This window comes from Pilibacter termitis, from assembly GCF_900167335.1.
GTDB classification, from domain to species: Bacteria; Bacillota; Bacilli; order Lactobacillales; family Streptococcaceae; genus Pilibacter; species Pilibacter termitis.
Genome location: NZ_FUXI01000002.1, coordinates 38242 through 150086, shown reverse-complemented (window position 1 = coordinate 150086; position 111845 = coordinate 38242). Strand labels below are relative to the sequence as shown.

108 protein-coding genes and 1 other annotated feature are annotated in these 111845 nt (G+C 38.6%); of the genes, 11 read left to right on the top strand and 97 right to left on the bottom strand.

Annotation, left to right across the window (positions count from 1 at the left end; translation table 11 throughout):
* From B5D30_RS01435 to B5D30_RS01380, 14 genes are all read right to left on the bottom strand, one after another.
* Positions 1 to 1132, bottom strand: a 1132-nt coding sequence (locus B5D30_RS01435) for a class C sortase (RefSeq protein ID WP_407675484.1), incomplete at its 3' end; no start/stop codon positions are given.
* A 155-nt stretch (positions 1133 to 1287) separates the two neighbouring features.
* Positions 1288 to 1443: a hypothetical protein gene (locus B5D30_RS13395; RefSeq protein ID WP_159443163.1), complete on the bottom strand. Its 156-nt coding sequence runs from the start codon at positions 1441 to 1443 to the stop codon at positions 1288 to 1290.
* A gap of 413 nt (positions 1444 to 1856) precedes the next feature.
* Entirely contained in the window at positions 1857 to 2837 is a 981-nt protein-coding gene (locus tag B5D30_RS01430) for a gluconeogenesis factor YvcK family protein (protein ID WP_078806248.1), read from the bottom strand.
* Positions 2834 to 3724: an RNase adapter RapZ gene (gene rapZ / locus B5D30_RS01425; RefSeq protein ID WP_078806247.1), complete on the bottom strand. Its 891-nt coding sequence runs from the start codon at positions 3722 to 3724 to the stop codon at positions 2834 to 2836. Before rapZ ends, B5D30_RS01430 begins: the two co-directional genes overlap by 4 nt.
* A gap of 21 nt (positions 3725 to 3745) precedes the next feature.
* Positions 3746 to 3907, bottom strand: a complete 162-nt coding sequence (locus B5D30_RS13390) for a hypothetical protein (RefSeq protein ID WP_159443162.1) — start codon at positions 3905 to 3907, stop codon at positions 3746 to 3748.
* A 49-nt stretch (positions 3908 to 3956) separates the two neighbouring features.
* Positions 3957 to 5750: a DNA helicase RecQ gene (gene recQ, locus B5D30_RS01420; RefSeq protein ID WP_078806246.1), complete on the bottom strand. Its 1794-nt coding sequence runs from the start codon at positions 5748 to 5750 to the stop codon at positions 3957 to 3959.
* A gap of 97 nt (positions 5751 to 5847) precedes the next feature.
* Positions 5848 to 6294: a YtxH domain-containing protein gene (locus tag B5D30_RS01415; RefSeq protein WP_078806245.1), complete on the bottom strand. Its 447-nt coding sequence runs from the start codon at positions 6292 to 6294 to the stop codon at positions 5848 to 5850.
* 324 nt (positions 6295 to 6618) lie between these two features.
* On the bottom strand, positions 6619 to 7056 hold the full coding sequence (locus tag B5D30_RS01410) for a DUF948 domain-containing protein (RefSeq protein WP_078806244.1): 438 nt from the start codon (positions 7054 to 7056) through the stop codon (positions 6619 to 6621).
* A 448-nt stretch (positions 7057 to 7504) separates the two neighbouring features.
* Entirely contained in the window at positions 7505 to 8365 is an 861-nt protein-coding gene (locus tag B5D30_RS01405) for a hypothetical protein (RefSeq protein ID WP_078806243.1), read from the bottom strand.
* Between the two features lie 1105 nt (positions 8366 to 9470).
* The gene (locus tag B5D30_RS01400) at positions 9471 to 10304 is read right to left on the bottom strand and encodes an energy-coupling factor transporter transmembrane component T family protein (protein WP_078806242.1); all 834 of its coding nucleotides are present in this window, start codon (positions 10302 to 10304) and stop codon (positions 9471 to 9473) included.
* The gene (locus tag B5D30_RS01395; protein WP_078806241.1) at positions 10297 to 12006 is read right to left on the bottom strand and encodes an ABC transporter ATP-binding protein; all 1710 of its coding nucleotides are present in this window, start codon (positions 12004 to 12006) and stop codon (positions 10297 to 10299) included. Before B5D30_RS01395 ends, B5D30_RS01400 begins: the two co-directional genes overlap by 8 nt.
* Before the next feature lie 77 nt (positions 12007 to 12083).
* Positions 12084 to 12638 carry an ECF-type riboflavin transporter substrate-binding protein gene (locus B5D30_RS01390; RefSeq protein WP_078806240.1) on the bottom strand — a complete coding sequence of 185 codons (555 nt, stop codon included), beginning with the start codon at positions 12636 to 12638 and terminating at the stop codon, positions 12084 to 12086.
* A gap of 15 nt (positions 12639 to 12653) precedes the next feature.
* Positions 12654 to 13511, bottom strand: a complete 858-nt coding sequence (locus B5D30_RS01385; protein ID WP_078806239.1) for an SAM hydrolase/SAM-dependent halogenase family protein — start codon at positions 13509 to 13511, stop codon at positions 12654 to 12656.
* A gap of 225 nt (positions 13512 to 13736) precedes the next feature.
* Positions 13737 to 14834, bottom strand: coding sequence for an HAD-IA family hydrolase (locus B5D30_RS01380; protein ID WP_078806238.1), 1098 nt, complete (start codon positions 14832 to 14834; stop codon positions 13737 to 13739).
* Between the two features lie 287 nt (positions 14835 to 15121).
* On the opposite strand from B5D30_RS01380, the gene B5D30_RS01375 reads away from it, so the two are divergent.
* On the top strand, positions 15122 to 15481 hold the full coding sequence (locus tag B5D30_RS01375; RefSeq protein WP_078806237.1) for a helix-turn-helix domain-containing protein: 360 nt from the start codon (positions 15122 to 15124) through the stop codon (positions 15479 to 15481).
* Positions 15482 to 15995: 514 nt separating this feature from the next.
* On the opposite strand, the gene sufB is transcribed toward B5D30_RS01375, so the two are convergent.
* From sufB to B5D30_RS01285, 18 genes are all read right to left on the bottom strand, one after another.
* Positions 15996 to 17399, bottom strand: coding sequence for a Fe-S cluster assembly protein SufB (gene sufB, locus B5D30_RS01370; protein WP_078806236.1), 1404 nt, complete (start codon positions 17397 to 17399; stop codon positions 15996 to 15998).
* Between the two features lie 36 nt (positions 17400 to 17435).
* Complete coding sequence (gene sufU, locus B5D30_RS01365; protein WP_078806235.1) at positions 17436 to 17879, bottom strand: Fe-S cluster assembly sulfur transfer protein SufU; 444 nt, start codon at positions 17877 to 17879, stop codon at positions 17436 to 17438.
* Positions 17866 to 19098 carry a cysteine desulfurase gene (locus tag B5D30_RS01360; protein ID WP_078806234.1) on the bottom strand — a complete coding sequence of 411 codons (1233 nt, stop codon included), beginning with the start codon at positions 19096 to 19098 and terminating at the stop codon, positions 17866 to 17868. The genes sufU and B5D30_RS01360 overlap by 14 nt, the downstream gene beginning before the upstream one ends.
* Positions 19095 to 20363 (bottom strand): Fe-S cluster assembly protein SufD, encoded by a 1269-nt coding sequence (sufD, locus tag B5D30_RS01355; RefSeq protein ID WP_078806233.1) that lies wholly within the window; start codon positions 20361 to 20363, stop codon positions 19095 to 19097. The genes B5D30_RS01360 and sufD overlap by 4 nt, the downstream gene beginning before the upstream one ends.
* A gap of 2 nt (positions 20364 to 20365) precedes the next feature.
* Positions 20366 to 21133, bottom strand: coding sequence for a Fe-S cluster assembly ATPase SufC (gene sufC / locus B5D30_RS01350; protein ID WP_078806232.1), 768 nt, complete (start codon positions 21131 to 21133; stop codon positions 20366 to 20368).
* Between the two features lie 197 nt (positions 21134 to 21330).
* The gene (locus B5D30_RS01345) at positions 21331 to 22533 is read right to left on the bottom strand and encodes a CDP-glycerol glycerophosphotransferase family protein (protein ID WP_159443161.1); all 1203 of its coding nucleotides are present in this window, start codon (positions 22531 to 22533) and stop codon (positions 21331 to 21333) included.
* 95 nt (positions 22534 to 22628) lie between these two features.
* Positions 22629 to 23810 (bottom strand): glycosyltransferase family 4 protein, encoded by a 1182-nt coding sequence (locus B5D30_RS01340; protein WP_078806252.1) that lies wholly within the window; start codon positions 23808 to 23810, stop codon positions 22629 to 22631.
* A 385-nt stretch (positions 23811 to 24195) separates the two neighbouring features.
* Entirely contained in the window at positions 24196 to 24891 is a 696-nt protein-coding gene (locus B5D30_RS01335; protein ID WP_078806230.1) for a phosphoglycerate mutase, read from the bottom strand.
* A gap of 133 nt (positions 24892 to 25024) precedes the next feature.
* Positions 25025 to 25789 (bottom strand): hypothetical protein, encoded by a 765-nt coding sequence (locus B5D30_RS01330; RefSeq protein ID WP_078806229.1) that lies wholly within the window; start codon positions 25787 to 25789, stop codon positions 25025 to 25027.
* A gap of 37 nt (positions 25790 to 25826) precedes the next feature.
* Entirely contained in the window at positions 25827 to 26366 is a 540-nt protein-coding gene (locus tag B5D30_RS01325; protein WP_078806228.1) for a helix-turn-helix domain-containing protein, read from the bottom strand.
* Positions 26367 to 26563: 197 nt separating this feature from the next.
* Positions 26564 to 29149 (bottom strand): FtsK/SpoIIIE family DNA translocase, encoded by a 2586-nt coding sequence (locus B5D30_RS01320; RefSeq protein WP_078806251.1) that lies wholly within the window; start codon positions 29147 to 29149, stop codon positions 26564 to 26566.
* Between the two features lie 75 nt (positions 29150 to 29224).
* Positions 29225 to 31324, bottom strand: coding sequence for a DNA topoisomerase 3 (locus B5D30_RS01315; RefSeq protein ID WP_078806227.1), 2100 nt, complete (start codon positions 31322 to 31324; stop codon positions 29225 to 29227).
* A gap of 64 nt (positions 31325 to 31388) precedes the next feature.
* On the bottom strand, positions 31389 to 32477 hold the full coding sequence (locus B5D30_RS01310) for a M42 family metallopeptidase (RefSeq protein ID WP_078806226.1): 1089 nt from the start codon (positions 32475 to 32477) through the stop codon (positions 31389 to 31391).
* A gap of 152 nt (positions 32478 to 32629) precedes the next feature.
* Positions 32630 to 33253, bottom strand: a complete 624-nt coding sequence (locus tag B5D30_RS01305) for a hypothetical protein (protein ID WP_234984593.1) — start codon at positions 33251 to 33253, stop codon at positions 32630 to 32632.
* Positions 33254 to 33638: 385 nt separating this feature from the next.
* Complete coding sequence (rplT, locus tag B5D30_RS01300; protein WP_078806225.1) at positions 33639 to 33998, bottom strand: 50S ribosomal protein L20; 360 nt, start codon at positions 33996 to 33998, stop codon at positions 33639 to 33641.
* A 78-nt stretch (positions 33999 to 34076) separates the two neighbouring features.
* A complete protein-coding gene (rpmI, locus tag B5D30_RS01295; RefSeq protein ID WP_078806224.1) occupies positions 34077 to 34277 on the bottom strand; it encodes a 50S ribosomal protein L35 in 201 nt (66 codons plus the stop codon).
* 40 nt (positions 34278 to 34317) lie between these two features.
* Positions 34318 to 34842 (bottom strand): translation initiation factor IF-3, encoded by a 525-nt coding sequence (infC, locus tag B5D30_RS01290; protein ID WP_078806223.1) that lies wholly within the window; start codon positions 34840 to 34842, stop codon positions 34318 to 34320.
* A gap of 14 nt (positions 34843 to 34856) precedes the next feature.
* Positions 34857 to 34974 (bottom strand) — a sequence feature (ribosomal protein L20 leader region).
* A gap of 122 nt (positions 34975 to 35096) precedes the next feature.
* The gene (locus tag B5D30_RS01285; RefSeq protein ID WP_078806222.1) at positions 35097 to 36101 is read right to left on the bottom strand and encodes a glycosyltransferase family 4 protein; all 1005 of its coding nucleotides are present in this window, start codon (positions 36099 to 36101) and stop codon (positions 35097 to 35099) included.
* A 147-nt stretch (positions 36102 to 36248) separates the two neighbouring features.
* Between B5D30_RS01285 and B5D30_RS01280 the strand changes: the two genes are divergently transcribed.
* The gene (locus tag B5D30_RS01280; RefSeq protein ID WP_078806221.1) at positions 36249 to 37292 is read left to right on the top strand and encodes a glycosyltransferase family 4 protein; all 1044 of its coding nucleotides are present in this window, start codon (positions 36249 to 36251) and stop codon (positions 37290 to 37292) included.
* Between the two features lie 46 nt (positions 37293 to 37338).
* Here B5D30_RS01280 and trxA read toward each other — a convergent pair whose 3' ends face one another.
* The 4 genes from trxA to zapA all read right to left on the bottom strand — a co-directional run bounded on the left by trxA (position 37339) and on the right by zapA (position 41385).
* Positions 37339 to 37653 carry a thioredoxin gene (gene trxA / locus B5D30_RS01275; RefSeq protein ID WP_078806220.1) on the bottom strand — a complete coding sequence of 105 codons (315 nt, stop codon included), beginning with the start codon at positions 37651 to 37653 and terminating at the stop codon, positions 37339 to 37341.
* A gap of 230 nt (positions 37654 to 37883) precedes the next feature.
* On the bottom strand, positions 37884 to 40253 hold the full coding sequence (locus tag B5D30_RS01270) for an endonuclease MutS2 (RefSeq protein ID WP_078806219.1): 2370 nt from the start codon (positions 40251 to 40253) through the stop codon (positions 37884 to 37886).
* A 70-nt stretch (positions 40254 to 40323) separates the two neighbouring features.
* Positions 40324 to 40878, bottom strand: a complete 555-nt coding sequence (locus tag B5D30_RS01265; RefSeq protein WP_078806218.1) for a CvpA family protein — start codon at positions 40876 to 40878, stop codon at positions 40324 to 40326.
* A gap of 45 nt (positions 40879 to 40923) precedes the next feature.
* Complete coding sequence (gene zapA / locus B5D30_RS01260; protein ID WP_078806217.1) at positions 40924 to 41385, bottom strand: cell division protein ZapA; 462 nt, start codon at positions 41383 to 41385, stop codon at positions 40924 to 40926.
* A 114-nt stretch (positions 41386 to 41499) separates the two neighbouring features.
* Here zapA and lepB point away from each other — a divergent pair, with 114 nt between their 5' ends.
* The gene (lepB, locus tag B5D30_RS01255; RefSeq protein ID WP_078806216.1) at positions 41500 to 42093 is read left to right on the top strand and encodes a signal peptidase I; all 594 of its coding nucleotides are present in this window, start codon (positions 41500 to 41502) and stop codon (positions 42091 to 42093) included.
* Between the two features lie 393 nt (positions 42094 to 42486).
* On the opposite strand, the gene B5D30_RS01250 is transcribed toward lepB, so the two are convergent.
* The 12 genes from B5D30_RS01250 to lanM form a co-directional block, all read right to left on the bottom strand.
* Complete coding sequence (locus B5D30_RS01250; RefSeq protein WP_078806215.1) at positions 42487 to 44544, bottom strand: S8 family serine peptidase; 2058 nt, start codon at positions 44542 to 44544, stop codon at positions 42487 to 42489.
* Positions 44534 to 46705, bottom strand: a complete 2172-nt coding sequence (locus B5D30_RS01245; protein WP_078806214.1) for a peptidase domain-containing ABC transporter — start codon at positions 46703 to 46705, stop codon at positions 44534 to 44536. Before B5D30_RS01245 ends, B5D30_RS01250 begins: the two co-directional genes overlap by 11 nt.
* 31 nt (positions 46706 to 46736) lie before the next feature.
* Positions 46737 to 46910 (bottom strand): hypothetical protein, encoded by a 174-nt coding sequence (locus B5D30_RS13385; RefSeq protein WP_159443160.1) that lies wholly within the window; start codon positions 46908 to 46910, stop codon positions 46737 to 46739.
* Between the two features lie 90 nt (positions 46911 to 47000).
* Positions 47001 to 47171, bottom strand: a complete 171-nt coding sequence (locus B5D30_RS01240; protein ID WP_078806213.1) for a lichenicidin A2 family type 2 lantibiotic — start codon at positions 47169 to 47171, stop codon at positions 47001 to 47003.
* A 14-nt stretch (positions 47172 to 47185) separates the two neighbouring features.
* Complete coding sequence (locus B5D30_RS01235; RefSeq protein WP_078806212.1) at positions 47186 to 47938, bottom strand: ABC transporter permease; 753 nt, start codon at positions 47936 to 47938, stop codon at positions 47186 to 47188.
* Positions 47935 to 48783: an ABC transporter ATP-binding protein gene (locus B5D30_RS01230; protein ID WP_078806211.1), complete on the bottom strand. Its 849-nt coding sequence runs from the start codon at positions 48781 to 48783 to the stop codon at positions 47935 to 47937. Before B5D30_RS01230 ends, B5D30_RS01235 begins: the two co-directional genes overlap by 4 nt.
* Before the next feature lie 96 nt (positions 48784 to 48879).
* Positions 48880 to 49392 carry a mersacidin family lantibiotic gene (locus tag B5D30_RS14030; RefSeq protein ID WP_234984592.1) on the bottom strand — a complete coding sequence of 171 codons (513 nt, stop codon included), beginning with the start codon at positions 49390 to 49392 and terminating at the stop codon, positions 48880 to 48882.
* 29 nt (positions 49393 to 49421) lie between these two features.
* Positions 49422 to 49685: a hypothetical protein gene (locus tag B5D30_RS01220; protein WP_078806210.1), complete on the bottom strand. Its 264-nt coding sequence runs from the start codon at positions 49683 to 49685 to the stop codon at positions 49422 to 49424.
* Position 49686: 1 nt separating this feature from the next.
* The gene (locus B5D30_RS01215; protein ID WP_078806209.1) at positions 49687 to 50421 is read right to left on the bottom strand and encodes a flavodoxin family protein; all 735 of its coding nucleotides are present in this window, start codon (positions 50419 to 50421) and stop codon (positions 49687 to 49689) included.
* 75 nt (positions 50422 to 50496) lie between these two features.
* Positions 50497 to 50895 (bottom strand): mersacidin family lantibiotic, encoded by a 399-nt coding sequence (locus tag B5D30_RS14025; protein ID WP_234984591.1) that lies wholly within the window; start codon positions 50893 to 50895, stop codon positions 50497 to 50499.
* A 43-nt stretch (positions 50896 to 50938) separates the two neighbouring features.
* On the bottom strand, positions 50939 to 51145 hold the full coding sequence (locus tag B5D30_RS01205; protein ID WP_078806208.1) for a mersacidin family lantibiotic: 207 nt from the start codon (positions 51143 to 51145) through the stop codon (positions 50939 to 50941).
* Between the two features lie 142 nt (positions 51146 to 51287).
* Positions 51288 to 54305, bottom strand: coding sequence for a type 2 lanthipeptide synthetase LanM (gene lanM, locus B5D30_RS01200; RefSeq protein ID WP_078806207.1), 3018 nt, complete (start codon positions 54303 to 54305; stop codon positions 51288 to 51290).
* A gap of 967 nt (positions 54306 to 55272) precedes the next feature.
* Here lanM and B5D30_RS01195 point away from each other — a divergent pair.
* The 5 genes from B5D30_RS01195 to B5D30_RS01180 are packed head-to-tail and all read left to right on the top strand — an operon-like array spanning position 55273 to position 58447.
* A complete protein-coding gene (locus B5D30_RS01195) occupies positions 55273 to 55617 on the top strand; it encodes a LytR/AlgR family response regulator transcription factor (protein WP_078806206.1) in 345 nt (114 codons plus the stop codon).
* Positions 55618 to 55627: 10 nt separating this feature from the next.
* Entirely contained in the window at positions 55628 to 56224 is a 597-nt protein-coding gene (locus B5D30_RS01190; protein WP_078806205.1) for an accessory gene regulator AgrB, read from the top strand.
* The gene (locus B5D30_RS13380) at positions 56208 to 56360 is read left to right on the top strand and encodes a hypothetical protein (protein ID WP_159443159.1); all 153 of its coding nucleotides are present in this window, start codon (positions 56208 to 56210) and stop codon (positions 56358 to 56360) included. Before B5D30_RS01190 ends, B5D30_RS13380 begins: the two co-directional genes overlap by 17 nt.
* On the top strand, positions 56353 to 57669 hold the full coding sequence (locus B5D30_RS01185; RefSeq protein WP_078806204.1) for a GHKL domain-containing protein: 1317 nt from the start codon (positions 56353 to 56355) through the stop codon (positions 57667 to 57669). Before B5D30_RS13380 ends, B5D30_RS01185 begins: the two co-directional genes overlap by 8 nt.
* Positions 57670 to 57688: 19 nt before the next feature.
* Positions 57689 to 58447, top strand: a complete 759-nt coding sequence (locus tag B5D30_RS01180; protein WP_159443158.1) for a LytR/AlgR family response regulator transcription factor — start codon at positions 57689 to 57691, stop codon at positions 58445 to 58447.
* A gap of 142 nt (positions 58448 to 58589) precedes the next feature.
* Here the strand turns inward: B5D30_RS01180 and B5D30_RS01175 are convergent, their stop codons facing one another.
* From B5D30_RS01175 to B5D30_RS01115, 16 genes are all read right to left on the bottom strand, one after another.
* Entirely contained in the window at positions 58590 to 59918 is a 1329-nt protein-coding gene (locus B5D30_RS01175; RefSeq protein ID WP_078806202.1) for a C1 family peptidase, read from the bottom strand.
* 157 nt (positions 59919 to 60075) lie between these two features.
* Positions 60076 to 63264: a carbamoyl-phosphate synthase large subunit gene (gene carB, locus B5D30_RS01170; RefSeq protein ID WP_078806201.1), complete on the bottom strand. Its 3189-nt coding sequence runs from the start codon at positions 63262 to 63264 to the stop codon at positions 60076 to 60078.
* 80 nt (positions 63265 to 63344) lie between these two features.
* Positions 63345 to 64430, bottom strand: a complete 1086-nt coding sequence (locus B5D30_RS01165; RefSeq protein ID WP_078806200.1) for a carbamoyl phosphate synthase small subunit — start codon at positions 64428 to 64430, stop codon at positions 63345 to 63347.
* 185 nt (positions 64431 to 64615) lie between these two features.
* Positions 64616 to 65908, bottom strand: coding sequence for a dihydroorotase (locus tag B5D30_RS01160; protein WP_078806199.1), 1293 nt, complete (start codon positions 65906 to 65908; stop codon positions 64616 to 64618).
* A gap of 96 nt (positions 65909 to 66004) precedes the next feature.
* On the bottom strand, positions 66005 to 66238 hold the full coding sequence (locus B5D30_RS13055) for a hypothetical protein (RefSeq protein WP_144399436.1): 234 nt from the start codon (positions 66236 to 66238) through the stop codon (positions 66005 to 66007).
* Between the two features lie 472 nt (positions 66239 to 66710).
* Positions 66711 to 67646 carry an aspartate carbamoyltransferase catalytic subunit gene (locus tag B5D30_RS01155; RefSeq protein WP_078806198.1) on the bottom strand — a complete coding sequence of 312 codons (936 nt, stop codon included), beginning with the start codon at positions 67644 to 67646 and terminating at the stop codon, positions 66711 to 66713.
* A 238-nt stretch (positions 67647 to 67884) separates the two neighbouring features.
* Positions 67885 to 68058 (bottom strand): hypothetical protein, encoded by a 174-nt coding sequence (locus B5D30_RS13375; RefSeq protein WP_159443157.1) that lies wholly within the window; start codon positions 68056 to 68058, stop codon positions 67885 to 67887.
* A gap of 10 nt (positions 68059 to 68068) precedes the next feature.
* On the bottom strand, positions 68069 to 68263 hold the full coding sequence (locus B5D30_RS13050; RefSeq protein ID WP_144399435.1) for a hypothetical protein: 195 nt from the start codon (positions 68261 to 68263) through the stop codon (positions 68069 to 68071).
* A 39-nt stretch (positions 68264 to 68302) separates the two neighbouring features.
* Positions 68303 to 69628, bottom strand: a complete 1326-nt coding sequence (locus B5D30_RS01150; RefSeq protein ID WP_078806197.1) for a uracil-xanthine permease family protein — start codon at positions 69626 to 69628, stop codon at positions 68303 to 68305.
* 19 nt (positions 69629 to 69647) lie between these two features.
* A complete protein-coding gene (pyrR, locus tag B5D30_RS01145; protein WP_078806196.1) occupies positions 69648 to 70169 on the bottom strand; it encodes a bifunctional pyr operon transcriptional regulator/uracil phosphoribosyltransferase PyrR in 522 nt (173 codons plus the stop codon).
* Between the two features lie 272 nt (positions 70170 to 70441).
* On the bottom strand, positions 70442 to 71431 hold the full coding sequence (mraY, locus tag B5D30_RS01140; protein ID WP_078806195.1) for a phospho-N-acetylmuramoyl-pentapeptide-transferase: 990 nt from the start codon (positions 71429 to 71431) through the stop codon (positions 70442 to 70444).
* Positions 71432 to 71473: 42 nt separating this feature from the next.
* A complete protein-coding gene (locus B5D30_RS01135) occupies positions 71474 to 73687 on the bottom strand; it encodes a penicillin-binding protein (RefSeq protein ID WP_078806194.1) in 2214 nt (737 codons plus the stop codon).
* A 2-nt stretch (positions 73688 to 73689) separates the two neighbouring features.
* Positions 73690 to 74136: a cell division protein FtsL gene (gene ftsL / locus B5D30_RS01130; RefSeq protein WP_078806193.1), complete on the bottom strand. Its 447-nt coding sequence runs from the start codon at positions 74134 to 74136 to the stop codon at positions 73690 to 73692.
* A gap of 42 nt (positions 74137 to 74178) precedes the next feature.
* A complete protein-coding gene (gene rsmH / locus B5D30_RS01125) occupies positions 74179 to 75141 on the bottom strand; it encodes a 16S rRNA (cytosine(1402)-N(4))-methyltransferase RsmH (protein ID WP_078806192.1) in 963 nt (320 codons plus the stop codon).
* 15 nt (positions 75142 to 75156) lie between these two features.
* Positions 75157 to 75588 (bottom strand): division/cell wall cluster transcriptional repressor MraZ, encoded by a 432-nt coding sequence (gene mraZ / locus B5D30_RS01120; RefSeq protein WP_078806191.1) that lies wholly within the window; start codon positions 75586 to 75588, stop codon positions 75157 to 75159.
* 233 nt (positions 75589 to 75821) lie between these two features.
* Positions 75822 to 76187: a DUF3397 domain-containing protein gene (locus B5D30_RS01115; RefSeq protein WP_078806190.1), complete on the bottom strand. Its 366-nt coding sequence runs from the start codon at positions 76185 to 76187 to the stop codon at positions 75822 to 75824.
* 230 nt (positions 76188 to 76417) lie between these two features.
* Here B5D30_RS01115 and B5D30_RS01110 point away from each other — a divergent pair, with 230 nt between their 5' ends.
* The gene (locus tag B5D30_RS01110; RefSeq protein ID WP_078806189.1) at positions 76418 to 76558 is read left to right on the top strand and encodes a DUF4044 domain-containing protein; all 141 of its coding nucleotides are present in this window, start codon (positions 76418 to 76420) and stop codon (positions 76556 to 76558) included.
* An 83-nt stretch (positions 76559 to 76641) separates the two neighbouring features.
* Here B5D30_RS01110 and B5D30_RS01105 read toward each other — a convergent pair whose 3' ends face one another.
* Entirely contained in the window at positions 76642 to 78078 is a 1437-nt protein-coding gene (locus tag B5D30_RS01105; protein ID WP_078806188.1) for a glycoside hydrolase family 1 protein, read from the bottom strand.
* Positions 78079 to 78486: 408 nt separating this feature from the next.
* On the opposite strand from B5D30_RS01105, the gene B5D30_RS13370 reads away from it, so the two are divergent.
* Positions 78487 to 78624, top strand: coding sequence for a hypothetical protein (locus B5D30_RS13370; protein ID WP_159443156.1), 138 nt, complete (start codon positions 78487 to 78489; stop codon positions 78622 to 78624).
* Between the two features lie 76 nt (positions 78625 to 78700).
* Here B5D30_RS13370 and B5D30_RS01100 read toward each other — a convergent pair whose 3' ends face one another.
* The 14 genes from B5D30_RS01100 to B5D30_RS01040 form a co-directional block, all read right to left on the bottom strand.
* On the bottom strand, positions 78701 to 79120 hold the full coding sequence (locus tag B5D30_RS01100) for a DUF3284 domain-containing protein (RefSeq protein ID WP_078806187.1): 420 nt from the start codon (positions 79118 to 79120) through the stop codon (positions 78701 to 78703).
* A gap of 14 nt (positions 79121 to 79134) precedes the next feature.
* On the bottom strand, positions 79135 to 79320 hold the full coding sequence (locus B5D30_RS01095) for a hypothetical protein (protein WP_078806186.1): 186 nt from the start codon (positions 79318 to 79320) through the stop codon (positions 79135 to 79137).
* Between the two features lie 7 nt (positions 79321 to 79327).
* Entirely contained in the window at positions 79328 to 79498 is a 171-nt protein-coding gene (locus B5D30_RS13365) for a hypothetical protein (RefSeq protein WP_159443155.1), read from the bottom strand.
* A gap of 66 nt (positions 79499 to 79564) precedes the next feature.
* A complete protein-coding gene (locus B5D30_RS01090; RefSeq protein WP_078806185.1) occupies positions 79565 to 81061 on the bottom strand; it encodes a PTS sugar transporter subunit IIC in 1497 nt (498 codons plus the stop codon).
* Positions 81062 to 81161: 100 nt separating this feature from the next.
* The gene (locus B5D30_RS01085) at positions 81162 to 81467 is read right to left on the bottom strand and encodes a PTS lactose/cellobiose transporter subunit IIA (RefSeq protein WP_078806184.1); all 306 of its coding nucleotides are present in this window, start codon (positions 81465 to 81467) and stop codon (positions 81162 to 81164) included.
* A 548-nt stretch (positions 81468 to 82015) separates the two neighbouring features.
* Entirely contained in the window at positions 82016 to 82312 is a 297-nt protein-coding gene (locus tag B5D30_RS01080; RefSeq protein ID WP_078806183.1) for a DUF1292 domain-containing protein, read from the bottom strand.
* Positions 82313 to 82330: 18 nt separating this feature from the next.
* A complete protein-coding gene (gene ruvX / locus B5D30_RS01075) occupies positions 82331 to 82753 on the bottom strand; it encodes a Holliday junction resolvase RuvX (protein WP_078806182.1) in 423 nt (140 codons plus the stop codon).
* A complete protein-coding gene (locus tag B5D30_RS01070) occupies positions 82750 to 83019 on the bottom strand; it encodes an IreB family regulatory phosphoprotein (RefSeq protein WP_078806181.1) in 270 nt (89 codons plus the stop codon). The genes ruvX and B5D30_RS01070 overlap by 4 nt, the downstream gene beginning before the upstream one ends.
* Before the next feature lie 105 nt (positions 83020 to 83124).
* Positions 83125 to 83610 (bottom strand): GNAT family N-acetyltransferase, encoded by a 486-nt coding sequence (locus tag B5D30_RS01065; RefSeq protein ID WP_078806180.1) that lies wholly within the window; start codon positions 83608 to 83610, stop codon positions 83125 to 83127.
* A 214-nt stretch (positions 83611 to 83824) separates the two neighbouring features.
* Positions 83825 to 84547 carry a tyrosine-protein phosphatase gene (locus B5D30_RS01060; protein WP_159443154.1) on the bottom strand — a complete coding sequence of 241 codons (723 nt, stop codon included), beginning with the start codon at positions 84545 to 84547 and terminating at the stop codon, positions 83825 to 83827.
* A gap of 10 nt (positions 84548 to 84557) precedes the next feature.
* Complete coding sequence (locus B5D30_RS01055) at positions 84558 to 85343, bottom strand: PhnE/PtxC family ABC transporter permease (RefSeq protein WP_078806178.1); 786 nt, start codon at positions 85341 to 85343, stop codon at positions 84558 to 84560.
* Between the two features lie 10 nt (positions 85344 to 85353).
* Positions 85354 to 86142 (bottom strand): phosphonate ABC transporter, permease protein PhnE, encoded by a 789-nt coding sequence (gene phnE, locus B5D30_RS01050; protein WP_078806177.1) that lies wholly within the window; start codon positions 86140 to 86142, stop codon positions 85354 to 85356.
* Positions 86129 to 86941: a phosphonate ABC transporter ATP-binding protein gene (gene phnC / locus B5D30_RS01045; RefSeq protein ID WP_078806176.1), complete on the bottom strand. Its 813-nt coding sequence runs from the start codon at positions 86939 to 86941 to the stop codon at positions 86129 to 86131. The genes phnE and phnC overlap by 14 nt, the downstream gene beginning before the upstream one ends.
* A 2-nt stretch (positions 86942 to 86943) precedes the next feature.
* Positions 86944 to 87852 (bottom strand): phosphate/phosphite/phosphonate ABC transporter substrate-binding protein, encoded by a 909-nt coding sequence (locus B5D30_RS01040; RefSeq protein WP_078806175.1) that lies wholly within the window; start codon positions 87850 to 87852, stop codon positions 86944 to 86946.
* Positions 87853 to 88039: 187 nt separating this feature from the next.
* Here B5D30_RS01040 and B5D30_RS01035 point away from each other — a divergent pair, with 187 nt between their 5' ends.
* Positions 88040 to 88696, top strand: a complete 657-nt coding sequence (locus B5D30_RS01035; RefSeq protein WP_078806174.1) for a GntR family transcriptional regulator — start codon at positions 88040 to 88042, stop codon at positions 88694 to 88696.
* 53 nt (positions 88697 to 88749) lie between these two features.
* Here the strand turns inward: B5D30_RS01035 and B5D30_RS01030 are convergent, their stop codons facing one another.
* The 18 genes from B5D30_RS01030 to B5D30_RS00950 form a co-directional block, all read right to left on the bottom strand.
* Positions 88750 to 90024, bottom strand: a complete 1275-nt coding sequence (locus B5D30_RS01030) for an MATE family efflux transporter (RefSeq protein ID WP_078806173.1) — start codon at positions 90022 to 90024, stop codon at positions 88750 to 88752.
* Positions 90025 to 90186: 162 nt separating this feature from the next.
* Positions 90187 to 90324, bottom strand: a complete 138-nt coding sequence (locus tag B5D30_RS13360) for a hypothetical protein (protein ID WP_159443153.1) — start codon at positions 90322 to 90324, stop codon at positions 90187 to 90189.
* 128 nt (positions 90325 to 90452) lie between these two features.
* The gene (lpdA, locus tag B5D30_RS01025) at positions 90453 to 91865 is read right to left on the bottom strand and encodes a dihydrolipoyl dehydrogenase (protein ID WP_078806172.1); all 1413 of its coding nucleotides are present in this window, start codon (positions 91863 to 91865) and stop codon (positions 90453 to 90455) included.
* A gap of 31 nt (positions 91866 to 91896) precedes the next feature.
* Complete coding sequence (locus tag B5D30_RS01020) at positions 91897 to 93168, bottom strand: dihydrolipoamide acetyltransferase family protein (RefSeq protein ID WP_078806171.1); 1272 nt, start codon at positions 93166 to 93168, stop codon at positions 91897 to 91899.
* Between the two features lie 115 nt (positions 93169 to 93283).
* On the bottom strand, positions 93284 to 94264 hold the full coding sequence (locus B5D30_RS01015; RefSeq protein WP_078806170.1) for an alpha-ketoacid dehydrogenase subunit beta: 981 nt from the start codon (positions 94262 to 94264) through the stop codon (positions 93284 to 93286).
* Positions 94265 to 95374 (bottom strand): thiamine pyrophosphate-dependent enzyme, encoded by a 1110-nt coding sequence (locus tag B5D30_RS01010; protein WP_078806169.1) that lies wholly within the window; start codon positions 95372 to 95374, stop codon positions 94265 to 94267.
* Positions 95375 to 95393: 19 nt separating this feature from the next.
* Positions 95394 to 96380, bottom strand: coding sequence for a lipoate--protein ligase (locus tag B5D30_RS01005; protein WP_234984590.1), 987 nt, complete (start codon positions 96378 to 96380; stop codon positions 95394 to 95396).
* A gap of 264 nt (positions 96381 to 96644) precedes the next feature.
* Complete coding sequence (locus B5D30_RS01000; RefSeq protein WP_078806167.1) at positions 96645 to 97808, bottom strand: hypothetical protein; 1164 nt, start codon at positions 97806 to 97808, stop codon at positions 96645 to 96647.
* 375 nt (positions 97809 to 98183) lie between these two features.
* On the bottom strand, positions 98184 to 102464 hold the full coding sequence (locus tag B5D30_RS00995; RefSeq protein WP_078806166.1) for a pectate lyase-like adhesive domain-containing protein: 4281 nt from the start codon (positions 102462 to 102464) through the stop codon (positions 98184 to 98186).
* Positions 102461 to 102796, bottom strand: coding sequence for an LPXTG cell wall anchor domain-containing protein (locus tag B5D30_RS00990; protein WP_078806165.1), 336 nt, complete (start codon positions 102794 to 102796; stop codon positions 102461 to 102463). Before B5D30_RS00990 ends, B5D30_RS00995 begins: the two co-directional genes overlap by 4 nt.
* Before the next feature lie 44 nt (positions 102797 to 102840).
* Positions 102841 to 104049, bottom strand: coding sequence for a WxLIP family cell surface protein (locus B5D30_RS00985; protein ID WP_159443152.1), 1209 nt, complete (start codon positions 104047 to 104049; stop codon positions 102841 to 102843).
* Positions 104050 to 104157: 108 nt separating this feature from the next.
* A complete protein-coding gene (locus B5D30_RS00980; RefSeq protein WP_078806163.1) occupies positions 104158 to 104916 on the bottom strand; it encodes a WxL domain-containing protein in 759 nt (252 codons plus the stop codon).
* A gap of 21 nt (positions 104917 to 104937) precedes the next feature.
* Entirely contained in the window at positions 104938 to 105681 is a 744-nt protein-coding gene (locus tag B5D30_RS00975) for a WxL domain-containing protein (protein WP_078806162.1), read from the bottom strand.
* A 125-nt stretch (positions 105682 to 105806) separates the two neighbouring features.
* Positions 105807 to 106610, bottom strand: a complete 804-nt coding sequence (locus B5D30_RS00970; RefSeq protein WP_078806161.1) for a WxL domain-containing protein — start codon at positions 106608 to 106610, stop codon at positions 105807 to 105809.
* Between the two features lie 69 nt (positions 106611 to 106679).
* Positions 106680 to 107678, bottom strand: coding sequence for a WxL domain-containing protein (locus B5D30_RS00965; RefSeq protein WP_078806160.1), 999 nt, complete (start codon positions 107676 to 107678; stop codon positions 106680 to 106682).
* Positions 107679 to 108470: 792 nt separating this feature from the next.
* Positions 108471 to 109628 (bottom strand): LPXTG cell wall anchor domain-containing protein, encoded by a 1158-nt coding sequence (locus B5D30_RS00960; protein ID WP_078806159.1) that lies wholly within the window; start codon positions 109626 to 109628, stop codon positions 108471 to 108473.
* A complete protein-coding gene (locus tag B5D30_RS00955) occupies positions 109618 to 110904 on the bottom strand; it encodes a class C sortase (RefSeq protein ID WP_078806158.1) in 1287 nt (428 codons plus the stop codon). Before B5D30_RS00955 ends, B5D30_RS00960 begins: the two co-directional genes overlap by 11 nt.
* A 540-nt stretch (positions 110905 to 111444) precedes the next feature.
* Positions 111445 to 111678: a hypothetical protein gene (locus tag B5D30_RS00950; protein WP_078806157.1), complete on the bottom strand. Its 234-nt coding sequence runs from the start codon at positions 111676 to 111678 to the stop codon at positions 111445 to 111447.
* Positions 111679 to 111845 lie beyond the last annotated feature (167 nt).

Below are 111845 nucleotides of genomic sequence, written 5' to 3'. Positions count from 1 at the left end.
GTTTCATGCGTTTTTTCGCTTTGTTGCGAATGGTTTCGTCCTCGGATTTTGATTTCTTCATAAAATAACGATGAAGTAAATACAAAATCATGAATACAACAAAACAAAATAGAAGAGAACTCAACACGATAGATTGATACGACCAAAAATTCCGCTTATTAATTGGCATTTTTTCCGCTTTTGCGTACGGAATGCGATGACCATTCACGATCAAGCGATATGTATTAATTCCCGGCGGAGTACAGGTGAGAAGGGTAACTACGTCACGTCCCGGTGTAATTTTCACTTTTTCTACTTCGCTCGGCAAAATTTCCTCGAATGAATCAATTTCATAGGCAAGACGTTTCCCCAAAACATTAATGAAAAACAAATCCCCCTCTTTTAAATTACGAATGTCTGTAAACAAGACCTGATTTTTCACACCGCTATGTCCAGTAATAACACTACGTGTATTCACACCACCAACTGGTACACTACTTGGCTGAAAATGACCTAACCCTTTATCGAGCGTTTTCATGTCCGTTCCATGATAAAACGGCAGTTGCACAATATCAATTGCAGGAATGTCAATCGTCCCCATTACGTTATTTTTCGTATCTCCTAAGTCTAGCACTTTTTTGTACTCAACTTCGCTCTTCACTCTTCCCTCTTGCAGACTGTAAATGTACTTGTTGTATTCTTCCGCTAGTTCCCATGCCGCATCTTTCTTTTCTTGTGACATTTTTTTCATGGAATTGTCATAGGTCGTTCTTGCCTCTGAACGTTCTTGGTTGGCAAGGATATTCCCGACAATTGGGTAAAGTAGCACAATCATACCAAAAACAATCAGTAAAATAGCCGAAATCAACAAAGGGGAGCGTTTGTGTTTCCCTTTGCCTTTGTTTTTTTTCTCTGCTTTTTTCGGAAGTTGTTCGTGTTGTTTAATAGTCTTAGAATATTCGTTGAGTTTTTCTTCCACGCTATTTTTTAGTTTTTCTCTCCTAATCAAACGTGCGTTTTGACGTGCTTTTCTTGACGGTTCTTCATAAACACCCAACTCTTCTTTCTTTGTCGATAAATCGACTTCCCCGTCAATGAAGTTTTTGATTATTGCTTCTCTAGTCATGCGTGCTTGACGGCTTGCCTCTCTCATCACGGATAAACCTCTAACTTTCTAACCTCCCCAAAACCTTGGAAATTGCGAGAATACTCGTTTTTTTCTATAAAACCGTAAACGGTCTGTTCGCTTTTCTTTGTCTAGCTGCGAGGGGCTGAAGTCTGGCAACTACTCACAATGTCGCTAGAAACTTACGTTTCTAGTAAATGAACGGCATGGTTCGCTGTTGCAGACTTCAGAACGCCCCTCTCCGCTTTTCTTTGTCTAGCTACGTGGGGCAGGGTTTGGGTCGCTGTTCGCAATGCCACCTGAAGCTTTGCTTCAGGCATGTAAATGGCATGGCTCACTGCGACAAAACCCTGAACACCCCTCTACGCTTTTCTATGTCTAGCTGCGAGAGGCTGAAGTCTGGCAACTGCTCACAATGTCGCTAGAAACTTACGTTTCTAGTAAATGAACGACATGATTCGCTGTTGCAGACTTCAATTCGCCCCGCTCGCTTTTCTATGTCTAGCTACGAGGGGCAAGGTTTTGGTCGCTGTTCACAATGCCACCTGAAGCTCTGCTTCAGGCAAGTAAATGGCATGGCTCACTGCGACAAAACCCTAAACGCCCCTCTACGCTTTTCTCTGTCTAGCTGCGAGGGGCTGAAGTCTGGCAACTGCTCTCAATGTCGCTCGAAACTTCGTTTCGAGTGAATAAACGACATGGTTCGCTGTTGCAGACTTCAATTCGCCCCTCTCCGCTTTTCTATCGCCACCTAATACCTAGCACCAAACACTAAATTAAACAATTCATTTACCACCAAATCGCCGTCGTGGAAAACGCCTTTGTTTCGTAATTTTAGGAAATCTGTTGAAATCACACGACAGCCTTGTTTGCGTAAGCCCTCGAAATCGTGTTTTACTTGTACTAGATATTCGTCATATTTTTCCGTATCCATGTAGCCTGTTGGGACTTTTTCATTGTTGACCAGAACAGTATCTATAAAATGCTTGCCCAAATGTTCGTTTAGCACACGCACATGGTCGGCATCGGTAAACTGCTCGGTTTCGCCACGCTGTGTCATGATATTGCAAATATAGACCACTTCTGCACGTGTTGCTTTTACTGCATCGCCAATTTCTTCTATCACAAGGTTTGGCAAAATGGACGTGAAGAGACTGCCGGGACCTAATATCACCATGTCGGCATCTAAAATCGCCTTGACGACTTGTCTTGCTGCCTTTGGTTGTTCCTTGGAATCATAGGTGTTTGTCACATAGACATGGTCGATTTTTTTACCACATTCGGCAATTTTTGACTCTCCTGCAACCTCACTTCCGTCATCAAATACTGCGTGCAAGGTCAACGGTTGTTCACTTGCTGGATAGACGTGTCCTTCCACTCGCATCATTTTGGAAAGATGCTGAATAGCTGTATAGCTAGAGCCTTCCATTTCACTTACAGCAGCGATAATCAAATTCCCAATCGCATGGTTGGCAAGAAAATGGTCGCTACTTTTAAAGCGGTATTGAAATAAATCATGATAAAATTTTGGCATATCGCTAAGCGAAACCAATACGTTCCGCAAATCTCCCGGCGGAGCAATCGACATCACTTCACGAATATCACCACTTGACCCACCGTCATCTGCAACGGTTACCACCGCTGTAATATCTGCCCCACGTGAACGCATACTATTTAAAATAACAGGTAGCCCTGTTCCCCCACCTACCACTACAATCTTAGGCTTTCTCATGAACGATTCACCGTTTCTTTCCGTTTATTTTTATCTCTATGCTGAATATGCACCGTCCAGTCCTTTGCAAGTTCAACTCCTACCCGCTCGGTAAACGCAACAGAGCGGTGTTGACCACCAGTACAACCAATCGCAATCGTCAAGACGGATTTCCCTTCTTTTTCATACCCCGGTAAAATTGGTTTTAGCATATTCATGAAATTTTGATAAAACTCCTCGCTTTCTGGGAATTTCATCACATAGTCATAAACCGACTTATCCTGACCGTTTAACGCACGCAATTCTGGAATGTAATGAGGATTTGGCAAGAAACGCACGTCCATTACCATATCCGCATCAATCGGAATCCCGTATTTAAAGCCAAAACTCAATAGCTCTATGCGAAATTGTTTGACAATCTCCGTTGAAAATTCTTTTAAAATCGCCGTTCTCAGCTGTCGTGGAGTCATTTCGCTCGTATTAATCACAAGTTGCGAAAAATTTTTGATAGGTCGCAAAATATCACGCTCACGCTCAATTCCGTCAAGCACCAAGCCGTCGGTAGCAAGCGGGTGACTTCTGCGAGTTTCTTTGTAACGTGCCACCAACTCGGCATTTTCAGAGTCGAGAAATAGCAGCTTGAAATCCAACCTTGGTGAGTCGGTTAATTGATTGAGAAGTTCCTGCATTTCTGAGAAAAAATGACGACTACGCATATCAATCACAAGTGCAATTTTTTTCATTTCATCATTTTTTGTTTCTGATAATAGTTCTAAAAACTTGGGTAAAAGTGCAGGAGGCATATTGTCAATTGCAAAATAGCCCATATCCTCAAATGCTTGAATGGCAACCGTTTTTCCTGCTCCACTCATCCCTGTAATAATCGTTAATTGTACTTTTTCGGTCATATGTTCTCCTTTCTCTAGCTACTAGGGGCTGGAGACTGGCAACTGTTCGCTGTGTCTTACAGTCTCCAGAACGCCCCTCTTCGCTTTGTCTTTCTTAGATTCCACTTCACTCCAGACAAGTGGGGTCATGAGCGAACTTTGTCCGCTCGAAGTCTTTTTACTATCATTAAGTATATCACGCACGCTCTTTTGGTTCAATTAAGTGGAATTTTAGAAACACATAATTGTTTCTTTAACTCTCCGTAATTCCTTTTGCTTTTTCGGAAAATTTCTTGATTTCTTCCATGAAAATTGTGCCGTATTTTTCTAGTTTGTTTTGCCCTACTCCTTTTACTTCTAAAAATTGTTCGTCTGTTTCTGGTAAGAGATTTGCCATATCATGCAAAGAGGCATCTGAAAAAATCAAGAACGGTGCAACTCCTTGTTCTCTTGCAAGTTCTAAACGTTTGCTTCTTAGCACCTCGAACAAACCAGCCAATTCTTCGTCTTGTGTCACGACTGTTTTCTTGACAACGGTCATTTTCCTGAAAACTTTTTCCTCACCTTTTAACACACGTACACCTAGTTCAGAAACGAGCAAAATCGGCATTTGACCTTTTTGAATCGCAATATAGCCCTCGCTCACCAAAAAATCGATCAACTCTACCGCTTGTTTTTGTGTCAAATTCTTCAAAATTCCATACGTTTGGAGTTGTTCAAAGCGAAATTTCAGGACATTTTGATCTTTGCTACCAATCAAGACTTTCGCAACCAATGTTTTCCCAAACCTCTCCCCCATGCGTTTAATATTAGACAAGACTTTTTGCGTGTCAATGGTAATATCTACACTTTCTCGGTCATCTAAGCAATTCGAGCATTTGCCACAATCAGTGGCATCATCGCCAAAATATTGTAAAATAAAACGTTGCAAGCACCCTTGTGTATTGCCATAACTCTGCATGGCACGCAATTTTTCATATTCAAGCGTTTTTCTATCCTCACTCACTTCTGATTGCTCAATAAAAAACGAACGCAGGCGGAAATCTTGCAACGAATACAGCAAAATCGCCGTACTTTCCAAACCGTCACGACCCGCACGTCCTGCCTCTTGGTAGTAGCTTTCGATATTCCCGGGCACTTGATAATGAAGAACAAAACGCACATTGCTCTTGTTGATTCCCATACCAAAAGCGTTTGTCGCCACCATGACGTGACACTCATCATTGATAAACGCCTCTTGGTTGCGATTTCGCTCCACTTCACTTAGCCCTGCATGATATTTTGTTGCCAAAAAACCAGATTGCGACAAGAAATGCTCTAGCTCATCCACTTCTTTCCTCGTCCCAGCATAAATAATGCCACTTTCCTCTTTGTTCAACTGCAAATATTCTTTGACAAATGAACGCTTATCTTTCCCTTTGACTACCTCAAACGACAAGTTTTTCCGCTCAAAACCAGTCTGAATGATATTCTTCTCTTCAATGCCAAGTGTGCGACAAATGTCACTTGCTACTTCCTTTGTCGCTGTCGCTGTCAACGCTAAAATCGTAGGCACGCTCTCCCACGCCAACAAAATTTTCGCAAAATCCAAATAAGACGGTCTGAAATCATGTCCCCAACTTGAAATACAATGTGCCTCATCAATCGCCACAAGCGAAATCGGGAGTTGCTGTAAAAATTCATTGAACTCTCCTAAACTAAATCGCTCTGGTGCTAGAAAAAGCAATTTCACCTCACCACGCAATATTTCTTCTTTTCTCCACTCGATTTCCTGATAATCAAGCGAAGAATTGATAAATGTCGCTGAAATGCCTTGTTCTTGTAAACCGTCCACTTGGTCTTTCATCAGAGCAATCAAGGGAGAAACAACCAATGTCAAGCCATTTTCTAACACCGCAGGAAGTTGATAACAAATGGATTTCCCCGCTCCTGTCGGCAAAATCCCAAGCGTATTTTTTCTCTCTAGTACTTGTGTGATAATCTCCTGTTGCCCTTTGCGAAAACTTGAAAATCCAAAATTTTCCTTTAGGCTCTTTTCTAAATTCATTCTGCTCCTCCTACAATTTTCCTTACACTATTCTTCCAATCAGCCAAAAAACGCATGAAATCTTTTTCACCGTTGATTTCATGCGTTTCATTTGGATTTATTCCTCTTCCTCACTAAGTAGCTCGTCCTTGACCTTGTCAGTCTCCTCCAAATCAACTCGCAAATCAAGCACGATGTTTTCTTCTTCATCGCCTGTTGTTTTCACTTCTTTTTTAAAACGACTAATCAATGCCTCTTTCTTATCCTTAAGTGCATCAAGTGCTTCATCACTTTTCCCACTTGTTTTTTCGCTTAATTTTTCTTGCAATTCACTTGCCTTATCTTGCCATTCGTCCTTTTTGATTGCTGCTTTTTCAAGAACAACCTCTTTTTTCTCTTTGGCAACGCTCAAATAATCTCCGTCAGATTCTTTGAAATCATCTAGCTGTTTTTTGATGTCCTCACGCAATTCCTTGCCAGATTTTGGTGAAAATAGCAACGCTGCTCCTGTTGCTACAACTGCACCAAATAACGCACCACATAAAAATCCACCTTTTTTACTCATAAAATTCACTCCTTACTTTTTTAATTTATCTGCAAAGTGCAGAAGTTGGGCGACTGCTCACACTGTCGCAAACTCCTTAACGCACTTCTTCGCTTTTCTTGTCTAGCTACATGGTGCTGAAGTCTGGCAACTGCTCGCAACAGCACTGGAAACTAACGTTTCCAGCAAGTAAATGCTGTGGCTCACTGTTGCAGACTTCAAAACGCACCATTACGCTTTTCTTCTTGTCTAGCTGCAAAGTGCAGGAGTTTGGTCGCTGTTCGCAATGCCACTTGAAACTTCGTTTCAAGCAAGTAAATGGCATGGCTCACTGCGACAAACTCCTTAACGCACTTCTTCGCTTTTCGCTTTTCGTTTTTTTAGGATGTTTGTTGCTGCTCCTGCCATTGTTTTTACTGTGGCAACTTTTGAAGATTTTTTGCTTGCACTGCTCATGCGTCCCAAAATATTGCGACTTTGTGCATTCAGATCACTTACACTTTCAGACAAATCTGCTACCGCTGTAAACAATGGATCAATAGTCGCAACTTTTCCATTGACATCTTCAAGCAATACATTGCTCTTCGTCAAAAGTCCCTCTACTTCTTGCATTAACACATCTACATCTTTTTTCAACACTACAATTGTCTGCGTTGTTTCATCAATCGTTTCGTTAACCTTTGTAATAGTCTTCATCACTTTTGACAACAAAACACATAAAACTGCCACTAAAATCGCAAATGCGACCGCTGCAATAATTGCCGCTATCTCTGTTCCGCTCATGAAAATCACTCCTCAATATTGAAAAACTCTATTTTTTTGATACATTCTCTTCATTCTATTATAACAAAGTCTTTGGAAAAGGAGGAGGAAAAACTTTGCAATCCCATTTATTTTCACTTAAAAAAGCAATCCGAACAAGTCAGATTGCTTCATTCTTATAAAGAATAGTACTTGCCGTTAATGCCGGTGAACGTTCCAAGGTTTGAACCCGCTAAATATGCAGGTGGGAATCACGACTTTCGTTTCTGGCTTGTCACGTGTAATGACGTAGCTCCTACTTCCGTACATGAGCATTCCCAATGTCTAAATAAAAATGTTCGGTCAACACACTAAATGAACAAATCGAACATCACAGCTTTCCTATACATAATATAGCATAATCATTTTTCTATGGCAAGCGATTTCAACTATTTTTTTTTGATTTTCTGCACGTTTCTTGTTTTAACGCTTATGCTTGCACTAATTTCCAAATCCAAATTTTGCTAAATCCATTGTCTGCACACGTTTGGAGTGTCATACGTCCGTCAAAAATCCAATCACCTACAAATACATTTTCATTCACATCGAAATATTTCAATTGTTCTGGAGCACCCGGATAAAGAGAATGTGACCCCCAGATTAATCTTTGTTCTACGACTACATATACCGCTCCATTAATTTGTACTTTGTCCCCGTTTACCAAAGAAAGAAACGCTGAACCGCTACCCGGATTGTGTGCTGTCACAAAGTTGTCTCTCCACATACCATATCCAGATTCTGGTGCACTATCTGTTGGCACAGTGTTAAAACTTAGTTTGTATGGAGAAGTTGGTTGCACATATGTTTGTGGAACAGTTGGCTCTTCTTGTGGCGTTTCTTCTACCACTTGTGGAGTTTCAGGCTCTTCGTAGACTACTTCAGGTTGCACCACTTCTTCCTCAACTACTTGCGGTGTCACTTCTGGTTCTGCTACTTCTTCTACAACAACTGGTTTAGCTTGAACAACTTCTTTCACTTCTTGTTTTGGTTGTTCCACTACTTTTTCTTCTTTTTCAACACGTGGAGTTGGATAATCTTCTTTTAAAAACTCCAAGCTCAATGGTTGAGCTTCCATGCCTGCAACGGAGTTCATCGTCACTGTTTCTTCTTTTTCTGCCGCTTCATGTTGTCCGTTCATGGTTGTGACTACTACCACTGTTGCTACTGCAACTGCTAAGACTGAAATAGCGATAGGTAACTCTTTGAATAACTCTCCAAGTTTTCCCCCGCTCCACACCGTACGTGAGACTTTCACCTCATACGGCGTTCCAACTTCTTCTTTAGAAATCACAACGCTCGCAATGAATATGTACTCTAAGCGTTGCTACATTTTCCAAAGAACAAGCCTTGGGGCCATCCCTCCACGTTCGTTACACGTTTCAACGGTACTATGCCCCTACTCTCACGAGAATTAAGGAACTTCGGCTTTCGCCTTATATCCAACACTCCGATAACAGTCGTTTATTTAAGGACACCTCTAAAAACTCACGCTTATCCAAAATTGCTAGTTTTCCGATTTTCTTCGTCAATCTCCTCAACCTATGAACCACATAGCTTTCGTCGATTTCCTCGAAAATCGAAAAACTATCTAATTTTGGTTTAAACGGAGTTTTTAGAGGTGTCCTTAAGTGTTTCTCGCTTTCCACGTTCCAATGATTTTAGCTATTCATATCTTTCCTTAGGTACTTGCTTTGAGCCTGAACAATTATAAAGTCATCGTTCTTTATCCCGAATTTCATAATTGCCAATCTTACTTTTCGGTATTGCTCAATCGGGCAATCTATCTTTCGATTCTTTGCCCTTCGACCCGTACATTCGCAAGTTCGTCAGTTCTTTGAACATTCTTACCATAGAAAGTTTTCCTACTACTTAAAATTTTCTTGAAAATAATTTATTTGTAGTACTAGCGTCCCGGCATATCCTTTACCATATAAGCATTTCGACTTACTTAGGTATCGTTCTGCCGACTTTACCTAGCTTTACACCCTTGATTACTGTTATAATCAAACGCATATAGGAGTCTCAGACCAGTTGTTTCAGCCAACATGACGGCTTTCATTCCAACTGTCAAATCATTAGTTGTAATTCACATTTCTGTGAACCCTCACTTTTCATGACTACACATTTATAGTGAAACGTGTCGCACGACAATAATGTTACTAATCTCATATTTGACACCGCCTTTCGTTTTTGTATTCCTTTTCTTTTATCTATAATAATTCTATAATTTTACTAACATTTTTTCAACAAAAAGCCTATGATTTCGCCATTCTATATTTTCTTTTTTTAAGAAATAAATGATTTTTTTCTAATGAAAATAATAAAAGCATACAAATTCCAATCAAAATTTGTATGCTCCAATTTTTTTATTTTTGAAAAATAAAACCACTTAACCGTTAAACAAAAGGATTATAGAATCGTCCTTTATTTACAAAAAATAGACAAATACTTATAAGCAAGAGGAATAATCCGATGAAAATAACGGCTATATCTTTGCTAGAAAACTTCTGTTCCGTGTACCAAGTTCTTCTTTTTCCTTTGCCAAACCGTCGCAATTCCATAGCAGTTGAAATAGAATCTATCCTCTCCAAACTACTGAAAATCAACGGTAATAAAACTCCTGTGTATCCTTTAATTCTATCAATAAACCCTGCTTTTCTGGACAACTCGTAACCTCTTGCTTGCTGAGACAAAATAATGTTAAAGAAATCTTCTTGCACATCTGGAATATAGCGAAGTGCTAGACTTACCGCATAAGAAATCTTATAAGAAACCCCGATTTTGTTCAAACTTGAGGCAAATTGGCTTGGGTTAGTTGTCAATAAAAACAATACCGCAAGTGGCACTGTGCAACAATATTTTAAAATCAAATTGAACAAGTAAAACAATTCTTCTAGTGTTAAATGAAAATAACCATTCCCTAACACCGTTGTCTTGCTTTCGTATATTTTCTCCGCATAAGCTGGGTCAAATAAAAAGACTGCTACTAAGTTCAAAAGTGAAAAAACAAAGATAAATTTCATCACAAATGAAACTTGTCGCCAACGAATACCTGAAATTTTAAACAAAAAAATCGAGGCAATCCCTACAAATAAAAGAAATCTCGTGTCATAAGTCGTCATGCAAGCAGCTGATGCCAAGACAAAAAATAACAATTTACTCGTGCCATTTAGGCGATGAAGAAAACTCTCCCCTTTTTGATAACCAAGCGTTTGAACTGTATCATTCATTTTCTCTCACCACCCTGTCATAAGCTATGAATTTTTGCACAAATAACTCTGGTTTTTCCAATTCAAATGTTTTCGCTAATGTAAACAAACTCGTTTCTTTAAGGTTCGCTTTCTTTACTAATTGCTCGTCCGTCAACACTTCTGAAGGAAGTTTGTCTGCAAGAATTTCCCCGTCAAGCATAGCAAATGTCCTGTCCGAATACTCCAACATCAAGTGCATATCATGCGTAATCATGACGATTGTTTTTCCTTGAGCATTCAATTCATCGAGGAAATTCATCATCTCAGAATAATTCCTAAAATCTTGTCCTGCTGTCGGCTCATCTAATATAATCATCTCTGGCTCTAGCACTAAAATTGCCGCAATGGTCACACGTTTTTTCTGCCCATAACTAAGAGCAGAAATCGGCCAATTTCTAAAAGAATACAAGCCACAAACTTTGAGTGTTTTCTCTACCCGTTCTTTTATTTCTTCTTCCTCTACACCACGGAGTTTCAAGCCAAGAGCGACTTCATCAAAAATCATTGTTTTGCTAATCATTTGGTTGGGATTTTGCATGACATAACCAATTTTTTCCGCACGTTCCTTGATAGAATGTTCACGGATTTCTTTCTTCTGCCACAAAAAAGTGCCGTTCGCTTGTAAAAATCCGCAAATCACTTTAGAAAGCGTCGATTTTCCCGAACCATTTTTCCCGACAATGCTAATGCGTTCACCTTTTTGAATTTGGAAAGAAATATCGTTCAGCACTTTCTTTTGGCTATTTTGATAACGATAATTCACACGCTCCAACGAAAGAAGTTCCTCGCTCGCCTCTTTTGTTACAAGATTTGGATGTTTCCCTTGCCAATTTTCTAATTTTTGCTTGATTTCTTTTCCTTTTAAATAACGAAGGTCTGCAAGATTTTCGACATTTTTTACGTCTATCTCAGCGTATTTCATTGCCGTTACATAAAGTGGTTCACGGATTCCATACGTCATCAACGTCTCACTTTTCAACAATTCATCTGGCGAAGTATCTGAGACAATCTCACCTTCATTAACCACGATAATGCGATCGACATTTCGATGTAAAACATCTTCCAACCGATGTTCTACAATAATAACAGTCGTATTTGTTTGCTTGTGCAACTCGTCAATCAACTCAATCGTCTCTTTTCCTGCATGAGGGTCTAAATTGGCAAGTGGCTCGTCAAATAACAAAATTGGCGACTCACTAATCAACACGCCCGCCATAGAAACACGTTGCTTTTGCCCGCCAGAGAGTTCTTGAGGTTTATGTGTCAAATGCGTTGAAATTTCTACTTTTTCCGCCCATTTTTCCACTTCAGGCAACATCACTTCTTGTGAAACTTCATCATTTTCCAATGCAAATGCAATATCCTCACCAACAGTCAACCCGATAAACTGTCCGTCTGTATCTTGCAAAACAGTTCCTGTTTGAAAAGAAAGCTCGTGTAAACTTTGGCTTTCCAAATCCTTCCCACCAATTTTTGCACTACCTGTCATTTTTCCCTTATACAAATGAGGAATAAGACCATTCAAACAATGCACAAGTGTAGACTTTCCGCTACCTGATGCACCTACAATCAAGATTTTCTCACCCTCATAAATAGATAAATTGATATTTTTCAAGGTCGCTTCAGATTGGCTCTCGTATTGAAATGAAAAGTCTACAAACTCTATCACTTTTTTACGCATATTTTCTCCTCAGTTCATTAGAATAGACCTTATTCTATCATGATAAAATAAGGTCTGTATATACTCAATTTCTATTTTTAGTCCTCTTTTGATAAACTTCCTTTTTGCACTCTAGTTTTTGCGTAGACGGCAAAGATAATCGTACAAGCAATGCCAATTCCGACACTATTGACAAGAGAGGCAACCAGTCCTTGCGTATATACTTTATTGGCTGGTTCACTGTAAATGAGTACATCTCCAACAGGAGCTACTACTGCCCAGACAATTAAGTTGCTAATCACTTGAAAAATATTGAACAAAACAATATCTTTCAAAGAAAATTTCCCTTGTTCAACTTTTAATTTTTTACCAATAAGCCCGAATAAAATCCCTAGAATCGCACTGCTGATGACCCAAGACCACCAAACTGAACCATAAAACACAGCATCTTTCAACGCATGACCGATTAGTCCTGTCAATCCACCTGCTATTGGACCAAATAATACACCGATTAGCCCAAGAATCGGGTAGGCAAGTGAAAATTCTGTATTAGGAATCCCTGTTGGAATACTACCAAACCGTCCAACAACTACGAACAATGCAACACCAATCGCTGTTGCGACAACGGTTTTTACTGAAATATCTTTTTTCATTTCTTTTCCTCTTTCTTATTCAAAAATAATTTTAGGTGCACGTCGTAATTCGACAATCCAATCTGTTCCTGTACCAATGTGGTACAAATCACTAAAGGAATCCTGATTGACCGCAATTCCGACATTTACAAGTGAATTGACGTAGACAAGCGGCTCGCCGACATTCACATCCGCAAAACTTTTGGCGAATTGTAAAATATTTTGGTAGACTTTTTTGCCTTTATGGAAAATCGTCACTTGGACGCTATCACCCGGACGAATATTTTCCTTGTGCAGAAATTCTGACGGGATATTTGTCCAAAGTGAACCAAAACGAACGTCTAGCACATCAATTGAACCACGCAAAATTTTGCCCTCAATTTCAGCATTGACAATCGGAAGGGTCGTAATATCCTCAACTGGAATTACACTGCCGAGTTGCTCAAACGTAATCTCACCACTTGCAAGTCTTGCTCCATTGTACGCGTAAATATCACGTCCGTGGAAAGTATGGCTTTCTTCAGAATGTGGCAAACGACTTTTCACTTCGTCAATTTGTCGCACTTCTGCAATCCCTTGATAATGCAAAATGTGCGAAAGTGAACCATTATCAGGTGTAATAATATAATGATTATCTAAAGTTTTCACTGCAATACTTCGTCTATCACTTCCCACACCCGGGTCAACAACAGAAACAAAGACCGTGCCTTCTTTCCAATAACTCACCGTTTGATACAAACGATAACTCGCCACCCAAATGTCGTACGGTGGAATTTCATGTGTTAAATCTTTTACCACAATCTCATCGCTCACCGTATGTGCCACACCGTGCATTGCACTTACCGCACCGTCAACTAAACCAAAATCTGTTTGCAATACTAAATAACCACTCATCTTTATACATCCTTTTTCGCTTAGGTAATTTTTCAAACCTAGCATTATTTTGTTATGGTTTCATCTAAAATCCCTCGTTTAATATGAAAACTGCAGTTTTAGCTAAACGTGAATTTTTAGAAATACCTTTTTTATAGAATAGCACAACTCATTCCTAGATACAATTTTCTCAAGAAAATTTGAGATAGTTTTTCTTTATCATTCGGAAATGACGAACTTTCTTTTTTAGCTTTCCACTTCGATATAGTCTAAAAAAGAAGTAACACTCTCAAATGAAAAATCAGCCTCTTTGTTACTCTGTCCTCCTACAAGCACTGTCCTCATGCCAAGTTTTTTTGCGGGCAAAATATCATTTGTCAACGAATCGCCAATCATAACACTCTCCAATGGAGATAAATTATTTTTTTTTATTACATATTCAAAAGCTGTAAGATTTGGTTTTTCAAATCCAATATCTTCGGAAATATACGTTGGAAATTGATTCAGAAATCCTGTTCGTGATAACTTTTCGTTTTGTTCTTCTATCGTGCCATTTGTTAAGATAAATATCTTTTTGTCTTTCATTGTTTGAAGTCTTTTGAGCAAATCTTTTTGAGGTTGAATACTGTTCAATAATCTTTTAAATACATCATCAAAAAACAAGACAGCTTCTTCCTCTGTCATTGAAATTTTCAACTTCGCCATTGTCATAAGCATTCTACGTAAACGTAATTCATCTAATGTCATTTCCCCATTAGAAACTTTTATCCATAATTTTTCATCATTTTCCTTATAGATTCGCATAAAATTTTCATACGATGTAATCTCATTTATTTTTCGGAAATCATTATATTTTTGTCGATGTGCTTTTTCCCAATATCCTTTATAATCAAATAAAGTATTATCCCAATCAAAAATAAAATTCTTTATTCTACTTAACGTTTTCCTCCCTTGTAAAAAATATTCTTTTAAATAAGGAATCGCATGAAGAACTATTCCAGAAGCTAACTCTTGTTTATTTACATCATTAATATCAATCCATTTTATTTCAGATATTTCACTCTTCGCTTGCGGGGTTCCATTTACTTTACATAAATACATATAATTTTCTATTTGATAATCATCAAATTGTGCTTGTACGATAAATTTTTCAATAAAAATAAAATCTAATAATTCAACACCTATTTCTTCTCTAATTTCTCTTTTTAGAGCTTCTTCAAGAGTTTCATTCTTTTCTCTTTTTCCTCCAGGTAAAATAAAATGCGTTTGGTTTTCTCTCTTTTTCACAACTAATAACTTATTATCTTCATTTAAAATTAATGCAGATGATTTTTCTTTTTTCATTTCTTCTTACCTACACCTTCATAATTTCCCTTTGTTAGTGATTGAATATATTCATGACATAAATACATTTTTTCATCCATATTCATGTTTCCTACTATCGCTTACTCTTTTTGTATGTTTTTAACAAAATACCATCATTTTTTAGTATTAGCAATTATTTTAACTAAAATTTTATGGAAAAAAGTACAAAACCACTCGTTTTTTTTACTTAAACACGAACCTTCACCCTGTTTCGACATAATTTATACTAACTTGAAATACACTCCTAACTACGATATACTGTACGTATGACTAAAGAATTTAAAATAACAAAAGAACAAGCAATTGAAGCACGTAAATATATGAAAGCTACCAATGTTAAAAGAATTTACAGACGATTGGAAGTCATTGCCCTAAGAGGAGAAGGGAAAAAGAACAAAGAAGTCGTTGAAATTACAGGATTTTCGAATAAATATGTTCCTCAAATCGTTTCCATGTTTATGAAGGAAGGATTTGACAAATTATTAAAAGACGGACGAGTTGGAGGAAATAGTCGGAAAGTCAGTAAAGAAGATGAAGAAAAATTCTTTGAACAGTACAAGGAAAAAGCAAACAAAGGACAGCTTATTACAGCGAGAGAAATGAGAGTTGATTTTCATACCTTTTGAGCTGTTGCCCCACTTGACGGGAAGAGTTTCTTTTTAATCATGCCGTATTGTAATACAGAATGCACAAAATATTTCTTGAATGAATTGTCTAAAAAATACCCAATTGTTTATTCCGCCTTATATACCTGGAATGAATCCAATTGAGCAGATATGGAAAGAAATCAGGAAAAGAGGATTCATTAATGTGTTCTTCCCTTCTTTAAATGACGTCATTGATAAATTGTGCGAAGTGATGAATGGACTTGAAAAGAAAACCAGCCAGTCAATAACTGGACGGAAATGGATTTTGGATGTTTTTGGTTAGGTTTTTATTTTAAATCAGTATTAGCTTTCCACTCCGATATAGTCTAAAAAAGAATGAGTACCCTCAAATGAAAAAATCCGCATCTTTGTTCTTTTTCTTTCCTATAAACACAATCTTTATGCCAAGTTTTTTTGAGGTACCCTTAATTTAATTTGTATAAAAAACGCTAGAAACGTTATTATTTCAACGTTTCTAGCGTTTGCGTGAGAATTACCCCACACTCCCTTCCATTTCATAACTAATCAACCGATTCAACTCCACCGCATACTCCATTGGCAACTCTTTCGTAAATGGCTCTACAAAGCCCATTACAATCATTTCGGTTGCTTCGCTTTCAGAGAGTCCTCGGCTCATTAAATAATAGAGCTGCTCCTCTGAGATTTTGGAAACTTTCGCCTCATGCTCTAAGGCAACTTGTGAATTGTGTATTTCGTTAAATGGAATGGTGTCAGATTTTGACTTATCGTCCATGATAATCGTATCACATTCAATATGCGAACCTGACTTTTTGCTCGCTTTTGAAAAGGTCACTTGCCCACGATAGTTTACCTCACCACCGTCTTTGGCAATTGATTTAGAAACAATTGAGCTTGATGTGTTTGGAGCATTGTGAATCATTTTCGCCCCTGTATCTTGCACTTGCCCTGCTCCTGCAAAGGCAATAGAAAGCATTGTTCCTCTTGCTCCCTCACCGTCAAGATAGACCGCAGGATATTTCATCGTCACTTTTGCCCCAAGATTGCCGTCAATCCATTCAACTGTCGCATCTTTTTCAGCTTTGGCACGTTTGGTTACCAAATTGTAAACATTGTCGCTCCAGTTTTGAATGGTGGTGTAACGAGTGTAAGCACCCTCAAGCGTGAAAATTTCTACTACCGCAGCGTGTAAAGAATTACTTGAATAAGTCGGTGCAGTACAGCCTTCAACATAATGCACACTTGCACCCTCATCTACAATAATCAAAGTACGCTCAAACTGCCCCGTATTTTCCGCATTGATACGGAAGTACGTTTGAAGTGGAATATCTACTCTTACACCTTTTGGTACATAGATAAATGTTCCTCCACTCCACACTGCAGAGTTAAGTGCTGCCAATTTATTGTCTGTTGGTGGCACAAGTTTGGCAAAATATTGTTTGAATAAATCAGGGTATTCTTTTAACGCCGAGTCGGTGTCTGTGAAAATAATCCCTAATTTTTCAAACTCCTCTTTCATATTATGGTAAACTACTTCGCTCTCATATTGAGCGGATGCTCCTGCAAGATAGGCACGTTCTGCTTCAGGAATCCCAATGCGTTCAAAGGTTTCTTTGATTTTATCTGGCACATCGTCCCAATCTCTTGCTGGTTTGTCACTTGGTTTTTGGTAGTAGATGATGTCATCAAAGTTGATGTCACTCAAATCTGCCCCCCACGTCTGCATAGGCATTTTGTGAAATGCCTCAAGAGATTTCAAACGAAATTCCAACATCCATTCTGGTTCTCCTTTTGTATGTGAAATTTCACGAACAATCTCCTCTGTCAATCCTTTTCCTGTTGAATAAAGTGGTTTGACATCATCGTGAAAACCAAATTTATACTCACCTAAATCAATAGGTTTTATTTCTTCCGTCATGTCTTTCCTCCTATTCATTTTTTATTGTTTTATTTTTCAACGATTTTTTTCATTCAGCTCTAAGGCCTTTTTCAAAGCATTCCAACTAAGCGTGGCACATTTTACTCGTTGTGGAAATTTTGATACACCTGCAAGCATTGCTCCGTCGCCAAATTTTCCTTTTGTATTTTCGACTTCTACTCCTGTTACAAGCAAGGAAAAATCTTCTGCTAAATGATTGATTTCCTCTATCGTTTTGCCAACTACTGCATCTGTCATAATGCTCGCACTCGCTGTGGAAATGGAGCAGCCGTTTCCGTCAAAGGCAATGTCTGTAATGATATTGTTCTCAATTTTAAGCGTTAAGTAAATTACATCGCCACACGTTGGATTGCTTAATTCTAATGGAATTTCGCCCTCCAATTTCCCATGATGATGTGGGTGGTGGGAGTGGTCTAAAATAACCGCACGGTATAAGTTGTCTAATTTAGATAGTGCCATGAGCAAAAAACTCCTTTGTTTTCAAAATGGTTTCAATCAAGTGGTCTATTTCCCATTCTAAGTTATAAAAATAAAAACTCGCTCTCACCGTTGCTGGAACGTCAAGCTCTCGCATTAAAACTTGTGCACAATGATGTCCCGCACGCACGGCAATGCCCTCCATATCAAAAGCTGTCGCCACATCATGTGGATGTATGCCTTCCAAATTGAATGAGAACACTGCACTTCTCTCGTCCTCCAGATTGCCATAAAGTGTCAATCCCTCTATCGCTTGCAATTTTGGCAGAGCATTTCGCACAATCTCCTGCATATACTCATGAATATTGTCCATACCTATGTTTTCAAGGAAATCAATCGCACTCCCCAGTGCAATCGCTCCTGAAATATTCGGTGTCCCCGCCTCGAATTTCCAAGGAAGTTCTTTCCATGTGGAAGAATCTTGATAAACAAAATCAATCATTTCGCCACCAAATTCGACAGGTTCCATTTTCTCAAGCAATTTCTCACGTCCCCACAAAACACCAATGCCTGTTGGAGCACACATTTTATGCCCAGAAAATGCGAGAAAATCACAATCTAGCTCTTTTACATCAATTTTCATATGCGGAGCAGATTGAGCTGCATCTACGACAAGATATGCTCCATTGTCATGTGCAAGTTTTGCAAGTTCCTTGATTGGATTGATCACTCCTAGCACGTTTGAAATGTGCGTAATGCTAACAATTTTTGTTTTTCCATTGATAATGCTCTTGGCGTACTCCATGTCAAGTTTGCCATTTTTCAGCCCGATATACCGCAATTTCGCCCCTGTTCTTTTGGCAATTTGTTGCCACGGAACAATATTGGCATGATGCTCCATAAGAGAAAGAACAATTTCATCATGCTCTTCTAGCACCATTTCCCCAAGAGAAGTCGCCACCCAATTGAGTGATGTGGTCGTTCCTCTCGTGAAAATCACTTCACGTGTACTATTGGCACCAATAAATCGTTGAACTTTCGCTCGAGCCTCTTCGTATTGCGTTGTCGCTCGCTCTGCTAGTGTATGCACACCACGATGTACGTTCGCATTGGATAATTCATAAAAATCTTGAATACTTTTTAACACGCTGTAAGGCTTTTGCGAGGTCGCTGCGTTATCAAGATAAGAAAGTTTCTCATCATTAATAAGTTCATCCATAATCGGAAATAGCTCGCGGATTGCTTTTGGATTTATTTTCATAGAGCACTCAACTTTCTTTCAATCATTTCAATGAACTCTTCTTGCAACGTGCGACTTGGCATGGCGGTGATGACTGCCCCTAAAAATCCACGAATCACTAACCGTTGTGCCTCTTTTGGTTCAATCCCACGACTCATCAAATAGTACATATCATCTGGGTCAACACGTCCAATACTTGCCGCATGACCTGCTGTTACTTCATTTTCATCAATTAACAAAATCGGATTGGCATCTCCTCGTGCTTTATCTGAGAGCATTAACACACGACTTTCTTGTTGAGCATCTGCAAATTTCGCCCCTTTGATAATGTGTCCAATCCCATTAAACGTCAAACTCGAACGGTCTAAAATCACACCATGCTGTAAAATATTGCCAATCGAGTGATGTCCATAATTGGTTACACGTGTGTCAATTCCTTGCACTTGCCGACCACTTGATATAGCAACAACTTTCATGTCCGCATGACTTGCGTTGCCAATTAAGTCACTATCCAAATCATATGCAGTAAGTCCGTCATTCATCACCCCTACTGCCCAATCAATTTCTGCATTTTCCTTTAAATGACCACGGCGAGCAATAAAACTCACAACGTTTTCGCCCAATCGGTCAATCGCTGAATACTTGATTTTCGCACCGTCTAATGCCACCACTTCTACTAAAACATTCGCTGTGACACGTTCATTCCCATTGCCAATGGTTTGCAATTTCTCAATATAAGTAAATTCACTATGTGTATCTGCCACAATCAAAATATGCTTGTTAAACGCTACATCACTCTCGCTGTTTTGGAAAAGTGTAAGCTCAATCGGCTCGTCAATTTTCACCTCTTTTGGTACGTAGAGAAATACACCACTGTTCATATACGTTGCGTGATGTGCGGACATTTTGTCCTCATCAGGTTTTACGCTTGTCATATAATATTTTTCCACTAACTCAGGATATTCCGTCATTGCAGTAAAAATATCGGTCAGCACCACACCTTTTTCAATTAAATCTTGTGGCAATTGCTCCATTAATGTTTGTGTCCCAACTTGTACGAGTGCTGCATTGTCACGCATAGCCTCAAAACTTGGCACACTATTCGTCATTTCTTCTTCTTTGTCAAAGGTGTCTGAAAATAAATTCCAGCGTGTATAATTCACTCGCTCAATTTTTGGAAACTCAAGCGTATCAATCAACTCTAAGGAGTTTTGACGAAGTGTTTGCATAAATGCAGGTTCTTCTTTCATCAAAGAGAAATCGACAATTCTTTCTTTTTCACTCATGCCTATTCCTCCTCGTAATCAATCCCAAGTTCTCTTGAAATGCCTCGGTAACCTTCTTTTTCCAAACGTTTGGCAAGCTCAGCGTCCCCTGTCATGACCACTTTTCCCTCCATCATAATATGAACAACATCTGGTGTAATATAGTTCAATAAACGTTGGTAATGTGTAATAATCATCGCACCGAAACTCTCGCCACGCATTGCGTTCACACCTTTTGATACAACTTTCAACGCATCAATGTCAAGCCCTGAATCAATTTCGTCCAAAATTGCAAATGTCGGCTCTAACATAAGAAGTTGCAAAATTTCATTGCGTTTTTTCTCTCCACCAGAAAATCCTTCGTTCAAATAACGTTCTGCCATTTCTTCTGGCATATTCAAAAGTTCCATTTTTTCATCTAATTTTTCAATGAAATCCATAACAGAAATTTTTTCATCTTCCGATCGTCTGCTATTGATTGCTGCTCGCATAAATTCAGCGTTCGTAATCCCCGGAATTTCACTTGGATATTGCATGGCAAGGAAAAGTCCCGCTCTGGCACGTTCATCTACTTCCCATTCCAAAATGTTTTCACCGTCAAGCAAAATCTCACCCTCAGTTATCTCATAGCTAGGGTTGCCCATAATCGCCGCAGAAAGTGTAGATTTCCCCGTTCCATTTGGACCCATAATTGCGTGAATTTCCCCAGTTTTCATTGTTAAATTCACACCTTTTAATATTTCTTTCTCTTCAATGCGAACATGAAGATTTTTTATTTCTAATGTTGACATAATTTCCCTCCTGTTATCTATTTTTAGCACCTCTAAAAACTCACATTTACCCAAAATTTCTAGTTTTCCGTTTTTGGATTAACCGGAGTTTTTAGAGATGCCTTTAATTCCTTTTCCTTATTGTAAACTAGGTTTTTTAATTCTTCAATTTTGCTGTTTGAAAAAGAGGTGAAAACAATTCTCACCTCTTTTAAAAGTTACTTCATTGCTTTTAAATAATCCATTAACCTTTGCGTTGCCATGCCGTTGTTTTTCGTATTCCATAATTGGTTAAATGCGGCAAATGTAATTGGCACACGTTTAAAACTTGGTCGTGCCACATCTTCTGAGATTTCTTCCTCTTTTGGATGAGCAAATTCTTGAATAGCACGCATTAATTCTCCTTGCGTTTCAAAAATTTCTCCCGGCACCCACTCACGATACCCCTCACTCAAACCAACTTCTTGCTCATATTGCTCACAATCTGGCACGTAGAAGAATAATTTCCCCTCTGGTTTTGCCAAAGTGTACTCAAACGGCACAGAGGAATAATCACTAATCAACAAGTCAATATTCGGCAAAATTTCCTCTAGCTGTAAAATCCCAATACTAGAGCAAATCGAAGAATATCCCTGAATTTCCTTTTGCAAACCGATTTCTTTTGGGTGCAAACGAACATAGAGCAAAAGATTCTCTCGTTCTAAAAAAGCGTTCATTTGTTTCAAGCCTAGTGGCACCTTGCCAAAACCTGCCTCACGAAACGTCGGAGCGTACATAATCACTTTTTTCTCTTTCGCTTCTGGCAATGTTTCAAGAAATTTCTCTTTGCTTTTTTTCAAAAATTCTTTATCAAAATACACGTCACACCTTGGATTGCCGAATTTCAACATTTTTTCAGGTCCTGCAAGCCATGATTGCTCAAATACACGTGCCATTTTTTCACTTGCCACCACAAAATGCGTAAATTTTGCATAGACAGAAGTGTATCGTGCCTTGTCATTTGCTGATTTTTGAGCTGTACTGACTGCATCCCAGCCAAATTTTTTCATCGCACCGACTGCGTGCCAAAGTTGAATGACTTTCACCTCTGGGTGCATTTCAATTCCGCCAAGTACGACAAAATAATTATCCGCCAAAATCAATTTGGTTTTCGACAAAATAGGGAGTATCTTGCGAAAAAGTGTCCGCTTTTCATCAAGACATAGAATTTCCACACCTAATTTTTCTAATCGAAGTGCCTCTTTTAGAGTATTTTTTGTATAACAAACAACCAATCTATTTTCATAAAAATTTGCCAGTTCATTGAGTAGATGTGTATTATTATCCGAAAAACTCATCAAATAAACTACCTTCTCTGTTTCCCCCTTTGCGTGCATTTGGGAAACAAAATGAACGGCGTTCATATATGCTGTTTTTAACATTTTATCACTGTCCTCGCTCATTTATTCAAAAGGATACCTGTAAAAATCACAAATTTCTGCGTTTCTTTATTTTCTAGTAAAAATAAAATTAAGAGCTACCCTTCCCCTTTTTCATTTTTCTTGAGTACTCGTTTGATTTCCTTCATACGTTCTTTTCGCTTGTGAATCTTTTGTCGATAATCACGATTGCCGATAACTTTCAATGCTTTGAGCAATGGTTGACGATTTTCACCTAATACACCAATTAGCTCAATAAATAACTCAATCCCGAAAATTGCCGCAATGACAAGCAAAATAATCCCAATTTTACTCGTGTAATTTAGCAAAAGTGCAATAAAGCTAAACACAAGAGAAATGCCATAAATCGTTAATACTGCTGCACGATGTGAAAAACCAAGAGCGAGCAATCTATGGTGTAAATGTGCTCTATCTGGACTCGTCACCGATTGGTTGTTCAATTTTCTGCGGATAATCGCAAAAAGTGTATCAGTAATCGGCACTCCTAGCACAAACATAGGCGTTAAAACCGCAACAAATGTCGCATTTTTCAACCCTTGTAACGACATGACCGAGATCATAAAGCCAATAAATAACGCACCCGTATCTCCAAGATAAATCGTTGCTGGGTGATAATTGTGCGGAAAAAAGCCGATAATGGCGGCAACAAGTGCAAAAATCGTAATCGGAATAAATACACTTTGCAAAGGCAAAAAGAAAAATCCGACAATCCCTACGGTTGTGAGCGAAATAATCGAAACACCACTAACCAAACCGTCCAGTCCGTCAATCAAATTGACCGCATTGGTCAAAGCGAAAATCCAGATAATCGTCAAAGGAAAACTGATATAGTCTGGAAGTGACAACCAGCGAACAATACCGGGTATGGTAATGGAGTCAAAATGTACTTCCGTAAAGAAATAAATCACGCAACTTGCAAGCAATATACCTATTGATTTTTGCCACGGACGAATTTCACGAATATCATCAATCAAACCTGTCACAACAATCATTCCACCTGATACAACAATCGGCAAAACATAGCGAAAATAATCCACTTCAATGAGTTGTCGGTTGATTAAAACAAGTGTCGAAAAGGCGAACGCAAGAAAAATCGCCAATCCTCCTGCCGTAGGCATTGTTGTTTTATTAATCCTGCGTTTATTCGGCACATCTACCGCCCCAATTTTAAAAGCCAACTTTTTCACTAAAGGTGTCAACAATAGCGAAATAAAAACTGTAATAAATAACGTAATAATATAGCTAATGGTAAATCCCATAATAATCCAACTTTCAATCATTCTGCTTGAAGTAACTATCAAATGTTAAGGGTGCCTCTAAAAACTTCTTTTCAATTCAAAACAAGCATTTTAGTAACCATAGGTTTTTAGAAACACTTTGAATTTCACACAAATAAATTTAACCTACTTCTTGTCTATTATAGCAGAAAATGACTAAAAAAAAAGATGAAGAAAGAAAAAGATTGGTTAATTTTAGAGGTAAGTAAAAAAACTGAGAAACCAATACGAGTTTCTCAGTTTGAAAATGATTTTGGGCTAGTAGTGAAGGGCTGGTCGCTGTTCGCAACAGCACTGGAAACTACGTTTCCAGCAAGTAAATGCTGTGGCTCACTACGACAAAACCCTGAACGCCCCGCTCGCTTTTCTATTTTTCTTCAAGATAGTACTTTTTCACGACATTTAATTTTTCATCAAAGTCGTAAACAAGTGGTGGGAAGTTTGGAATTTCTACACCCATGATTTCATCATCAGAAAGACCTTCAATGTGTTTTACCAATGCACGAATAGAGTTTCCATGTGCACCTACAAATACATTTTTTCCTTCTTTCAATGCTGGAGCAATTTTGTCTTCCCAGAATGGCAATGCACGTTCAAGCGTTACTTTCAAGTTTTCAGCATCTGGAACAACTGTGTCATCAAGCAAAGCATAACGGCGATCGTTGTGTGCTGAATACTCATCATCACGTGCCATGTCTGGAGGCAACACATCGTAAGAACGACGCCAAATATGCACTTGTTCGTCTCCATGTTTTGCAGCTGCATCAGCTTTGTTCAATCCTGTCAAACCGCCATAATGACGTTCATTCAAACGCCAAGATTTTTCAACTGGCACCCAAAGTTGATCTGAATACTCTAAAACGTAATTTGTTGTTTTGATTGCACGCTTCAATACTGAAGTATAAGCAATATCAAATTCAATTCCTGCTTCTTTTACAAGCAAACCTGCTTTAATTGCTTCCTCTACACCTTGTTCAGCCAAATCTACATCAGCCCAACCTGTGAAAAGGTTCTTTTGATTCCATTCAGAAAGTCCATGACGAGCAAAAACTAATTTTACCATTGAATAATTCTCCTATTCTTATGTTTGAATTTTGTACGGAATAAATCCGTAGAAAGTTTCACTCATTATTTTACTCTAAAATTGATTTTCTCGCTATAAAAAACAAAAATATATTGCATTTTTTTAGAGGTACCTATAACCCCACTGTCTCAGTTTGATTTTCTTCTAACTGTTGGGAAGATTGTCCTACTATTTCATCAAGCAAATCATTATATTCCCATGTATTCACCCCGTGAAGTGCTTGAAAGCGAAATTCGTCATCACTTTTAGTTTTCGGTATTCTCCACTTGCCATTTTCATGAATAAACTTCAAGGAAATCGTTTTGGCAGAACTGATTGGAATTTGTTTGAGCTGTTTTTCTAGCACCTCGTACCAAATTTCATATGTGTCAAATTCCACTGAATACTTTTTTGAAACGTCTATTTCCTTTAGAAAATCCTCCTCAGCATTTTGAAAAACCTGAATGGTATCTAATCCAACGATTTCATAGGTAATTTTCGCAGTCTGCCCAGTCAAGTTTACATCAATCACCTTGCAGCTTGTTTTTTCATGAAATTGGGAAAGAATGGCTTTTTTCACTTCCTTTTGTCTCGGTGTGAGTAAAAATTCTTCCTCGTCATCTATTTCCTCTTTCGGCACATCTAAATAATATACAGGATATTCTGCATACAAATCCGTTGACGCCAAGCGTTCTTCTAACATTGGGAAATCGTAAAAGAACTCTCTTGACTTTTCCTCGTTTTGCCCATATAAAACATATTCCGCATAATATTCCCCGATTTCCTTCGCCTCTTTCTCCGTTGGAGAAGAATTTTTTCCCTTTGGAAGACAACCTATCAAAAACAACAAAGCGAAGGTAATCACAAGAAAACTACACCTTTTTCTTCTTTTGAACATTTTTTCACCACCTCGCAAACTCTAAGTAAAACAACCGCTAATACCCCAACTGCTTCAATCTTAATTTCGCAGTAGTTTCATCAATAAATTCCGTCCTATATAAAGTAGAAATATCTTGTTTCATAATTTCCCTTTCTCTATTTGACACGTCTTCAAATAAATTTACTATTCTCGTAATTATCCACATCTGTGTTGCCCCTAGACCACGAGTGCCAATTTGAAATCCTAACTCCACCGTCTCAGAAAGTCGTTCTCTCTCGAGTTCTCTAATAAGTCCATGAAGATCTCCTTTTATCACAAATTCATCTTCTTGTTCTTTCACACGTTGTTTAAGTTCTGAAAAAGTCGTCACAACGTACAATTCATCTGATTCTTTTATTTCTATCAACCTATCCAACACTTCGCCGGGAGTTTTATTCACTGCTTTTGCAATTCCTGAAATCGTCTTTACTGTATAAGTCTCAGGGTCTCGCCGATTCGCCTTGGAAAGTGTGGTTTCTAATACCCCAGAGTTCTTTGCAACTTCATACCTTGTTTTTCCATGTTCCTTTAAAAAAATATCTAAAATACTTTTCATTGATGTTCTCCACCTTTCTTTACTGTAATATATTCAAGTATAAAGAAAGTGGAAGAAATTTTCAAGGAAAAACCCTTTCATCTTTCATAAAACGAGCGTTTTTCACTCACTTGCTCTACGCTTTACAGAGAAAACTTGCAAGAGAATACGAATACAAACGACCAAAAAACCGCATGAAATTTTCATACGGTTTGAACTCATTCAACTTCTCCTGAGTGATTTGCTACACCACTTACTAATACTCTACGTGGTTTTTTCCCTTCATCTGGGCCGACAATTCCCTCGGCTTCTAGCGTATCCATAATGACTGTTGCAGTGTTAAAATTCATCTTGAACACCCTTTGCCATTCACTTTTACTTGCTTTTCCTGACGAGATAACATATTCTTTAATCTCCTCATAACGTGGATCAACTTCGCTATTGCTACTACCTCCAGAAAATCCTTCGGTTTCGCTCACTTCTCCGGGATCAAAATTCTCATTATAGACTACTTCTTGTTGTGTTTTGACAAATTCTACGACACGTTCGACTTCTTGGTCACTTAAAAATGCTCCTTGCACACGAATGGGATGACTTGCACCAATCGGATAATAGAGCATATCACCTCGCCCTAGAAGTTTTTCAGCTCCTTGTTGATCCAAAATCGTCCGACTATCCACCCCACTTGAAACGGCAAATGCCATGCGTGACGGGATATTTGCCTTGATCAGTCCTGTGATAACGTCCACGCTCGGTCTTTGTGTCGCCAAAATCATGTGAATCCCTGCTGCACGTGCTTTTTGTGCCAGACGGACAATTGCCGCCTCCACTTCTTTTCCAGAAACCATCATCAAATCTGCCATTTCATCTACGATCACGACAATATACGGCATTTTGGCATATTTTTTCGCACCCTTGCCTAATTTTGCATTTTCAAAATCAACCATTGCGTTGTAGCTTTCCATTTTTCTAATGCCAAATTGAGCAAATAGCTCATATCTTCGTTCCATTTCTTCCACGACTTTATTGAGTGCCTGTGAGGCTTTTTTAGGATTGGTCACAACTGGAGTTAAAAGGTGGGGAATACCGTTATAAACGGATAACTCCACCATTTTCGGGTCGACCATGACCATTTTCACTTCATGTGGCTTAGCGTGGAACAAAATACTTGTGATAATACCATTTACCGCCACAGATTTCCCGCTCCCTGTTGCACCAGCAACTAGTACGTGCGGCATAGCACTCAAGTCCATTGTTTGAATCCCACCATAAATATCTCGCCCGAGTGGGACTTCCAAATATTTATCTTTGTGAAGTTTCATTTTTTCCGCAATGTCACGATAACTAACAGGCGAAATATGAGCGTTTGGTACTTCTATCCCTATCAACGATTTGCCGGGAATTGGTGCTTCCATTCGCAAATCTCTCGCTCCAAGAGCCAACTGAATATCGTCGGTCATCTTTTTAAAACGACTAACCGCAACACCAATTGCAGGTTTCACCTCAAACTTCGTTACACTCGGCCCAATTTGTGCGTTGACGATTGAGGCATCCACTTTGAAACTTTCAAATGTCTTGCGAAGTTTTTCCATGTTTTCCTCAGCAATCGCAATTTCACCCGTCTGATCACTCGGTGGAATTGGGTCAAGCAAACTTGTTTGTGGCAATTTATAATTCGGATTTTCTAGCTCTTGAATTGCCAGATTGTTGATTGCTACATCTTGTTGACGAGCCTCTTCGGCTTCTCTTTCACCTAACACTTCCCCTTCTTCCCCTTCATAATCAGAAAAAGGAATTTCTCTTGGGTCAAATGTTTCTTCTTCTACCTCAAGTTCCAAACTTTCTTGCACTGGCACTACTTCTTCTTTCACACTTGAAAGTGAAACTTTTGGCAAGCCAACTTGCTTAATTGGCTCATCTGAAAACGGAGTGAGTGTTTCTAATTCCGTCGTTTGCGGAGGGAGAATTTCTTCTTCCTTTTGCATAATGGTAGGGGTAGATGTTGAAATCGGAATTGGAGTTTCTTCCACTTCTGGCTCACTCTCTTGCGAATTTGCTAATTCTTGCATTCTCTTTTCATAATACGCACTACGTTTTTCTAGTTTAGCTTGAGCTTTTTGTTCTTTTCGCAATTGACGAGCCTCTTGTTTTTGCGTCCGAAGTGCCTCTTTTTTTGCCAAAATTTCAGGGTCTTCCTCTATTTTTTCTTTCACTGTATGAAACCAATCGGAAAGCTCACTTGTACCAATACCAAAAAATAGACAAATACCTATACAGAGCAACACAATCGCAATAAGCCAGCTGCCTAATGTTGCCACCAAAAAATGAGTGAGCGAAAATTCTACTGCTCCAATCATTCCGCCACCGACATTTTCCGCTACTTTTCCATGCCGAAAATCAAGCACCAGCATTTCCCATGTAGTTGAGAGGATATTAGGATTTTTCGTTTTGATACTGTCAAACATCAACGCATGGTTCATGAGCAAAATACTCATAAAACTAAGTGTTGCCCCAGTGATTCGTTTCACCGTCCAAAATTTCTCTCTTCCCTTTGACTGAAACAAAGGTGAAATAATGAGATAAATAGAAAAAACAAGCACTGCCAAACATAAAATTTCAAACAAATTCCCAACGAAAATCCGAAAAATATTCGCCACTTGTATGCCTAAATACCCTAATTGAAAGCCAGAAAAAATCGCAATCAAAATCCCAGCTAACCCAATAAGAATCTCTCGCCTTTGAACTTGCTGTTTTTTACTATTTTTGCTACTTCTTCTACCTGTTTTTTTCTTCCTTTGTGCCAAAATTTGCACCTACTTCCTAGTGTATATCGCATATATTATAGCATAGAAATGCTTGGGGATTGTGTTTTTTCGTTATCACTCCCCTGCCATCGCTTTTTTCAAAGCCAAAGCTAGTGGACTTTCTTCAGGTTCGCTTTCTTGATTGATTTTCTTGAGGAGCTTGCGTTCTTCGTGCTTGCTCATTTTCTTTTTACGCTCGCTCTTATCTAACATTTTTTCTGTTGTGCCGTCGTATTTACAGCGGAAATACGCTCCATTACTTCCTTCGATAATTTCCATTTTCTTGTGACAAGTTGGGCAACGGTGATTAGAAATTTTTGCATCTTTTCTTCGTCTATACGAGCAACTCGTGCAAACATAAAATTTCCCGTCACGTGTATTTCGCTCACGCAAAGGTGAAGAGCAATCTGGACATTTTTTATTGGTTATCGCAAAATCTTTGTAACTCTTCTCCGATTGCTTAATTTCTCGCACAAGTTTAGTGGTCACTTCTTCTATTTCATTGAGAAATTCAGCCGACTTCATTTTTCCTTTAGCAATTAACTCTAGCTCTTTCTCCCATTTCGCCGTCAATTCTGGTGTTACTAAAGACGGATTGACCAATGTTAACAATTGCTTGCCTTTTGGTGTTGTTTTCAAAATCGACGTTCCATTTCCACGTTCCATTAGTTCACTGGAAATCAATTTTTCAATGATTTCCGCACGCGTAGCAGGAGTACCAAGACCTGATTTTTCCATTTTTTCCAAAAGCGTTCCCTCGGTCAATGCCTTAGGTGGACTTGTTAAATTTTTCTCAATAGAAAATTCCCCCTTAACACTCTCAATTTTGCTCCAATCTAGTTGTTTATCAGAAACTTCATCATTTCCTCGCCAACCAGCTTGTTTCACGAGATTACTAGTAAAAACAAATGTCGCACCGTCAAATTCAACTTTCGCTCGCATAGTCTCAGTAATATGCTTTTCCGCAAAAAGCCCCAAAAATCGCTCGACAATGAGCTTATAAATTTTCCATTCATCACTTGAGAGTTTTTCCGCTCTCACACGTTCTTCGGTTGGAATCAAAGCATAGTGGTCGCTCACTTTGTTATCATTGAACACTGCCGTTTGCTTTACCACACTTCCAGCTTTAATGTAGCGTTTTGCCACATCAAAACTTCCTGCAATCGCCTCAAGTCGCTCTTTCATAGAGGAAGCTATATCACGTGGCAAATATTTAGAATCTGTCCTCGGATAACTCACGATTTTATGCGTTTCATACAAACTTTGAACTAAAGAAAGTGTACGTTTTGCAGAAAATCCATAATGATTGTTCGCCACTCGTTGTAATTCGGTCAAATCATACGGCAATGGTGCGGATTGTGATTTTTCTTTCTTTTCCACGTTTGCAACATGTCCGATTTTCCCATTCAAACGTCCAACAAATTCCTCTGCATTCTTGCGTTCTTTGAATTGATGAGGATTTTTCGTTTCCAATTTTCCTTTTTGTCCAAAAGCCAAAAGTTCAATTGTGAAAAATGTGGTTGGCATAAATTTCTCAATTTTTTCCTCTTGATTGCGAACAAAAGCAAGCGTTGGAGTTTGCACTCGTCCAGCAGATAAATTGTCGCTATATTTCACCGTCAACGCTCGTGTCACGTTTAAACCTACAAGCCAATCTGCTTTACTTCTTGAAAGTGCCGAATGATAAAGACTATCGTATTGTTTACTTGGTTTGAGCGTGCGAAAGCCTTCTTTCACTGCTTTGTCCGTTTGGGAAGAAATCCACAATCTTTCTACTGGCTTGTTGAAACGAACCCACTCAAGTATCCAACGAGCCACAAGTTCCCCCTCACGTCCTGCATCTGTGGCAATAACGGCACCTGTTACATCTTTTCTTTTCGCTAAATTGCCAATCGCCTTGAGCTGTGCTGTCGTTTTAGGAAGTGGTTTTATCCCTAATTTTTTGGGCAACATAGGCAATTGATTCATATTCCATTCTGCCCAAGATTTTTCTATATCCTCTGGCATTTTCAACGTCAACAAATGCCCTAAAGCCCATGTAACAATATATTTTTCGCCTTCAAAATAATTTTTCGTTTTCGTCTTTGCATTTAAAATACGTGCTAAATCTCTTGCCACGCTTGGTTTTTCTGCAATAATTAATTTTTTGGTCAATGTTCTTTCCTCGTTATACATTAAATTTTTAAGTTCTCTTTATCAAAACAAGGTTGACCACTAAGCCAACCTTGTTAAGTGGAACTTAATACCCTCGTAGTTCAGCCACTTTTTCCTTGTCTAAACGTTTCACAACTTCTGTTACAAGTTTGACCATGTTCAAGTAGTCATCTTCGTGAATAACAGATGTGTGACTGTGTAAGTAACGAACAGGTACTGTAATCGCAAGAGACGGAACACCATTTCCTGAAAGGTGCATACGTCCTGCATCTGTTCCTCCACCTGCAATCACCTCAAGCTGATAAGGAATTTCTTGCTCGTTAGCAACATCAATCACAAAATCACGCAACGCTTTGTGCGGAATCATACTTGCATCAAAAATTAAAATTTGCGGTCCATTTCCAAGTACAGAAGTAGACTCTTTTTCCGTCATCCCCGGAGTGTCTCCAGCTGTACCTGTGTCAAGTGCAAAGGCAATATCTGGTTGTACCAGATGAGAAGAAGTCTGTGCACCACGAAGTCCTACTTCTTCTTGCACATTTGCCCCTGCAAAAATCGTATTCGGATGTCCTTCTTTCGCCAAATTCTCCAAAACTTTTAGCGTAACTGCCGTACCAATACGATTATCCCATGCTTTGGCAAGCAAATATTTAGAGCCGTTCATGCGTTTGTACTCAATGTAAGGCGTAATCATATCACCTAATGCAATGCCCCAACTTTCCACTTCTTCCTTACTTGTCGCTCCAATATCAATAAACATATCACTGATTTCGTAAGGCTTTTTACGTGCTTCAGCTGTCAAGACATGAGGAGGTTTACACCCTGTAACACCATGAATAATCTTCCCCTCACGTGTTTTAATGCTCACTTGTTGAGCAAGCATTACTTGTCCCCACCAACCGCCAAGCGTTTGAAATTTAATAAACCCTTTTTCAGTAATATTGGTTACCATAAAACCTACTTCGTCCATATGACTAGCAAAATAAATACTTGGAGCGTCTTCACCACTCCCTTTACGTTTTGCTACAACAGAACCAAGTCCGTCAAAAAGAATCTCATCAGCCAAAGGCGAGGCAACTTCTTTAAAAATTTCACGAACTTCTTCCTCATTTCCCGGTACGGCTCTAGCACTTGTCAAATCAATTAATAATTGTTCTTCTTTTTTTTCTAACATAATATTCTCCAATTCTATTATTGTTTCCATTCTATTTTAACTTGATTTTGTTTTTTCGTCTATGAAAAGGATATGGCTACCTCGTAAGTCTCATGTTTATCAAAAAAATCCAACTCAAAAAAAGTTGGACTTTTTATCATATTTGTAACAAATTATTCCGCTACTTTAATTTCACCTGAAACAATTCCTTGGTTTTCTTGTTCTTTTTGTGCTGCTGCTTCGTCAGTAGGTTGTTTTGCAAGTTTTTCAAACGCAGTTTTCAAATCAGCTGTCTTGAAAATCAAGTTTCCTTCTAATTTTGCTGCACCTTCAAAGTGGAATCCTTCAGCATTTACATAAACATCACCTTTAACTGTTCCTTGTGCAAGACTGAAGTTTGGAGAATTTACTTCTACTTTGGCAACCGTTAATGTGAATGTTTTAACTGGTAAATGAGTTTTAGGGTCGCTTTCGTACATTGCAAGCTCACGAGCAACTTTCCCGTCACCTTCAAATTCACCGTCAATCGTCAACGTTTCACCACTTGCATCAATATCTTTAGAAATAGCGTTTAGCCATGCTCCATTTGCTGCAAATCCTTTTTGTAAAGTTGCAAAATCATCTGTTCCTTTTGTGGCACCTGTAAAGGCATCAGATTTTGAACTTTCCTCTGTTTTTGATGAACTCGCCTCAGAAGATGATGACTCTGTTTCTTTCTTGTCACTTCCACAAGCAGTTAAAATACCTCCTGCTACCAATAAAGTAGCTGCCAATGTTGCAAATTTTGCTTTTTTCATGTTGGGTAATTCTCCTTTGTCTAGCTCCGTAATACTGAATTTTATTCGCTATTCGCAAGAACACTTAAAACAGAAGTTTCATTGTCAACATATAATAAACACTCGATTATTATAAATACCATACACGAAACAAAGTGTAAAAACAAGTAAACGCTATTGCTCCCAGCGACAAAATTCAAACCGCATTACTTCACTTTTCTTTTTATAAATACTACAAATTTAATTATAAACTAATTACAAAAAAAGGGAAAGAGAAAAAGGGGAAAAAAATAAATATTTTTTATAAAATATAATTGGAAAGATGAGAAAGGGGGGATTTTGTAGCATTTTAAATAAAACCCCACCAAAAAACCCCCAATCCAAAGACCGAGAGTTTAAACTTCAATTATTTACTCAATGCTTTTTTCGCTGATTCTGCAAGTGAAGTAAATGCGTCCATGTCATTTACTGCAAGATCAGCCAACATTTTGCGGTTTACTTCGATTTCTGCAAGTTTCAAACCGTGCATCAATTTTGAGTAAGAAAGTCCGTTCATGCGTGCTGCTGCGTTGATACGTGCAATCCACAATTTGCGGAAATCACGTTTTTTCTGACGACGGTCACGGTAAGCATAGTTATATGCGTTATATACCTGTTCCTTCGCTGTTTTGAATAATGTATGTTTGCTACCATAGTAGCCTTTTGCTAATTTTAAAATACGTTTACGACGTTTGCGTGAAACGACTCCACCTTTAACACGTGCCATGTTAAATGCCTCCTTATATACTTTCTTTAATTATGCTGTGATATTCTCTTAAAGTTAATTTTTCTGTTGAACAAACGCTTAACGCATTTGGCTTAACATTTGACGGATACGTTTGAAATCTCCGCTGTGTACCATGCGTGCTTTACGCAGTTGACGACGTTGTTTCACAGTTTTTCCGTGGAAACGGTGAGAAGTAAACGCACGAAAACGTTTCAATCCACCTTTACCTGTACGTTTAAAGCGTTTCGCACTTGCGCGATGTGTTTTTTGTTTTGGCATGATTAATTTTCCTCCTGTATAAATTCACGTTCGTTACGGACTATTTCTTGTCAGCCTTTGGTGCTAATTGCAAGAACATACTACGTCCGTCCATTTTCGCTTTTTGCTCAACAACAGCAATATCTGCTGTTTCTTCAGCTAAGCGATCGAGCACTCTCTGACCAACTTCTTTGTGGGTAATAGCGCGTCCTTTGAAACGGATAGAGGCTTTCACCTTGTTTCCTTTTTCCAAGAACTTTCGTGCATTACGCAGTTTCGTATTGAAGTCGTTGTCGTCAATTGAAGGGCTCAAGCGAACTTCTTTGACACTAATAATTTTTTGATTTTTACGCTGTTCGCGTAGTTTTTTCTGTTGTTCAAATTTGAATTTTCCATAATCCATTATTTTTGCAACAGGTGGTTTTGCTTGCGGTGAAACTAGAACCAAATCAAGGTTTAATTCTTCTGCTTTACGCAAAGCGTCTTGGCGACTAATAATTCCTAATTGTTCGCCTGCATCAGTGATTACACGAAGCTCACGTGCACGAATTCCGTCATTTACCATCAAATCTTTTGCTATGGTCATTCACTCCTTTTCGTTTTAATAGAAAAAAGCCTTTGTTTACACAAAAGCCCACAAAAATTCTGTTTAAAAACACAATTATCTGCCCGGAAACCTTATCTCCTAGGCGAGAAGTGGGTACTTCTGCTTTTCTCAACTTTATTAGTATAGCCTATTTCTTTTTGACTGTCAATTATCTTGAAGAAATTTTTCTAAAAAAATCTAAAAAAGTAGAAGTGCCATTTTTAAAGCAAGCTCACTTCAAAAATGGACACTCCTTATCCTCGCAAAAGATTCTTAAAAACTGCTGCAAAACTCTCTGAAATTGCTGGAATACTTCTCTCTCTAGCTACTTGATAAGCTGCTTCTTTCATTTCTTTGCATGGATGATTGACCAGATACTCTATTTTTTTCTGAAAATCAGCGTTATTTTTTCCTTTTAGGCAATTTTTTTCATCTGTCAACCATTTATGATAGGCTGGAATGTCTCGCACAAGAATTTTTTGCCTGCTCGCAAGTGCCTCTAAAACAACGATTCCCTCGGTTTCTTCGTATGAAGGAAAGAAAAAACAATCCGCACCGGAAAATGCTCCTTCTAAAATATCCCCCTTAATATAACCGGGAAATTCCACATTACTCGGAGAATTTTTGACCATTTTTTTGATATGTTTTGGTGTGTAAATATTCGCTTGTTTTCCAATCCAAATAAAGCGATACTGTGGCATTTGTTTGGCTATCTCAATGAAATCATGTACGCCTTTTCTATCAAAATAAAAACCTACTGAAATAATTACTTTTTCATTCCGTTTAATAGAAAAAATTTGACGAAAAGCTTCTTCTTTCAAGCTATTTGGCTGATACTGTGGTAAATTCACACCATTTGAAAGAATCGTTATTGGCACTCGCAATCCGTAGCCATGCAAAATTTCCTTTGCGTGCTGGGTTGGAGCTATCAACAAATCAGCTTGAGCATATAATTTTATCAAATATTTTTTGTAAAGAGGTGCTGCCAAATTGGAACCTGTGAAAGTTTCTCTAAAATCTTCCTCGGTAGAATGAACAAAAATTACTACTTTTTTGTTCGCTTTTCTCGCACGAGTAATCAACTTCTGCGTTCCTGTTCCATAAGTATTAATCAGTAAAATATCATAATCTTTCTGACGAATATCCGTTGTCACTTCAATGTTCGCCATCTCTAATGCACGTTTTTGATTATCGTGTGCTCGAGACAAACCCGATTTCGTAAGCCAATTTCTTCCTTCAAAATAAAGTAAAACTTTCATCTTCTCTCCTCCTCGTAAAATATTAAGTGTACCTCTAAGGGAACCTCTAATAATTATATCATTGTTAAGAAATCATTTCACTTATCACAACACATTTCACCTGTGCTATAATAAGTAGAACAAAAATGTATAACAAAGAGGATGCAAATGATTAAAATAAATATGCTTTCTAGTGCTGAAAAAATTGCAGGGCAAGGTGTTGGCTCTGCGTATCTTGAGTTGATACGCTTATTGACAAATGGTGCTAGTAATGAACTAGAAATTACAACAAATAAAATAACAAGAGCGGATATTACGCATTATCATACGGTTGATTTTCTTCACTATTTATCAACTTTTTTTAAGAAATTAACAGGCAAACAAATCGGCTATGTGCATTTCATACCAGATACATTAGACGGTTCGATTGAATTGCCTATTCTTTTTCAAAGGATTTTTCAAAAATACGTGGTTTCTTTTTACAAACGAATGAATCATCTTATCGTGGTTAACCCTGATTTTATCGACCGTTTGGTAAGACTAGGTATTCCTAGGGAAAAGATTAGCTATATCCCAAATTTTGTAGCAAAAGAAACGTGGTATGAGCTTTCTAGTGAAGAAAAACTCAATTTCCGCAAAGAAAAATCACTGCCCGAAAATCGTTTTACCATAATGGGAGCTGGGCAAATTCAAAAACGAAAAGGATTAGATGACTTTATTCAGTTAGCAAAGGACAATCCAAACATTCAATTTGTCTGGGCTGGCGGATTTTCATTTGGGAAAATCACTTCTGGCTACGAAGAGTATCAACGAGTGCTTGACAACCCGCCTGAAAACCTTATTTTTACAGGCATTATCACTCGTGAAGAAATGATGAAATACTACAACGCTTGTGATATTTTTCTACTTCCTAGCTACAACGAATTGTTTCCTATGTCAATTTTAGAGGCTGCCTCGTGCGGAGCACCTATTATGTTACGTGATTTAGAGCTATATCACAACATTTTAATGGGAAAATACATTCCCGCACAAGACATTTTGGAAATGCAAAGTCAGTTAAATATCTATGCAAATAATCCAGAAAAACTCGGCTTTTGGAAGGAACGCTCAAAAGAAATTTCTCAAGAATACTCTGAAGAAGCACTTCTAAAAACTTGGCTTAGCTTTTATCATGGGCAAATTGAAAAGAAAAAGAATGCTGTTTTGCCTTAAATACTAAAAAACACCTCGAACTTAAAAAATCGAGGTGTTTTTTATCTTAGCTATGTTTAGCTACCAATTCTTTCAACTGCTCTTTTGTATGAACGCCTGTTACACGTTCTACCACTTCGCCGTCTTTTTTCAAGACAAGTGTTGGAATACTCATAACACCAAATGCTTGTGGCGTTTCTTGGTTTTCGTCAACGTCCATTTTGACAATTTTTAACTCTTCTTCGTCAAATTCCTCTGAAAGTTGGTCAAGGATTGGTGCTTGCATTAAACATGGACCACACCATGTTGCCCAAAAATCAATCAATACCAATCCTTTGTCTGTTTCTTTTGCAAATTCTGCATCTGTAATTTCTCTTGCCATTTTGTTTCTCTCCTTTGTCTAGCATAAGGTCTAGGAGTTTTGACATTGCAACAAACTCCTAAACAACCTTGAGCAAATATATTTTTAGGGTACCTCTATTCTACTAAGGAAAAGTAAGAGAAGAAAGAAATTTGCTCAGAAGTTTCCGTTTTCCTCTATCGGACACCTCTAAAAACTCCAGTTAAGGCAAAACTGATAGTTTTGGGCAAGCATAAGTTTTTAGAGTTCCCTTATTTAAATTCTACAATTGTAGCACCATTTCCGCCTGAACTTGCTGGAGCGTATTCAAATTTTTTCACGCTACGGTGGTTCTTCAACGCACTCCAAACCCCTTCACGCAAAGCACCTGTTCCTTTTCCATGAATAATAGTCACTTGCGGATAGCCTGCTAAAATGGCAGAATCTAAATAGCTATCTAGCTCGACCAGTGCATTTTCATAGCGTTCTCCACGTAAATCAAGTTGTGAAGAAACACTCTTTCTTGCTGTTCCAACATCACTTCTTACCTTGGTAAATGTGGTTGTCTCTTGTTTTTCCTTGGCAACAGGGGTCATTTCATTCTCTGAGATGTTCATTTTCAAAATTCCTACCTGCACTTGCCAGCTGCCGTCCTTATTTTGACGAATAAGATTGCCTCTTTGCCCATAACTCTCGACTAAAACTTCGTCCCCTGACTGCAACTTCTTCGCCTTTTTCGCACGTTTCAACACTTTATTCTTCGCCAAAACTTCCTCGTGTTGCAATCGGTCAATCGCACCTTTTGCCTCAATTAGCTCATGCTCTTTAATTTGCACTTTGCCAATGGACTTTTGTTTTTCACGCAAATCAGAAATGATTTTCTCTGCCTCATCACGTGAATTTTCAAGCAAACTATTCGCTTGTTTTCTCGCTTTTTCAAGTTCACGCTCTCGTTCTTCTACGAAGAGGTGATACATTTCTTTTAATTCGGCAAGGAGTCCCCCCGCTTCTTCGACATTTGCACGTGCCTCAAAAAACTCTTGTTCAGCCATTTTCCTGCGACTTTCAAGGTCGTGAATCATCTCATTGATATTCTGACTTTCTTCATCTACCAAATCTTTCGCCGACTGAATAATTTCGCCAGACAACCCGAGGCGAGCGGAAATATCAAACGCATTACTTCTTCCCGGTACACCAATCAAAAGACGGTACGTTGGTTTGAGGCTTTCTACGTCAAATTCCATTGAGGCATTGATCACACCTATGCGGTTGTAACCATATACTTTCAACTCTGGATAATGCGTTGAGGCTACTACATAGGCACCAACGGCTTGCACTTTATCAAGAATGGCAATCGCTAAAGCACTTCCTTCTTGAGGATCCGTCCCTGCCCCTAATTCGTCAAATAAAATAAGGCTGTTCTTATCCATTTTCCGCAAAATATCAACAATATTCGTCATATGACTAGAAAAAGTAGACAAACTTTGCTCAATTGATTGCTCATCGCCAATATCGGCAAAAATCTCAGTAAATATACCAATTTCACTTTCTTCAGCAACAGGAATCGCAAGTCCTGCTTGAGCCATAAGTTGCAATAAGCCGAGGGATTTCATGGTAATAGTTTTCCCACCTGTGTTGGGACCCGTGATAACCATTGCTTGAAAATCTTTGCCCAAGAGCAAATCATTTGCCACCACTTGTTTTTTGTCAATCAAAGGGTGACGAGCGGAAAAAAGAGACACGTGATTTTCTTCGTTTATCTTCGGTACAATTGCCTTCATTTCCTTGGCAAGACGGGCTTTCGCCTCAATTATATCCATGTGGGAGACGACATATGAATTGTTCGATAATTCTCTAGTATGCGGGGCTAACAATGCAGACAACTCCGCTAAAATCCGCTCAATTTCTTGCCTTTGTGCAAGTTGTGCTTGGCGAAGTCGATTGTTCAAATCTAGCACTGCTCTAGGCTCGACAAATACCGTTTGTCCGCTTGCAGAAGAATCATGCACCACGCCACCAAAGACATTTTTATACTCTTGCTTTACAGGAATAACATAACGATCACTTCGCTGAGTAATAATCGTATCGCTCAAATACTTTGCATTTTTTCCACGGATTAACTCACCAAGCGTTGTCCTAATTTCACCTTCAGTACGCAAAATTTGCCTTCTAATTTGTGTTAATTCAACGCTCGCCTCATCCAAAATACGACCGTCTTCATCTACTGACTGACGTAGCGTACGATTGATTTCTGGGTGATACACAAGTTTTTCCGCCCAATCATACAAATGAAACAGCTCAACTTCTTTTTCTTTTTGTTCCTCAAAAAAACGAGCGATTTCTGTTGAAACACGCAACATTTTCGCAATTTGTGCAAGTTCTACACCGTTTAAATTTGCCCCAATTTCCAACCGTTTAATGTGTGGCTGAATATTTTCAATCACAGCAACAGGAATACCGCCTGTCGTGCGTAAAAGTTTCATGCCGTCTTCTGTTTCTTCAAGTTGTATTTGAACTTTTTCTCGCTTCGTTAACACTTTCATTTTTTCTATGCGATCAATTCCTTGTTTCGTAACGGCATAGCTTGCGAGCTGTGCTTTTATTTTTCCAAATTCTAATATTTTTTCTATTTTATTGTTCATAATTCCTCCGAATTTCATGTTATAACTAAAAAACGATACTTCTAAACGAGTGTGAAGTATCGTTTGCCCGCTAGATTTTTCCGATTATATCTGTTATCCACATACTATGCACATCATTTGAAAATATCGGTGTGTAGACAATCATAGCTCTGGCGAGAATATCGCCGCCTAAAATTCTCTGCAAAGTATTGTTTGGAACCATGCTCGCTAGGGATAAAATCAAAAATAGCCCAATATAAACGGCAAAAACGCCCGCAACACCACCTAACACTCGATTTTTTTTTCCAAAAACCTCGAGCATTATCAATTTGTGTGCAAATAAAGCAATCAAACGAACCGCTAAATAACCCAGAAAATAAATAACCAAAAAAGCAAATCCTGCGTAAAACGCCTTATCTAGCTCCAGCATTGTTTTTTCATCGAAAAAAAACATTTTCGTCTCTTGTGTTGCACTCGGAAACGGAATCCACAATTCCAATGCTGCCCCTAGTTTTTCATAGTTTCTCTTGGCAATAAAATAACAAATTATATACCCAATCGAATATACCAATTGCAAAGCAAACCCTCGCTGATACCCTGTATAATAGGCATAAGCGAGTATCAGTAATAAAATAATTGTCAACATAACATTCTCGCAATACCTATGTATCGCATCTCCTTATAAGGTATCTCACAAATCCAAACTACTCTGCTGCGTTTCTTGATTTGGCTGTGCCTTTAAAATTTTGCGTTTGGCTGTTTCATTCAAAATTTGCTGAGCCTCAACGTGTGTCGGTGTTTCACTTCTGCTCTCACCGTCTTTTAAAGATTGTTTCGCCTGATTTTCCATTTCCTCAATACGACTAAATTTCTCCTCAAGCTCACGTGTGCGATTTGCCAACGGACGAATTTCTTCTAACTCTTTTTTCAAACTTAACAACTGTTCTTGCTTTTTCAACTGGTCACTCATTGCATTCAATGCCGTCAAAATAGCTGCCTGCTCATTTGTCGTCCCCTTAGCGAGTTCCTTAATCTCTTTCATTTGTTCATTGACCAACTGGGAAACCATATCCATATGCGTTTTGGTTTCATTGCCAATAATCGTATAAGTATTCCCTGCAATCTCTGTCTTATATCTTGTTTTCTCTACCATTTTGTTCCTCAAACTTTAAAATTCTATTTTAATCTAATCTTTATTATACCAGAAATTCCAATATATATGATATACTAAGACTGATTAAATTAAAAAATGGGAAGTGAATTTTATATGATCAAATTTTTAAAAAATTGGTGGGAAGTAATTGTCTTTGCACTCGTGCTTTTAGCATTACGTTTGTTTGTCTTTTCACCAATTTTGGTCGACGGTCATTCTATGGACCCGACACTTCAAGACGGTGAACGCATGATTATGGTGAAAACAGCAAAAATCGAGCGTTTTGACATTGTTGTTTCAGGCGAACCAAATGAACCTAAGAAAAACATTATCAAGCGTGTAATCGGTATGCCCGGTGACACGATCAAATTTGATAACGATCAACTCTACATTAACGGAAAGAAAACAGACGAGCCATATTTGGATAAATATAAAGCACTCTGGAAAAAAACAAAACTCTTTGACGAGTATAATTTCAATGCTTATTTCCAAGAACTTGCAAAAGAGGCAAGTGCGTTTACAATGAACTCCGAGGGAGACGCTACTTTCGAAGTAAAAGTACCAGAAGGGCATTATTTCTTAATGGGTGACGACAGACTCGTTTCAAAAGATTCACGTGACCCCGCTGTTGGCCCAATTGAAAAAAAACAACTAAAAGGCGAAGCAAAACTAGCATTCTGGCCCTTGAACCGCTTTAAATTGATGTAACAAGAAAAGCTATGAGGGGCGGTAAGGAGTTTGTCGCAGTGAGCCATGCTATTTACTTGCTTGAAACAAAGTTTCAAGTAGCATTGCGAACAGCGACCAAACTCCTGCCACTCATAGCTAGGCAATAAGAAAAGCGGAGAGGAACGTTAAGGAGTTTGCAACAGTGAACCGTGCCGTTTACTTGCTGCTACACTTCGTTTCGAGCGGTATTGCGAACAACAGCCAACTTTCTTCACTTTTTGCTAAACACCAAAACCCCCGTATAAATTTCATTCGGGGGTTTTTATAAGTATAATATCCTCTCATGAGAAAGTTCGATTTTTCACACGTTTATCCATTATTGATTCAGGATACCTCTAAAACTCCGATTAAACCAAAATTGCTAGTTTTGGCTTAATCGGAGTTTTTAGAAATACCCATAAAATACAAAAACTCCCCAATAAATTTCCTCCCTTTTCTATAAAACGGAAAGAGATAAAAAGACAAGATAAACAGCCCAACTAGGATATATTCCCAATGAGTCGTTTCAGAAGTATTCGGTAGTTTTTGTTTTTTCGTGCTACTCTCTTGGCGGACAGTTGTTTTACTTGTCGTTTGAATTGCCCCTTTGGGTGTTTCTGTACTTGGAAGTGTGGCAGGTGAAACTGATTTTTTCACTTCCAAATTCGCTGTTACTTCTGTGCGATTATTTGACGTATCTTCTACAATAATCGGGAGTTTATAAACTCCTGCTTTACTCGTGTCTATTTTTTTGCCAAATCGAACCTCTATTGTTTCAGGAGTATCATAATTATCCGTTAGTTGTTCAATAAAATCTCTTGCCTCTATTGTTTCATTTTCAAAAATGCTTTTCTTTTTTAATTTTACAGTCGGCGAAGTCAGGTCTTGTATGACAATATTTCCTTCTAATTCTGCAATATTTCCCGCCTCATCTTCTAGCAGTACGACTACTTTCTTCTGCCCGAGTTGTCGAAAATCGACAGGTTCTTTAAATTTTATTTTAACGTTTTTTGAAAAATTATCTCGCACATCTTCTACCACTTCTTCTGGCAATAATTGTTCTGGATATTCAATGGTTTTCGAGGTAAAAATACCAGTTGGTGCGACTTTGTCTGGTATTTTTGATAAAGTTTTCGCAAGCTGTGGCAAACCGTTGCCAAAAAATTTATCCTTCCCGCTCTCTCCCAAATCCAAACTATGCTCACTTAACATTTGCCGTACAATCTGCTCACTCGCTACTTCTCCCGTCATTAGATGATAATACGCCAAAAAATCTGCAATCGCAGCGGTAACACATGGTGCAGAAATACTTGTTCCAATTGTCAACATATAGCCTTGTGGCAAACCAAATGCACCTAGCTGATTGTCTCTATCTAATGGATAAGTCGTATAAATTAACGCACTCGCATCAAGCAAGCCGTCAACAAAACGATAATCTCCACCTGACGCAGTAAAAATAACATTCGAGCCAAAATTACTATATGAGGCAAGCGTGTCTTCTCGAGTTGTCGCACTCACAGCAATCACACCTTTTATACTACTCGGCAAATGTCGCAATTTCGTGTTTTGATACCTTTCATCTAAATCAAATCCTTTGTTACCTGACGAGGAGACGATCAAGACATTGTGCTTTTTCGCATATTGAACCGCTCGCTCAAATGCCTCTATTGTCAACTTTTCATCTTCTTTATTCTCATATTTGTAAGAACCTAAGCTCATATTTAAGATTTCTTGTTTGTCGTTGACCGCTTGAATCATCGCCTCTAACGTCCAGAAAGATTCGCCGTCTGTTTTCGAGATGACTTTGTACGGTGTAAGTTTTATCTCTGGTGAAATTTGTGAAAAAATGCCCGCAACCATTGTTCCATGCCCGTTTTCATCTACAAGAGAAGAGTCGCCCTCGACAAATGATTTTGCAAGAGACAAATCTACCATTGGCGAAAGAAAAGGGTGCGTAAAATCAACACCGCTATCTATCAAGCCCACTCGAATATTTTTTCCTTTTGACAAATTGAGAGATTTACCATTTTCTGTAATTTTCTCTTTGTACCACGCCATTTTGTCAAATAATTCTTTTTCATTTGTTCTCTCTACTGTTTCTGTTTTCATCTGAAAAGAGGTTCGGCTCACTTTCCAAGGTGCAACCGTCGTATTCTCTACGTTGATTTTCGGCAGGAAACCTGTCAAAGAAATTTCTTCTATTTGAGAGATTTCTTCTTGCTCAATCTCGCTTACCCCTTTTACTCTTAGCAAACCAATTTCTGTTATCTCTTCAAATGCTACATTTCCGTACTTTTTCTCCACTTGCGTTTTCACCTTGGAGATTTCTTGAGCGTTCTCGACTAAAAGATCAATTGTTTGCGAATGTTCCTCGGAAAACGTGACAACCGGTAGAAAAAATATCAAAAAGATAAAAAATAAGAAACTTTGTATTTTCTGACTAAACTGCATAGGACACTTCCTCTAATTCATCTAATTGAAGATTGCCTGAATAAATATAGCTGTATAATCCTTTTCTTGCCATTAATTCTTCATGTGTACCGTCCTCAACGATTCTTCCTTGATTCATCACGATAATGCGGTCAAAATGCTGAATCGTATTCAAACGGTGAGAAACAATCACGCACGGACAATCATAGTCTTTCAGGCGATTCATAATGTAATTTTCAGAAATATTGTCTAACGCACTTGTCGGCTCGTCCATTAGCATGAGTTTTGGCTGTTTCACTAACGCTCTAGCGATTGCAATTCTCTGCATTTGTCCGCCAGACAAATTCATTCCGCCCTCTGAAATCAATGTTTCCGTTCCCATTGGCAACATTTTGGTAATTTCATCTACTCTAGCGTCTTCAATCGCTTTTGCAAGTAAGGATTCGTCAATATTTGCACTATTCATCAAAATGTTTTCTTTCAAACTCAAGTTGAAAATCGAAGGATTTTGATTGACCACACTCACGAGCTTGCGAATACTTTTTTGACGAATGGAAGAAAGCTCAATATCATTAAAATAAACTTCTCCACTCGTTGCCTGATACAAACCAGAAATAACTTTTAGCAAAGTGCTTTTCCCAGAACCGCTCGGACCTACGATTGCGACTTTTTCATGCTTGTCAATTTTTAAATGAATGTCTTTTAAAATAGGTTCTTCGAATTTACTAAAGCGAAATTGCACATTACGCAATTCTAATGACTCATAGCTATCCAATTCAATAGCATTTTCTTCTTGAGTAATGGTTTTTTGTTCCAAAATTTCGGATAGTTTGCCAAAGTAAGAACGCAAAACTAATAATTGAGTGTAAGAGTTCATAAGCGTGATAATTGGCACAACGAAAGAAAGAGCAATCGAATTAAAGCTGATTAATTCGCCAATGGTGAATGTTCCTTGACTGACACCAAACAGCCCCAAACCTGTAATCAAAAGTGGCAAAACAAACTGCATACTGGTTGAAATATTGCCAATCCAGCCTGAGATGAAACTTTTTTGTCGTTGTGTCAGTAATTGTTTATGAAAATCAGTTTCCCAGTTTTCATAAAATTGTTCTTCTGCACCAACAGATTTCACCGTTTCCATTCCCTCAAATAGTTCAACGAGTGTTCTGTGAACTCTTGAATAAAGGCTTAATTCCTTGTCAGTAATTGCTTGGTAGCTTTTGGCATTGACCAAAGAGGCAACAAGAATAATGCCAATAGCTGATAGGCTAATCATCGTTAGTTGAACAGAATAACTTAACATCAAAGAAAAGTAGGCGATTACAAATAAAATGTCAATGGCAGTGGTAATCAATTGACTACTTAAAATTTGCTGAATGTATGAAGTCAAATTCGCTCGGAAAATCAAATCTCCTGTCGAACGATTGACGAAAAAGTTTAAAGGTAAGGAAAGAATTTTGTTCATGAACTTCGTCATCAAATGTTTGTCAAAGTAATATTGAAATTTTGAGATAATCAAATTTCTCGAAACTTGCATGGCATAGTAGCTAAGGAAAATAAACCCGACTGCTATTAGTATAGACATTTGATTGAAATCTCTAGCAATAAGTAAGTGATTGTCTACTGCACGCTGTGTAATCACAGGAATACTCAGTCCAAATAACTGAACAACAATCGTAAGTGCAATCAGAAAGAACACTAATTTCTTTTCGCTGAGTAAAATTTTCCAGATAATATTTTCACTTTTCTCTGAAACGATTTTACTTTGTGCATTTTCATCTACTCCTTGCACAAATAAGGCGAACTTGGAAAAATGCTGTTCAAATTCCTGAATGGTATAGCTTTTTCTTCCTAACGCTGGGTCTACTACGACAAATTTTTTCCCTGTAAACCTCTCAAATACCACGTAATGTTTGTAGTCCCAAAAAAGAATACATGGTTCGTTATTTTCTTTAAAAAATTGAACAGGGTCGTCAATTTTTGCACCGACAGCTGACACACCAAAATCTTCTAAAATAGATTTTAGATGAAACAATGTGTTCCCCCCTTTTGGAACGCCATAGTAGTCTCGAATAGCATTGAGCTTTACATCTTTACCAAAATAATTGAGCAACATAGAAACTGAGGCGATTCCACATTCACTATGCTCGCTTTGCTCGATAAATTTTACTGCTTTTTTCAATGTTTTTCACCTACCTTGTAAAATAATATTGTTATTTCGTTGCTTTGTCTTGCAACAATTTTGATTGAACATATTCATTTGGAATATATCGAATTTGACTATTTCCGCTACCGTACGCACTTTTCATCTCCTCGTCATTGAGCAGAGCAGCCTTGCCTAATTTAATCGGGCGAATTTCCCTTTGTTTCTTATTCACTTTAAACATTGATACTTCCTCCACTTTCTTTTTACTCAAAATCTCAAGCGGGCGATTTGTGGGGTTTACCCGCTTGAAATTTTTAAAGTCCCTTTTACATTATCGACATTTGTATTCACCTTTTGAAGTTAAAAATTCCCATAGAGAGCCGACTGTTTGAGGGTTAACGTCTCCTTGCCCTTGGACTTCTTTTAGTTCTTCTTCGGATAAATCATCAAATGTCTTGCCAACGATTTCTTCTGTCTTTTTCTTTTCGTCTTTTTTATCCATAGTTTCCTCCAAAATTAATCTTTTTCAAATCCATTTCTCTTAAATAGAAATACGAATAAGAGAACGCTTAGTATAACTGTAACAATCAGTGCGACAACCTCCATTACAGATACTTGGAGTGGTTTTCCTGTCACTACATTAACCAACGCACGATTGGCAATGCTCAAAAAGAAGAAATCGTCCACTTTTTTAATGATTTCAAATTTATCTGCAAGCATTGGAATCGCACCAAATATAGTGAAAACAGGAAATGGTAAAAATGAACCTGTTATTTGATCTTTTGCAAATAGCCCAAGTGACATACCTAAAAAAATACTCGTAAGTAAAGCAAGACTTGAAACTCCAGCAAATGCTACTATTTCTCCAACACCTACTTGCTTTGGTACGCCAAAAATTGGCAAAAAGGCAAGCTGAACCGCAAGTGTTGCAATGAGAATAGGAATTGTATTGGCGATTAAATAGTCTATTGGTCGAATACTTGAGAGCATCAAATTTCTCAAAGTATTTTTCTCTTTTTCTTCTGCAATCAGAAAAAGGGGGACACTAATCGCTCCAAGACCAAGATTGAGTATTACACCTAATCCAGCTATTATTGTCATAAGGTCTTCTGGAACACTCCCTTTGACCATCGTTAAAATTGACATATAACCACAACCAACGATGATTAACGGAAGTAACAGCATACTAAGAGAAAAAAGATTATAAAGTATTCCTTTAAATTTAAACACACTTAACGCACGAATTTGTCTTAAACTTACTTCATTCATACCAATTCCCTCCCTGTCACTCTCAAGAATACTTTTTCGAGATTCGGCTCACTCGTATGCAAAGATTCGACTTCATTGGCACGAATCCATGCACTGAGCGTTTCCCTGTCTTCATCCGTATCATAGAGTTTTTCTTCATAGCCGTCTGTCTTAATCACTCTGAAAACACGGTCTTCATGGTATTTCAAACTTAGCTCTTTTGGTGTCCCGTACTCTGCGATTTTTCCTCTGTTTAAAAGAGCAACTTTGTTACACAATCGTGTAGCCTCTTCCATATCGTGTGTTGTTAGGAAAATCGCCATTCCTTCTTCTTGTAATTCTAATAATAGCTTGTGAATTTCAAGTGTCGTACCGGGGTCAAGACCGCTTGTCGGCTCATCTAAAAAGAGAATTTTCGGTTTGTGCATTAAAGCACGAACTAAAACCAAGCGTTGTTTTTGCCCACGTGAGAGTTTTTCCGCTTTTTTATCTTTATGTGCAGACAAGCCAACTCTCTCTAATAATTCCGTTATGACACGTTTATCCACACCTAATAAATCGGCATAGAGTTTCATATTTCCCCAAACAGTCACTTTTTCGTAAACACCTGAATTGTCTGAGACAATCCCTACTTCACGATAAATATCGTGCGTTATTTTACTTGTATCTCTTCCGAGCAATTCGGCTGTACCGTTGGTTTGTTTGAGCTGACCTGTGATAATCTTAATCGTTGTCGTTTTTCCTGCACCACTTGGACCTAGAAAACCGATGATTTCACCTTTTTTTATCTCTAGGTTAATGCCGTCTAACGCATTATAATCACCAAACGATTTTGAGATATTCGTCAATTTTAGCCTTGTTTCCATTTTCTGCCCCTCCTTTTTCTGTATGTGAACGCAAGATACGCTCACATACAGAAAAATTATTCTTTCTCAAATTTGTTAAGGATTTTAGAAGTATCCTTAACATTTTTTCGCTTTACTAATTACTATTCCAAACGAAATTCCAACTGTTACACAAATTGGTGTCGTTTCAACATTCACATCACCTGCTCCTTGTAGAGACATCATTTCTTCTTCGCTTAGAGATTCAAAATTCCCTCCAACGACTGAATCATGTAGAGCTTTTTCTATTTTGTTCGTTAGTCGGTTATACTTCGCTGGATTTTCCTTGCGAAATTCTTCCAATTCTTCTAACGTAGAAAACTCTAAATTAAATTCTTGTTTAATTGCCTCCGACAAGTTTAAAAATTTTTGTCTGTCAAATCTGCTACTCATACTCTTGTTTTCCTTCGTTTTCTTTTTATCTACCTCTTTAATTTTTGAAAAACTTAATCCCACACTACCAATGAAAGTTGTAGCAACTGCTAAGAGAAATTCCCATGTTTGTATCAACACTCGCCAGCCTACGACCGCTATTGCGACAATGAGCCAAACAAGAAAAAGGATGATTATTGGATTTTTAGATCGTTTCATCGAAATCTCTCCCGTCTTGTTGCACTTCATTATAAGAATAGCTGTACAATCGTGAAAGTCGCCCATACACAAAATAGAATAGAGTTAATGTTAATAACAGTTCTCAAACCTTTCCCTATTTCTTTTTGTTTGTAATTACTCAACAAAACAAACGATAGGAGTAATAAAAAATCCATATTCTCAACTCCTCTTCCATTGTTTTGAAGAGTCGACCACATCACACCTACAAAGGCTACATCAAACAAAATGGTCATGATAATCATAAAAAATTTATCTTGCGTTGTTACACTCATCTTACACACCTCCTTGAGAAAATACTCTACTTGATAGATATTCTTTAAATGTATTGCACTCTAGCATACCTGTTTCCTGCCAGTATTCCAATTCTCCACTTTTTATTCCAAATTCTTGTATAAGTTCTTTTTGCTCTAACATTGATTGTTTGATTGCAGAAAACGTTGCCTCTAAAAATTCATTTGATTGAGGAACAAGTTTGCTAAATGCAATCATTCTTTTTTGTATTTCCGTACTCACTTCTTCTAACCACAGTTCATTCTCTAATTGGTTGGGGAATTGACTGCCATTACAAGTGGCAATTACATTCCCCCCCATCCAATTCATTATTTTACTAAGTGGTTCAATCACACTTTTGTGTCCATTTGAATTGCAAGTGCTTAGAACGACTACGGGTTTCCCTTGAAGTCTAAGTGTATGAGCCCACCATGAACATCTATCTAAGATTAATTTCAAGTCTGCTGTCATATAGTGCAAATAGACAGGCGAAGAAATAACAAATATATCCGAAGATAATATTTTCTCTTGGAGTATTTCCAGATCATCTTTCACTACACACTTAGCTTTTTTAAAACAAGTATGACAACCTGTGCAATGAGAAAGCTGAAACTCCTGTGGAAAAAGATATTCTATTTCAAACTCGTCTTTAGGCAATTTATTTAAAATCGTTTTGACAAATGTTGCTGTATTGCCTTTTTTCTGCCTACTCCCTATTAATGCTACTACTTTTTTCATACACTTATACCTTACAACTTTCTTAAAGCAAAGGGGGAAAAGTGAGAAATCCAAGCATTTCCCCCTTTTGCCAAATTAACATCTAAAGAATGAAAGAATCGCAGAACCTACTGCTGATATACCTCCAGCACATATTCCAGATGAAGTTGTAATCGTTGTTGGAGTGATTTCTACATCTACGTCTCCTGCACCTTGAAGTATCATCATATCTTCCATCGATAACTCCTCAAATGATTGTCCTGAAACTGAGTTTATATCAATTTTTGAAAGGTTATTGACAATTTTTGCTAAATCAATTTCCTTAACCATTTCATCTAATTGTTCTTCAGAAATGTTAGGAGTGCTTTCCCTCAAAATTGGTTTTAAATCAATTCCTTGAAGAATAACTTCTAAACTCTTTCCACTTTCTTTTTCCTTTTTGATTGTTTCCAAATCTAGTGATTCAATAATTTTTTCAGCATTAACGTTTTGCATAATTTTTTTCTCCTTATTCTTTAATTATTTTTTCTTAGATAAATCAGCATTTCTTTTTAATTGTTCTCACAACCTGAATAGCACCACATGCAGTCGCAAAAACAGCACATACAGTTGTAGTTTCCGTATTTACATCTCCGGCACCTTGCACTTCGTTCATTTCAGAAAGTGACATATCTTCAAACGCTGCACCTACTACTTTTGTTTCTTTTGGTTCTTCTGTTTTTTCTACTTCTTTTTTGTTAGTCATAAGTTTTTCCTCCATTTTTTAATTTAATTTGTTTTTTAATGTTCTTATGTCCTCACTCGCTACCAAAGGCAGCTAATGTTTCGATAAGCAGTAAATTTCACTCATTACTCGCACTTCCTTTCTTCTCGTTTCACCCCGCCTTCTATGCAAGAGTTAAAATAGACGGAATATTTTTGTTTTCTGCTTTTAACATTCCCATTCCTATCCCTGTAATGCCTGTCATTAAGCCAAGCATTGGCTGAGAATTATGTGACGGTATATTCACACCTTTTTGGAACATTTCCTCTAGCAATGAATACATTTTTTCATTCACTTTCTCGCTGAGTTCATCAGGTAGAAAATCACTTTCGCTTACTTCTTTTAGAAATAGATAATTTCCTATGTTACCATGGCAAATGCCTGAGTCTTTTCTACTGAAGGAAAGGACATCTTTTAGGCAATGAAGAAAATCTTCTTTCACTTGATTGTCTGCAAAACCATTTTGCAAAAGCCATAATCTGCTCAAACCTATGCCGTTCGTTCCGTGACACCATTGTGAGCGGACATTTTTTTCTGGTCGCAAATCTTCCCAATTTTCCCCATTGAAATGTTGATTTTCCTTGGCAAGATAATTTTTGACACGTGAGAGATATTCCGCTTTCCCTGTTGCCAGATAGAGCGAATAACTCGCATAGATGACACCCGCATAGCCATGTGAAAAACCGCATAAACTGATTTTTCCTCGATTTAATTGCTCGGCTAATTTTTCAGCTTTGAGCAAAAACAGCTCTTTCTTTGTCAAGTGGTAAAAATCAAGCAACACCTGAATAAAACCACTCACCCCCGTCAACCAATCTTCTTCCTGTTTTTCGCCAATTTCCTCCTCCAAGTTTTCTAGTAACTTTTCAGTGAAATTCAAATCTTCCGTTTTGTTTTCTAATTTGTATTTTTGCAACAATGGATAGAGAATAGAGTATTTCCCATGATACACGCTCAATTGCTGAGTTTTTTTCGTTTTCTTAGGCAACTGAAACAGCGTTTTCTCCAGAGCATTTTTCAATTCTTCCATTTTTTCATTTGGATAGTACTTCACATAGTAGAGAGTAAATAGATAGATTCCGCTTAATCCGTCATAAAACTCTGCGTTCAGTGCCGTGTAATCCAGCGTTTCGTCTGGCTCATAGAAAAAATCTTCAAACGTGACAAGTTCTTTTTTCTCGTCATACTTCGCTCGTAGTAATAACGTTTCTGCAACTTTGTGAAGAACTTCTTCTGTATTTTTCCCTAGTGCTATCGTCTCTTCTTTTAGTTCAAATATCCCCAATGAAAGTTCCAAACGTAATTTTTGATACTCATATTCCTGCTCGTCAAAGTTCAAAATCACTTCTCTCACACGCTCAATCGCTGTACGCTCATAATAATTTTTCAACACTTCTCCGTCACTCGTAATCAAATCTCGTGAGGACGTGTTATTGTAAAAAATCGGAATGTCATTCACCAATAAATCTTTGATTTCTGGCAAAATAGAGGTTTTATTTTTGTAATTAAACGCCCAGAGATTTTCAAAAAGTTTTTCACGTTCGATATAATTTTTCATACACTGTGGGTGATAACCATACCCTAGCATATCCGCATATTTTTGCGTTGTCTTAATCACATTTCGCACCATGACATTTTCAAAAATCTTCTCCATTGCCACAGTCACTTCTAACGTGTGTGTCAAGAAATACGTGCAAATTTCAGAAAAACCTGCGATAACTTCCGAATTGTACTCTTTCGCCTCCACTTCCTCGCCATTTAATACAGGGATATTGTTTGCCCCTTCCATTTCATGCTCAATATAATCAAAGCGAACCTCATCTGTATTGACCTCTACAAGAGAAAGAGCTTTGTAAGGAAGTTTTTGTTTTTTACCGTCAAACGCACTCAATCTTAATCCTTTGTTTTCCCCTTCTACTAGCGGTTCAATTCGATTTTCTTGGAATTTCATTGGCAACAATCCACTCGCTAGTACCGATGTATATTTACGAATACTCAATTCAGCAAATGGATTGTTTTGTTGTGCCAAAGGAGTGTCATTTTGAATAAATGTTTCAATATCAATCAAAACAGGAAATTCGCCATGTGCAACCAAGTTTTCATAGTGAAAATCATTGCCACACAATAGATAAGCGAGTGCGACATATTCCCCAAAACGGTGATAGAAATTTTTCACTTCTTCTTCATTGTGACATTCTTTTTTCTCAACAAATTCCTCAATACAGAAGTTTTTCTTGTATATTCGCTGAATTTGATAATACTGCTTGCCTGTCTGATTTTCCAAATAAGAGAGAAATTGATTAAATCGCTCACCAATTTCTAAGTTTTTATACTTGAACACAAACTTCTTGTCGTTGAGTTGAAAGAGAATGACCGTTTTTCCTTTTCCGTGGCTGTCGCCTGCACCAAGTGAAAGTTCATGCAATTGATACGGAGGAGTGCAGTCAAACTTATAAGCAAACTCTGGCAACACCTCTTCAATACCTTGAACGAAAAGACAATAGTTTTCAATATGAAACAGCACTCTTTCCGTTAACAAGCGGAACAACACGGGATATTCCTCATAAAACTTCACGATAGACGTTTGTTTTTCAAATCTTTGTTTCATATAATAGACAAATCGCTCTGAGGGTGTTTCACCTTCAAAAGAGGAAACTCGCTTTTGCTCGTGCAAGTCGAAAACGAGTGTTTTTGCTGAAATCTGTACCAATTCTTCTCCCAAATGCAAGAGAAACGGCTCAATGGTAGAGATTGTAAACTGCTGAGGTTCAATTTTTTCTATTTCCCTTTTAAAATAATAGAGAAACGGACGAATGGCATAAGAAAAATCAATGTTCTCATGTTGAGTGGCTATTTCTTTTTCTTGTAAAATCTCTTGCCCTTTTTGATACCATGTATATTCTTTGACTTCCCTCTCCAAATGTTCTACGTCTTTTTCGGTGAGCGATTTAATGCCAAGATTAAACGTTTCTCGGTTGATTCCTTTTTCTTCTAGTGAAAAATTGAAAAATTCTTCCGTGCAAAGAGATTTCCTCGCAAGCCATTTCGTCAAATTATCTTCCATTTCTTCTGTTGCATACAGCTTATCAAAAACAGGGATTCTCTCTTGAATTGCTGTTGCATAAGCAAAATTTGTTTTCATCGCTACCTCCTTCTATATTTCACTTTTTTCTACATTCTATCAAGCGATTTTCAAGAAAAATAGTGCTAAGTCATAAATTGTTCTCTTTCACTCCTAAATTGTCCTTTTTTATTCTTCATGAGTGGTTCTTCTCCGTTTAGGAAATAGAGAGTAATTTTTTAGAACACCGTTCTTGCCTTTCTTTGTCTAGCTGCGAGGGGCAGGTGTTGGGTCGCTGTTCTACTTCAATATACCAAGCAAACTCTAAGAAAAATAGACCCAAGTCATAAATTGTTCTCTTTCACTCCTAAATTGTCCTTTTTTATTCTTCGTGAGTGGTTCTTCTCCGTTTAGGAAATAGGGTGGATTTTTTCACGCACTTCTTTGCTTTCCTAATTCAATATAACAAGAATATACCAAGCAAACTCTAAGAAAAATAGACCTAAGTCATAAATTGCTCTCTTTCACTCCTAAATTGTCCTTTTTTATTCTTCGTGAGTGGTTCTTCTCCGTTTAGGAAATAGAGAGTAATTTTTTAGAACACCGTTCTTGCCTTTCTTTGTCTAGCTACGAGGGGCAGAAGTTTAGCAACTGTTCGCAGTGTCGCTCGAAACTTCGTTTCGATGCTAGTCTTTCAAGAATCTTTGATTCTTAGAAAGACTGTATGCGAAACGAAGTGTAGCAGTAAATAAACGACACGGCTCACTGTTGCAAACTTCAGAACGCCCCGCTCGCTTTTCTACTTCAATATACCAAGCAAACTCTAAGAAAAATAGACCTAAGTCATAAATTGTTCTCTTTCACTCCTAAATTGTCCTTTTTTGTTTTTCATGAGTGATTCTTCTCCGTTTATGAGTGGTGAGGCGAAAAATGGTCTTTTTATGAGTGAATAGTAACCGTTTAGGAAATAAGGTCGCATTTTCTTTCATTGTCTTGCATAATAGATAGTAGAAATAAAAATAGAAATGAAAGAAGGAAGGAAAACACAATGGAAGAAAATAAATTTGTTTTTAAATCTCAAGGAAATTTTTATAGTATTGACGTGGGGGAAATTTTGTTCTTTCGCACGATAAAAAATCATGTCGTGGAAGTTGTGACCTCAGATAAAACATATCAAATCTACGGAACGCTGGCACACATCAACGCCGTAACACCTGAATATTTTTTTGTTAGTCATCGTTCGTGTATTGTCAATCTTAAAAAAGTATATTCCGTAGATACTCATAAAAACATCATTTTGTTTTCAGAAAAACCAAAAGAATTTTGTAAAGTATCAAGAAGTAACAAAAAACACTTGATTAAACAATTACAATTAGGCTATAATTTAAAGTAGGAGTAAGGATATGATTCATCAATTAAGTATGGAAATTTTAGAAAAACTTCAAATTAAAAAACAAGTAACCGAACGAGAATACCTTTACGTTGCATATTTCGTAGAAAGCTGGTTGTTGGATTTATCCAAGACTTTGCTTGTGTATGGAGTGGCTTTTTTCGTCGGTTGCGTAAGTGAAACATTTTTTATGCACCTTGCGTATGTAATCGTGCGTCGTTCTGCTGGCGGTTGGCACGCTGCTACTTCTATTCATTGCTCACTTTTTAGTATCAGCTGCTTTGTGGGCATACCTTTTTTGATAAAAATGTTTCAGCTTAGCTTAATCAAGGGATTTTATTTTCCAGTAAGTCTCGTCATTTTTGTGATTACGTTTTTGTATGCTCCTGCGGATACAGAGAAAAATCCTTTACTTGACGTTGCGGACAGGAAAAAGAAAAGGGTTGCAAGTGTTGTGAAAGTGTGTGTTCTCTTACTTATCACTTCACAATTGCCTGCCACCATACAACTTTTGACATTTGCAGGTTTACTTGTCGAATGTCTGATGATTGCACCATTTATTTATAATTTAACGAAAGAGGGGTATCGTAATTATGAACGGTATGAATGAGAAAAAAGAAGAAAAAAGACCAATTTGGTTGAAGATGTTGGTGAAACAAGCCCATGATAATAAAGGTCCTTGTCGAGTGATGGGTATGTACGAGCTGAGACACCCAAAAACACTCGAGGTGAAGAAAGATGAATGAAGTCTTAATGATGCTTATTGCTATCCCAGTTGAAACCGCTCTTTATCTACTAATTTATCAGACCATTTCAAGTTATCGTGTAAAATGGTTGGACTTTTTAGGATCTAGTTTCTTATTATTTAGCGGTTCCTATCTCTTTCAGAACTTTATCGTTTTGCTTTTTGTAGCTTTAATGTACGCTGTTACGCGAAAAAGATACCCTGAGGACAATAAACAATTACAATTTTTATATTGTATCTACACGTATCTTTATCTGGCTTTATTTGCTTATCCTATGCAACTACTCCTTTGGTATGCATCTGGAGAAAGCGATATAATAAGTTGTCTTGGCATTTTGTTCCACTCGCCTCTTCTTTATGGAGTGAATTACTGGATAATGAAAAAAGTAGGATTTTCACGTCTCAATTTTCTAAAAAAACATATTGATCTGTTTAGCCAAAAACAGCTGTTGGTCGTGAATATCATTTTTTCACTACTTTTCTTTGCACAAATTTCTAGTTATGTGATAGAAAATAATTTCTTTCCAAATGGCTCACCCATTAGAATGTTTACCATTCCGACATTTATTTTGGTCGCAAGCATTTGTATCGTGGTGTTAAATTTCAAAATAAAAGAGTTAAATGGAAACCTTTTACGTGATATGAGCGAAAGACAAATACGAGAGCTGAGTGTTTACGTGAAAGAAGTCGAAAATTTATACAATGAAGTACGCAGTTTTCGCCACGACTATAAAAACACGTTGATCAGCATGAATGAAGTAGTAAAATCAAAAGATGTAGAGAAGATCCAAAAATATTATCACGAAATTTTGCACAAGCAAGGTCTCGCTTTGGAGAATAAGAAATACTACATTGCAAAACTTGAAAACATGGAGTTTTTGCCACTCAAGAGCTTACTCATGGCTACTATCTCTAAGGCACAAAAACAAGGGGTACACGTCATGATAGAAGTGGAGATGAGAATTACTCACGTGTATATGCCAGCCCTTGACTTTATCCGAGTTTGCTCTGTTTTACTCGATAACGCACGGGAGGCGGCGGCTGAGAGCGAGGAGAAACTCGTACACATTGCGATTTTCATCTATGAAGATGCACTACAATTTCATGTGAAAAATTCTTACAAAGGGAAACCAATAAAAGTAAGTGAAGTGATGAAATTAGGCTATACAACAAAAGGACCAAACCGTGGTTCAGGCTTAACAATCGTCGAAAACATTATGAAAAATTACTTTCATATTCAACTAGGAACGAAATGTTCTCAGAAAGAGTTTATTCAACAATTATCAATCAGGAAAAATGACAATTTTTAAAAAACAGGAGGGAAAAACAATGAATATTTACATTTTAGAAGATGACTTTATCCTACTAAAAAAAATAGAGCGATTTGTAAGAGAAATCGTAAGAGAAAACCAATGGTTGCCTAAAGCAATCGTGGATACTACTAGACCTGAGGAGATTATCCAGCGTCTCCAAAATGCCCCGGGACCTCACGTTTATTTGTTAGACATTGAGATTAAAGGTTATGAAAAAAGCGGACTAGAATTAGCAGAGGAAATTCGCAAACGTGATGTTTATGGTACGATTAGTTTTATTTCTTCACATGTAGAATTTGCTTCGATTACTTATCAATATCGTGTGGAGGCTTACGACTTTATTGACAAAAGTTTAGAAGATGACAAATTAAAAGAACGTGTTCGCCAGACGATTGAGCGACAATTTCGTTATGAAGATGAAGAGGACACCTCAGGTATTTTCCATTTTTCAACAAAATACTCAGACGTGAAACTACCGATACGTGACATTATCTATTTTGAAACTGCAAACATTCCACATAAAGTAAAACTTGTACGCAAAGAAAACGCCGTAGATTATTTTTATAGCTCTCTTTCTGAAGTGAACAAAAAGAATGAATATTTATATCTCTGCCACCGTTCTTTCATTGTCAACGTATTAAACGTCGAACGAATCAAACACGTAAAAAAAGATTATTACGCCATAATGAGCGACGGCAACGTCATACCAATTGCGAGAAGTAGAGTAAAAGAATTAATTCAAAGAGTGGGCTTTTTAAGAGATAAAAAACAATAATATTAGGAGGGAACTGCGGGAGTTGTGGTTCCTGTTTTTTGGGTGGGGAGGGGAACTGTATTCTCAAAAAAAACACAACACACCCCCAAAGCCAGAGAAAACTTCTAACCCTAGGAGTGTATTTATATCTACCTCTAAATTTTTAATTCGCCAAAGAACCCATTGGATCCCACGGTGCTAAAACGATTGGCTCTGCGTCAAATGCTTTTAACTGCTCCTCACTTAGAAAACTACGTCTTACAACAATTTGGTAAGTGAACTCGTCCATCCATTTATCGCTTGCAACGAAAAATCCTTTTTCACCGACCTCTTTGCCCCAACTGTTTTCTACTTTCCACTTGGTTGTCTCGCCGTCTACCACATTGACCCCTGTCAATACCATTGCGTGTGTCATCAAAGATTCTCCGTAGTCCAAACGTTCTGCTTTGTTCATCTCCACTTCAAGTTCAAACAAGCCGTCAATGTCATAAATTCCTGTTGCCATAATGCCAGACTTTCTATCGCTACTTTGACCGACATCACAACCAAACCAAACAGTTTCGCCACTTTCAAGCTGACGAGTAGCAAGACGTTTAAATTCTTTCATGTCAACATTTAAATATTTCACCTGTTTGCCACCGACAACATTGCCAAGCATTTCAACGGTGTAACTCTTATTGTATGGCTTATCTTTTGTTGGTGCGTTGATAATGGAAACATATTCACCTAAATCCACTCCAACAAATTTCTCGTAAAATGATTTTGGTGTCATATTGCGTTCGATGAAATACTCGTTATCCTCGTTACGATATTCAAAATCAAACACTTCTGGAGGATTGCCTAAAGAAATACTCAAGAAACGATAAATTTCATCTAATAACTCAGCTTTTTTCGCTTGAATTTCTTCTGTTGATTTATTCTCCTCAATCAATGTGCGTAGTACTAAAGCACCTTTTCTAAGCAATTTATTCAAGTATTTGTTCAATTCTGCTGAGGCACTTGATGAAGTAGACTCTGGATAAACACTTTTTGGCACTACACCATATTTTTCAATAAGGCTAACAATCATATCCCATTGCCCACCGTCTTGTTGCGGTGTTTGCAAGAGAAATGCCACTTTTCTATCGGTCAATTCACTTTTCCCTGTCGCCAAAATTTGCTCAAAGAACCAGTTGCTTTTTTCATATTTATCCCAGAAAAACGTGTAACTTTGTGACAACTCAAACTCTTTTAACTTAAAGTCTTGTAGTATTTTATGGCGGAATGTGTTCAATGCTGCAAACATCCAGCAACGTCCGCTTTGTTTTTGATTGGCTACTTCTCCAGTTGGTAAATCAATTGAGAAAACTTGCGTACTTTCAGCTGAAGTTTCCCAATTTTTCGCAGTTTGATGAATCCCATTTGTTGTTACAGCATTTTCAGCAAGTCTGTTTTTCGCACATTTTTTGTACGTGCTTTTTGATGTTTCAATCATTTCTTTTGTGATTTTCATAGTAGTCTCCTTGTTGTTTTTCATGAATTACATACTTATGATAGTCCTTTTCTTACTTGAGTGCAAATAAATGAAATATGTATTTTTTCAGTTCTTTGTCTTTTTTTCACCTAAATCAAAAAGAGATTGGAACAGTTTTGCACCAATCTCTATTTTTTTAAATCGCCTGCGTGCTAAATGCACGACTTTCTAGCACTTTCAAAATTGCTTCTGCTGTATCTAATGCTGTGAAAAGTGGCACTCCGTGTTCTACTGCATCACGACGGATAGTCACTCCTGCTGCTTGTGTATTGCCTCGATTTCGCCCGACAGTATCAATTACCGCCTGCACTTCACCTTGTCTAATAAGGTCTAAAATCGTTCTGTTTTCGTTGCTTTCTTGACCGATTTTATCCACTTCGCACACGTACAATCCAGCTTCTCTAAAGACTTTCGCTGTTCCTTTCGTTGCGTAAAGTCCATAGCCTATTTCGGCAAAACGTTTTGCTAATGCTAGGGTTTCCGCTTTATCCTCGTCCGCTACTGTAAAGACAATATTGCCGTAATTTGCCATATGCAACCCACTCGCCTCAAATGCTTTGTAAAGTGCTTTTTCAAGTGAAACATCACTTCCCATTACTTCACCTGTGGATTTCATTTCTGGTCCAAGCAATGTGTCAACTTTTTGGAGCTTGGTAAATGAAAAGACAGGAGCTTTCACGTGAACAAGTTCACTTTCTGGATATAAACCGTCCTGATACCCCATTGAAGAAAGGCTTTCGCCTAATATACATTTTGTTGCCACCTGTGCCATTGGAATACCTGTAACTTTTGATAAAAACGGCACTGTACGGCTGGCACGAGGATTCACTTCGATTACATAAACTTTTTCCTCGTGAATGACAAACTGAATGTTCATCATGCCAATACAATTTAACCCTATCGCCAAGCGTTTTGTGTAGTCTGCAATGGTTTCTTTGATTTCGTTTGACAATGTTTGACTTGGGTACACTGCCATAGAATCTCCCGAGTGAACACCCGCACGCTCGATATGTTCCATAATTCCCGGGATTAATACATCTTTCCCGTCAGAAATTGCATCAACTTCACATTCACGACCGACAAGGTAGCTGTCAACGAGAACAGGGTGGTCTGGACTAGCTTTTACCGCTGTTCGCATATAATCACGCAAGTCAGATTGATTGTCCACAATCTCCATTGCACGACCACCTAGCACGTAGCTTGGACGAACGAGAACAGGGTAGCCGATTTTTTCAGCAACTGCCACCGCCTCCTCCTCACTTGTCGCTGTCGCACCGATTGGCTGAGGAATCCCAAGGTCTTTCAATGCTTTTTCAAATAGCTTTCTATCTTCTGCTCGATCCAAATCTTCAATTTGCGTACCGAGAATTTTCACACCAAGATTGGCAAGAGGTTCGGCAAGGTTAATAGCCGTCTGCCCGCCGAATTGGACGATTACACCTTTTGGTTGCTCTAGGTCAATCACGTTTAGCACGTCCTCTAATGTCAACGGTTCAAAGTAAAGTTTGTCCGAAATCGAGAAATCTGTCGAAACCGTCTCAGGATTGGAGTTCATGATGATTGCCTCATATCCCTCGTTTTGCAATGCTTTAATCGAGTGAACCGTTGCATAGTCAAATTCCACTCCTTGACCAATACGAATTGGACCACTACCAAGCACTAGAACAGATTCTTTCTCACTTTTATGTGATTCATTTTCAAATTCATACGTTGAATAGAAATAAGGTGTCGCACTTTCAAATTCAGCTGCACAAGTGTCTACCATTTTGAATACTGGAAGTATATTTGCCTCTTTACGCAGAAGTCGCACGTCTTCGCTTGTCATCTGCCAAAGCTGTGCAATTTTTTTATCTGCAAAACCATTACTTTTCGCAGTTTTCAAAATCTCCACATCTCCCTTATTCAACTCGAGTTCACGCTCTAGTTCAATAATGTGCAAGAGTTTGTCTAAGAAGAAAATGTCAATTTTGGTCAAATCTGCAATTTCTTCCACTGTAAATCCTCGGCGAATTGCCTCTGTCAAATAGAACAGGCGATCATCTTGCGGTTTCACGATTTTTGCCATGATTTGCTCGTCATTTGCACTACTCAATCCCTCAACTTCAGCGTGAGAGGTGCCAATTTCAAGCGAGCGAACAGCTTTTAACAAACTTTCTTCGATATTTCGACCAATCGCCATGACTTCTCCTGTCGCTTTCATTTGCGTGCCAAGATTGCGATCCCCTTTTTCAAATTTGTCAAATGGCCAACGTGGAATTTTTGCCACCACGTAGTCAAGTGCTGGTTCAAATTGAGCATATGTTGCATTTGTTACAGGATTTTTCATCTCATCTAAAGTTAATCCTACCGCAATTTTCGCTGCCAATTTGGCGATAGGGTAGCCTGTTGCTTTACTCGCCAATGCACTTGAACGAGAAACACGAGGGTTTACCTCAATCACGTAATAATTAAACGAATGAGGGTCAAGTGCCAACTGAACATTACAGCCTCCTTCAATTTTCAATGCACGAATAATTTTCAGCGACGCATCACGTAAAAGCTGGTATTCAACATCTGAGAGCGTCTGACTTGGAGCAAATACGATAGAGTCTCCTGTATGCACACCAACTGGGTCGAAATTTTCCATGTTACATACAACAAGAGCATTGTCCGCAGAATCCCGCATAACTTCGTATTCTATTTCTTTATACCCTGCGATAGATTTTTCAATTAAACATTGGGTTACTGGAGAAAGTTTCAACCCGTTTTCAGCAATTTCTCTCAACTCAACTTCATTGCCACACATTCCGCCACCCGTACCGCCTAGCGTAAAAGCAGGACGAACAATGACAGGGTAGCCAATTTTCTTAGCAAATTCAAGCGCCTCCTCGACGGTATGCACGATTTCACTTTCTGGAATCGGCTGGTTTAAGTCCTCCATGAGTTGTTTGAATAAATCTCTATCTTCGGCTTGGTCAATTGCAGAGAGCTTCGTACCTAAAAGTTCTATGCCTAGCTCGTCTAAAATACCTACCTTTGATAATTCCATTGCCATATTCAACCCTGTTTGCCCACCAAGCGTTGCAAGAAGAGCATCAGGACGTTCTTTTCGTAAAATGCGTGTGACAAATTCCAGAGTAATTGGTTCAATATAGACTTTGTCTGCAATTTCTTTATCGGTCATAATTGTTGCGGGATTGGAGTTGACAAGAACCACTTCATATCCTTCTTCTTTGAGCGACAAACAAGCCTGAGTGCCTGCATAGTCAAATTCTGCCGCTTGACCGATAATAATTGGGCCACTTCCGATGACCATTATTTTTTTTATGTCTGTTCTTTTTGGCATACTTCTCTCCTTATAATCATCTTTTGGATACTTATTAGATTTTCGATTTTGTTGTATGATTGTTTTTCTTCACTGAAAACCTAGTTTTTTCGACTTCGTTCAACGTTTTCCATCATTTCCATAAATTCATCAAACAAATGTTCGGCATCATGTGGTCCCGGTGCTGCATCTGGGTGGAATTGTACGGAAAATGCTGGGAAACTTCTGTGCCGTACACCCTCAACAGTGTTATCGTTCACTTCAACGTGTGTGATAATTAATTTTTCTGGGTCGCAACTTTCTGGGTCTACTGCGTAACCGTGATTTTGCGACGTGAAATCAATTCTGCCTGTGGCGATTTCTCTTACCGCATGGTTGAATCCTCTATGACCAAATTTCATTTTAAAAGTGTCTGCTCCATTTGCCAGACTAAAAAGCTGATGACCTAGACAAATACCAAAAATTGGCACTTTCCCTTGAATCCCTTGAATCATCTCGATTGCCTCTGGAACGTCTTTCGGGTCGCCCGGTCCATTGGTGAGCATGACACCGTCTGGTTGTAAATCTAAAATTGTCTGTGCCGTTGTGTTGTACGGTAAAACAGTCAAATTACAATTTCTCTTTGATAATTCTCGCAAAATGGAATGTTTCAAACCAAAGTCTACCACGACTACATTTTTCCCACTTGCTGGAGAAGGATAGGACTTTTGAGTGGACACTTGTGCCACTTGATTGGTTGGCAAAACAGTCGCTTTTAGTTGGTCGAACGCGTGTTCAAAACTATCACCTGTGCCAACAAGACTTGCTTTCATTGTCCCTACTTCACGAATTTTTTTCGTCAACGCACGTGTGTCGATGCCTGAAATTCCGGGGATTCCTTTTCTTTTTAGAAATTCGTCTAGGCTCATCTGATTTCGCCAATTACTTGCTCGTCTTGCGTGTTCTTTCACCACCACGCCTTTCGTTGTCGGTGTAATTGACTCATAATCATCACGATTGATACCATAATTTCCCACCATTGGATAAGTGAAAGTCAAAATTTGCCCGTTATACGATTGGTCTGTAATAGATTCTTGGTAGCCTGTCATACCTGTATTAAAAACGATTTCGCCTGTTACATCAATATCTGCACCGAATGCAACACCTTCAAAAATCGTTCCGTCTTCTAAAATCAATAAACGTTTCATATCTTCACCCCTTCGTGTATATTTTCTTATTCTAAACATTTTATAGTAGAAAAAGTTCATTTTCTTATTTCATTTTTCAAAATATTATTTCTTATTTTTTTATATTAACAAATACCAGATTATTTTTTCAAGAGTGTTTGTACATCTCCATTTGAAATGCACAAACGACTCTAAAAAATTCTTGGTTATTTATATTCTTCTTTCCCCCAAGCAAGTTTGCCCTCTACAAAAGTAAGTAAGGTGTCACCTTTGACTTTCCAATTGACAAATGGTGTATTTACTCCTTTTGACTCGAAGGTGTTCGGGTCAATTGTAATTTCATTTTCAATGTCAAACACTGCAATATCCGCAACATCGCCTACTTTCAGTTTCCCTGTTGGAATATCGAACAATTCAGCGGGTTTAATGCTCATAAGGTCAATTAATTTTTCGAGTGTAATAATTCCTGTTTCCACAAAGTGTGTAAACATTAACTCAAACGCATTCTCACTTCCTACAATTCCAAACGCACCCTCAGTAAATTTGCCAACTTTCTCACTTTGAGCGTGTGGGGCGTGGTCGGTAGCAATCACGTCAATTGTCCCGTCTAGCACCCCTTCAATCAAAGCCATTTGGTCTTCTTTTGCAGGAAGTGGTGGGTTCATTTTCCAAGTTGCATTGTCCTCTGGAATATCCTCGTCAGCCAAAATCAAGTGGTGCGGACAAACTTCGCACGTTACATGAATCCCTGCACGCTTAGCATCACGAATCACACGCACACTTTCTTTTGTAGAAACGTGACAAACATGATAATGTACGCCAGTACTTTCTGCAAGTAAGACATCACGAGCCACTTGTGAACTTTCGACAACTGAAAGCATTCCCGGAATCCCTAATTCTTCGCTACGTTTTCCTTTGTGCATAACACCACCAAACATAAGGCTTTCGTCTTCCACGTGTGCAACAATTGCTTTTCCGAGTTTTGCAGCCTCTTTCATTGCCAAATACATCGTTCCCGCCGTTTGCACCCCTACTCCGTCATTTGAAAAAGCAAATGCTCCAGATTCTACCATTTTTTCATAGTCAACTAGCACACCGCTACGCAAATTTTCAGTAATGGTCGCATATTGTAACACTTTTACGCTTGCATCACGCTTGATAATGTCATAAATCGCACGTACTCGCTCTGGTGTATCAGGTGTTGGGTTGAGGTTCGGCATAGCACAAACCGTTGTATAACCTCCATGAGCAGCAGCGAGACTTCCCGTTTGAATGGTTTCTTTGTATTCAAACCCGGGCTGGCGAAAATGTACGTGTAAATCTACTAATCCCGGTGTAATTAACGCACCTTTTACGTCATATACTTTTTCTACATCTGAAACCTCAGCAAGTAAATTTTTACCAATCGCTTGAATTTTTCCGTCTGTCACCAAAATATCCACTTGCTTTAACGTATTTCCTTTTTCGACAATTTTTCCATTTGTGATAATAAATTTCATTTGCTTTCCCTCTCATCTAAACGCGGGGGAATCCCCTTTTTTTGTCTAGCTACGAAGTGCTGAAGTCTGGTGGCTGTTCGCAGTGCCGCTCGAAACTTACGTTTCGAGCAAGTAAACGGCACGACTCACTACCACAGACTTCAAAACGCACTTCTCAGCTTTTCTGTGTCTAGCTGTGAGGGGCAGGGTTTTGGTCGCTGTTCGCAATGCCACCTGAAGCTCTGCTTCAGGCAAGTAAATGGCATGGCTCACTACGACAAACTCCTGAACGCCCCTCTTTGCTTTTCTGTGTCTAGCTACGAAGTGCTGAAGTCTGGCAACTGCTCTCAATGTCGCTCGAAACTTCGTTTCGATGCTAGTCTTTCAAGAATCTTTGATTCTTAGAAAGACTGTATGCGAAACGAAGTGTAGCAGTGAATAAACGACATGGTTCGCTGTTGCAGACTTCAGATCGCCCCGCTTTGCTTTTCTTTGTCTAGCTGTGAGGGGCAGGGTTTTGGTCGCTGTTCACAATGCCACTTGAAACTTACGTTTCAATGCTAGTCTTTCAAGAATCTTTGATTTTTAGAAAGACTGTATGCGAAACGAAGTGTAGTAGCAAGTAAATGGCATGGCTCACTGCGACAGACTTCTGAACGCCCCTCTTTGCTTTTCTGTGTCTAGCTGTGAGGGGCAGGAGGTTGGCAACTGTTCACAACAACGCTCGAAACTAACGTTTCGAGTAAATAAACGTTGTGGCTCACTGTTGCAACCTCCTGAACGCCCCTCTTTGCTTTTCTTTTTACTGCCTACTGTGTTTTGCTTATTTTAAGCAATTGCGACCTCTTAACACCGCTTCGAGAATTGCCATTCGCACGTAGACACCGTTTGTCATTTGTGTAACAATTCTTGATTGTTCACTTTCGACCAATTCATCTGCCAACTCTGCGTCACGATTGACAGGAGCAGGGTGCATGATAATTGCCGTTGGTTTCATACGTTTAGCACGTTCTACCGTCAAACCATATTTTCGGTGGTAATCTTCTTTTGATAAGAAAACTGTTCCGTCATGACGTTCATGTTGCACACGCAACATCATCATCACATCTACCTTGTCTACGATTTCGTCAATTGGCAAATAGGTGCCATACTGGTCGAACTCTTCGCTTGGATACCAGACTTCTGGTGCGGCAAAGTAAAGTTCTGCTCCTAAACGTTTGAGCATTTGCATATTGCTCCTTGCCACACGTGAGTGGAACAAATCGCCTACAATCGCTACTTTCAAGCCCTCAAATGTCCCAAATTCTTCTTGAATGGTCATTAAATCTAATGCACATTGTGAAGGATGTTGACCACTACCGTCGCCTCCGTTGACAATGGCACAATCAATGTTAGGACTTTTAATTAGCTCTTCGTAGTAATGCTCTTGATTGTGACGAATAACACAAACTTCTACTCCTAAAGCACCGAGCGTTAGAATGGTATCGTAAAGTGTTTCTCCTTTTGAAACTGCTGATGTAGAAACATCAAACTCCATGACATCAAGACCTAGTTTACATTCTGCAATGTGGAAAGAATTATGCGTTCTCGTGCTGTTTTCAAAGAATAAATTACAAGCAAATGTTTGTTTCTCAAGTCCTTCAAACTTCGCTCCCGCTTTAAATTCTTCTCCACGAGCAAGGAGGGCTAACACTTCTTCGTTTGTCAATTCCTCCACGCTTACAAAATGCTGCAACGTTACAACGTTCTCTTTAATCATGTTTTTTTCCTGCTTTCTTATTCGAGTCTCTCTGGACTCATTTAATATGTTAAAGCCGTCTGGCTTTGAAACCTAATGGAAAGTTGTGATACTGTTATAGGTACCGCTTAAAAATTGTGTTTAAGGTACTTCTAAAAGTTGATTGTTTTTTCGTTTTTTTCTGTGTCTGGCTACGTAGTGCTGAATTTTGGTCGTTGTTCGCAATGCCACTTGAAACTTACGTTTCAATGCTAGTCTTTCAAGAATCTTTGATTTTTAGAAAGACTGTATGCGAAACGAAGTGTAGTAGCAAGTAAATGGCATGGCTCACTGCGACAAAACCCTGAACGCCCCTCGTAGCTTTTCTGTGTCTAGCTGTGAGGGGCTGAAGTCTGGCAACTGCTCTCAATGTCGCTCGAAACTTACGTTTCAATGCTAGTCTTTCAAGAATCTTTGATTCTTAGAAAGACTGTATGCGAAACGAAGTGTAGTAGCAAGTAAACGGCACGGCTCACTGCCACAGACTTCAAAACGCCCCTCGTAGCTTTTCTGTGTCTAGCTGTGAGGGGCAGGAGGTTGGCAACTGTTCGCAACAACGCTCGAAACTTCGTTTCGAGTAAATAAACGTTGTGGCTCACTGTTGCAACCTCCTGAACGCCCCTCGTAGCTTTTCTGGTTCACTCGTTTCGGGCTTTTTCTGGTAGGATTGCGTTTAGTATGATTCCTAGGACTGTTGCGAATGCTACTCCTGTTACTTGAAATGGATTTTCTGTTGGGCCGAATTGGAGAATTAGGTTTCCAATTCCGACTACTAAAATCACACTTGCAATTAACAGATTACGTTTTTTATCAAAATCAATTTTGTTTTGGACGATAATTTTCAATCCTGCTGCCGCAATGACTCCGAAAAGTACAAAGCTCACGCCACCAATGACTGGGGTAGGAATAGAGCGGATAAGTCCACTTACTTTCCCAACAAAACTTAACACGACTGCAAATCCTGCTGCTCCTGCGATAACAAAGACTGAATGTACTCTTGTAATCGCCATAACACCAATATTTTCACCGTAACTTGTCACAGGAGGACCTCCGACAAACCCTGCGATAACTTGTGCCAAACCGTCACCCGTTAGCGTTCTATCAAGCCCCGGGTCTTTAAAGAAATCACGTTTCGTCAATTCATTTAACACCATTACATGACCGAAATGCTCAGTCATTGTCACAAATGCGATAGGTGCCATTGTCAAAATTGCTGCTGGATAGAGCTTAAAGTCATAATTGACAAAGGGAATTTCGATATTTGGTGCTTGAAAAAGTGGTGCGTCAACGACCATTGTTTGAAATGGTACAATCTCAACTCCTGTTACACTCCCTAGCACTACTGCACTCACATAACCAATAATGATTCCGAGTAAAATTGGAATGAGTGAGATAAATCCTTTTGTAAACATATTGAAGAAAATGACCGATAATACTGTAATCATGGCAATCGTCAAAAACGTTAGGCTGTAAACTTGTTTTCCGTCCACCATTTGATACATAGAATCACTCACCGCTGTGCCAGCAAGCGAAAGTCCGATAACCATAACGATTGGACCTACCACAATAGGTGGCAACACTTTGTCAATCCAAGCGGACCCAACACTTTTGACAACAAGTGCAACAATTAAGTACACCAAACCACCTGTCACCGCTCCTTGCTGAATGGCGTGCAAACCTTCTTTTTCGCCAAGTGTATTCATCAATGACTGCATAGCACCAATATAAGCAAAACTTGACCCCATATAAGCTGGAAGTTTATATTTGGTAACAGTCAAATGTGCAAGTGTCCCAAGTCCGCTACTCATCAAAGCAATTCCCGGGTCAATACCGACCAAAATCGGTACTAAAACCGTTGCCCCGAACATTGCAAATAAATGTTGTAAACTAAGTCCAAACCATGCCAAAGGTGACGGTTTGTCGTGAATATCTAAAATTGCCTCGTTATTTCTAAAGTTTTCCATGATTTCCTCCGAATTGTTTTTATACTGTATCAATTAATACTCTATCTTCGCCGTCAACTTCTTCCATTTTGACAACAATGTCCTCTGCTAGAGAAGTAGGGATATTTTTCCCAACATAATCTGCACGAATCGGAAGTTCTCTATGTCCTCTATCCACTAGCACTGCCAGCTGAATTTTGCTCGGACGTCCCTTTTGCACTAAAGCGTCAAGAGCTGCACGAATGGTGCGACCTGTGAAAAGTACGTCATCAATCAACACCACATTTTTTCCAGCAATTTCTGTTGGTACAACAGAACTATCTAATTCAATTTTCTCAGATAAATCATCACGAAAAGGTTTTGTATCAAGTTCTGCTACGGGCAAACTTAATTTTTCAAGTTGTTTCAATCTCTCTGCGATACGGCGAGCGATAAATACGCCTCTTGTTTTAATTCCAACAAGCACTATGTCTTCAATATCCTTGTTTCGCTCAATAATTTCATACGTCATGCGTGTAATCGCACGTTTCATTGTTTGTGAATCTACTACTTCTTTTGCCATTTTTTTGCTCTCCTTCATTAAATTATAAATTCTCCATAAAAAAATCCCACCTGAGTAGGTGGGAAGAATTTACATACAGTTAGACTATTCCCTTCTACAAAGGGAATTACTCATGCTCACCTTCTCAGCCTCTCTGGACTAAATTAAAGGGATATTTACTTGTTGAGTATAGTATATGCTTTCTTTGGTGGAATTGCAATAGAAATGTAGAAAAAAATTTTATTCTATCAAAAAGAAACCTACCCAAAAAGATAAGTTTCTTAAAAGTACCTCTAAGCCAACACTATCGCCAAAGCTACCAAACTTGCGATACCACCGAAAAGCCAAAAGACAATGTCTACTTTCCATTCGCTCCATTTTTCTCCGTGACCAGTCAGTCCTCCGAGTTCAAAATGGTGGTGAATTGGGGTCATGCGGAATACTCGTTTTCCTCTTGTTTTAAAACTCGTTACTTGAATCATAACCGAGAGCGTTTCAAGGACGTACACTAGACCAATGAGTAATAACGTCCATTCTTGATGTAAAAGGCTTGAAACGGCAGCTAGAAGTCCACCAAGAGCAAGAGAGCCGACATCTCCCATGAAAATTTTTGCTGGTTTGTGATTGTAACGGAAAAATCCTAGCAATCCGCCCATTACTGCAATACAGACAATCATCACGTCAAACTGCTTTTGATGTGCGGCGATGATTGCATAGGCAAGAAAGCTAATCGTGCCACTAATTGACACCAAGCCGTCCAGACCGTCTGTTAAATTGACCGCATTAGAAAAGCCGACAAGCCAAATCACGATAAAAATTCCGTAAAAAAATCCAATCGGAAGCTCTGCTACGCCAAAGATATTCAGCGTACTTGGCAATCCTTCATTGTAATAAACGAGGTAAAAAATAATTCCTCCTAAAACTTGACCGAGCAATTTTTGCTTTGGCGTTAACCCTTCATTTTGCCCTTTGAAAATTTTAAGGAAATCGTCTAAAAATCCTAGCACTCCGTAAAGCAAAAGCACAAAGAGCAAAATTATCACACGCATATTGACAACATCACATACAAAAGCTGTAACAATTGTCGAAAGAGCAATCGCCAAAAGAAAAATTGTTCCTCCCATTGTAGGAGTTCCTTGCTTTTCCTTGTGTGCCTCCTCTAATTCCTCTAACATTGTCTGACCGTACTGCTTGCTTTGCATATATCGGATAAACAATGGTAAAACCATTACCACTATCACCATTGAGATGACAAACGGTAAAATACATCGTAAAGCTACCATTTTCCATTTCCTCTCTGCTACGTTTTTGAGCAAGCCACATTTTTATCCTAACTGTATCTCAATTGTTTGACTCACTTTGATTTTCTCACCAGAGACAACGCTTTGTCCATAAGCACGTCCTTCTCCAGTAATCGTCAATTTCACATTGACCATTTTCTCAAATTTCTCTAAGTCCTCTCGACTCCAGCCTGTAACGTCTGGCATGAGCATATCACCGTCTGTTTTAAAGAAAATCTTCGCATTTGGCAAAAGTTTCGCTCCCGCATTGGTCGATTGGGCAATAATATTCGTTCCGTCGCCAAGGCTGATTGGTTGCAACAATTGTTTGCGTGCAAGTGTTTCAGCTTGGTTGGCTGTTTTTCCTGTGTATTTTTGAACCACTACGTCTTCAATATTCCCTTTTGAATTGTCAACAGGCATTTCCTCACTTTCCAACGCACGTTTGAGCATTGGATTGGCAAGTTTGGAAATTGCATCTGGTGGCATTGTACCGTCCATTCGCATGGTCACATATAAAACATATTTTGGCTCATTCGTTGGTGCCATGAGAACAACGGAGTTAATATATTTACTTTCAAAATATCCACCATTTTTCTCATCCCCAATTTGTGCCGTTCCTGTTTTTGCCGAAAGCGTAACATTTGGCACGTTGTAGATCGGTCCTTCTTTCCAATGAGCAGACCCCCACTGCGGATCTTCGACCACGTCTACCATATACTCCAACACAGTATGAGCAGTCTCGCTTGTAACAGGTTGCCCTAAAATTTCTGGCTCTACAATTTGTTGCGTTTTTTTGTCTATATTCACCACTTTTGAAATATAATGTGGCTGAAGCATTGTGCCATTGTTGGCAATCGAAGAAAATGCTCGCATCATTTGAAAATTCGTCACGTTAATCCCTTGACCAAACGAACTCATCGCAAGGTCAACAGGACTGTTAACATCTGGCAATAACCCTGAAACTTCCATATTTAAGCCAGAATCCGTATTGGAACCAAATAAAAATCGTCTTTGATACGCAGGCCATAAACTGCCCAAACGTTGCTCTAAATGCACCATTCCAACGTTACTACTCCACGCTAGTGCTTGACGGTACGTGAGCGGGTGCGGACCATTTTTTCCCCAGTCATGATCACGAATCGTTCGATCATAAACTTTTATCTCACCTGCTGTAAACGTGTCATTCGCTTTGAATTGTCCTGTATTTACACTTGCTGCGGTGGTGAAAATTTTCATCGTAGACCCCGGTTCAAACGAATCTTCTACCAACATATTTCGCCAAACAGCATCTTTTGGAATTTCTTTTGCCTCTGGGCTAAGGCTTGGTCGTTGGCTCATTGCCAAAATCTCACCCGTTTTCGCCTCCATTAAAATAGCAGTCAAATTCTCTGGTTTGTATTCTTTATTGACTTGTTCCATTAAAGTCTCTAAATACGTTTGAAGCCTAGAGTCAAGCGTAGTATAAATATCTTGCCCGTCTTTTGCTTGTACTTTATTCGCTACTGTTCCGGGCATTGGATTGCCCGCAATGTCTCTTTTATAGGTGACCGTCCCATTTTCCCCTTGTAAAACGTCATTAAACGCCGCCTCCAAACCGTATTTTCCCACGATTTGCCCTTCGTCATTTTGACTTGCCACTCCGATAAAATTCGATGCGAAGTCACCATTTGGGTAAATACGAGATTGTTGCTCAGTAAAATACAAGCCTTTCAGCTTTCTTTTTTCCATTTCTTTTTCAATTTCTTCTTTTGTAGAAAGGGAAATATTTTGACCTGAAGAACCAAATTCCACTTGAAATTGTTCTTCGTCTTGACTTTTTCCTGCATTCACACGCAAACGAGAAAGTGCCATTGTTTTGTCCATGCCTAATTTGTCATGTAAAATATCTGCTATACTGTCAAAATTTTTGGCTTGGGCATACAATTTTTCCTCGTTTGCCCCTATATACGTCGTCTTTAAAATCGCATAGACCGAATAACTCATGGCATCTTGTGCAATCGGTTGACCATAGCGGTCATAAATATTTCCACGTTTAGCTTTGACAACGTTTGTTCCTTTATACAATGCAGCCGTTTGCTTGCCAAGGTCTACACCTTGAATTTTCCCACCTTCTACAATCCATACAAAACGAGAAATAAGGATTGCTAAGATAAAGAAAGATAGGGTAAAAAAGAGAATCCCGACTCTCTTACGATTCCCTTTTACACCTAGGTTTTTCTTATTACTCCAACGTTGTATTATTTTTAATATACTCATGATTATTTCACATTCTTTACATTTTCATCATTTGCAGTCAAACCTTGTTTTTCTGCAATCTGCTTCACACGTTCTGCACGCAATAATTCATTGCTTTGTTGTTGTAACTCGTTGATTCTATCCTTTGTCTGTTGATTTTCAACTTCAACATTCACCGTTTGATTGACAACACTAGTAATTTTCGTCCGTAAAAAGATTGTCGCCACACCAAAGGCAATCATACCAATAATAATCGTTGCAATCAAGACTTTTTCAAGCCGTGAAATATTTTTAAACCGTTTCTTAAAAGGACGTGGAGCAACAATTTCTGGCGTTACTTGCGTCACGACTGGTTTTTCTTCAATTTTTGGCAAAGGCATTTCTTCGCCGTCATTGGCAGCAAGATTCGTCAAATACTCTTCATATAGATACTCATCTTCGTAATCATAGTCAAATTGTCTTTGAGCCATTGTTCTCCTCCTTCTAGTTTTATTTTGAGTTTAATGATAACCTTAATTTATTTCACGAAGTTTTTCAGCAATTCGCAACTTCGCACTTCTACTTCGCTTATTTTCTGCCAGTTCTTCTTCACTTGGAAGAATTGGTTTTCTCGTGATTGTTTTTAAAATTGGTGCCAGCTCTTCTGGCACGACAGGTAAATTCGGCGGCAAATCTGCTTGAACTTTGCTATATTCTTTGAAAATATTTTTTACAATCCTGTCTTCTAATGAATGAAAGGTAATGACACTCACTCGCCCATTTACATTCAATCGTTGAATTGCCTGCTCAAGAGAATGTTCCTCTGCCCCCAGCTCATCATTGACCTCAATACGAATGGCTTGGAAAATGCGTTTTGCTGGGTGTCCACCCTTTCTTCTTGCAGGTGCGGGAATCGCCTCTTTGATAATCTCAACAAGCTCGCCTGTCGTCTCAATTGGCTGAGTTTCTCGCTTGCGTTCAATCAAACGAGCTATCTGCTTAGAAAATTTTTCCTCGCCATATCGGAAAAAGATACGCACTAATTGCTCATATGGATAAGAGTTTACCACATCGAACGCTGTTTTTTTAGCATCAGTATCCATTCTCATGTCAAGCGGGGCATTTTGATGATAACTAAACCCTCTCTCAGCCTCGTCAAGTTGCGGTGAACTCACGCCTAAATCGTATAAAATACCGTCTACACCTGTAACACCTAATTCATTTAATTTTTCATTAAGATTTCGGAAGTTCGATTTGATAAACGTTACTTGATTGTTTGCTACATATTTAGCAAGTCTCACTTTCGCATGGTCAAGTGCCTTTTGGTCTTGGTCAAAGCAATACAAATGCCCACCAACACCTAATTGGCTCAGCAAATACTCCGAATGACCTGCTCCACCAAGCGTGCAATCTACATAAATTCCGTCTTTCTTTATATTTAAACCATCAACAGTTTCTTTTAGCATGACTGTATAATGCTCAAATTTCTCACTCATAATTACTCCTTATGATTAAAAACCAAACTCCGTCATATTTTCTGCAATTTCGTCAAAACTTTCCTCAGCAACTTGGTTGATTTCGTCCCAACGAGTTGCATCCCAAATTTCTATCCGTGTATCTACCCCGACAATTACGCAATTTTTCTCAAGTCCTGCGTACTCTCTGAGCGATTGTGGTACATTAATTCGTCCTTGCTTGTCAAGCTCGCTCTCACTGGCACTTGCAAAGAAGTGACGAGTAAACTGACGAGCCTGTGCACGTGAAAGTGGTAGTTCCTTGGTTTTTTCAGCAAAACGTGTCCATTCATCCATTGGATAGCCAAATAAACAGCCGTCCATCCCCTTGGTCACAACAAATTTATCGCCCAAATCGTCACGCAATTTTGCAGGAACGATTAAACGACCTTTGGCATCAATATTATGCTGAAATTCACCCATGAACATACACTTCACCCCAATTCTCCACGTAATAACCATAGTCTACCACATTCCCCCACTTTCTACCACTAAAATATCTATTCTCCCCACCATTTTTTCCTCATTTTCATTTGTTCCATTCCGAACAAACTGTGAAAAACCTTGTCATTACGACAACTTAAACCGCTTTCCGCTGTCAAAAAGTCTTCAAATTTTTTTCGACAAAAAAACCTATCTTTTAAACTAGATAGGTCTTGTTTTCACACAAACATATTCACAACACTTGCGATTATAAGAAAAACGTAGACAAGCAAAATCATCAAAAAACTCAATCGCCAAAACATTTTGATGAAACGTGGGTAGACAATTTCCTCATAAAAATAGGCTTGAAAAAATGCTACCGAAATGCCTAGGAGTAAAATCGAAATCAAAAAATACGGCACAATGGACGCTTGATACGTGAACGCACTCAAACCATGAATCCCAATAAACAACAAGGGCAGAGCAATGTCCACAGGTTTGATTTTAAACCTCTTTTTTAAATGAAACTTTTCCACAAGAAAACTTGAGGCAATAAACACCATAAAAGGAAAAATAATCCAAAACAACAAAATAAGAATTGACAACCCTTCTCCTCCTTACCATTCAATAATCACACGAAATGGCTCGCTCCACTTACGCATATAGAGGTATTATAACATATTTTTTTGCATTTGATTCAATAAAAATTCTATCCAAAACATTCTTTTCGTTTTAAAAACAAAGGCACCTTTAAGGTTTGATAAATATTCATGGAAAAAAAGAAACTTTTGATGTGCGTTGGCGTTTTTTAGTGTAAAATAGAGTGGAAATCATTATGAGTGAGGTGTTTCGTTTGTACACAGGAAATGAACCAAAGAAAAAATCTACTTTTCAAAAAGTAACAATGGTCGTTGTCGTGCTAATGCTAATTGCAACAATCGCAGGAGTTGTCCTTGGGGCAATTTCACAAATGTAACAAATGGAGCATGGGGAGATTTCCATGCTCTTTTGCTATTCTCTCACCAAAAAAAGTCGCCGAAACTTCAGCGACTCAATTTTTTAATTTTCACTACCATTTTTCTCAATGACATCTTTGTACCAGTAATAGCTATCTTTCGGAATGCGTTTCAAACTTCCTTGCATCGTTTCGTCTTGGTCGACATAAACGAAACCGTAGCGTTTTTGGTAGCCGTTAAGCCATGAAAGAAGGTCGGTGTAGCTCCATGTGCAGTAGCCTAAAACTGTTGCACCGTCACTAATCGCCTCACGAATTGCCGAGACGTGCTTAGAAAGGTAATCAATACGGTAATCATCATGAATTTTCCCGTCTTCTACCTTGTCATATTCACCAAGACCATTTTCCGTTATCAAAATTGGCACACGATAACGTGACGTAATGCGTCGCATGGCAACACGAATGCCTGTCGGGTCAATTTCCCAATCCCAGTTTGTTCGCTCCACATGAGGATTCACCACACGTTTGTATAATCCCGGTTCCCCACTTTCGCCACTCGTTCCTTTTTTACCTGTCGTATTCATTTCACCCATACCAACGCCATTTTCAAGTGGATTCCACGCCACTGTATTGGATTGATAATAGTTAATGCCTAAAAAGTCAGGTTTAGCGGATTTCAACAACTCCGCATCTCCCTCCTCAAACGTTGGAGCAATTCCTTGCTCTTTTAAACGGTTGAAAATTGCGATTGGATATTCTCCGTACAAGTACACGTCCATCCAGAAATGAGACAGAGCATCTTCCGCATTTTCCGCTGCCAAAATGTTTTTCGGGTTGCTATCCAGTGCATATTGCGGACTATATGCAAAACTCGGACCAATTTTTCCGTCCATTTTCATTTCGTGGAACGTGTTAATCACTGTGGCATTGACAAGATTGGCAATGTGATTGACCTCATAAAAAAGTTTTGGCTCTTTTTTATCAGGCGGATGAATCCCCATTAACCAGCCATGTGCGGTAAAAATATTTTGCTCATTTAACGACACCCAATATTTCACTTTCCCACGGAATGTTTCAAATAATGTTTTCGCATAGTTGTTAAAATCTGCAATAATTTTGCGACTTTCCCACCCGCCATATTCATCTTGAAGTGCTTGCGGAATATCCCAATGATACAAAGTCAAAACAGGTTCAATATTGTGTGCAATCAATTCATCTACTAAATCCACGTAAAATTGCAAACCTTTTTGATTCACTTCACCACGTCCATTTGGAAAAATACGAGTCCACGCTACTGAAAAGCGATAGGCTTTTAACCCTTGCTCAGCCATGAGCTTTACATCTTCTTTGTAGCGATGATAATGGTCAACCGCCACATCACCATTTGTGTCTTTAAATGTTTTCCCCGGTATGCGAACATAGTTATCCCAGACAGAAACACCTTTTCCGTCCTCATCCCACGCACCTTCTACTTGATACGCTGCACTTGCACTTCCCCAGAGAAAATCACTTGGAAATTGCTTTAATTCTTTATGATCCATTGTTATAATCATTCCTTTCTACGCTCTCACGTCATGAAAGCTTGAAACTTGAACTTCGCTATCGCTTCGTCCAAGCAGGGTCACGAGCGAACTTACGCCCGCTCAAAGTCTTTTCTTCGCATTTACTTTGTAAATGCTTGTCTTTTAGGATTTTCTATTCCTTATAAAACCTTTCTTTAAAAAACTCGCTTTTTTACCATTTCATGTAGCTTTATAATTTTTCCACTCGAAAAACGAGAGAAATCGTTTTCCTCTCGTTTATTATAGCATACTTATGAATGTAATGTATAGACTTTAAAACTATATACTTTTAAATTCTTAAGAAAATCTTTAAGGGCACCTCTAAAAACTCCGCTTAAGACTAAATTAGCTAGTTTTTCGATTTTCGAGGAAATCGACGAAAACTATGTGGTTCATCGAAAAGCTAAGAGGGGCGTTCAGGAGTTTGTCGTAGTGAGCCATGCTATTTACTTGCTTGAAACGAAGTTTCAAGTAGCATTGCGAACAGCGACCAAACTCCTGCCCCCCGTAGCTAGACAAGGTTGAGGAGATTGACGAAGAAAATCGGAAAACTAGCAATTTAGGATAAGTGCGAGTTTTTAGAGGTGCCCTTAAGTAAACTCTATCCTTGATACTCTTTTGCCATGGCATCAAGCATGACACGGATTTGTTTCTTTTTTAGCCAACCTAATACAACTGAAAAAATCATATCATTGGCACTTTGTAAAACTCCGTGCGAAACCATTTTTTCCTCTAAGGTAACTTCGCATTTTGTTTCATCAAGCGATCGAATCGTATAAATCGTTGTAAAGTGATTACGTGTATTGCTCGTTTCAAAAGCATACGTTTCGTTTTCTTTTACATCCGTAATGCGAATTTTTGCACTTTGGTGTTTGTTAAACGTCTTAACATATTCAAAATTCGCTAGTTGCTTTTGGTTGAGTGATTTCCCTGTTTGTTTGCGAATATCAAAAAGAGAAGAATCGACAATTTTTCCATAAATAAAAGCGGACGGTGCATTTACTACTCTTGTTATTTTCACGACTTCTTATCTCCTTATCTTTGTCTAGCTACAAGGGGCAGAAGTTGGGTCGCTGTTCGCAACAGCACTGGAAACTGCGTTTCCAGCAAGTAAATGCTGTGGCTCACTGTTGCAAACTCCTGAACGCCCTCTCGCTTTTCTTTGTCTACGTGTGCGAGGTACTGAAGTTTAGTTGATATTCTACCGTCTAAATCTTCCAAACAACATTCACTCTTTTCTGTTCTTATAATCACGAATTGCTAGAAAAATACCGATTCCAACAATTACCGCTGATGTTAATAATACTCCGAAATTGTTGACTTCCATTGTGCTATGATTGACACCAAGCACCAAAAAAATCAAACAACCAACTGAAATTAAAGCTAGACCATTTTTCATGATACTTCTTCCTTTCCTTAAAAATAAGAAAATAGGGGGAAAGCTCCCCCTATGATTATATCAAGATTAGTCTTGGATTTCCATTTTGTTTGCAGCAAGAACGAACGGAAGGAAGATTACAAATCCTACTACCAAACAAAGTGCTGAAACGATAACTGCACGCCAGTCAAAACCAGTTGCCATCCAAGCATTCATAATCGGTGGTGTTACCCAAGGAGTTTGGATAACGGCTGGATTTACCAAGTGTGCTGCTGTTGCTGCGTAACCAATGATTACTGAAACAACTGGAGCAAGTACAAATGGAATCGCAAATACTGGGTTTAGTACGATTGGCATACCGAACAATACTGGTTCGTTGATATTAAAGAATCCCGGTCCAATACCCAATTTAGAAATCGCACGATAATCATCACGTTTACTAAAGATAAGGATTGCTACAAGAAGAACAATTGTTCCACCACTTCCACCCATCCAAGCGTAAATATCAAATGAGTTACGAACCCAAAGGTGCAAGTCGCCATTTTTCACCATTGTTGAAATAGCTGCTTGTGTTTTTGCACTTGCATTGTATTTTTCTGTGTTCTCAAGAAGTTGTGGTAACCAAATTCCGTCAAGTACACCACCTAATACGTTTGGACCATGCAAACCACAAAGCCATAGCAATGATACTGCTGCTGTAACTACTACAACAGAAACTACACTTTGAGAAAGAACTGTAAATGGTTTTGCAATATATTCTGCAATTAATGTCATTACATCTTTTTTCGTTGCTAATTGCACTACATAGTAAATAATTGATGCTCCATATAATGCTGCTGCTGCTGGAATAATTGCCTCGAAAGGACGAGATACCATTGGTGGTACTTGTTCTGGCAATTTGATTTTGATGTTTGTTTGTGCCATTTTGGCATAAATTGTTACCGCAATACCACCCATAATCATAACTGCAAAGTAAGAAGTTGCTCCAAGTTGCCCCATGTTCAACCCGCCAACTGCACCAGTAGCATCAACACCTGTTACACCACCAGCTTCGAGTGCAGTTTTTAATTGTTCAATAAAAGTTTTTCCTGCCTCGAATTTTGCAGTAGCCTCAGCTAAAGCATCTCCTGTTGGAAGTGGTTTGATTGTTTTAGGGTCAGCTGCAAATCCAAGAACAATAGAAGTTGCTGTGTTTAAACCTGCAAACAATGTCCCTACTGATACGATAGCACCTGTAAAAGGTTCTACATCATAAGATTTCGCAAGGTGGAATCCCCACGCTGCTGCAAATAAAAGACCAATAATAGCGAATGTTCCTTGCCAAACCACACCATCAACTGCCATGATTTGTTTGATTACAGGAATTGTTGAACCATCAAAGTTCGGCTCTTTCCCCATTGCTTGTAAAATAGAATTCGGGAAAGTTCCTAGCAATGCGTTCAACGCAACTGCGATCGTACCTACCATAGTAGCTGGTAAGATTGCTAGAAAGGCATCACGCAATGCTGCTAAGTGACGTTGCTGTCCAATTTTTGACGCAACAGGCATGAGTGTTCTCTCTAACCAATTTGTCAATCCGTTCATTGTTTTTTCCTCCTATAGAAAAAAGTTATTTTATATCAAAGCTATTTGCCTCCGTTCAAAAAAACAAATAGCTTTCATATCGAAGAATGTAGTGAAAAGACTATGCTAATTTTTTGTAAAGCTCTACAAATTCTTTTGCTAAATCTGTAAACGCAATCGCAGTCATCAAATGGTCTTGTGCGTGAACCATGTAAATCCCGATTTCGATTTTTTCACCTTGAGCTGCTTTTGTAAGCATCTCTGTTTGCGAGTGATGTGCTCCTACCAATGCTTCTCCTGCGTGTTTCAAACGCTCCTCTGCAAGATCAAATTCACCTTTTTTCGCTGCTTGAATCGCCTCAACAGCACTTGATTTTGCATCTCCAGCATTCATGATAATGCCCATTACTACTTCCATATTTTCCATAATTTTGCACCTCTTTCTATTTTTTCACCTCATAAGCGAAAGTAACTCTCGCAATCAATCATTGAATTTTTCCTCTTCGACAATTGAAATTTGAAGCATTTTATGACGAAGGATTTTTACAATTTAAGTAAAACTTCATGTAATCCTTTCCAAATCTAACTATAAACTTTCTTAATCTTTATGTCAAGATTTTTTATATAATTTTTTTATTTTTTCTATGAAAAAAATAATGAAAAGAAGTCTATTTCCTTGTCTATATAGTTTTATCTTTACATCAAAATGTCTAGCAAAAAACGCTTGAATTTTTATTTGTTCGTTATTTTTTATATTCCATTTTCGCCCTTTCGGTCTATACCACTTTGATTTGCCTAGCTTTTTCCATAGGTATAAAAAAATATTTTATTTTTCCTCATTTTCCTTTGTTATAAAATTCATTCTCAAATTGGATAGGTTAAACTATTTTTTTTGAGAATAATGCGTTAGCTTTTTTACACACAAAAAAAGCTATAGGGTCTAAAAAAATTTCTTAGCACCTTATAGCTTATCTTTTATTCTTCACCCTCTAAAGCCTCAAAACCAGCCTCGAAGGTAATTTCAATCATATCCCATTCTTCATCTGTTTCAACAGGTTGTAACTCTCCTTGAGTACCGTCCTCGTTTTCAGTATAAGAGTAAGCATATACTTCTGACTCTTCATCCTCGCTTACGCCAGCCTCTGTTACCAAAATGTACTGTTTCCCGAAGTTTTCAGAGCCGTCAATACGCATAATGACTTCGTAAAGATACTCATTTCCTTCGTTATCTACTAATGTAATTGTGTCGTGTTCGTGATTATGTTCACTCATTTTATTTCCTCGCTTATTCTATTTACTTACTTTGTCTAAATAATTTTGTAAAATCATTACTGCTGCCAATTTGTCAATCACTTTTTTACGTTTGGCACGGCTCGTGTTTGCTTCATTGATGAGCATTTTTTCCGCTTGAACGGTCGTCAAACGCTCGTCTTGGTACTCTACTGGAAGTGAAAAAAGCTCACTTGCTCGTTTGCCATAACTCATGCTCGCCTCTGCACGAGGACCAATCGTATTGTTCATATTTTTTGGCAAACCAATCACAAGTTTTTCAACTTTGTATTCGTCAATCAGCTCTTTCAAGCGATTAAAGCCAAAATCTTCGTTTTCCTCATTGATACGGATAATTTCAACACCTTGTGCCGTCCAGCCGAACAAATCGCTTACTGCAACACCGACCGTTTTACTGCCGACATCTAATCCCATTATCCTCATCTTGCATCAATTCCTTGTTGTTTTAGATAAAATTTCACCAATTCCTCGACGATTTCATCACGTTCATGACGGCGAATCAAATTTCTAGCATCTTGATAGCGTGGAATATAGGCAGGGTCGCCACTTAGCAAATAACCAACGATTTGATTAATTGGGTTATATCCTTTTTCATTCAATGCAAAATAAACGGTGGATAATGTTTCACTAATTTCCTTTTTACTTGAATCATCAAATTCAAAGCGTACTGTTTCATCTGTAAATCCCATGTGAATCCCTCACTTTCATGTAAACTTGAATTGTCTACATACAATCTTTCATTTTCCATTTTACTAAAGATTTGAGAAAGTGGCAAATGATAGAGTTCTACTCATTCAGACATCCTTTTCCATAAAATAATCATTTAACACAAAATCTCCAAATGGTGTGTCTACTTCTTGGACAATTTTAAATCCTTTGTGTAAATAGACGTCAATTGCTTGATGATTGCCTCTGTTGACGTGGAGAAATAGCTTTTCCTTGTTGTTTTCTTTTGCGATTTTTTCAAAAAATGCAAAACAAGTACTTGAAATCCCTTTGCCTCGCATGGAATTTTTTAGATAGAGTTTGCTGATAAATAAGTGTTCTTGCTCTAATTCATAAGCAAAATAACCGATATATTCGCCCTCATGCTCAATGAGGTAATACACGCTACCATTTTCCATTTCCTCTTGAATTGCCTTTTCCCCTTGATAATGAATGAGCATATAGTCTACTTGTTTTTGACCGATAATGCTCACAAAAACATCTTGCCAAATCTCTTGAATAAGCGGAAGTAAAATGTTTAATTCTTCCTTTGTTTTGATTTGAGTATAGTTCATTTTATGTTTCGCTCCTTTGTCTAGCTACGAGGGGCTGAAGTCTGGTGGCTGTTCGCAACAGCACTGGAAACTACGTTTCCAGCAAGTAAATGCTGTGGCTCACTGCCACAGACTTCAAACCGCCCCTCTTCGCTTTTATTTGTTCCTTTATACTACATACTATAACAAAAAAAGCGAACAAAACAATCCACCATTCGCTTTTTTCATTCCTATTTTATACATTTTCACAAACAAAATTATCTACGATTTTCTTCATCTGTTCATCACTTATGCCGATTTCTAATAAGTAATTTTTCACTCCGCCGTATTCTTTTTCTAAAAAGTCAAGTAGTGTTTCGATACTTTTCGATTGAGAATAAAGAAAATGTACGGGAATGTGTGAGTTTTCATTCACTTGAAATTTTGGATTTTCTTTTATATAAGTGTATGTCGTCTGATAATTTGCTACAATATCGCTGCGACTTGCTCCTGCAATACTCAAAAGTAACGCTGCAATAATTCCTGTGCGGTCTTTTCCAGCAGCACAGTGAAACAATAAACCTCCCTTAGATGTTGAAATAAGGTCGATAATCTTGTAAATTCTATTTTTTCCTTTGGTTACAAAATGTAAATACAAATCTGCCAAAGACATTTTCTCATCTTTTGCAACGTCTTTTGTCATATCGGCAATGTCCTCAACGAAAAGTGGCACGTGATGAATTTGGATATTTTCTAGGTTCGGTGTCGGTTCTGCTGACATTTCCTCTAGCGTTCGTAAATCAATAATCGTGCGAATGCCATATTTCTCTAAGTATTGCACATCTGAAGTGGTTAAATTGCTTAATTCGTCACTTCTTAAAAAAGTTTGCCATTTCGTGTAGCCATTTTCTACGGATATTCCACCTAATTCTCTTGTGTTAAATGTTCCTTCTAAAGGTAGTCTGGTCAAATAGTTCAAAATTCCACTCCTAACGAATTGTTTTTTTTAGTTTGCCGACGGATAATTCTACAATCAGCATGGTAACGAAAATAAAAAGTATAATGGTCGAAATTGTCGCATAATCGTATTTTTTGATTGCCCTCATTAAGAGCATTCCAATGCCACCTGCTCCTAACATTCCTAGAGAGATAGATTCTGCAATATTTGACTCTAGGCGAATAGAGGTCCACGAAAGTAGCGAAGTGGCAAGTCCCGGCAAGAGTCCTTCTGTAATCATTTGTAGCCAACTTGCTCCTGTTGAACGCATGGTTTCAATAATCGCTTGCTCTTGTTCTTCGATAGAAGAGATAAATGATTTGGTCAAATAACCTACCGTTGGAATCACCAACCCTACTACTCCCGAAGTATTGCCAAAACCAAGGCTTGCAACGACAATTAAAATCCAAACTAACGCAGGTATCGCTCGAACAATCCCGACTGCTCCTTTAATAATAGCAGAAAATAAAGGAAATGGCGAAGTATTGCTTGCTCCTAAAAAACTTAAAATAAAAGAGAAAACAAAACCTAAAAATAATGCCGATATCGCCATACAAATGGAGGTGAACAATTCAAAGAGAATAGCGTTTAGCTCTGAAAAATCAACTCTCATAAATTTGCTTACTATCTCGCTTGCTCCCGTGAATCGTTGAACAAATGTTGCAACATCGAGTTTCAACGAGTAAATACTTACCAAAAATAACAAAATCAATCCGAGTACAATGGAGAAGTTGGCGATTTTTTCTTTTTTTCTTGACAAAGCAATTTTTGCGTTCATTTTTTCCCTCCTAGCTCACTTTTTTCCGAATTTGACTGACTACAAATTCTGTTAGCAAAACCATGACAACCAAAACAATAATCAGTGAAAATGCCTCATGGTATTTGAATAAACGGATATTTGTTTGAATCATAATCCCAATGCCACCTGCTCCCACCATTCCTAGTATTGCAGACGCACGAATGTTGATTTCAAACGAAAACAATGTCCAGTTTATCCACGAAGGAATAAATTCTGGCAGTAAACCATGCACCAAAACCTGCATAAAACTTGCACCACTAGATTTTAATGCCTCTAACTTCGTTGATCCGATTTCGTCAATGGAATCCGCATAAGAGCGAGATAAAAAGCCAATTGTCGCAAAAATTAACGCTAGTAAACCGACCATATTCCCAATACCGAAAATATAAACCAATAGGCTTGCCCACACGAGAACAGGAATATTTCTCAATAAAGAAATACAAATGCGAACAAACATACGAAGTGGTAAAATCGGATTCGTTTGCTCACTCATTAGCAGTCCAAAGAAAAACGCTAGAAAAGCGGAAAAATATGTCCCAACAACCGCAAATAGTATCGTTTCAAGAATAAGCGGAGCGTAAGTTGCGATATTTTTAAAATTCGCTGGAATAAAGTGACTAACGATAAATTGCACAAACGACGGAAGTGCAACGATTATCTCCAATATATTTACATCTAAATACACAAATGAAAAGAGAACAACAGCAATTACGCCAAATAAAAACACACGGTTTTGTCTTTTCTTTTCCTTGAAAATCAATTGATTAGCCCTCTCCATATGCAAACCTTCCTATCTCTGAATTTTCTACTTGTAGCGTCATCTCTTCTTCTTTTCCAATATAAATATCCGAGATAACCTCCTCTGTTAAATCACTTGCCACACCGTCAAAGACTACTTTTCCTGCTTTGATTCCGATAATTCTTGTCGCATATTCTTTGGCAAAATCTACTTGGTGGAGATTGACGATACAAGTAATTTTTCTTTCCCTCGTAATCGTCTGCAAATGTTCCATAATAATTTTTGCAGAATTTGGGTCAAGGCTGGCAATGGGTTCGTCAGCTAAAATGAGTTTCGGGTTTTGCATAATTGCACGGCAAATCCCCACTCGTTGCATTTGACCGCCAGAAAGTTGCCCTGCTCTTTTGTAAATTTGCTCTTCTAACCCTACTTTTTTCAACAAGCGAACAGCCTCTTGTTTGTCCTCTTCAGAATAAAGACCAAATAAACTTTTGAAAAATGGAACTTTCCCTAATCTGCCATGCAACACATTTTTGATGACGTTGCTCCGATGAATCAAATTGTAGTGCTGGAAAATCATGCCAATATTGGCACGTTGTTCACGCAATTTCTTTCCCTTTACTTTTTCCATTGCCACACCGTCAAAGAGAATACTCCCCTCGCTCAAATCAATCATGCGATTAATGGAGCGAATAAAGGTAGACTTGCCTGCACCGCTTGGTCCAATAACAACGACAAATTCCCCTTCGTTAATAGACAAATCAATTCCTTTTAAAGCATAAATTTCTTTGTCATACTTCTTTTTTAATTGAGTAATTTTTAGTAATTCTTTTGCCATGCTTATTCTCCCTTGATATTCAATGCCTCAAGCATTTTTTTCGTTGACTCGTAGTCGCTATCTTTCGCCTCGGTAAAACGAACGCTCTCACTGCCATAAAAAGTCTTGAAATACTCTTTGTTTTCATAGTTCAAATAAAACTCTTTGAGTTTCTTTTTCGTTTCTTTTGGCAAGTCACTGCGGACAATAAATGCCGCATTAGGAATTTCTTCTGTTTCAGCAATTTGGCGAATGTCTCCTTCTTTTATCATGCCCGCTTGTACTAATTGAGGGATAATTTGAGCGGCAACTGCAGCTGCATCATAATCTCCTTTGACCACTCCCATAATGCTTGAGTCGTGTTTCCCTGAAAATGCTACGTTTTTAAAAAAATATCCCGGACTTTCTAGTTTGTCTGACTCTAATTTCAATTGATTGATGAGCGTTGATTTTGGATACATATAGCCACTTGAACTGGCTTGGTCAACAAATGCAAAACTTTTCCCTTTCAAATCTTCCAGCGATTTTGTCTTTGTGTCCTTTTTCCCTACGATAAAGACCGTTTTGTACGGTGTACTTCCCATTGATGTGGTGGTAACGAGAGGTTCTGCATTCGCAACTTCTTTTGCTTGCCAATAACTCATGGGCGTTACAAGCAATACGTCAATTTTTCCACTTTTCATCGCCTCAATGCCAACAGAATATTCCATTCCTTCTGCTTCATTGATTTTTATTCCTAAGGATTTTTCCATATCCTTCCTAAACCCCTCGTTTTTTTCTCCAGCATTGGGGTTGTTTTCATCTTGCATTTGCACAATTGTCAATTCTTCTACCTTTTTTGTACTTGCAGACTCTTTTTGGCTGCAACCTGCTAACATTGCACTCCCTAGCGTTGCCAATGTTACTAAAAATACTTTTGAAATTTTCATCATTTCACCTCATATAGATTTTTTTCTTTTCAAGTAGTATAATAAGGGTACCTTTAAAACCTCATGTTTTACCACTTGTTACTGAGTAGTGTACTACTCTACTATATAAAATCCGTCTACTTTTCGTAAAGTTCTCGTAAACTTTACGAAAAAATTGTAAATGCCAAAAATTTGATGCCGAGGTGAAAAAATGAAACATTCAAACGAACAATCTGCTTATATCACAATCAAACAATCAATTCTTTACGGTTCTTTTTCACCTGATGAGCTTTATTCTGAGGCAACTCTCTCTAAAAAGTTAAACATGAGCCGAACACCTGTACGCTCAGCTTTAAAAATTTTGGAAAAAGAAGGGTTAATTTCGTATAGAAAAAATCGAGGGTTTCTTTTACGCAATGCCTCCAATCATGAATTGTTAGAACTTACGCAAATATCTGTTTTGTGGATGAAAGAGGCACTTCAGCTTGCGAAAAAAGGCGAAAGGAAATTTCAATCTAAAGAAATTCAAGAACAGTTAGATTTAGCAAAAGAATATCGTTGCAAAAACGAATATGCTCGTTACATCAATCAAATGACAAAAGTCTATTTAAAAATAATGGAAATGCTTGAAAATCAACTTCTTCTTGCTACTTATGAAGATTTGTGGGCAAGACAAATCACTTCTTCGTTGTATCGAAAAGTAACCAATGTCGAAAATGCGGACAAGGAAAAGACAAAAAGCACCATTCTTTTCTTTCAAAAATTGATTGATGAGGCAAGCAAAGGAAATTATGACACGGCAACACAAGCTCTCGATGAATATTTTGAGTACGCAAAATCTCAAATTTTAAGATATGAGCAACTCTAAAAAATATCAAGTTGTATTTCAGAATACAGCTTGATATTTTTTAAAGGGCACCTCTAAAGTTGTTTGTATTTCCATAAAAACAAAATACTTAATAGAAAAAAGTTCAATCCATTTAAACAATATAGTCCTATAAACCCAATAACATTCATATTTTTTAGCAAAATCATGAATAACAATGTTACTATATTTACAATCGTTGTCATTCTTAAAACAAAAGTATGATTCTCTTTGGCTTGTAATAAATATTTTCCAAGCTCATAGATTGGGGTAAACATCATTATAAGTAGAATAACACCTAGATAGGATGAAAATTCTTTTATCACTACTTTATCTGTACTAAAAATCATGGCTATTTTTTCAGATGTGGCAAAAAATAGAACGGACAGGACGATATAAAATAGCGTTGCGTTCTTCAAGGAAAAATAGAAAATCTTTTTCTCTTTTCTATCATCTTTTTCCCCTATGGATTCTGGAACGAAAATTGAAATTGCTTGCCCATACATGAGTGTTGGCAACTTGACAAGAGCGAATACTTGAACGGCAATGGCATAAACTGCTAATACATTCACCCCTAATCTCGCAACAATCGCCTCAAATACAATGATAAATAACACTCCCTCTAATATATCTTGTAACATTAAAGGGAAACCAAAACTCAAGAGTTCTTTCACTTTATTTCCATTTTTGAATTTCAATGCAAGAACTTTTTTCCTCACTAATAGAAAATATAAAATTAGTAAAGCAACTAATGCTAAAATGGAAGATACACCTGCACCGATGACGGACAAGTCAAAAATTTTTACAAATAAAATATTCAATCCTATTTGCAAAAGAGACGTTCCTATGGAAAATGAGAAAATCCACTTCGTTTTTTTCTCTATTTTGATCACATTTGATAGTGTAAACATCAAAAGCACAAATAAAATATAGGGCGACATAATCAAAAGAAAAATAGTAGATATATTTAATAACTCACCTTTAAATCCATAGACAAGTTGGAGAAATATCCTTCCTCCAATGATTGTCAAGAGCATAAAAAGAATCCCAATATAGAAATCAAGTTTTAGAGAAGAAACCAAATATTCTCTAAATTTGCGTTCCTCTCCTTCTCCTATTGCTTTTGCTCCTCTAATATTAAATGCGTAGTTGAATGCCCCTAAAATTCCACCCATTACATATAAAAAACTTTCGATTGTATTGATTCCACTTAGCGACTCTATCGAATCTCTTGCTACAATGGAGAGTGAAATTTGCGAGATTATCATTTGCAAAAAATTCATTGCGATGAGTGGAAACACGAAATGTTGTATTTCTTTTTTTATTTTCATAAAAAGCCCCCTAAAAACTCCAGTTCTTTGTTTTATTGTCCCTAATAATCATAGTTTACCACAAAATTTATTTTGCAGGGAATCTGTTACAGAATAAGGGCACCTCTAAAAACTCGCACTTATCCTAAATTGCTAGTTTTCCGTTTTTCTTCGTCAATCTCCTCAACCTTGTCTAGCTACGAGGGGCAGGAGTTTGGTCGCTGTTCGCAACAGCACTGGAAACTTCGTTTCCAGTAAATAAATGCTGTGACTCACTACGACAAACTCCTGTTCGCCCCTCTTCGCTTTTCTATGAACCACATAGCTTTCGTCGATTTCCTCGAAAATCGAAAAACTAGCTAATTTAGTCTTAAGCGGAGTTTTTAGAGGTGCCCATAAAAAATATCAAGCTGTACTCTGAAAATACAACTTGATATTTTTTACTACGTTTATATGTGAATCGGCAAGCCGTCTGCTAGTTCGCTCGTGTCCATAATCGCCTCACCAAGCGTTGGATGCGGGTGAACAGTGAGTGAAATGTCCTCGCTTGTCAAGCCGTTTTCAATGGCAAGAGCAAACTCGCTAATCAAATCACTTGCTCCGGGACCGACAATTTGAGCCCCAATAATCACTTTTGTTTCCTTGTCGCTGACAATGCGGATAAATCCACGTGTGGCATTCATCGTAATCGCTCGACCGTTGGCGGCAAATGGAAATTTCGCAATCATCACCTTCAAACCTTTTTCCTTGGCACTCTCTGGAGTCTCGCCCATTGTGGCAAGTTCTGGGTCGCAATAGGCAACTGCAGGAATTGCCACCGCACAATTTAGCACGTCTTCTCCTGCGATATTCGCTGCAGCAACTTTCGCCTCATAACTTGCTTTATGTGCAAGCATGGGACCTGCTACCACGTCTCCAATCGCATAAATGTGAGAAACGCTTGTTTGCTGACGGTCATTGACAATGATTTGCCCTCTGTCTGTCAATTTCACATCTGTATTGTTCAAGCCGATTTCGTCTGTGTTTGGTTTCCGTCCAACAGAAACAAGGCAATAATCTGCTGTTATTGTCTCTTCCACTCCATTTGCCTCATAGGTAATTGCGACATTCTCCGTACTCTGTTCAGCTTTTTTGGCAATGGCACTTGTGATGATTTCTACACCTTTTTCTTGAAACTCAGCTGCTGCAACATCTATCATTTCTTTGTCAAATCCGTTTAAAATATGTGGCAATCCTTCTAAAATCGTCACTTTTGCACCGAGATTCGCATATGCTCCTGCAAGCTCACTACCGATGACCCCACCACCAATTATCACAAGATGTTTGGGTACTTCTGGTAAATTCAATGCTCCTGTGGAGTTGACGAGGCGACCTGTAAATTTGAAATTCGGAATTTCAATCGGGCGACTTCCTGTTGCGATAATACACGACTTAAATTCCAAAAGATGAGAATTTTCACCCTCAATCACGTTAATCACTTGATTGTCATTAAACCGAGCCTCGCCACGCAAGATTTCAATTTTGCGTTTTTTGAGCAACATTTCAATTCCGCCTGTGAGAGTTTTGACCACTTTTTCGTTTTTCCATTTTTGTGTTTCTTCCCAGTTAAGCGTAGCACCGTTTGAGTGAACACCCATAATCGTTGCTGTGTCATGCACTTGGGCATGATAGGCGTGTCCTGCGTTAATCAAGGCTTTTGACGGAATACAACCGACATTCAAACAGACTCCACCGATAAAATCACGTTCGACAATTACCACTTTTTGCCCAAGTTCTGCCGCACGAATGGCTGCGACATATCCTCCCGGTCCTGAACCAATCACGACCAAATCTACACTTCTAGCTTGTGTGCCTACTACCATTTGACTTCCTCCTTCATTTTGATAGAAACCTCTAAACTTCCATTAGCATATAATTTGGGTCAGAAAGTAAGTTTTTCAAATAATTTATTGCATTTTGAGCGAGCATTCCGTCAATTAGTCGATGATCAAATGAAAGAGAAAGTTTCATCATATTGCCCACAACAATTTCGCCTTCATCATTGACAACTGGCTCTTTTGCGATTGTGCCAAGTCCTAGAATACTTGATTCTCCCACATTGATTACTGGGGTAAACCAATTGCCACGTGCGGAACCAATGTTAGAAATCGTAATCGTTGAACCACTTGCCACGTCTGGTGTCAAATTCCCCTTTCGTGCCGCTAGAGCAAGCTCACTGATTTCTTTTGCGATTGCAAGAATGGACTTGCTATCTGCATTTTTCACGACAGGTACAAATAGACCACTCGGTGTATCTACGGCAATTCCTACGTGAATTTCCTCAGGGTAAACAATTTCCATTTTGGTCATATCGACATGAGCGTTCAACTCTGGGAATTTCTTCGCCATAGCAGAAAGTGCTTTGGTCACATACGCAAGATAGGTAAGTTTGATTTCTTGTTTGGCAGCAATTTCCTTGTATTCGTTGCGATGAGCGATGAGTTTACTTACTTCTACACTTTCAAAAAGGGTAACGTGTGGGACATTTTGTTTTTGGCTCGTCATGTTTTTAGCAATTGCCTTGCGAATTGGACTCATTGCCACTCGCCCTGATTTGCTTTCAACTTTTGGTGCAGGTGTTGACACTTCTTCGCTTTGAGCGGAGATTGGTGCGACTTCTGATGTTTCAATTTCCTTGCCAGTTGCTTGGAAATTTTTCACATCTTCAAGTGTAACGTTGCCATGACGACCTGTTGCGATAACTTTCGTTAAATCAATTCCGTTTTGTCTTGCAAATCTGCGAACGCTTGGCATTGCTCGAAGTTGCCCGTCAATCATTGGGACTGTTTTCTTCTCTTCTGAAACACTAGAAACAGGCGGTATTGTTGCCGTTTCTGCGTTTGCGGGTGTTGCGGGTGTTTTCGACATTTCCTCAACGCTTTCACTTCCATCGCCATCAAATTCCACGATTGGACTTCCCACTTCTACGATTGTTCCTGCCTCCACAAAAAGTTTGGTAATTTTTCCAGAAAATGGAGACAAAATTTCTTGTAATAATTTATCATTTTGCACTTCGGCAATTGGGTCATCTTCTTTGATGACGTCTCCCACTTTTACAAGCCAAGAGGCAATTTCTCCCTCGTGCATTCCTTCTCCTACATCGGGAAAGTTGAATATATTTGCCATTATTACGCTCACTCCTTTTATTTTTTTGTTTTGAGTTATTGTCTCAGCAAGTGATGCAAGAGATTGCAAACATTTAAACTTATCGCAATCTCCAAGCACTTCACTTTTCATTTATTTACTCATAGCTCAAAATTTCTTTCACTTTCGCCACCACATCATCTACTTGTGGTAACCAGTCGTTTTCAGCTACTGCAAATGGGTAGATACTGTCTGGGGCTGAGAGGCGACCGATTGGTGCGTTTAAGTTCATGATAAAGCGTTCTGAAATTTCACTCATGATATTGCTTGCAATACCTGCTTGACGTTGTGCCTCTTGGGCAACTACGACACGTCCTGTTTTTTCAACGGTTGCACCAATTGCCTCAATGTCAAGCGGGGATACGGTTCGTAAATCAAGCACTTCAACAGAAATCCCCTCTTTTTCGAGAACTTCCGCTGCTTTTACACTCACTGGCACCATGCCACCATAGGTGATAATCGAAAGATCATTCCCCTCTTTTACCACATTTGCCTTATCCAGTGGTGTCGTATAATACCCCTCAGGCACTTCACCTTTTACCGAGCGATACAATTTCAAGTTTTCAAGGAAAATAACAGGGTCATTGGATTCAATTGCAGAGAGCAACAAACCTTTGGCATCTGCTGGATTGCTTGGCATAACTACACGCAACCCCGGCTGTTGAGCCATTAAGCCCTCAAGGTTATCAGCGTGCATTTCTGGCGTGTGTGTGCCACCTCCATAAGGTGAGCGAACAACGATAGGAAAATTCTTCGTTCCGTGAAAACGGAAACGATTTCTTGCCATTTGTCCGTTGATAGAGTCCATGACTTCGTAAATGAAACCGAAAAATTGAATTTCCATAATTGGACGATACCCTTGCGTTGTCAAACCGATAGCTAAGCCACCAATCGCACTTTCTGCAAGCGGAGTGTTGAATACTCTATCACTGCCATATTTTGTGTTCAAGCCGTCTGTTACACGAAACACTCCGCCATTTTCAGCGACATCTTCCCCGAAAATCAAGACATTTTCATCTTTTTCAAGTGCCAAATCAAGTGCCTCGGTGATTGCTGCGATATATGTTTTCACTGCCATTTACTTGCCCTCCTCTTGAAATTTTGCAATTTGCTCTTTCATCACATAACTCGGCTCTTCAAGAGTGTTTGCAATAAAATCAGATACTTTCTGCTTGGCTACATTATCTGCTAATTTTACTGCCTCATCAATTTCTCCATTGACCTCTTCAGAATAAGCTGTTTCAATCTCTTCACTCCAAAGACCTTTCTTCTCTAAGAAAATACGCATACGAATGAGCGGATCTTTTTGATACCATTCGTCAATGTCCTCTTTTGTCCGATAGCGAAGCGGATCGTCTCCACTCATAGAATGTGGTTCAAGGCGGTCGCAAAGTGTTTCAATCAACACTGGACCATTTCCTGCCACCGTCCACTCACGTGCTTTTTTGGCTGCAATATAGCAAGCCAGAGCGTCCATTCCGTCTACAACAACACTTGGAATCCCAGCACCCCAACCTTTCGCTGCTAAATGCGGAGCAGAAGTTTGTGATTTTCTTGGTGTGGAAATCGCAAACCCGTTGTTTTGGATAAAGAATACAGCGTTGGCTTTGTAGGCTCCAGCAAAATTCATTCCCTCATAAGTATCCCCTTGAGAAGAGCCACCGTCACCTGTATAAGTGTAGGCACAAGCATTTTTCCCACGTTTTTTCATACCAAGAGCAATTCCTGCTGCCTCAACATATTGAGCACCGATAATGATTTGTGGAAACCATGTATTGACCTCACCCATTTCATTCCCCTCAAAATGCCCACGGCTCCAAAGAAATGCTTTGTAAATCGGATAACCTTTGTGAATCATTTGCGGAATGTCTCGATACCCCGGCATGAGATAATCTTCCTCAGTGAAAGCATAGCTCGTCGCTGACTGGCTCGCCTCTTGCCCTCGTGTTGGAGCTACAAACCCTAGTCGACCTTGTTTGGCAAGTTTTACGCTACGTTCATTTAGCACGTATTGTTTCACCATGCGTTTCATGATAGCGACCAAATCTTCGTCTGTCACTTCTGCCTCTTTTAGCAATTCTTCATCAAGTAACACACCGTCATTTCCTAAAACCTGTAAGGTTGGAAATTCTTCGTCTTGAGCAATCATTTGCGTTTTGAAATCTAGGATTTCTTGTCCTTTACTCATTGGGAAACCTCCTCTAAAATTAATTTTCCTTAAACAACCCCGCTATTTCTTCCGTCTTAATTGAGCCAAAATATTTCTTTTCTTCGTGCTGGCTTAGTAGCTCGTGGATTTTTATTTCGCTAAAGGGGAGACCGATAAATTCTGGGAGTAAGTCTTCAATATCTTCAATTCCGAGAAAATCGCCCTCAAACGTAATGCCGAAAATCTTTCCGTCCTCGACTTGTGCCTTCACGTCCACGATCCCGCCGTCAAATTTTTCATGAGCATGATAGTTAAATTTTGGACTTTCGCCATAATTCCAGTCCCATGTGGAAAATTTTTCTCGCTCTAATCGTTTGACTTGTGCCACTTGTTCCTCGGTCAAAATAATTTCCTTATCCACGCCTTGTCTGCTCAATTCATGCGTTAATGCACGCTGAAACTCTTCAATCGTAAGCATAGGTGCGTATTCTTGAATATTCCCTACACGTGAGCGAACACTTTTGACTGCTTTTGAGATAAATTTCTCATCGTTGACATTCAAAGAGCGAATCATCACTTCTATGTCGCTGTTGAAAAGTAAAGTGCCGTGGTGCATGAGATAGCCATTTGCATAACGTTGAGCGTTTCCGCTAATTTTTTTGCCGTTGACAACCAAATCATTGCGACCACTCACTTCGGCTGGAATCCCAAGTTTTTGTAGAGCGACAACCATTGGTGCGACAAATGTTTTCCAATCTACCTGCTCGGCAGTTGCTACTGGTATGATAAAGGTGAAATTCAAATTTCCTAAATCATGATAAACTGCACCGCCTCCTGTTACACGACGTACCACTTCAATGTTGTGTTCTTTGACAAATTCCTCGTTTACCTCCTCAAAGGTATTCTGATGTTTGCCGACAATGACTGCATTTTGATTTTGCCAAAGGGCAAACACCGCTTCATCAGGTCGCAAACTCGTCAAAAGCCACTCATCAAGGGCGATATTGTAAGGAGCAGAGAGATTTTTATTTACAATGTATCTCAAAGTTTTCACTTCCTTTTTTATTGTATTGCTCACTTTTACGAGCATGAGAAGGAATTCCTCTCATTTTTTCACAAACTTCCCCTTTACCGGAAATCGTTTGCACCTCTATTGTCTTGCACTTTTTCTTTTTTTACAACTGATTTGTTTGTGAAATTTCACAAATTAAGCCAAAACTCTTTACTTTAGGCATTTCACCGTTTTTTCCGTGCAAGCCAAAAAAGCCACCTTAACTCTTTAAGATGACTTTTTTAGGGTACCCTTTTGTTAGATTTCGAGCAAAGACTCAATGCGATAATTTTCCTGTTCAATGAAATGAGAAAATTTGACAATGTCAACGAAACGCTCGTAATCGTCAGATGAAAGTTTGATCGGATACGGGCTTTTAAATACAGAAAATCTACTCGGTTTTCCTTTTTGCAAATAACCTAGCTCATTGATAAGTTTTTTCACTCGTAAATCAAACATTTTCTTTCTCACTTCCAAAAGTTTGGCACGTTTGTTTCTTAATACTCGCCGTTCAGATTTGTTTTTCATAATATCCAAAAGCTCTAAATGATCTCTCCAAACATCTTCTAAAAATTGAATACTCACTTGTAATTCGACAATTTCACTTTTAGAAAGGACAATCCATTTTCCTCGGTGTTCTTTCTTGCCATAAGCGATATTTTCATCTAAGGAAAGCATTTTATGATACCTTTGATTTTCAAGACGAAGTGCCTCATTTTCGATACTCATCTGTGAAAATTGTATCATAAATTCCGCTGGTATTTCTGGCGGATTGACTTTCGTATACTCTAGTTCACATTCGACTTTTTTTGGTTCACAAGGAACAACTTCCGCTGCAACAGTGTAAACTTTTTTCTCTGCCGTACTTGTTTTGGCAAATTTCTTGTCATATTCCTCTTTTGATATTGCTTTTGTCATGCCCTCTGTATGAAACATTTCGGCAAACGCAAGAGCAAAACAATCAGCTAATTCTTCCGCTTTCATTCCGTTGCCTAGTCTTGAGAGCGACAAAGGAAAATCGCTTTGGACAAAAGGAATACTCTCATTGACAACAAGTGGCATAAATTCAAAATAATAGACGTTTTTTCCATTTTTACTTCCGACCACTAAAAGTGTCAAATAAAAACTTGGAAAACTATTTTCAAATACCTTGATTAATTCCTCTGTTGACAGAGAAAATCCCTCAGACTTTTGGCGAACGCAGAAAGAATGAAGCACTAAATGCTCTCGTTCGCATATTCTCAATAAGCCACCATGAACAGCCGAGTCAATGAAAACCGTCTTAAAATGTGTATCAAAATAATTTTTCACATGGAAAAACAGCTCGTCTTTGAGCGTTTTTCGTCTGTCTAACGCAACCCGCCCGCCGTCTGTGTTCAATGTTTTTTGAAAAAAGTTCACCTCAAAATCTTCCCAACCCATTCTTTCTACCTCCGAGTCACATATTCTTTTTTCAACTTGTAGATAATTGATACTCAAAATTTTAACTTTAATAGCTTTTTTGGCTATCCCCACACAAAGATAAAACTTTATAAACTTCTTTTTTGCTCAAATATTTTATAAAAAATCGCATTTTTTACAAAACCGTAAAACCTAGTGTTTTTTTCCACAAAAAGAGAGAAAACAATCATAGGACGGCGATAATTTTTATAATTTTGAGCATATCTACCTCATTGAATGAAAAGGTGAAACCCCTACATATTTCACTTTTTAGCACATTTTAATACAATATTGAAAAACAGTCAAGAAGCGGTTTTCTTCTTGACTGTTTTTCCGCTCGGGCGAGGTGAAATTCTCTTATGCTGTTGGGGTAGAGGTGTAGGTATAAGTGATTTCACCTTCAAAGCTACCAAGTGATTTTTCAGACTCAGGGACTCTTAGTTTGACTTCGTTTTGATTAAACGTAATCGAATGTTCACCTTTTCGTTTATTCACATTGGTGTTTCCGTTGATTAATTCAACAGAACCTCCTACTGCTGAAATTTCCTTGTTGACAACTGCACTGCTATTATCAGAAGTAAATTTTCCTGTGCCAAAGTAGATGACTCCTCGCAAAACACGTCCCGTTGAAACTTCTGTCAGAGGTTTGGTAAGCTGCGCTGAAATTTTCCACGTGTCTGGCACATTTGCCAAATTCCTTTTTGTAATTTTGCTGATGTCGTCCACTTTTCCAGTGAGAATCGTCTCTGTATTCCCTGCTGCATTGTAAACAAGCGTTTTGTTTGCCTCACTTCCTTGAGAGGTGTCATACATATTCTTGTTATCTTTGACAACGAGCGAGCCAAATTGTTGGTCTAAGCTGTATTCTCCTGTTGGTGTGAGCCCAGAAATACTATGCGTACCAAAATCTAGCGTGTCAGAGCCTGTAAGTTCACGTGCGTCTGGAATAATCATTACATTAAAAGTAATTGGCACGTCTTTGGCAATACCATTTGCTGGATTTTTCCCAGGATTCGCTTTCTCTGCTACGAGAGATGCCTCCACTTGGTAAACTACTCCCGGAGTTTGTTGCGTATCCAAGCCATTCAATTCGTCCACTCGGAAGATTTTATTACTAGCGATTGCCGAAGTATCTGGCTGATAATTTTTTGATACGATAATGCTGTCATTGTCGTCTTTTACTTCATAATGAACGTTACTAATCCCTTGTTGCACAAGGAAATATTTCAATAATGTCACATCACCCTGAGAAATGCGTGAAGCCTTGAAATCTGACTCATAAATATACACATCACTCACCGTCAAACCAATTGTACTTCTTGATATTTTGAAGAACACTGTGTCTACACGACAAGGATTTCCTGCTTTATCTTTCACTACAATACCAATACTAAATATTTGCGTTTCATCTACCGACAAATCGGCAACGAGCGTTTCAAATTGAGTTTGACTTGTGATAGGAATTACACCTGCTATCGTAGTCGTTGGTGTGGTGTAGTCAAATTCTCTTGAGTAGAAACCACTTGTCGAAGAATACGGATTGCTATCTTGTTCATTTTGAATGAGAGAGGCGGGTGTCGGCAAAATTCCTGCTGAACTATGGTTAATAGACGTTGCACTATTTTTATCATAAGCATTGTCTTTTGGTTCTGCAGTTGGGCTGGTTTCATCTAATACTCTGAGCGATTGTTTTTTAACCGTCTCACCATAAGTGAACTCTTTCCCGTCTTTGTACGCAGATACCTTGACCAAGTCCTCTGCTACAAACACACCGTTATTTGGCAATGTATAGACAAAGTACCCTCCACCTCGTAATTGCGTTCCTTTTGAGGTGGTTACTGTATCATTTTCCTTGCTAGAGAGCTTGCTGTATTTTCCGTCTGCAAAAGTAGAACCTACTAGAGCATCACTTGAGAGATTGGATAGATTGACCACTTTGTCGGCAAGTGGTTTTTCCACTCCGTTAAACGTTGTCGAATGAACCTCACTTACTGGATTCACACTACCATTTGGCAATAATTTCACCAACGCATCTTCTACTGGCACAAAAGTCGAATACATTTCCATTTTCTTTGTAGTGTAGTTGTATTTCATATGTTCTACTACCACACCTGTACGCCCAACAATTTCACATCTCGGGTCATAATCAATGGAGAGTGTTTCTTTATTGACCGTTGGACTGAGCCATTTGTAGTCGCCATTAGAATCTGTGGCAAAGCCATTCGTTGCTCCTTTTTCAATTCCTCTTGTAACATCACCTGTAAAAGTACGTGTAGCAAGCGAGCTATTGTCCGTCAATGTCGAGAACAACTGAACTTCAATATCATACAATTTCGTAAACAAAATACGATTTGGTTTATTTCCTGTGGTTGAGGAAACATCTGTATTGAATACATCTGTTGAGCGACCAAATTTATTTTTTAAATCTGCCGAGTCTGCGGCGATATACGTTTTAATACCAGAATTTACTGCGTTATAGTTGTTCGAGCTGAATCCTGCCGTCAAGCTGTAAATCGGCAACCATTCACGTGAGAAATTCTCATCATCAAGTTCATACTCAAACCCAAATGGATACGCACCGTTTAATGCAGGAATTGGATTTTCGTGCGTGCCAGAAATATTGGTATCCGTCACAAGTGAACTACTTTTTAGCGTTACTGCAGCCGTACTATCCCACTGAGCAACTCGTTGATTTTTTACTTGTATGCCAATTGTATCGCCAGCCCCAACTGTTCCAATAAGATTATTGGGACGGTTGGTAGAAGAAATACGAGCGAGGTTTACACGATACGCATCGTCAAAGATGATTTTCGCATTCGTGCCGTTTACTTTTATCAAATTATCCGTCGTATCTGCTACAACATCGAGGATTCCGTCTTTTTTAATGTTAAATTGAGCATTTCCTGCCACACAGATAGGACTCATACCGTTTTGCATACCTGTGGCAAAAACAGATAGGCGACCATAAGAAGAAATATCAACGATTGCTCCGTCTGCTAAATACACAATCGGACGCCATGATTCTGCAAAGACAGTATTCGTGTGTTCCGTTGAATACACTTCAAGTGTTGCACCGTCTAGTATTTCTACTTTTGAGTTGGCACTTCTAAGAGATAATGCTCCGTAATCATGCTTGGATTTATCCTCATACAAGAACACACGGCTACCTTCCTCTAACTTGAGGTTTGCATTCCCAATACGAGTATCTAAGTTTTCAAGCTCGATATTCACTCCACGTGTATCGTCTTCAAATCCTGCGGTATTTGGACTTCCATTACTCATTTTGAACGAACTACTCGCATGAATGACTGCTCCAGAATGAACGACCATTGGACCATTTAAGTCGATATTTCCTGAGTTAGAAGAATAGAGATACACTTGTGCATTATCCATAATGTCTAACTTACCAGCGTAGAGGTTACATTCCATATAGTTATAGGCTTGATAGTTATATCGCCAACCATTTGCAACGGAGGTTCCTGTACGAAATGGGGTTTGGTAATAACCTGTATCGTCTTGAATGTTTGCTACATAACCTTCCATTTTTACCATTGTATAAGGAGCGTGCATCATTTGCGTGCCTTTGGCGATGTAGTTTTCATAGGTAATCGTTGAACGAAGTTGATTGTCTGCACCTATGTCATTGAGTGTCATAAAGCCATAGTAATTGCCATTATACGTGGTCAAATCTTTTACACGTACACTACGAATAAATCCGTCATGCCATGTAAAACAGATAGAACCTGTATCAATTGCATATTGCCCTTGACCGTCAATGACCAATTCTTTTGCACACCCTGCTTGCGTGCGGTTAAAACCAAAGTAGGCATCTCCGCCACTTGTATTTGTGGTAGTACGCCAGTTAAGAGCGTCGGCTCTATGATTGGATGTGTTCGGTTGACTGTTGCCATTGTGAGCTGCTCTATACATCGCTCCAAGATCCTGACCCGTTCCTCCGTCAGCAACTGATGCTGTATTGGGAATCACGATATTGTCCTCGAGTACAATGTGAAAAACGCTATTATTGCTCATTGCGTCGAAAAATTCCATCCAGTTTTCTACATGAGCTGTTTCTCCGCTAATAAATCCTCTTGGCGTAATGCCTCTTGTTGCTTTTGGTGAACTCACTACTTGCGGAGCTACGGGAAGGATTGCACCAGAGTCTGTGGTGTTTTTTTCTGTCACTTCCACATAAAGTGGCACAGAGGTGCTAACCAAACCGTTCAACGTTTTTTGAACGACTAATTCCGTGTTATTTTCCAAGTCAAAATCAAGAGCGATAGAGGTCGCCTCTTTGTTAGATTTTGGTGCTTTTAACTCGAGCGTTCTTGTCTTTTCGTCATAGCTATCGACTCCTGTGGTGAAAAGAGTGTTTTTCTCAACCCCCTCAGGCAATACAAGCGAATAAATTGCCTTTTGATTGACATCTGCATCTTTAAAATCTAAGGTATAAGTAGTTTTCGCCCCTTTTTTCACCGTCAGATGATCTTCGTCTGCAAGAGTCAAATTCATATTGGATTGCACTTTCGCAGTTTTTCCGTTTTCTACTGCTAAAATCGGATTTGAAACAGAGATTGTTGCGACATTTGTAAACAATACCATTACTAGAAACGCAACAATTATTCGTTTTTTCGTCATACTTTCCACTCTCCTTCGACAGTTGTACCACGTTTTTTCTTTTTCCAAAGAAGAAGTACAACAACAATCAAGCCAACTCCTACGATACTTATCCACATTCCAATTACTTCACCTGTCGCAGGCAAGGGGGCCTCAGGTGTTACGGTTGGAGTTTTTGCTGTCGGTGTCGTTGGTTTGGCAATTGTTGGCTCTTCATCAAACGTACCCGGCAGAGCATCTCTTAAAATAACTGTTCCACGTGTCTGTGCCTGTATAGGTGTTGTGCTTAACATTGGTAATACAAGTAAAGCGAGGAAAAGTACACTTTTTATTACATGACAAATCTTTTTCATTGTTCCACCTCTCGTTCTAAATTAATCGTCCCACTCATCTCTTTTTACGCTTCGCTATTTCTTTTTCTTCTTTCCGCACGTTCAGCTGCACGTCTTTTCGTTTCTTCTATGCGACGAATTGTTTCTAATGCTCCTACTTCCATTTCGACATTTTCATCTGTATCATCTTTTTTCTTGCGACGTTTGCCTAGTAAGAAGAAAAGTAAAAATATAAATCCAATAATCACTACTACACCAAGAGCAATCGCCCACCAGTACGCTTTCACATAATCTAAAAAGGTAGGAGCAGCTTTGCCGTCATTGATTGCCTCCTTGTTGACTTTCTCCGCTTGTTCTGGCAAAACGGTAAAATCCAAATTCCATTCCCACTTTTGACCTGTAAAACCATTTTTCGGATCTTGCGTTACCGCTTTGATACGATAAGTATATTCGCCTGCTCTCAGCTGATCCTGATTCAAATAAACTGGAAACTGATATTTTGAATTAGGAGCAAAACTCACAGATTCCATTGTATTGGAATAGAGTGTTTCAAATTTACCTTTATCCGTAACGTTCCCTTCAATTTTCACCCTTGTCAAAAGTGCTGGTTGATCATTTTGAATTTCCGCAAGGAATGCTTTTTTATAATTTAAAAGCCCTGTTGTTACACCTAGAAGATTTAGGTTTGGCTTTGAAATTTCTTTGTCCACTGTAATTTTTATCGCTAGTGCATAGGCGTATTTGGAATCTATCGTCACTCCGCTACTTTTCTTGTTTTCGTCATCTTTTGCTACTTCCTCAAAGTGCCATGAGCCTAAAATCACACCTGTTTGCACTTCTTTTGGCATTTCAATATCAACTGAAACGGTTCTTTTCTTTCCCGCAGGAATGGTTGCATTGATGTCGCTTGCTTTCACTTTTGCAATGTCATTCATCTTCACTTTGAGTGAGGCATCATAACTTTCCGCCTGTTTGGTGTAATCTATTTCGCCATTTGCATTGGTAAATGCAGCAAAAATTTCATTTTTTACTACGATTTCTTTTGTTCCTGTGTTGCGAATGTCTGCTTGAATGGTCTTTTTCTGTCCTGCTTTTAATTTCAAATCGTAATAGGAAGCTTTTGAGTCTATTTCATCTGCTCCTACTGGCACTTTACTAATCGAATATGCAGCTCCTGCCGCAAATACTTCTGTTGTAGTTGCAAACATAACCGTTGCACTCGCAAGTACCGTAAGCATTAGCCGTATGAATTGAATTTTCTTTTTTGAAAGCATAATGATTCTCCCTATTCTTGTGTAGCGTTTTTTGCAAGTAATCAACATTTATCGCCTCAAGTTAGAGGGAGGAAATCCCTCTCCTCTAACCAAGCGATTATTTTATTATTAAGCGTCTGGCGTTCCTGTGAGTGTCCATGTTACAGTTGCTTTATACTCACCTAAACTAAGTTGGTCGCCGGGAACTGCAAGTTTCACATCACCAACGTTCCATTCTAATCTTGAATGTCCTTTAGCCTTTGTTGTGCCAGCTTTCAAGATATTTGCCGTACTCGTTGCTCCGTCTGCTACAATAGTAAATTTATTGCCAGTAGGACCTACAATGTCTTGTTGTCCCGCAGGGCCGTCAATTGAACGAGTAGCTGTTGGGTCAATGACAATCGTTGCACCTACTAATTTTTTCGTGCTGTCAGCCGTATTGACAAATTGAGTGGAAGACACTGCAACTGCCCAAGAATCGTTCAACACACGACCGTCATAAATCGTTACCCCTTGAGTATTCCCTGCTGGGTATTTTGTTTTTGAGCTATCATCTTTTGTGTTTTCAGTTGAATAATAGTCTTTTTGGACAATTTCTTTTGTCGCAAGTAAAGTGTCTGCATTTGAAATGGCAGTTCTGCCAAAGTTAAATTCTTTTGGCACACCTGCGATTGCCAAATCTCCTGCTGTGTATGGTCCTGTTCCTTCATCAGGCTCGTCGACAGGAGGTGTGATAATCGAAGTATCTTGAATAAACTCTGCCACTCCCGGAGTCACCTCCGTTGTAGAAGTATTTCCCGCTGTAATCGGCCCAGCTGAAACTGTGGAAGTTACACCCACTGCAAATGCAGCAAGTGCGACTGTTGAAAATAATTTTGTATTTTTCATTGTTTTACTCTCTCTTTCATTTTACGCATCAGGTGTGCCTGACAATGTCCATGTCAAAGTTCCTGTGTGTGTACCTGTACGAATGTTGTCACCTGTAACATTCAAGTTAATGTCTGTTTTATTTGCAAAAGATAGTGAAGAGAATCCTTTTGCTTTGTTCCCTGCACCTGCTACTGAGAAGAATTGTGCCGCAGCACCACCAGCAGCAACTTCTACTTTCCCAGTAAATCCATTTGCACCAGCTCCAGTTACGTATTGCGTTGCTTTGATTGGATTTTCAAATGAAATGGTTGCTCCAGTTAAGTTTGCAAATGAACCTGCGTTCAACTCAACCGTCAAATTCCACTCATCATTATTCATACGTCCGTCTTGCACTTGTACCCCTACATTTTCGTTGCCATAAACAACTCCTGTTTGGTCTACAAGAGGGTAGTGTTGCACGCTTGTGTCGTAGAGAATCGTTGCATCTACGTCATGATCGCCAAAGCTAAATTTCTTTGGATATTTTGTAAGTGCGAGTGCTGATTTTGCAGCAGGGTCTGTTACGTTTGGATCGTCTGGATCTTTTGGATCTGGCACTGTTGGATCCTCAATACTTGGCGGGTCTACGACTGTGCTATCCAAACCGAACGTGATTTCTCCGTCAGTTGTCGCCTCTGCCTTATTGCTTGGCGAAGTCACTTCAACAGCAGAAGTAATTTGAACTGCCAATGTTGCAGCAAATGCACTCAGTGCGATTGCTGAAAATAATTTAATTTTTTTCATGGTGTATATCCTCTTTTCTGTTTCTTACGAAATCTACTTTTTGACTCTAGTCGTTGCTTTTGTTACAATTAGTCTGTATATATTTTCTTAAAAACACAATAAGGGTGCTTTCCTTGTTGTGTTTTTTAGTACCTTGCATTTTCAGATAACGTCCATTTAATCGTTGCTTTATGGTCACCTGTTGCAAGTGTTGCACCGTTGACGTGTAGGGCAACTTTTGTGTTACTTCCGTCCATTTCAGCTACTTTCCCGAAAAGTACAGAGTTCGTTCCTTTCGCACTTTCATCTCCGTAATAAAGTTCCATTGCACTACCACCACTTGTAAGAGTGTACGTTCCAGTATTCGTAAGTTTCGTAGAACCTGTAACAAATTGATTGGTCAATGAAGCATTTGTCAAGTTGGTAATTGTAATAGTCGCACCCGTCAATTTCCCTGTATCAAAGGCAGAAAATTCACCTGTCACGTGCCATTTGTTTGTATCCATACGTCCGTCATAAACAGATACTGCTTGGTTATAATCAGAGCTACCTACTTGGTCGTATGTTTTAGCAACATTGCCAAATACGTCCACTGAGCTAATGTTATGCGTACCAAAATTAAATTCTTTTGGATATTCCGCTAAGAACAACGCACCTTTTTTCCCGGGAACAATCACGTTTGGATAATCACCTGTTGTATCCACTTCTGTACCGTCCGTAGGATTGCTTGGATAAACATCTCCCGGAAATACATCTGGTTTATTTGAGTCATTTGACGGATGTGGGTCGTCTGGGTTTGCTGGTTCGTTTGGAAGAGTAACATTCGTGTTGTCCTCATCAAAGTGAATGACTCCGTCCGTTAATCCCGTCATAGTCGCAGACACATTTGCCGCTGTGGTAAATGCTACTGCAGCCAACGCTAAAGTTGAAAATAGTTTTATATTTTTCATTGTAGGTTTTACCACTTTCTCTAAATAAATCTTTTATTCTAATTTGCCAAGTTGACAATTAAAACCTTATTATGCCTCTGGTCCTTTTTCGATAGACCATGAAATCCCAAAATGGTAGTCACCAATCTGAAAATCCTTGTTTTCTGGAATATGGAGCTGAACATCTGCTGTATTCCATGTGAGTGTTGACATTCCTTTTCCTGTTGTCTTGATTTGCTCTTCGGTGTAGCCAAGTGTTGCCAACTCCGCTTTACCCTTTGTTTCCCAAAGCACGACTGAGTCGGTCGCTGTAATATTTACCTCTTTGGTAATGAATTTGTCGTCTGATTTTTCGCTTGCAAGAGTGTTGCTACTAGGCAGAGTATTAAACTCATTTCTTGCCACTGCTTTAGGAATTGTAATATACGCACCTACGAGTTTTTCCTTTGTTTCTTCGTCTGTTGGGTAGTCGTTTAACTTCGCTCGCACCGTCCAACCTGTTTCGTTGTCCTCTGTGCGATTGTCCCACATTTGCAAATGAGAAATTCTATCGGTATAAAGACTCTTATACCCTACACCTTGCAATGCTTGATGTTCGCCTGAGGCATAGCCCATTCCGAAATCCCACGCTACTGGGACGTAGACTAGTCCTGCGTGTGGCAGACCTGTATTTTGATGCCACTGTTCGTTGTAAACACCATTTGCAGTTTGAGGGTCTTTCAAATAGGCACGCCATGAGTAGAGCATGGGTTTTTCATCTGTCGCCTCTTGAAAAATATCTTTATCTTCCTTTGTCGCATCAACTTCTGGATCTAAATCAAATTCAAGTTGCCCCCAGTAAGATTGACCATTTACAACGACTGTACCAAAATTGCTAGATTCACTTGTCTTATAGATAGGATTGGCTGGAAAAGGTCGAGCAGGATTTTCTGGATCCCTTGCTACAAATTCTAGTTTTGTTGGTGGATTAACCACCATTCCTTTTTCAAGTGTTATCGAACCGTTTGTATTTCCAACCTCAGCACCAACAACAGCTGGAGAAAGAGAAATCAAACTTGTGAACAATACGATTTTTATAATACTTTTCATGTATAAACACCTCCTTTATAATAAGATTTTCGCTTGCAGTGTCGCCGTTTTTTCAAGGGGATTTTCTTCCTGCAAACGTCAACAGCAGTATCACTCATTTTTGAGTAACAACTAATAAAATAGTACATTTTTTAAAATGTCTAGTGAAAGTCCTCCGTATTTCTTATTTTTTTCCTATCATAACGACTTTTTTGAGCAAATAATACATTATCGCCTTATTTAACCCTCATGATTCTTAATTATATCTTAAATCCTCGTTTTTTGAAATTTTTTATTGACGTGTTTTTATTGGATTCTCCTGTTTTTAATATATTTTCATCTTCAAAAATAACTTTATTTTCGTTTTTCAAACTTTATTCAATAACCACCTTTATCTTTCTTCATTTTTTATCATCTGTAAAATATTGTCGAGAAATTGGGCAACTTTTGCGTTTTTTATATTTTAATTTATTACAATCTCCGATAATTCATCACTGTTTTCTAACTTTCACGTTCTTCTCATACTTTATTTAAGAATTTAACGCTTACTAAATAAGCACTTTCATTCTTTTATTATTTAATCTTTTTATCATTTATGCTCTATTTCTTGTGTTGATATGAAAAGGTTGATTATAAAAGATGTAGATTATGCTCGTTAAAGTGAGCATATGTTTTTATTTGGAGTTTTTTTGGGGGATTGGGGTGGGTATTAATTTAGTGTTTTTTGTATAAAGATAAGGGCAGCACTAAAAAACACCCTAGAAATACATCTAGGGCAAAAATTTTATACATATCTATAAAACAACTAAACATTTAAGAATCACTCCCCTCATCCTCTTTCCTCTTCCTCCAACCCACAAAAACAACCACCAACACCACTCCCCCAATCGCAATCAACCACCACTCTCCTGCTTCGCCTGTATCAGGCAAAAACTTGCGTGCTACTTCTACTACTTCTCCTGCTTTTGAGGCAACGTCGCCTAAAAATTCTTCTACGTCTGAAAAGAAATCGCCGAGAGTGTCTGGAAGGAGACCTCTTGGAATTTCTTCGTCCTCCATTGGTGCGTCAAGCGTGCGAGAATTGTATAAAATAACACCTACTGCACTTTCTTGTCCGTTAATCGTGCTGCTGCCGTCTTCTCGAATGAGAAAAATAACATATTGCGGTGTGGGGTCTATGGTGTAAATTTCGCTACTTGTTTGAATTTCTTCTATAAAATACTCACCCGCAGGTAATTCAAACCCCGTGATAGAAACAAGTCCGTCCTCGCCTGAGATAAATAGCACTGCTCCGTCCTTGTCGCCAAACGTGCCGTCAGCGTGTAAATATTCTCGCCTCCCGTCATGCACTCGCCCAATCACAAACCACGCACCAGATAACGCCCCCTCATCATTTCCCTCTGGGTCAAGTCCGTGCAAATAAAAGTGAATGTCTTGCGGATTTTTCTCGGGAATTTCTGGTGTACTACTTGTCGTTGTGGTGCTTTCTTCTGTCGGGGTGACACCACTTTCTTCTGGTGGCAAAATGGTGTCCGTCACCTTTGGGGAAAGGGTGAGGGTGTCATTTTCTACTGGCAGGCGAAATAATGCAGGGCGAACTGCTAATTTTGCGGTATTTTCTTGCACTAGGATATACATTCCCTCGTTTTCGCTTAGCGGAAAATTGGTGAGTTTTTCCTTGATTTTGATACTTTCACACGCCTTGATCCATGTAGAAACGTCAAGAAACCCTTGTTCGTAATCGTTTGCAAATTGTCGCATTTTTTCTTCGTCACTTATTGCCTCTCCTAGCTTGTAGGAAGAAAATGCCTCGTCTACTCGGTAAATGGCAAGTTTTACTCCTGCATCAAGTACTACTTCTTCTACTTCGACTTGCACAAGTGTTTGAGCGTTTGCTCTTTCACTCGTGCAAAAAAGGCAGAGAAAAAGGAAGAATAATAGAAAAATGAATGGTTTTCTCTTATTTTTCATATCCTTTCACCTCCACCTTGCGAATTGCATCAAGTGATTTTGCACCAATCCACACATGGAGCATTTTGTTCACTCGTTTTTGCGTGAATTGTGATTGTTTTAATTTTCTCCTTGGTTTGATTTGCATTATTTTGTCACGTCTTTTATCGACAAAAATTTTCATCTCTGGCAATGGATAATGTGTTTCTGGCACATAGAGTGCTTTCAAGCGATATTTCATTCCCGGCAAATTGGGAATATGTACCACACCAGTTTCTTCGTCCACTTGACAAATGATTGGCTCTCCGTTGCGTTTAATCGTGCGTTTTCCTTTTTTATCATATAAGCCAAAAGTAGTTGCATAAAGCGGAATTTCTAACGCATGGTCTCGGTCAAATACACGGAATGTGAGGTCATATCTATTTCCTCTTATTAATAACGTCAAAAGTGCATAATAGAGATAAATAATGCAAAGTGAAAGTGTCATAACAACACCTGATACCAAACCAAATTGTTTCAAAAGTTGATATTTGTCAATGTCCTCGGTCATTTTTTGCGTATCGGGCAAGAGGGTCGTCCGCTCTCCTGTGACAAGCAAGCGGTGTGTGTTGACCATGTAAGGTGTACACGTGAGAAGTGTCGTCAAATCTCGTCCTTTTTGAATACGTGTTTTGCTCGTGTCCTCGGGTTTTACGATATTAATATCGACCACTTTATACGCAAGATGTTCTTTTCCCACCATTATCACAAACACGTCTCCTCGCTCCAATTTGTCCAAATCGGTAAACAAGCTCGCTGTTGGCAATCCTCTGTGTGCAGAGATGACTGTATGGCGGTCAACTCCTCCTTTTGGAAATGAAGAATACGCCAACCATGCCGCACCTTTTGAGAGAAAATCTTCTTTTGTCGAGTCGAAAATCGGAAGTTGTTGCTTGATTTTCGGAATGTAGACGACACCAATTGTATGCTCAAAGTAAAATTCGGTCGAATGTGTTTTAACCTCAGCATTTTCCAAACTTTCTTCTGAAAAAGGGTCTTCTAACGCTCTTGTTCTGAGTCGTTCTTTCTTGCTTTCTTCTTCGTATTTTTCCTCTTGAGCTTTTTGATAAGCGTTGGTCGCTTTGTCTTGGTAGTGGTGTAAAATCGCAGTGTCAAGGAGATTATTGAGTGCATCTGTAACAAATGGATAAATCGTGATACTAAAGAAGACGAGAAAGGCAAGCACTAAGAAAATTTTGAAGACAAATTGTTTCATCGCATTACGCTTAATTCCATTTTTCTTCTTTTTCCTTGCCATACTCTCACCTCCTCGTCAGATTGGGAAATTGTTTTGATTTGCTTTTCTTTGTCTAGCTGTGAGGGGCAGGAGTTTGGCAACTGTTCGCAGTGTCGCTCGCAACTTACGTTGCGAGTAAATGAACGACACGGCTCACTGTTGCAAACTCCTTACCGCCCCTCTTCGCTTTTCTGTGTCTAGCTACGAGGGGCAGGAGTTTGGCAACTGTTCGCAGTGTCGCTTGAAACTTCGTTTTGATGCTAGTCTTTCAAGAATCTTTGATTCTTAGAAAGACTGTATGCGAAACGAAGTGTAGTAGCAAGTAAACGACACGGCTCACTGCCACAGACTTCAAAACGCCCCGCTCGCTTTTCTTTGTCTAGCTGCGAGGGACTGAAGTCTGGTGGCTGTTCTCAGTGGCGCTCGAAACTTTCGTTTTGATGCTAGTCTTTCAAGAATCTTTGATTCTTAGAAAGACTGTATGCGAAACGAAGTGTAGTAGCAAGTAAACGGCACGGCTCACTGCCACAGACTTCAAAACGCCCCTCTACGCTTTTCTTTCTATTTCCCAAACGAGCTTAGTCTTTTTTGGAAATCTAGTTCGCTTTGTCCTTTGTAGATACGGATGTCTGATATTTTCCATGTTTTGATGACTTTGCCACAGTTGGTTGAAACACTTTGAATTAAGCCTTGTTCTTCTACTTGTTTGGCTGTTGTGTTCATGTAGATTGTCAGGATAAATGACAATGCTAAAACAATAATAACTAACACAATTGATTTTATAAGTCGTTTCATGCTTATGCTCCTTTCTTCGATTACACTTCGTACAATCGAAGAAACTTGACTTCCGCTTCGCTCCAGCCAAGCAGGGTCACTCGTGAACTTCGTCCACTCGAAGTCTTTTCTTCGATTGCACTTCGTGAAATCGTAAAAACTTAACTTCTACTTCGCTCCAGCCTAGC

What these genes read in the sequence shown, in the direction of transcription:
- B5D30_RS13380 (WP_159443159.1), top strand. Translation starts at nt 56,208, where the DNA reads ATGAACGGTATGAATGAGAAAAAAGAAGAAAAAAGACCAATTTGGTTG.
- B5D30_RS01375 (WP_078806237.1), top strand. Translation starts at nt 15,122, where the DNA reads ATGACTAAAGAATTTAAAATAACAAAAGAACAAGCAATTGAAGCACGT.
- B5D30_RS01430 (WP_078806248.1), bottom strand. Translation starts at nt 2,837, where the DNA reads ATGAGAAAGCCTAAGATTGTAGTGGTAGGTGGGGGAACAGGGCTACCT.
- B5D30_RS01080 (WP_078806183.1), bottom strand. Translation starts at nt 82,312, where the DNA reads ATGAGTGAACATAATCACGAACACGACACAATTACATTAGTAGATAAC.
- B5D30_RS01085 (WP_078806184.1), bottom strand. Translation starts at nt 81,467, where the DNA reads ATGGAAAATATGGAAGTAGTAATGGGCATTATCATGAATGCTGGAGAT.
- B5D30_RS01265 (WP_078806218.1), bottom strand. Translation starts at nt 40,878, where the DNA reads ATGTTGACAATTATTTTATTACTGATACTCGCTTATGCCTATTATACA.
- phnE (WP_078806177.1), bottom strand. Translation starts at nt 86,142, where the DNA reads ATGGAGAGGGCTAATCAATTGATTTTCAAGGAAAAGAAAAGACAAAAC.
- B5D30_RS01230 (WP_078806211.1), bottom strand. Translation starts at nt 48,783, where the DNA reads ATGGAAACAAGGCTAAAATTGACGAATATCTCAAAATCGTTTGGTGAT.
- B5D30_RS01110 (WP_078806189.1), top strand. Translation starts at nt 76,418, where the DNA reads ATGAGTGAGGTGTTTCGTTTGTACACAGGAAATGAACCAAAGAAAAAA.
- phnC (WP_078806176.1), bottom strand. Translation starts at nt 86,941, where the DNA reads ATGGCAAAAGAATTACTAAAAATTACTCAATTAAAAAAGAAGTATGAC.
- B5D30_RS01150 (WP_078806197.1), bottom strand. Translation starts at nt 69,628, where the DNA reads ATGGAAAACTTTAGAAATAACGAGGCAATTTTAGATATTCACGACAAA.
- B5D30_RS01215 (WP_078806209.1), bottom strand. Translation starts at nt 50,421, where the DNA reads ATGAAAAAAGTAGTAGCATTAATAGGGAGTAGGCAGAAAAAAGGCAAT.
- B5D30_RS01165 (WP_078806200.1), bottom strand. Translation starts at nt 64,430, where the DNA reads ATGAAACGTTTATTGATTTTAGAAGACGGAACGATTTTTGAAGGTGTT.
- sufB (WP_078806236.1), bottom strand. Translation starts at nt 17,399, where the DNA reads ATGACGGAAGAAATAAAACCTATTGATTTAGGTGAGTATAAATTTGGT.
- B5D30_RS01240 (WP_078806213.1), bottom strand. Translation starts at nt 47,171, where the DNA reads ATGGATAAAAAAGACGAAAAGAAAAAGACAGAAGAAATCGTTGGCAAG.
- rplT (WP_078806225.1), bottom strand. Translation starts at nt 33,998, where the DNA reads ATGGCACGTGTTAAAGGTGGAGTCGTTTCACGCAAACGTCGTAAACGT.
- B5D30_RS01175 (WP_078806202.1), bottom strand. Translation starts at nt 59,918, where the DNA reads ATGAAAATCACAAAAGAAATGATTGAAACATCAAAAAGCACGTACAAA.
- B5D30_RS00995 (WP_078806166.1), bottom strand. Translation starts at nt 102,464, where the DNA reads ATGACGAAAAAACGAATAATTGTTGCGTTTCTAGTAATGGTATTGTTT.
- B5D30_RS01330 (WP_078806229.1), bottom strand. Translation starts at nt 25,789, where the DNA reads ATGTTCAAAAGAAGAAAAAGGTGTAGTTTTCTTGTGATTACCTTCGCT.
- sufU (WP_078806235.1), bottom strand. Translation starts at nt 17,879, where the DNA reads ATGGCACTATCTAAATTAGACAACTTATACCGTGCGGTTATTTTAGAC.
- B5D30_RS01180 (WP_159443158.1), top strand. Translation starts at nt 57,689, where the DNA reads ATGAATATTTACATTTTAGAAGATGACTTTATCCTACTAAAAAAAATA.
- lpdA (WP_078806172.1), bottom strand. Translation starts at nt 91,865, where the DNA reads ATGGTAGTAGGCACACAAGCTAGAAGTGTAGATTTGGTCGTGATTGGT.
- B5D30_RS01220 (WP_078806210.1), bottom strand. Translation starts at nt 49,685, where the DNA reads ATGAGTGTAACAACGCAAGATAAATTTTTTATGATTATCATGACCATT.
- B5D30_RS00980 (WP_078806163.1), bottom strand. Translation starts at nt 104,916, where the DNA reads ATGAAAAATACAAAATTATTTTCAACAGTCGCACTTGCTGCATTTGCA.
- B5D30_RS01205 (WP_078806208.1), bottom strand. Translation starts at nt 51,145, where the DNA reads ATGACTAACAAAAAAGAAGTAGAAAAAACAGAAGAACCAAAAGAAACA.
- B5D30_RS00990 (WP_078806165.1), bottom strand. Translation starts at nt 102,796, where the DNA reads ATGAAAAAGATTTGTCATGTAATAAAAAGTGTACTTTTCCTCGCTTTA.
- B5D30_RS14025 (WP_234984591.1), bottom strand. Translation starts at nt 50,895, where the DNA reads ATGCAAAACGTTAATGCTGAAAAAATTATTGAATCACTAGATTTGGAA.
- B5D30_RS01395 (WP_078806241.1), bottom strand. Translation starts at nt 12,006, where the DNA reads ATGCGTAAAAAAGTGATAGAGTTTGTAGACTTTTCATTTCAATACGAG.
- B5D30_RS00970 (WP_078806161.1), bottom strand. Translation starts at nt 106,610, where the DNA reads ATGAAAAATATAAAACTATTTTCAACTTTAGCGTTGGCTGCAGTAGCA.
- B5D30_RS01010 (WP_078806169.1), bottom strand. Translation starts at nt 95,374, where the DNA reads ATGAGTAAAGGACAAGAAATCCTAGATTTCAAAACGCAAATGATTGCT.
- lanM (WP_078806207.1), bottom strand. Translation starts at nt 54,305, where the DNA reads ATGAAAACAAATTTTGCTTATGCAACAGCAATTCAAGAGAGAATCCCT.
- B5D30_RS13385 (WP_159443160.1), bottom strand. Translation starts at nt 46,910, where the DNA reads ATGTTTAAAGTGAATAAGAAACAAAGGGAAATTCGCCCGATTAAATTA.
- B5D30_RS01335 (WP_078806230.1), bottom strand. Translation starts at nt 24,891, where the DNA reads ATGGTAAAATTAGTTTTTGCTCGTCATGGACTTTCTGAATGGAATCAA.
- B5D30_RS01390 (WP_078806240.1), bottom strand. Translation starts at nt 12,638, where the DNA reads ATGAAAAAAGATATTTCAGTAAAAACCGTTGTCGCAACAGCGATTGGT.
- mraY (WP_078806195.1), bottom strand. Translation starts at nt 71,431, where the DNA reads ATGGTAGCTTTACGATGTATTTTACCGTTTGTCATCTCAATGGTGATA.
- B5D30_RS01185 (WP_078806204.1), top strand. Translation starts at nt 56,353, where the DNA reads ATGAATGAAGTCTTAATGATGCTTATTGCTATCCCAGTTGAAACCGCT.
- sufC (WP_078806232.1), bottom strand. Translation starts at nt 21,133, where the DNA reads ATGTCAACATTAGAAATAAAAAATCTTCATGTTCGCATTGAAGAGAAA.
- B5D30_RS01250 (WP_078806215.1), bottom strand. Translation starts at nt 44,544, where the DNA reads ATGCAGTTTAGTCAGAAAATACAAAGTTTCTTATTTTTTATCTTTTTG.
- B5D30_RS01280 (WP_078806221.1), top strand. Translation starts at nt 36,249, where the DNA reads ATGATTAAAATAAATATGCTTTCTAGTGCTGAAAAAATTGCAGGGCAA.
- B5D30_RS01340 (WP_078806252.1), bottom strand. Translation starts at nt 23,810, where the DNA reads ATGGGATTTACCATTAGCTATATTATTACGTTATTTATTACAGTTTTT.
- B5D30_RS01235 (WP_078806212.1), bottom strand. Translation starts at nt 47,938, where the DNA reads ATGAATGAAGTAAGTTTAAGACAAATTCGTGCGTTAAGTGTGTTTAAA.
- B5D30_RS01105 (WP_078806188.1), bottom strand. Translation starts at nt 78,078, where the DNA reads ATGGATCATAAAGAATTAAAGCAATTTCCAAGTGATTTTCTCTGGGGA.
- pyrR (WP_078806196.1), bottom strand. Translation starts at nt 70,169, where the DNA reads ATGGCAAAAGAAGTAGTAGATTCACAAACAATGAAACGTGCGATTACA.
- B5D30_RS01285 (WP_078806222.1), bottom strand. Translation starts at nt 36,101, where the DNA reads ATGAAAGTTTTACTTTATTTTGAAGGAAGAAATTGGCTTACGAAATCG.
- B5D30_RS01070 (WP_078806181.1), bottom strand. Translation starts at nt 83,019, where the DNA reads ATGGGATTTACAGATGAAACAGTACGCTTTGAATTTGATGATTCAAGT.
- B5D30_RS01270 (WP_078806219.1), bottom strand. Translation starts at nt 40,253, where the DNA reads ATGAACAATAAAATAGAAAAAATATTAGAATTTGGAAAAATAAAAGCA.
- B5D30_RS01415 (WP_078806245.1), bottom strand. Translation starts at nt 6,294, where the DNA reads ATGAGTAAAAAAGGTGGATTTTTATGTGGTGCGTTATTTGGTGCAGTT.
- trxA (WP_078806220.1), bottom strand. Translation starts at nt 37,653, where the DNA reads ATGGCAAGAGAAATTACAGATGCAGAATTTGCAAAAGAAACAGACAAA.
- rapZ (WP_078806247.1), bottom strand. Translation starts at nt 3,724, where the DNA reads ATGACCGAAAAAGTACAATTAACGATTATTACAGGGATGAGTGGAGCA.
- B5D30_RS01000 (WP_078806167.1), bottom strand. Translation starts at nt 97,808, where the DNA reads ATGGGTTGGGAAGATTTTGAGGTGAACTTTTTTCAAAAAACATTGAAC.
- B5D30_RS01065 (WP_078806180.1), bottom strand. Translation starts at nt 83,610, where the DNA reads ATGAACTATACTCAAATCAAAACAAAGGAAGAATTAAACATTTTACTT.
- B5D30_RS00965 (WP_078806160.1), bottom strand. Translation starts at nt 107,678, where the DNA reads ATGAAAAGTATTATAAAAATCGTATTGTTCACAAGTTTGATTTCTCTT.
- B5D30_RS01380 (WP_078806238.1), bottom strand. Translation starts at nt 14,834, where the DNA reads ATGAAAAAAGAAAAATCATCTGCATTAATTTTAAATGAAGATAATAAG.
- infC (WP_078806223.1), bottom strand. Translation starts at nt 34,842, where the DNA reads ATGACCATAGCAAAAGATTTGATGGTAAATGACGGAATTCGTGCACGT.
- B5D30_RS01015 (WP_078806170.1), bottom strand. Translation starts at nt 94,264, where the DNA reads ATGGCAGTGAAAACATATATCGCAGCAATCACCGAGGCACTTGATTTG.
- B5D30_RS01030 (WP_078806173.1), bottom strand. Translation starts at nt 90,024, where the DNA reads ATGAAAATAAAAAAAGAAATACAACATTTCGTGTTTCCACTCATCGCA.
- B5D30_RS01360 (WP_078806234.1), bottom strand. Translation starts at nt 19,098, where the DNA reads ATGAAAATAAATCCAAAAGCAATCCGCGAGCTATTTCCGATTATGGAT.
- B5D30_RS01195 (WP_078806206.1), top strand. Translation starts at nt 55,273, where the DNA reads ATGGAAGAAAATAAATTTGTTTTTAAATCTCAAGGAAATTTTTATAGT.
- B5D30_RS01135 (WP_078806194.1), bottom strand. Translation starts at nt 73,687, where the DNA reads ATGAGTATATTAAAAATAATACAACGTTGGAGTAATAAGAAAAACCTA.
- rsmH (WP_078806192.1), bottom strand. Translation starts at nt 75,141, where the DNA reads ATGAGTGAGAAATTTGAGCATTATACAGTCATGCTAAAAGAAACTGTT.
- B5D30_RS01035 (WP_078806174.1), top strand. Translation starts at nt 88,040, where the DNA reads ATGAAACATTCAAACGAACAATCTGCTTATATCACAATCAAACAATCA.
- recQ (WP_078806246.1), bottom strand. Translation starts at nt 5,750, where the DNA reads ATGAATTTAGAAAAGAGCCTAAAGGAAAATTTTGGATTTTCAAGTTTT.
- B5D30_RS01310 (WP_078806226.1), bottom strand. Translation starts at nt 32,477, where the DNA reads ATGTTAGAAAAAAAAGAAGAACAATTATTAATTGATTTGACAAGTGCT.
- B5D30_RS01315 (WP_078806227.1), bottom strand. Translation starts at nt 31,324, where the DNA reads ATGTATAACGAGGAAAGAACATTGACCAAAAAATTAATTATTGCAGAA.
- B5D30_RS01190 (WP_078806205.1), top strand. Translation starts at nt 55,628, where the DNA reads ATGATTCATCAATTAAGTATGGAAATTTTAGAAAAACTTCAAATTAAA.
- B5D30_RS01400 (WP_078806242.1), bottom strand. Translation starts at nt 10,304, where the DNA reads ATGAATGATACAGTTCAAACGCTTGGTTATCAAAAAGGGGAGAGTTTT.
- B5D30_RS01040 (WP_078806175.1), bottom strand. Translation starts at nt 87,852, where the DNA reads ATGATGAAAATTTCAAAAGTATTTTTAGTAACATTGGCAACGCTAGGG.
- B5D30_RS01410 (WP_078806244.1), bottom strand. Translation starts at nt 7,056, where the DNA reads ATGAGCGGAACAGAGATAGCGGCAATTATTGCAGCGGTCGCATTTGCG.
- B5D30_RS00975 (WP_078806162.1), bottom strand. Translation starts at nt 105,681, where the DNA reads ATGAAAAAAATTAAATTATTTTCAGCAATCGCACTGAGTGCATTTGCT.
- B5D30_RS01020 (WP_078806171.1), bottom strand. Translation starts at nt 93,168, where the DNA reads ATGGCAAATATATTCAACTTTCCCGATGTAGGAGAAGGAATGCACGAG.
- rpmI (WP_078806224.1), bottom strand. Translation starts at nt 34,277, where the DNA reads ATGCCAAAACAAAAAACACATCGCGCAAGTGCGAAACGCTTTAAACGT.
- B5D30_RS01155 (WP_078806198.1), bottom strand. Translation starts at nt 67,646, where the DNA reads ATGATTAAAGAGAACGTTGTAACGTTGCAGCATTTTGTAAGCGTGGAG.
- B5D30_RS00955 (WP_078806158.1), bottom strand. Translation starts at nt 110,904, where the DNA reads ATGGCAAGGAAAAAGAAGAAAAATGGAATTAAGCGTAATGCGATGAAA.
- B5D30_RS01160 (WP_078806199.1), bottom strand. Translation starts at nt 65,908, where the DNA reads ATGAAATTTATTATCACAAATGGAAAAATTGTCGAAAAAGGAAATACG.
- mraZ (WP_078806191.1), bottom strand. Translation starts at nt 75,588, where the DNA reads ATGTTCATGGGTGAATTTCAGCATAATATTGATGCCAAAGGTCGTTTA.
- B5D30_RS01305 (WP_234984593.1), bottom strand. Translation starts at nt 33,253, where the DNA reads ATGAAAAAAGCAAAATTTGCAACATTGGCAGCTACTTTATTGGTAGCA.
- B5D30_RS01090 (WP_078806185.1), bottom strand. Translation starts at nt 81,061, where the DNA reads ATGAACGGATTGACAAATTGGTTAGAGAGAACACTCATGCCTGTTGCG.
- lepB (WP_078806216.1), top strand. Translation starts at nt 41,500, where the DNA reads ATGATCAAATTTTTAAAAAATTGGTGGGAAGTAATTGTCTTTGCACTC.
- B5D30_RS01345 (WP_159443161.1), bottom strand. Translation starts at nt 22,533, where the DNA reads ATGTTAAAAACAGCATATATGAACGCCGTTCATTTTGTTTCCCAAATG.
- B5D30_RS00950 (WP_078806157.1), bottom strand. Translation starts at nt 111,678, where the DNA reads ATGAAACGACTTATAAAATCAATTGTGTTAGTTATTATTGTTTTAGCA.
- B5D30_RS01055 (WP_078806178.1), bottom strand. Translation starts at nt 85,343, where the DNA reads ATGAACGCAAAAATTGCTTTGTCAAGAAAAAAAGAAAAAATCGCCAAC.
- carB (WP_078806201.1), bottom strand. Translation starts at nt 63,264, where the DNA reads ATGCCAAAAAGAACAGACATAAAAAAAATAATGGTCATCGGAAGTGGC.
- B5D30_RS13365 (WP_159443155.1), bottom strand. Translation starts at nt 79,498, where the DNA reads ATGAAAAATGGTCTAGCTTTAATTTCAGTTGGTTGTTTGATTTTTTTG.
- ruvX (WP_078806182.1), bottom strand. Translation starts at nt 82,753, where the DNA reads ATGAGGATAATGGGATTAGATGTCGGCAGTAAAACGGTCGGTGTTGCA.
- sufD (WP_078806233.1), bottom strand. Translation starts at nt 20,363, where the DNA reads ATGAGTGAAAAAGAAAGAATTGTCGATTTCTCTTTGATGAAAGAAGAA.
- B5D30_RS01325 (WP_078806228.1), bottom strand. Translation starts at nt 26,366, where the DNA reads ATGAAAAGTATTTTAGATATTTTTTTAAAGGAACATGGAAAAACAAGG.
- B5D30_RS01385 (WP_078806239.1), bottom strand. Translation starts at nt 13,511, where the DNA reads ATGAGTGGTTATTTAGTATTGCAAACAGATTTTGGTTTAGTTGACGGT.
- B5D30_RS00985 (WP_159443152.1), bottom strand. Translation starts at nt 104,049, where the DNA reads ATGCTTTCAAAAAAGAAAATTCAATTCATACGGCTAATGCTTACGGTA.
- ftsL (WP_078806193.1), bottom strand. Translation starts at nt 74,136, where the DNA reads ATGGCTCAAAGACAATTTGACTATGATTACGAAGATGAGTATCTATAT.
- B5D30_RS14030 (WP_234984592.1), bottom strand. Translation starts at nt 49,392, where the DNA reads ATGAAACGATCTAAAAATCCAATAATCATCCTTTTTCTTGTTTGGCTC.
- zapA (WP_078806217.1), bottom strand. Translation starts at nt 41,385, where the DNA reads ATGGTAGAGAAAACAAGATATAAGACAGAGATTGCAGGGAATACTTAT.
- B5D30_RS00960 (WP_078806159.1), bottom strand. Translation starts at nt 109,628, where the DNA reads ATGAAAAATAAGAGAAAACCATTCATTTTTCTATTATTCTTCCTTTTT.